Annotated in this window: 99 protein-coding genes and 1 pseudogene (2 of these 100 running past the window's edge); 45 read left to right on the top strand and 55 right to left on the bottom strand. The window is 73.4% G+C overall.

What is annotated here, in order from left to right; all coding sequences use genetic code 11:
- From DQ392_RS35780 to DQ392_RS07405, 3 genes are all read right to left on the bottom strand, one after another.
- Positions 1–103 carry the 5' portion of an LPFR motif small protein gene (locus DQ392_RS35780; protein WP_281272958.1) on the bottom strand. It extends 29 nt beyond the left edge of the window, so the window shows 103 of its 132 coding nt (coding positions 1–103); the start codon lies at positions 101–103; its stop codon lies beyond the left edge, outside the window.
- A gap of 71 nt (positions 104–174) precedes the next feature.
- Positions 175–681, bottom strand: a complete 507-nt coding sequence (locus DQ392_RS07410) for a methylated-DNA--[protein]-cysteine S-methyltransferase (protein WP_114014691.1) — start codon at positions 679–681, stop codon at positions 175–177.
- A gap of 143 nt (positions 682–824) precedes the next feature.
- The gene (locus DQ392_RS07405) at positions 825–2,312 is read right to left on the bottom strand and encodes an FGGY-family carbohydrate kinase (protein WP_114014690.1); all 1,488 of its coding nucleotides are present in this window, start codon (positions 2,310–2,312) and stop codon (positions 825–827) included.
- Positions 2,313–2,437: 125 nt separating this feature from the next.
- Between DQ392_RS07405 and DQ392_RS07400 the strand changes: the two genes are divergently transcribed.
- From DQ392_RS07400 to DQ392_RS07390, 3 genes are all read left to right on the top strand, one after another.
- A complete protein-coding gene (locus DQ392_RS07400) occupies positions 2,438–3,112 on the top strand; it encodes a histidine phosphatase family protein (protein WP_114014689.1) in 675 nt (224 codons plus the stop codon).
- 14 nt (positions 3,113–3,126) lie between these two features.
- Complete coding sequence (locus tag DQ392_RS07395; protein WP_114014762.1) at positions 3,127–3,930, top strand: DeoR/GlpR family DNA-binding transcription regulator; 804 nt, start codon at positions 3,127–3,129, stop codon at positions 3,928–3,930.
- 66 nt (positions 3,931–3,996) lie between these two features.
- Positions 3,997–5,505: an FGGY-family carbohydrate kinase gene (locus tag DQ392_RS07390; RefSeq protein ID WP_114014688.1), complete on the top strand. Its 1,509-nt coding sequence runs from the start codon at positions 3,997–3,999 to the stop codon at positions 5,503–5,505.
- Positions 5,506–5,598: 93 nt separating this feature from the next.
- Here DQ392_RS07390 and DQ392_RS07385 read toward each other — a convergent pair whose 3' ends face one another.
- From DQ392_RS07385 to DQ392_RS07370, 4 genes are all read right to left on the bottom strand, one after another.
- A complete protein-coding gene (locus tag DQ392_RS07385; RefSeq protein ID WP_114014687.1) occupies positions 5,599–6,084 on the bottom strand; it encodes a GNAT family N-acetyltransferase in 486 nt (161 codons plus the stop codon).
- On the bottom strand, positions 6,053–7,600 hold the full coding sequence (locus DQ392_RS07380) for an MFS transporter (protein ID WP_245981237.1): 1,548 nt from the start codon (positions 7,598–7,600) through the stop codon (positions 6,053–6,055). The genes DQ392_RS07385 and DQ392_RS07380 overlap by 32 nt, the downstream gene beginning before the upstream one ends.
- Entirely contained in the window at positions 7,597–8,379 is a 783-nt protein-coding gene (locus DQ392_RS07375) for a GntR family transcriptional regulator (protein ID WP_114014685.1), read from the bottom strand. The genes DQ392_RS07380 and DQ392_RS07375 overlap by 4 nt, the downstream gene beginning before the upstream one ends.
- Before the next feature lie 137 nt (positions 8,380–8,516).
- Entirely contained in the window at positions 8,517–9,392 is an 876-nt protein-coding gene (locus tag DQ392_RS07370; protein ID WP_114014684.1) for a phosphotransferase enzyme family protein, read from the bottom strand.
- Positions 9,393–9,574: 182 nt separating this feature from the next.
- On the opposite strand from DQ392_RS07370, the gene DQ392_RS07365 reads away from it, so the two are divergent.
- The 3 genes and pseudogenes from DQ392_RS07365 to DQ392_RS07355 all read left to right on the top strand — a co-directional run.
- Positions 9,575–10,411 (top strand): polysaccharide deacetylase family protein, encoded by an 837-nt coding sequence (locus DQ392_RS07365; protein ID WP_114014683.1) that lies wholly within the window; start codon positions 9,575–9,577, stop codon positions 10,409–10,411.
- A 70-nt stretch (positions 10,412–10,481) separates the two neighbouring features.
- Positions 10,482–11,012, top strand: coding sequence for a lytic polysaccharide monooxygenase auxiliary activity family 9 protein (locus DQ392_RS07360; protein ID WP_114014682.1), 531 nt, complete (start codon positions 10,482–10,484; stop codon positions 11,010–11,012).
- 568 nt (positions 11,013–11,580) lie between these two features.
- A pseudogene (locus DQ392_RS07355) lies at positions 11,581–12,483 on the top strand (MFS transporter); the annotation flags it as partial.
- A gap of 393 nt (positions 12,484–12,876) precedes the next feature.
- On the opposite strand, the gene DQ392_RS07350 reads toward DQ392_RS07355, so the two are convergent.
- Positions 12,877–14,037: a baeRF2 domain-containing protein gene (locus tag DQ392_RS07350; protein ID WP_114014681.1), complete on the bottom strand. Its 1,161-nt coding sequence runs from the start codon at positions 14,035–14,037 to the stop codon at positions 12,877–12,879.
- A gap of 418 nt (positions 14,038–14,455) precedes the next feature.
- On the opposite strand from DQ392_RS07350, the gene DQ392_RS07345 reads away from it, so the two are divergent.
- From DQ392_RS07345 to DQ392_RS07325, 5 genes are all read left to right on the top strand, one after another.
- Positions 14,456–15,286, top strand: a complete 831-nt coding sequence (locus DQ392_RS07345; RefSeq protein ID WP_114014680.1) for a PTS sugar transporter subunit IIAB — start codon at positions 14,456–14,458, stop codon at positions 15,284–15,286.
- An 83-nt stretch (positions 15,287–15,369) separates the two neighbouring features.
- The gene (locus DQ392_RS07340) at positions 15,370–17,037 is read left to right on the top strand and encodes a PTS ascorbate transporter subunit IIC (protein ID WP_114014679.1); all 1,668 of its coding nucleotides are present in this window, start codon (positions 15,370–15,372) and stop codon (positions 17,035–17,037) included.
- Positions 17,038–17,144: 107 nt separating this feature from the next.
- The gene (locus DQ392_RS07335; protein WP_114014678.1) at positions 17,145–17,948 is read left to right on the top strand and encodes an alpha/beta fold hydrolase; all 804 of its coding nucleotides are present in this window, start codon (positions 17,145–17,147) and stop codon (positions 17,946–17,948) included.
- 81 nt (positions 17,949–18,029) lie between these two features.
- Positions 18,030–18,752 carry a nitroreductase family protein gene (locus DQ392_RS07330; RefSeq protein WP_114014677.1) on the top strand — a complete coding sequence of 241 codons (723 nt, stop codon included), beginning with the start codon at positions 18,030–18,032 and terminating at the stop codon, positions 18,750–18,752.
- A 189-nt stretch (positions 18,753–18,941) separates the two neighbouring features.
- Positions 18,942–19,973 carry a glutathione S-transferase family protein gene (locus tag DQ392_RS07325; RefSeq protein ID WP_114014676.1) on the top strand — a complete coding sequence of 344 codons (1,032 nt, stop codon included), beginning with the start codon at positions 18,942–18,944 and terminating at the stop codon, positions 19,971–19,973.
- 126 nt (positions 19,974–20,099) lie between these two features.
- On the opposite strand, the gene DQ392_RS07320 is transcribed toward DQ392_RS07325, so the two are convergent.
- Positions 20,100–20,705, bottom strand: a complete 606-nt coding sequence (locus DQ392_RS07320) for a 2'-5' RNA ligase family protein (RefSeq protein ID WP_425470496.1) — start codon at positions 20,703–20,705, stop codon at positions 20,100–20,102.
- 116 nt (positions 20,706–20,821) lie between these two features.
- Here DQ392_RS07320 and DQ392_RS07315 point away from each other — a divergent pair, with 116 nt between their 5' ends.
- Positions 20,822–22,282 carry a membrane-associated oxidoreductase gene (locus DQ392_RS07315; RefSeq protein WP_114014675.1) on the top strand — a complete coding sequence of 487 codons (1,461 nt, stop codon included), beginning with the start codon at positions 20,822–20,824 and terminating at the stop codon, positions 22,280–22,282.
- A 36-nt stretch (positions 22,283–22,318) separates the two neighbouring features.
- Here the strand turns inward: DQ392_RS07315 and DQ392_RS07310 are convergent, their stop codons facing one another.
- From DQ392_RS07310 to DQ392_RS07300, 3 genes are all read right to left on the bottom strand, one after another.
- The gene (locus tag DQ392_RS07310; RefSeq protein ID WP_114014674.1) at positions 22,319–23,710 is read right to left on the bottom strand and encodes an NADP-dependent succinic semialdehyde dehydrogenase; all 1,392 of its coding nucleotides are present in this window, start codon (positions 23,708–23,710) and stop codon (positions 22,319–22,321) included.
- Positions 23,711–23,794: 84 nt separating this feature from the next.
- Entirely contained in the window at positions 23,795–23,989 is a 195-nt protein-coding gene (locus DQ392_RS07305) for a hypothetical protein (RefSeq protein ID WP_114014673.1), read from the bottom strand.
- A 132-nt stretch (positions 23,990–24,121) separates the two neighbouring features.
- A complete protein-coding gene (locus tag DQ392_RS07300; RefSeq protein WP_114014672.1) occupies positions 24,122–24,541 on the bottom strand; it encodes a CBS domain-containing protein in 420 nt (139 codons plus the stop codon).
- 170 nt (positions 24,542–24,711) lie between these two features.
- Between DQ392_RS07300 and DQ392_RS07295 the strand changes: the two genes are divergently transcribed.
- Positions 24,712–26,523, top strand: coding sequence for a glycoside hydrolase family 15 protein (locus DQ392_RS07295; RefSeq protein WP_114014671.1), 1,812 nt, complete (start codon positions 24,712–24,714; stop codon positions 26,521–26,523).
- Between the two features lie 161 nt (positions 26,524–26,684).
- Entirely contained in the window at positions 26,685–28,034 is a 1,350-nt protein-coding gene (gdhA, locus tag DQ392_RS07290; RefSeq protein ID WP_114014670.1) for an NADP-specific glutamate dehydrogenase, read from the top strand.
- 105 nt (positions 28,035–28,139) lie between these two features.
- Here the strand turns inward: gdhA and DQ392_RS07285 are convergent, their stop codons facing one another.
- From DQ392_RS07285 to DQ392_RS07265, 5 genes are all read right to left on the bottom strand, one after another.
- Positions 28,140–29,552, bottom strand: a complete 1,413-nt coding sequence (locus DQ392_RS07285) for a glutamate-cysteine ligase family protein (RefSeq protein ID WP_114014669.1) — start codon at positions 29,550–29,552, stop codon at positions 28,140–28,142.
- A 150-nt stretch (positions 29,553–29,702) separates the two neighbouring features.
- The gene (locus DQ392_RS07280; protein ID WP_114014668.1) at positions 29,703–30,275 is read right to left on the bottom strand and encodes a hypothetical protein; all 573 of its coding nucleotides are present in this window, start codon (positions 30,273–30,275) and stop codon (positions 29,703–29,705) included.
- A gap of 56 nt (positions 30,276–30,331) precedes the next feature.
- Entirely contained in the window at positions 30,332–31,228 is an 897-nt protein-coding gene (locus DQ392_RS07275; protein WP_114014667.1) for an MBL fold metallo-hydrolase, read from the bottom strand.
- A 144-nt stretch (positions 31,229–31,372) separates the two neighbouring features.
- The gene (locus tag DQ392_RS07270; protein ID WP_425470500.1) at positions 31,373–33,259 is read right to left on the bottom strand and encodes a bifunctional metallophosphatase/5'-nucleotidase; all 1,887 of its coding nucleotides are present in this window, start codon (positions 33,257–33,259) and stop codon (positions 31,373–31,375) included.
- Positions 33,260–33,696: 437 nt separating this feature from the next.
- Positions 33,697–34,635 (bottom strand): VOC family protein, encoded by a 939-nt coding sequence (locus DQ392_RS07265; protein WP_114014666.1) that lies wholly within the window; start codon positions 34,633–34,635, stop codon positions 33,697–33,699.
- A gap of 111 nt (positions 34,636–34,746) precedes the next feature.
- Here DQ392_RS07265 and DQ392_RS07260 point away from each other — a divergent pair, with 111 nt between their 5' ends.
- Positions 34,747–40,788, top strand: coding sequence for a type I polyketide synthase (locus tag DQ392_RS07260; protein WP_114014665.1), 6,042 nt, complete (start codon positions 34,747–34,749; stop codon positions 40,786–40,788).
- Entirely contained in the window at positions 40,785–41,579 is a 795-nt protein-coding gene (locus DQ392_RS07255) for a thioesterase II family protein (protein WP_114014664.1), read from the top strand. Before DQ392_RS07260 ends, DQ392_RS07255 begins: the two co-directional genes overlap by 4 nt.
- A gap of 217 nt (positions 41,580–41,796) precedes the next feature.
- Here the strand turns inward: DQ392_RS07255 and DQ392_RS35775 are convergent, their stop codons facing one another.
- Entirely contained in the window at positions 41,797–42,957 is a 1,161-nt protein-coding gene (locus DQ392_RS35775) for an NUDIX domain-containing protein (RefSeq protein WP_114014663.1), read from the bottom strand.
- Between the two features lie 321 nt (positions 42,958–43,278).
- On the opposite strand from DQ392_RS35775, the gene DQ392_RS07245 reads away from it, so the two are divergent.
- From DQ392_RS07245 to DQ392_RS07220, 6 genes are all read left to right on the top strand, one after another.
- Positions 43,279–43,830 carry a hypothetical protein gene (locus tag DQ392_RS07245; RefSeq protein ID WP_245981235.1) on the top strand — a complete coding sequence of 184 codons (552 nt, stop codon included), beginning with the start codon at positions 43,279–43,281 and terminating at the stop codon, positions 43,828–43,830.
- A gap of 218 nt (positions 43,831–44,048) precedes the next feature.
- The gene (locus DQ392_RS07240; RefSeq protein WP_114014662.1) at positions 44,049–44,666 is read left to right on the top strand and encodes a DNA polymerase ligase N-terminal domain-containing protein; all 618 of its coding nucleotides are present in this window, start codon (positions 44,049–44,051) and stop codon (positions 44,664–44,666) included.
- The gene (gene ligD / locus DQ392_RS07235; protein WP_114014759.1) at positions 44,663–45,694 is read left to right on the top strand and encodes a non-homologous end-joining DNA ligase; all 1,032 of its coding nucleotides are present in this window, start codon (positions 44,663–44,665) and stop codon (positions 45,692–45,694) included. The genes DQ392_RS07240 and ligD overlap by 4 nt, the downstream gene beginning before the upstream one ends.
- Positions 45,695–45,764: 70 nt before the next feature.
- The gene (locus tag DQ392_RS07230) at positions 45,765–47,255 is read left to right on the top strand and encodes an aminotransferase class I/II-fold pyridoxal phosphate-dependent enzyme (protein WP_114014661.1); all 1,491 of its coding nucleotides are present in this window, start codon (positions 45,765–45,767) and stop codon (positions 47,253–47,255) included.
- A 30-nt stretch (positions 47,256–47,285) separates the two neighbouring features.
- Entirely contained in the window at positions 47,286–47,960 is a 675-nt protein-coding gene (locus DQ392_RS07225) for an HAD family hydrolase (protein ID WP_114014660.1), read from the top strand.
- A gap of 91 nt (positions 47,961–48,051) precedes the next feature.
- Positions 48,052–48,684: a hypothetical protein gene (locus tag DQ392_RS07220; RefSeq protein WP_114014659.1), complete on the top strand. Its 633-nt coding sequence runs from the start codon at positions 48,052–48,054 to the stop codon at positions 48,682–48,684.
- A gap of 112 nt (positions 48,685–48,796) precedes the next feature.
- Here DQ392_RS07220 and DQ392_RS07215 read toward each other — a convergent pair whose 3' ends face one another.
- A complete protein-coding gene (locus tag DQ392_RS07215) occupies positions 48,797–50,194 on the bottom strand; it encodes a cytochrome P450 (RefSeq protein ID WP_114014658.1) in 1,398 nt (465 codons plus the stop codon).
- A 223-nt stretch (positions 50,195–50,417) separates the two neighbouring features.
- On the opposite strand from DQ392_RS07215, the gene DQ392_RS34335 reads away from it, so the two are divergent.
- The 7 genes from DQ392_RS34335 (at position 50,418) to DQ392_RS07185 (ending at position 55,130) form a co-directional block, all read left to right on the top strand.
- A complete protein-coding gene (locus DQ392_RS34335; RefSeq protein WP_181856317.1) occupies positions 50,418–50,594 on the top strand; it encodes a hypothetical protein in 177 nt (58 codons plus the stop codon).
- Entirely contained in the window at positions 50,591–51,055 is a 465-nt protein-coding gene (locus tag DQ392_RS07210; RefSeq protein ID WP_114014657.1) for a monovalent cation/H+ antiporter complex subunit F, read from the top strand. The genes DQ392_RS34335 and DQ392_RS07210 overlap by 4 nt, the downstream gene beginning before the upstream one ends.
- Entirely contained in the window at positions 51,048–51,317 is a 270-nt protein-coding gene (locus DQ392_RS07205) for a Na(+)/H(+) antiporter subunit B (RefSeq protein ID WP_027738242.1), read from the top strand. Before DQ392_RS07210 ends, DQ392_RS07205 begins: the two co-directional genes overlap by 8 nt.
- On the top strand, positions 51,314–52,108 hold the full coding sequence (locus DQ392_RS07200) for an MnhB domain-containing protein (protein WP_114014656.1): 795 nt from the start codon (positions 51,314–51,316) through the stop codon (positions 52,106–52,108). Before DQ392_RS07205 ends, DQ392_RS07200 begins: the two co-directional genes overlap by 4 nt.
- Positions 52,105–52,452: a sodium:proton antiporter gene (locus DQ392_RS07195; RefSeq protein ID WP_114014655.1), complete on the top strand. Its 348-nt coding sequence runs from the start codon at positions 52,105–52,107 to the stop codon at positions 52,450–52,452. Before DQ392_RS07200 ends, DQ392_RS07195 begins: the two co-directional genes overlap by 4 nt.
- Entirely contained in the window at positions 52,449–54,302 is a 1,854-nt protein-coding gene (locus tag DQ392_RS07190; RefSeq protein WP_114014654.1) for a complex I subunit 5 family protein, read from the top strand. Before DQ392_RS07195 ends, DQ392_RS07190 begins: the two co-directional genes overlap by 4 nt.
- Positions 54,303–54,503: 201 nt before the next feature.
- A complete protein-coding gene (locus DQ392_RS07185; RefSeq protein WP_181856316.1) occupies positions 54,504–55,130 on the top strand; it encodes a response regulator transcription factor in 627 nt (208 codons plus the stop codon).
- Between the two features lie 181 nt (positions 55,131–55,311).
- Here the strand turns inward: DQ392_RS07185 and DQ392_RS07180 are convergent, their stop codons facing one another.
- The 6 genes from DQ392_RS07180 to thiI all read right to left on the bottom strand — a co-directional run bounded on the left by DQ392_RS07180 (position 55,312) and on the right by thiI (position 64,920).
- The gene (locus DQ392_RS07180) at positions 55,312–57,294 is read right to left on the bottom strand and encodes an ATP-binding cassette domain-containing protein (protein ID WP_114014653.1); all 1,983 of its coding nucleotides are present in this window, start codon (positions 57,292–57,294) and stop codon (positions 55,312–55,314) included.
- Positions 57,287–59,221 carry an ABC transporter ATP-binding protein gene (locus DQ392_RS07175; RefSeq protein WP_114014652.1) on the bottom strand — a complete coding sequence of 645 codons (1,935 nt, stop codon included), beginning with the start codon at positions 59,219–59,221 and terminating at the stop codon, positions 57,287–57,289. Before DQ392_RS07175 ends, DQ392_RS07180 begins: the two co-directional genes overlap by 8 nt.
- 4 nt (positions 59,222–59,225) lie before the next feature.
- Positions 59,226–59,348 carry a SapB/AmfS family lanthipeptide gene (locus DQ392_RS07170; RefSeq protein WP_114014651.1) on the bottom strand — a complete coding sequence of 41 codons (123 nt, stop codon included), beginning with the start codon at positions 59,346–59,348 and terminating at the stop codon, positions 59,226–59,228.
- A gap of 36 nt (positions 59,349–59,384) precedes the next feature.
- Positions 59,385–62,144 carry a class III lanthionine synthetase LanKC gene (gene lanKC / locus DQ392_RS07165; RefSeq protein ID WP_114014650.1) on the bottom strand — a complete coding sequence of 920 codons (2,760 nt, stop codon included), beginning with the start codon at positions 62,142–62,144 and terminating at the stop codon, positions 59,385–59,387.
- Between the two features lie 128 nt (positions 62,145–62,272).
- Entirely contained in the window at positions 62,273–63,343 is a 1,071-nt protein-coding gene (locus tag DQ392_RS07160; RefSeq protein ID WP_114014649.1) for an enoyl-CoA hydratase/isomerase family protein, read from the bottom strand.
- Positions 63,344–63,696: 353 nt separating this feature from the next.
- Positions 63,697–64,920 (bottom strand): tRNA uracil 4-sulfurtransferase ThiI, encoded by a 1,224-nt coding sequence (thiI, locus tag DQ392_RS07155; RefSeq protein WP_245981248.1) that lies wholly within the window; start codon positions 64,918–64,920, stop codon positions 63,697–63,699.
- A 422-nt stretch (positions 64,921–65,342) separates the two neighbouring features.
- On the opposite strand from thiI, the gene DQ392_RS07150 reads away from it, so the two are divergent.
- The 4 genes from DQ392_RS07150 (at position 65,343) to DQ392_RS07135 (ending at position 70,264) form a co-directional block, all read left to right on the top strand.
- On the top strand, positions 65,343–66,179 hold the full coding sequence (locus DQ392_RS07150) for an MOSC domain-containing protein (protein WP_114014648.1): 837 nt from the start codon (positions 65,343–65,345) through the stop codon (positions 66,177–66,179).
- A gap of 85 nt (positions 66,180–66,264) precedes the next feature.
- Positions 66,265–66,504 carry a hypothetical protein gene (locus DQ392_RS07145; RefSeq protein ID WP_114014647.1) on the top strand — a complete coding sequence of 80 codons (240 nt, stop codon included), beginning with the start codon at positions 66,265–66,267 and terminating at the stop codon, positions 66,502–66,504.
- A gap of 311 nt (positions 66,505–66,815) precedes the next feature.
- Positions 66,816–68,093 (top strand): ATP-grasp domain-containing protein, encoded by a 1,278-nt coding sequence (locus tag DQ392_RS07140; protein ID WP_114014756.1) that lies wholly within the window; start codon positions 66,816–66,818, stop codon positions 68,091–68,093.
- Between the two features lie 137 nt (positions 68,094–68,230).
- Positions 68,231–70,264 (top strand): CocE/NonD family hydrolase, encoded by a 2,034-nt coding sequence (locus tag DQ392_RS07135; RefSeq protein ID WP_114014755.1) that lies wholly within the window; start codon positions 68,231–68,233, stop codon positions 70,262–70,264.
- A gap of 163 nt (positions 70,265–70,427) precedes the next feature.
- On the opposite strand, the gene DQ392_RS07130 is transcribed toward DQ392_RS07135, so the two are convergent.
- The 5 genes from DQ392_RS07130 to DQ392_RS07110 all read right to left on the bottom strand — a co-directional run bounded on the left by DQ392_RS07130 (position 70,428) and on the right by DQ392_RS07110 (position 75,524).
- Positions 70,428–71,417, bottom strand: a complete 990-nt coding sequence (locus DQ392_RS07130; RefSeq protein WP_114014646.1) for a zinc-dependent alcohol dehydrogenase family protein — start codon at positions 71,415–71,417, stop codon at positions 70,428–70,430.
- The gene (locus DQ392_RS07125; RefSeq protein ID WP_245981234.1) at positions 71,414–72,298 is read right to left on the bottom strand and encodes a carbohydrate ABC transporter permease; all 885 of its coding nucleotides are present in this window, start codon (positions 72,296–72,298) and stop codon (positions 71,414–71,416) included. The genes DQ392_RS07130 and DQ392_RS07125 overlap by 4 nt, the downstream gene beginning before the upstream one ends.
- Positions 72,295–73,269, bottom strand: coding sequence for a carbohydrate ABC transporter permease (locus tag DQ392_RS07120; protein ID WP_114014645.1), 975 nt, complete (start codon positions 73,267–73,269; stop codon positions 72,295–72,297). The genes DQ392_RS07125 and DQ392_RS07120 overlap by 4 nt, the downstream gene beginning before the upstream one ends.
- The gene (locus tag DQ392_RS07115) at positions 73,266–74,660 is read right to left on the bottom strand and encodes an ABC transporter substrate-binding protein (RefSeq protein WP_114014644.1); all 1,395 of its coding nucleotides are present in this window, start codon (positions 74,658–74,660) and stop codon (positions 73,266–73,268) included. Before DQ392_RS07115 ends, DQ392_RS07120 begins: the two co-directional genes overlap by 4 nt.
- 102 nt (positions 74,661–74,762) lie before the next feature.
- The gene (locus tag DQ392_RS07110; protein ID WP_114014643.1) at positions 74,763–75,524 is read right to left on the bottom strand and encodes a DeoR/GlpR family DNA-binding transcription regulator; all 762 of its coding nucleotides are present in this window, start codon (positions 75,522–75,524) and stop codon (positions 74,763–74,765) included.
- Between the two features lie 519 nt (positions 75,525–76,043).
- On the opposite strand from DQ392_RS07110, the gene DQ392_RS07105 reads away from it, so the two are divergent.
- On the top strand, positions 76,044–76,742 hold the full coding sequence (locus DQ392_RS07105) for a LysM peptidoglycan-binding domain-containing protein (protein WP_114014642.1): 699 nt from the start codon (positions 76,044–76,046) through the stop codon (positions 76,740–76,742).
- Between the two features lie 177 nt (positions 76,743–76,919).
- Here DQ392_RS07105 and DQ392_RS07100 read toward each other — a convergent pair whose 3' ends face one another.
- Positions 76,920–77,369, bottom strand: a complete 450-nt coding sequence (locus DQ392_RS07100) for a cold-shock protein (protein ID WP_114014641.1) — start codon at positions 77,367–77,369, stop codon at positions 76,920–76,922.
- 326 nt (positions 77,370–77,695) lie between these two features.
- Here DQ392_RS07100 and DQ392_RS07095 point away from each other — a divergent pair, with 326 nt between their 5' ends.
- From DQ392_RS07095 to DQ392_RS34005, 4 genes are all read left to right on the top strand, one after another.
- The gene (locus DQ392_RS07095) at positions 77,696–78,304 is read left to right on the top strand and encodes a hypothetical protein (RefSeq protein WP_114014640.1); all 609 of its coding nucleotides are present in this window, start codon (positions 77,696–77,698) and stop codon (positions 78,302–78,304) included.
- A 189-nt stretch (positions 78,305–78,493) separates the two neighbouring features.
- Positions 78,494–79,006, top strand: a complete 513-nt coding sequence (locus DQ392_RS07090; RefSeq protein WP_114014639.1) for a MarR family winged helix-turn-helix transcriptional regulator — start codon at positions 78,494–78,496, stop codon at positions 79,004–79,006.
- Positions 79,007–79,146: 140 nt separating this feature from the next.
- Positions 79,147–79,407 (top strand): hypothetical protein, encoded by a 261-nt coding sequence (locus tag DQ392_RS07085; RefSeq protein ID WP_114014638.1) that lies wholly within the window; start codon positions 79,147–79,149, stop codon positions 79,405–79,407.
- 132 nt (positions 79,408–79,539) lie between these two features.
- On the top strand, positions 79,540–79,872 hold the full coding sequence (locus tag DQ392_RS34005; RefSeq protein ID WP_147266496.1) for a hypothetical protein: 333 nt from the start codon (positions 79,540–79,542) through the stop codon (positions 79,870–79,872).
- 133 nt (positions 79,873–80,005) lie between these two features.
- On the opposite strand, the gene DQ392_RS07075 is transcribed toward DQ392_RS34005, so the two are convergent.
- Positions 80,006–80,221, bottom strand: coding sequence for a DUF4236 domain-containing protein (locus DQ392_RS07075; protein ID WP_114014636.1), 216 nt, complete (start codon positions 80,219–80,221; stop codon positions 80,006–80,008).
- 103 nt (positions 80,222–80,324) lie between these two features.
- Here DQ392_RS07075 and DQ392_RS07070 point away from each other — a divergent pair, with 103 nt between their 5' ends.
- On the top strand, positions 80,325–81,047 hold the full coding sequence (locus DQ392_RS07070) for a type 1 glutamine amidotransferase (protein ID WP_114014635.1): 723 nt from the start codon (positions 80,325–80,327) through the stop codon (positions 81,045–81,047).
- A gap of 101 nt (positions 81,048–81,148) precedes the next feature.
- On the opposite strand, the gene DQ392_RS07065 is transcribed toward DQ392_RS07070, so the two are convergent.
- From DQ392_RS07065 to DQ392_RS34330, 6 genes are all read right to left on the bottom strand, one after another.
- Complete coding sequence (locus DQ392_RS07065; RefSeq protein ID WP_114014753.1) at positions 81,149–81,421, bottom strand: DUF5133 domain-containing protein; 273 nt, start codon at positions 81,419–81,421, stop codon at positions 81,149–81,151.
- 41 nt (positions 81,422–81,462) lie between these two features.
- Positions 81,463–82,311 carry a SigB/SigF/SigG family RNA polymerase sigma factor gene (locus tag DQ392_RS07060; RefSeq protein ID WP_114014634.1) on the bottom strand — a complete coding sequence of 283 codons (849 nt, stop codon included), beginning with the start codon at positions 82,309–82,311 and terminating at the stop codon, positions 81,463–81,465.
- Between the two features lie 300 nt (positions 82,312–82,611).
- Positions 82,612–83,574, bottom strand: a complete 963-nt coding sequence (locus tag DQ392_RS07055) for an ABC transporter substrate-binding protein (protein WP_220182597.1) — start codon at positions 83,572–83,574, stop codon at positions 82,612–82,614.
- A 57-nt stretch (positions 83,575–83,631) separates the two neighbouring features.
- Positions 83,632–84,651 carry an ABC transporter permease gene (locus DQ392_RS07050; protein WP_114014633.1) on the bottom strand — a complete coding sequence of 340 codons (1,020 nt, stop codon included), beginning with the start codon at positions 84,649–84,651 and terminating at the stop codon, positions 83,632–83,634.
- The gene (locus DQ392_RS07045; RefSeq protein ID WP_114014632.1) at positions 84,651–86,261 is read right to left on the bottom strand and encodes a sugar ABC transporter ATP-binding protein; all 1,611 of its coding nucleotides are present in this window, start codon (positions 86,259–86,261) and stop codon (positions 84,651–84,653) included. Before DQ392_RS07045 ends, DQ392_RS07050 begins: the two co-directional genes overlap by 1 nt.
- Positions 86,261–86,431, bottom strand: a complete 171-nt coding sequence (locus tag DQ392_RS34330) for a hypothetical protein (RefSeq protein WP_181856315.1) — start codon at positions 86,429–86,431, stop codon at positions 86,261–86,263. The genes DQ392_RS07045 and DQ392_RS34330 overlap by 1 nt, the downstream gene beginning before the upstream one ends.
- 126 nt (positions 86,432–86,557) lie before the next feature.
- Here DQ392_RS34330 and DQ392_RS07040 point away from each other — a divergent pair, with 126 nt between their 5' ends.
- Positions 86,558–88,036: an FGGY-family carbohydrate kinase gene (locus DQ392_RS07040; protein WP_114014631.1), complete on the top strand. Its 1,479-nt coding sequence runs from the start codon at positions 86,558–86,560 to the stop codon at positions 88,034–88,036.
- Positions 88,037–88,107: 71 nt separating this feature from the next.
- Here the strand turns inward: DQ392_RS07040 and DQ392_RS07035 are convergent, their stop codons facing one another.
- Genes DQ392_RS07035 through DQ392_RS07025 form a run of 3 tightly spaced genes read right to left on the bottom strand, consistent with a single transcriptional unit; the run spans position 88,108 to position 90,471 of the window.
- Positions 88,108–88,836 (bottom strand): polysaccharide deacetylase family protein, encoded by a 729-nt coding sequence (locus DQ392_RS07035; protein ID WP_114014751.1) that lies wholly within the window; start codon positions 88,834–88,836, stop codon positions 88,108–88,110.
- Positions 88,833–89,726, bottom strand: coding sequence for a DMT family transporter (locus DQ392_RS07030; protein ID WP_114014630.1), 894 nt, complete (start codon positions 89,724–89,726; stop codon positions 88,833–88,835). The genes DQ392_RS07035 and DQ392_RS07030 overlap by 4 nt, the downstream gene beginning before the upstream one ends.
- Positions 89,727–89,733: 7 nt before the next feature.
- Positions 89,734–90,471 carry an SDR family NAD(P)-dependent oxidoreductase gene (locus DQ392_RS07025; protein WP_114014629.1) on the bottom strand — a complete coding sequence of 246 codons (738 nt, stop codon included), beginning with the start codon at positions 90,469–90,471 and terminating at the stop codon, positions 89,734–89,736.
- Positions 90,472–91,122: 651 nt separating this feature from the next.
- Here DQ392_RS07025 and DQ392_RS07020 point away from each other — a divergent pair.
- Positions 91,123–92,268, top strand: a complete 1,146-nt coding sequence (locus tag DQ392_RS07020; RefSeq protein WP_114014628.1) for an MGDG synthase family glycosyltransferase — start codon at positions 91,123–91,125, stop codon at positions 92,266–92,268.
- A 281-nt stretch (positions 92,269–92,549) separates the two neighbouring features.
- Positions 92,550–93,785 carry a cytochrome P450 family protein gene (locus tag DQ392_RS07015; protein ID WP_114014627.1) on the top strand — a complete coding sequence of 412 codons (1,236 nt, stop codon included), beginning with the start codon at positions 92,550–92,552 and terminating at the stop codon, positions 93,783–93,785.
- 214 nt (positions 93,786–93,999) lie between these two features.
- Here DQ392_RS07015 and DQ392_RS07010 read toward each other — a convergent pair whose 3' ends face one another.
- The 9 genes from DQ392_RS07010 to DQ392_RS06970 all read right to left on the bottom strand — a co-directional run bounded on the left by DQ392_RS07010 (position 94,000) and on the right by DQ392_RS06970 (position 103,421).
- Positions 94,000–94,479 carry a hypothetical protein gene (locus DQ392_RS07010; protein WP_114014626.1) on the bottom strand — a complete coding sequence of 160 codons (480 nt, stop codon included), beginning with the start codon at positions 94,477–94,479 and terminating at the stop codon, positions 94,000–94,002.
- Between the two features lie 144 nt (positions 94,480–94,623).
- A complete protein-coding gene (locus tag DQ392_RS34325) occupies positions 94,624–94,845 on the bottom strand; it encodes an HAD family hydrolase (protein ID WP_181856314.1) in 222 nt (73 codons plus the stop codon).
- A gap of 209 nt (positions 94,846–95,054) precedes the next feature.
- Positions 95,055–95,759 (bottom strand): guanitoxin biosynthesis heme-dependent pre-guanitoxin N-hydroxylase GntA, encoded by a 705-nt coding sequence (gene gntA, locus DQ392_RS07000; protein WP_220182596.1) that lies wholly within the window; start codon positions 95,757–95,759, stop codon positions 95,055–95,057.
- Positions 95,760–96,350: 591 nt separating this feature from the next.
- Entirely contained in the window at positions 96,351–97,118 is a 768-nt protein-coding gene (locus tag DQ392_RS06995; RefSeq protein WP_114014624.1) for an SDR family NAD(P)-dependent oxidoreductase, read from the bottom strand.
- 92 nt (positions 97,119–97,210) lie between these two features.
- On the bottom strand, positions 97,211–98,959 hold the full coding sequence (locus DQ392_RS06990) for a hypothetical protein (RefSeq protein ID WP_425470494.1): 1,749 nt from the start codon (positions 98,957–98,959) through the stop codon (positions 97,211–97,213).
- On the bottom strand, positions 98,956–100,842 hold the full coding sequence (locus DQ392_RS06985; protein ID WP_114014623.1) for a flavin-containing monooxygenase: 1,887 nt from the start codon (positions 100,840–100,842) through the stop codon (positions 98,956–98,958). The genes DQ392_RS06990 and DQ392_RS06985 overlap by 4 nt, the downstream gene beginning before the upstream one ends.
- Positions 100,843–100,965: 123 nt before the next feature.
- On the bottom strand, positions 100,966–102,192 hold the full coding sequence (locus DQ392_RS06980) for a cytochrome P450 (protein ID WP_114014622.1): 1,227 nt from the start codon (positions 102,190–102,192) through the stop codon (positions 100,966–100,968).
- Positions 102,193–102,543: 351 nt separating this feature from the next.
- Positions 102,544–102,744, bottom strand: a complete 201-nt coding sequence (locus DQ392_RS06975) for a ferredoxin (RefSeq protein ID WP_114014621.1) — start codon at positions 102,742–102,744, stop codon at positions 102,544–102,546.
- Between the two features lie 2 nt (positions 102,745–102,746).
- Entirely contained in the window at positions 102,747–103,421 is a 675-nt protein-coding gene (locus DQ392_RS06970; RefSeq protein ID WP_245981233.1) for a TetR/AcrR family transcriptional regulator, read from the bottom strand.
- 289 nt (positions 103,422–103,710) lie between these two features.
- Between DQ392_RS06970 and DQ392_RS06965 the strand changes: the two genes are divergently transcribed.
- Positions 103,711–104,184, top strand: coding sequence for an NUDIX hydrolase (locus DQ392_RS06965; RefSeq protein WP_114014620.1), 474 nt, complete (start codon positions 103,711–103,713; stop codon positions 104,182–104,184).
- A 463-nt stretch (positions 104,185–104,647) separates the two neighbouring features.
- On the opposite strand, the gene DQ392_RS06960 is transcribed toward DQ392_RS06965, so the two are convergent.
- The gene (locus tag DQ392_RS06960; protein WP_114014619.1) at positions 104,648–105,142 is read right to left on the bottom strand and encodes a hypothetical protein; all 495 of its coding nucleotides are present in this window, start codon (positions 105,140–105,142) and stop codon (positions 104,648–104,650) included.
- Between the two features lie 169 nt (positions 105,143–105,311).
- On the opposite strand from DQ392_RS06960, the gene DQ392_RS06955 reads away from it, so the two are divergent.
- Complete coding sequence (locus tag DQ392_RS06955) at positions 105,312–106,520, top strand: sensor histidine kinase (RefSeq protein ID WP_114014618.1); 1,209 nt, start codon at positions 105,312–105,314, stop codon at positions 106,518–106,520.
- The gene (locus DQ392_RS06950; RefSeq protein WP_114014617.1) at positions 106,517–107,122 is read left to right on the top strand and encodes a response regulator transcription factor; all 606 of its coding nucleotides are present in this window, start codon (positions 106,517–106,519) and stop codon (positions 107,120–107,122) included. The genes DQ392_RS06955 and DQ392_RS06950 overlap by 4 nt, the downstream gene beginning before the upstream one ends.
- 78 nt (positions 107,123–107,200) lie before the next feature.
- Here the strand turns inward: DQ392_RS06950 and DQ392_RS06945 are convergent, their stop codons facing one another.
- The 4 genes from DQ392_RS06945 to DQ392_RS35770 form a co-directional block, all read right to left on the bottom strand.
- Entirely contained in the window at positions 107,201–109,324 is a 2,124-nt protein-coding gene (locus DQ392_RS06945; protein WP_114014616.1) for a SpoIIE family protein phosphatase, read from the bottom strand.
- A gap of 189 nt (positions 109,325–109,513) precedes the next feature.
- Complete coding sequence (locus DQ392_RS06940; protein ID WP_114014615.1) at positions 109,514–110,389, bottom strand: LysR family transcriptional regulator; 876 nt, start codon at positions 110,387–110,389, stop codon at positions 109,514–109,516.
- 117 nt (positions 110,390–110,506) lie between these two features.
- The gene (locus tag DQ392_RS06935; RefSeq protein WP_114014614.1) at positions 110,507–111,256 is read right to left on the bottom strand and encodes an SDR family oxidoreductase; all 750 of its coding nucleotides are present in this window, start codon (positions 111,254–111,256) and stop codon (positions 110,507–110,509) included.
- Positions 111,257–111,530: 274 nt separating this feature from the next.
- Positions 111,531–112,858: the 3' portion of an HtaA domain-containing protein gene (locus tag DQ392_RS35770; protein WP_114014613.1), read on the bottom strand. It continues 406 nt past the right edge of the window; the window shows 1,328 of its 1,734 coding nt (coding positions 407–1,734); its start codon lies off the right edge, out of view — the gene reads right to left on this strand; it ends in the stop codon at positions 111,531–111,533.

Here is a 112,858-nt window from a genome sequence, read left to right as displayed (position 1 = left end):
AGACCCCGCCGAGCAGCCGGGCGACGGCCCGGAAGGGGAGTGTGACGACGGTAGCGAGGGCGCCACCAATCGAGCGAAGCACATCAGCGATGGCGCGGAGCATCTTGTCCTCCTCGGACGACGGAGTCTGTGACGCCGCACGGGTGGCCGCTGACGCGCCGGGCAAACCGGCTTTCACCACAGCGTGCCGTCGGTCCGCGGTGCCTGCGCTCCGCGCTCGAAGTCCAGCAGGTGGCGTTTGCGTTCGAGGCCGCCGCCGTACCCGGTCAGCTGACCTGTCGAGCCGATGACCCGGTGGCAGGGGACGACGATGCTGATCGGGTTCCGCCCGTTGGCCAGCCCGACGGCCCGTGCCGCGCCCGGCCTGCCGATCCGCTCGGCGAGCTGCCCGTAGGAGAGCGTCTCGCCGTAGGGGATCTCCTCCAGCGCCGCCCATACGGTGCGCTGGAAGCCGGTGCCCTCCGGCGCGAGGGGAAGCGAGAACGCGGTGCGTTCCTGCGCGAAGTACTCACCGAGTTGCTCCGTCGCCGCGCCGAAGGCGCTCGCGTCGCTGTCGCCGAACGTCTCAGGAGCGGGACGGTGCCGGTGAGGTTCCATGTAGATGCCGGACAGCGTCCCCTCGGTCGCGACCAGGGTCAGGGGGCCCAGGGGGCTGTCGATGACGGTGTGCGTGCGGTGCATGGCGCGTCCCTTCTCATTCCCCTCCAGTCTTACGGGTCGCGGGGGAGTGGACTGGCGGAAAAGCGACAAGGCCGTGCGCCCGGGCCGTGCGGTCCAATTCGTGTGTCCAGGCCGTCCGGTCCGGTCCGTGCGCCGCCGCCCGATCAGCCCTCCCAGCGGGTCCTGGCGGCCTCGACGCGTGCGCGGTAGTCCGCGTACCCCCGTTCGTACAGCGCCGCCTCCTCCGCGTCGGGCTCCACCAGGCGGTACTCCGCGCACCGGCGCTCCTCGTCCACCGGATCACCCAGCGCGGCGCGCGCGACGAGGGCCGCGCCCCGTGCACCCACCTCCGCCTCCAGGGGCACCCGGACCGGCCGGCCCAGGATCCCGGCGAACGTGCGCATCCACCCCGCCGACCTGGTGCCGCCGCCGCAGGCGAAGAGCGTCCGCGAGAGCCCCGCGGCCTCCAGGCAGTGACGCGCCGCGTAGCCGACCGCCTCGCACATGGCGCGGACCAGGTCGGCGCGGTCGTGCGCGAGGGACATGCCCTCGAAGGAGGCGCGGGCGCCGGGGGAGACGAACGGGGCGCGTTCCCCCGCCTCGGACAGGAACGGCAGCGCCGTCACCCCGCGCGCACCCGCGGGGCTGCGCTCCAACAGCGTTTCCAGCTCGTCCGTGGACGCGCCGACGACGCCGAGCGCCCAGTCGATGCCGGCCGTCCCCACCATGGCGGGCAGCGCCCGCAGCCAGCGGTCGGTGCGCGGGGTGCACAGCCACATCCCGGCCGGCTCGCCGTCCCGCTCGGGCGCGTCCCGCCCGGCACGGTCGGTGAGGACCTGGCAGGCCAGCGTGGTGCCGACCGTCAGCAGCCCGTCGCCCGGCTCCCGCACGCCGCTCCCGAGGGCGCAGGCCGGCAGGTCGTAGGGTCCGGCGGTGACCGGCAGTCCCTCGGGCAGCCCCAGCAGCGCGGCGCCGTGCTCGTCGAGCCCCAGCACGGCGTGCGGGGCGGCGGGCTCGGGCAGCAGACGGGCCAGTTCCCCGACGCCGCAGGCGGCCAGCGCGGCGGGGGAGTAGCGGCGGGTGACGGGGTCGAGGAAGGGCAGGGTGGCGTCGGAGGCGTCCACGCTGACCGTGCCGGTCAGCCGCTGCGCTACCGCGTCCACGCAGTACCCGGCGACCGCGGCGCGCTCCAAGGTGGCGGGCTCGTGCTCGGCCAGCCAGGCCAGCAGCGGTCCGTGGCAGCCGGGGAAGGTGCCCGAGCCGGTGTTCTCGAAGATCTCCCCGACCGTTCCGTCCCGCTGCCAGCGGTCGACGAGCGGGGCGGCGCGGCCGTCCATCCACGAGATCATGCGCCGTACCGCGCGTCCTTCGGCGTCGCGCAGCCACAGCCCGTCGCCCTGACCGGTCAGGGCGAGCGCCGCCGGCGGGCCCGGCAGCGCGGCAGCGGTCCGGGCGACCACCTCGGCGACGCCGGCCAGCACCTCTTCCAGCTCCTGCTCGACGACGCCCCCGGGGCCGCGCAGCAGCGTGGAGCGCCGCGCGGCGGTGTGCAGGCAGCGGCCGTCCCGGTCGAAGGCGACGGCCTTGGTGACGGAGGTGCCGATGTCGACACCGATGATCGTCCCTGCCGTTGCCCCGGCGGTGTGAGTCATGGCCGTACGCCCTCCAGACGGCGGTCGCGCAGTGATCCCGCTTCTCCACAAGAAGATTGTTATATTTATAGCGCTCCTCGTGAAGAAACCCCATGGCCGCACCGCTCCGACGCCCTGGAGGACGCATGACCGCCCGGCTCCTGCTCGTACGGCACGGTCAGACCGTCTGGCACGCCGAGAACCGCTACGCCGGCATCTCGGACGTCGCGCTGACCGACACCGGGCTGCGGCAGGCCGAGGAGCTGGCCGGCTGGGCGCATCAGCGGTCGCTCAGTGCGCCGGTCCACGCGGTCGTCAGCTCACCGCTGGAGCGGGCGCGGCGCACGGCCGCCCCCGCCGCGCGGGCGCTCGGCGTCACCCCGGCCGTCCACGAGGGGCTGCGGGAGGCCGACTTCGGCTGGGGCGAGGGCCGCACCATCGCCGAGATGACCGCCGAGAACCCCGGCCTCGTCGACGCCTTCCAGCAGGACGCGGAGACCGGCGCCTTCCCCGGCTCCGAGCCGCCCACGGCCGTCGCCGCCCGGGTGTGCGAGGCGCTGCGCGCGGTGGCGGCGGGGCACGACGGACACACGGTGCTGGTCGTCGCGCACAACACCGCGTTCCGGATCGCGCTGTGCGCCATGCTCGGCATCCCGCTGGGCCGCTACCGGCTGGTACTGCCCCGGCTGGAGAACGCGGCCGTCACCGAGATCGAGGTGGCCGGGGCCCGTACGGCCCTCCACGCCCTGAACGTGCCGACCGCGCCCCGCACCCGAACCGCCCCGCACGAGTCCCCCGTGACACCCGCGGCCGCGGGCTGAGCGGGCGCGTGGCCATGCCGCACTCCGCGACCCCGCCCACCGGCACCGCCCGCTCGCGCGAACGGCGCAGGGAGCGCATCACCGAACACGTCCTCGCCCACGGCACCGTCACGCTCACCTGGCTCGCCGAGGCCGTGGGTGTCAGCGTGATGACCGTCCACCGCGACCTGGACGCGCTGGCCGGGCGCGGCGTGCTGCGCCGCTTCCGCGGCGGCGTCTCCGCGCAGCCCACCAGCGTCTTCGAGAGCAACCTCGACTACCGCCTGGGCGTCCACGTGCCGCAGAAGGAGGCCGTCGCCCGCGCCGCCGCCGCGCTGGTCGAGCCGGGCATGTCGGTGATGCTGGACGACTCCACCACCGTGCTGGCGCTCGCCCCGCTGCTGCGGGACAAGGCGCCGCTGACGGTGCTGACCAACGCCCGCCGCGTCCTCGACGTCTTCGCCGGGTGCGAGGACATACGGCTCATCGCGCTGGGCGGCGCCTACTCGGCCACCCACGACTCCTTCCTCGGCGTCCCCTGCGTGGAGGCCATCGAGGCGACGGCCGTCGACCTCGTGCTGGTCAGCACCTCGGCCATGGACGCGCGCACGACCTTCCACCAGGAGCAGGACGTCGTCCTCGTCAAGCGCGCCATGCTCGCCTCCGGTACCCGCAAGGCGCTGCTGATGGACCACTCCAAGGTGGCCCGCACCGGGCTGCACCGGCTGTGTCCGGTCGCCGACTTCGACCACGTCGTGGTGGACGACGGGGTTCCGGAAGGACTCGTGGCCGACCTGCGCGAGCACACCGAGGTGCGGGTCGCGCCGGTGGAGGAGTGAACCCGGACCCTACCCCGTTCTTCACACGGCGGATGTGAATTTCACGCACGGAAAGGGAAGCCCGTCATGCACAGCACCACCCCGGCCACCACAGGACGCTCCGGCGCCGTCCCGGCGCCGGAGCCCGTCGTCGCCGGGATCGACGTCGCCACGGCCGCCGTCCGCGTCCTGTGCGTCGACGCCCACGGCACCGTACGGGCCGAAGGCAGCGCCGAACTGCCCCGGCCCGCCCGTGACGGCGAAGGACGCAGCGAGCAGGACGCCACCCGGTGGTGGCCGGCGACGGCACGGGCGCTGCGCCGGGCCACCGCGACACTGCCCGCAGGCGGCGCCGAGGTGAGAGCCGTCGCGGTCGCCGCCACCTCCGGCACCCTCGTCCTCACCGGCACCGACGGCACACCCCTGGCCCCCGCCTCCATGTACGACGACCGCAGGGCGGCCGGCCTCAACGCCCGCGCGCAGGAAGCCGGCGCCGCCAGATGGCGGGCCCTCGGACTGGCCGTAGGACCCACGGCCGCGCTGGGCCGCGTCGCCTGGTACGCGCGGCACGCGTCCCGCGACCCGCGCGACGCCAGGATCGCCCACACCCCCGACCTGCTCGGCCGCGCACTGACGGGCGCGCCCGTCGCCACCGACTGGAGCCACGCGCTCAAGACCGGGTACGACCCCCGCGCCCGTGAGTGGCCCGCCGACGTCCTGGACGCGCTGGCCGTACCCGCCCACTGGCTCCCGCCCGTCCAGCCGCCCGGCACCCGGGCCGGCACCGTGTGCGCCGAAGCCGCGGCCCAGACGGGGCTGCCCCAGGGGTGCGAAGTGCGGCTTGGCATGACGGACGGCTGCGCGGGCCAGCTCGCCACCGGCGCCGTGTCGCCCGGACAGTTCGTGGGCGTCCTCGGCACCACGTACGTCCTCAAGGGCGTCACCCGCGACCTGGTCACGGACCCCTCGGGCGCCCTCTACAGCCACCGGCACCCGGACGGCTGGTGGCTGCCGGGCGGCGCCTCCAGCACCGGCGGCGAAGCCCTCGCGCACCGCGCCCCCGAGCAGCTGGCGGCGCTCGACGCCGCGGCCGCCGAGCGCGGCCCCGCCACCTGCCTGAGCTATCCCCTGCGCCGGGCGGGAGAGCGCTTCCCCTTCGTCAGCGGCGCCGCCCGCGGCTTCACCCTCGGCGCCCCGGCCGACGACGCCGACCTCCACCGTGCCGACCTGGAGGGCGTCGCCTTCCTCGAACGGCTCGCCCTGGAGCGGATCCGCGCACTCGGCGTCCCCGTCTCCGCCCCGCTCCACACGGCGGGTGGCGGCAGCCGCAGCCCTCTGTGGACCCGGATCCGGGCCACCACCCTCGGCATCCCGCTGCGGGTCGCACCGCACGCCGAAACCGCCCTGGGCGCCGCCCTGCTGGCCGCCACGGGCACGCTGCACCCCTCGCTGGAGGAGGCGGCGCGCCACATGACCGCGGCCGGCCACACCGTCGACCCGGTGCGCGAGGAGCAGCCCGCCCTGGAGGAGAACTACGCCCGCTTCGTCACCGAACTGACCCGCCGGGGCTGGCTGCCCGCCGCGCCTCCCGGGTGAGCCCCGCGGCTGTTCCCCTCGCCCCGTGGGGCCCGCGGCTCGGAATGCCGGCACGGGTCCGGCCGGGCGCGCCGGGGGGAGCGCCGCCCGGCGTCAGCGCAGCGCTTTCACCATGAGGTGTTCCCGCGCGCCCGAGGGCAGGACGTCCCCGGTCCGGCCGGTGCTGACGAAGCCGTTGCGCTCGTAGAGGGCGAGCGCGTGGACGTTTCCGGGAAGCACCGCGAGTGTCAGCGCGCGGACTCCCGACCGTTGCGCCCAGTCCGTCACGAGGCAGAGCAGGCGGTCGCCCAACCCCTGGCCGCGCTCGGTCGAGCAGACCCACAGCGACCGGACCTCGCCGACCCCCGCGCCCTGCGGCACGCCCCGCACCAGCCCGACGGGCCGCTCGTCCTGCGCCGCCACGGCGACGACGTTGAACGCGCCGGTCATCTCCAGCCGTGCCATCCACTCCTCCTCCCCGCCCCGGTACCAGTCCGCGAGCCCCCTCTTGTAGGCGTCGGGGGCGTCGGTGAGGGCCGCGAGCCGGGCCGCGCGCCACAGTGTCCGGTCAGGTGCGGTACGGATGCGGTGTCTCGTCATGGTGGGGAGTCTGCCCCGAGGGCTGGTGGGGCAGACCGGCGCGGTGTCCTGGCGGGAACCAGAGGGCGACGGCGAGGGCCGTCAGGGCGATGAGGGCGGCCAGCGCCCACATGGCGGTGTGCATACCGTCGGTGAAGGCGTGCACGACCGCCTCCAGTTGGCCGGGTTCCGCCGTGCGGGTGCGGGCCTCGGCGACGGTGCTCGGCGCTTCGGGTCCCCGCAGCGGCGCGGGGAGCCGAGCGGTGAAGACGGCGGTCACCAGGGTGCCGCTGACGGCGATGCCCAAAGCGCTGCCCAGCTCCCGGGCCAGGCTCTGGAGCCCGGATCCCGTGCCGGCGCGTTCGGGCGGGAGGGCGGACATCATGGCGTGCGAGAGCAGCGGGGTGGCGATGCCGCAGCCGAGCGCTGTGAGGGTGGCTCCCAGCCCGTAGACGGCGTAGGGGGTGTGCGCGGTCACGGTGGAGACCACGCACAGCCCCGAGGCAAGGACGAGCATGCCCCCCGCTGCCGTGGCCCGCCGCCCGGCCCGCCTCTCCAGCAGGAGTCCGCAGCGCGGGCCGGCCAGCAGCCCCGCGGCCATGGGCAGGAGCCGGACGCCTGCGCCCAGCGCGCCGTACCCCTTGGCGTACTGGAGGTACTGGCCGTTGACGTACATCAGCCCGAACATGCCGAGGAACAGCGCGGCCATCCCCACCGCTCCGGCGCGCACGGCGGGCCGGAGGAAGAGCCGGGGGTCCAGCAGCGGGTGCGGGGAGCGCAGTTCGTGCCGCACCCACCCGTACAGCAGCAGGGCGGCGGCCGCCGCGGCCGCGAGGACGGGACGGCTCGTCCAACCGGACTGCGGGCCTGCGACGATGCCGTACAGCAGGGCGAGGAAGCCCGCTGTCAGCAGCGCGGTGCTGCCGGGCGCGAGCGGCCGCGGATGGCGGTCCGTGACGGGCGCCGCGACGGCCGCCAGCGCCAGGGCGAGCAGCGCGAGCGGCAGCAGGCACCAGAACAGGCCGCGCCAGGTGCCGTACTGGATCGCGGCTCCGCCGCCGAGGTTGCCCAGTACGGCGGCGAGCCCGGTCATGGAGGCCCAGACGGCGACGGCGCGCTGGCGCCTGGCCTCGGGGACGCCGTCCACGAGCAGGGCCAGCGTCGTCGGCAGCACGGCGGCGGCCCCCGCTCCGCTGAGCGCGCGCCCGGCGATGAGCACCCCGACGTGCGGCGCCGGCGCGCACAGCAGGGAGCCGAGCGTGAAGACGCCCATGCCGCTCAGCAGGGTGCCCTTGCGCCCGGCGCGGTCGGCCAGCGCCCCGGCGGGGATCAGCAGGCAGGCGAAGACGACGACGTAACCGTCCACGACCCACACCACCTGCGCGGCGGACGGCCGCAGCGCGCTCGCCGAGAGGGCGGGAATGGCGAGGTTGACGGCGGAGACCATGCCGACGACGAGTGTCACGCACAGGCACATCGCGGCCGTCAGCAGCCGTGGCGCTCCCCGTCGGGTTCCAGGTTCGCTCGGTTCGCTCACCGCGCCCGCTCCTGACCCGGCCCGCGGCCCCAGGGCGCGGCCACCCGGGCGCGCAGCACGAGCCGGTCGCCGCGCAGGTGGATGAACTCCAGGTCGGCGGGGCGCCCGTCGGCCAGGCTGGTCAGCCGTTCGACGGTCAGCACCGCACCGGCGCTCTCCGGCATCCGCAGGACGGCGCGGGTCGCGGCGTCGGCCGTGACCGCCTGGACGGAGACCTCGGCGCCGCCCAGCGGTGCACCCGCCACGGTCTCGATGAGGTCGAAGACGTCCCTGTGCTCCAGCGCCTCCCTCTCCAGCGCCAGCAGCGGCTTCCCGATCCACGGCAGCAGGTAGGTCGAGTCGAGGGACAGCGGTACCCCGTCCAGGCTGCGCAGCCGCTCCAGATGGACGGCCTGCTCCCCCTCGCCCAGCCCCAGGCGCCGGGCCACGGCGCGGGGCGGCCGCACCAGCCGGGCTTCCCGCACCTGGTTGACGACGCTGCCGTGGTGGTGGAGGACCTCGGCGAGGCCCGCCAGCTCACCGAGCGGGTGTGCGTAGGCGCGGCCCACGACGACGGTGCCCACGCCCCGACGGCGCTCCACCAGCCCCTCGTCGCGCAGCAGTGCGAGCGCCTCGCGCACCGTGTTGCGGCTGACCGAGAACTCCGCGACGAGCGCGCGCTCGTCCGGCAGCACCCCGCCGCCGAAGGCCCCGTCGAGCACTTGGCGGCGCAGCACGTTCGCCACCCGCCGCGCACGGTCGGCCCGCAAGGAGCCGGCCTCGTCCGCTTCCGTGTCCATGGGCACAGACGCTAGGCGAGCAGTGTTGCGGCGGAGTTACGCCACCCCGTCTGACCAGGACCGATGCTCTGAGCAGCGGTTTCGTGGCGGAACCGGCGCACTCCGCCACGCACGCCCGTGGCGGCGGCCCGCGGAGCTCAAAACGGGTGCCAGCGCACGGTGGGGTCCGCCTGGCGCAGCGAGGCCACCCGCCGCCGGAACTCCGCGAGCGCCGCCGGGTTGCCCGGCGCGTGCTGGGAGACCCAGGCGCAGCTGGCGGTCTCCCGCGCCCCGCGCAGGACGGCGCACCCCTCCCACTCGCGGACGTCCCAGCCGTAGGTCGTGCAGAACGCCTCGTATTCCGCCTCGGGCAGGCCGTAGCGGTCGTGGCTGAGCGCCATCACCACGAGGTCGTGCTCGCGCAGGTCGCTGGAGAAGGTCTCCAGGTCGACCAGGAGCGGGCCCTCGGCGGTGACGTGCACGTTGCGCGGCAGCGCGTCGCCGTGCACCGGGCCAGGCGGCAGGTGCGGGACGAGCCCGGGGAGCGAGGCGATGATGTCGTCCCTGCGGGCGCGCAGGAACGCCGCGTCCTCCCTGGGCACGGCGTCCCCCGCCAGGCGCAGCCACCGCTCGATCCCGCCCAGCAGCTCGCGCGGTGGCAGGGTGAAGGGCGGCTCGGGCAACGCGTGGACGAGCCGCAGCAAACCGGCCAGGTCCGCGGCGCCGGCGGGGCGCACGGCGGCGGGCAGCCGCCGCCAGTAGGTGACGGGGTGGTCCGCGACGAGCCGCGCCTCGGGCTCCACCGCGCGGACCGCCGGGACCCCCTCCTCCTCCAGCCAGGTCGCCACCCGCAGCTCGTGCTCCGCGCGGGCCAGCAGTTCGGGGGTGCGGCCGATCCGTACGACGGTCTCGTCCAGCGCGAAGACGGCGTTCTCGCCGAGCGACAGCAGCTGCGCGCCGCCGCCGGGGCTGCCGGTCGCCGCGGCCAGCACCTGACGGGCCAGGTCCTCGGTGAATGTCGGGCTGCTCGCCATCGCCTGTGCTCTCCCTGCTGTCGGTGGGTTCGTCCTCAGGCTGTCAGGTGCCCGCGCCCGAGCAGGTGCCGCCCCGGCTGGAGTGCGGCGTATCTCTCATCTCCAGGGCGCAACCGTGGTTCTGCCCAAGTGGTCTACATCCTTGACAAGCGCGGGCAAAAACGGGCAGTTGGGAGCAGGAGTTGCACAGCAAGCGGGTCGGCAGGCCGTCGGTCGTGGCGACGGCCGCCGCGGCGGGAACGGTGGCGGTGGGTCTGCTGACGGCGTTCGTCCAGGCGAGCACCCAGGACTCGGGGGCCCGCGCGCATCCGGGGTGGGACCAGAGTCTGCGGGCCACGCGGGTGCCCCAGCAGGCCGCAGCGCCGCACGGCAAGCCGAAGGCCGCGCCGCACAGCGGTGCGCGGGCTCCGCGGAAGGTGAGCCGCGGGATAAGCCATCACACCGAGAAGGGCGGCCGTACGGTGGCGCTCACCCTGGACGACGGCCCGCACCCGGAGTGGACCCCCAAGACGCTGGACCTCCTGCGCGAGTACCACGTCAAGGCGACGTTCTGTCTGATAGGTCCGAACGCCGAGCGCTATCCGCAGCTCGTGAAGCGCATCGTGGCCGAGGGGCACAGGCTGTGCGACCACTCGGTCGATCACGACACGGGGATGGACCACGAGTCGGTCGCCTATCAGGAGCGGCAGATACTCGACGCCAAGAAGATGATCGACAAGGCGTCGGGCGGCGCGCCGGTGTACTACTACCGGGCGCCGGGGGGCGCCTTCACGCCCGACAGCCGGCGGATAGCGGCGGGGCACGGCATGCGTCCGCTGGGCTGGGTCGTCGACCCCGGTGACTGGCAGCGCCCGGGCGCCGACGTGATACTCCGGCACGCCGAGGAGCAGACCGGCGACGGCGCGGTGATCCTCTTCCACGACGGCGGCGGTGACCGCTCGGAGTCGTACGAGGCGCTGCGGCGGTTCCTGCCCTGGCTGAAGGGACAGGGGTACGGCTTCGGGTTCCCGAAGGCTTGACCGGGACCGGTCAGCCGCTAAAGTCTAGACCAATCTCCGATGTGCTCTCCCTTTCACCGAAGGAGCCGAGATGCACAAGAAGCCGTCCATCCAACGGAAGTTAGCGGCACTGGCGGGTGTCGCTCTCGCGCCCGTGCTGGTGCTCGGGCTCACCGCGACCCCGGCCAACGCGCACGGCTGGGTCACCAACCCGGCGAGCCGCCAGGACCAGTGCGCCCGCGGCGTCGTCCAGTGCGGCGAGATCCAGTGGGAACCGCAGAGCGTCGAGGGCCCCAAGGGGCTCAAGGACTGTGCGGGCGGCAACTCCCGCTTCGCCGATCTGCGCGACGACAGCAAGGGCTGGCACGTCACCGACGTGGGCAGCTCGACCACCTTCACGTGGAACGTGCCCGTCAAGCACTCCACCAGCACCTGGCAGTACTTCATCGGCGACACGAAGCTCGCCGAGTTCGACGACGGTGGCGCCATACCTCCCGACCAGGTCTCGCACCACGTCGACTTCCAGGGCTTCACCGGTAAGCAGAAGGTGCTGGCCGTGTGGAACATCGCCGACACGGCCAACGCCTTCTACGCCTGCGTCGACGTCAACATCGGCGGCTGACACCCGCCTTCCGGCCCGCGCCGGAAGGATCCCCTCGTCCGTCCGCTGCTCGACCCTCAGTGCGACGGGCACCCCTCGGCCACCCCCTCCCCGGGGTGGCCGAGGTCGTTGTGCGCGTGCCGGCACCGCGGGTCCTGCGGAAGGCGCCGTGTGGAATTCGCGGTTTGCGACTCGCCCCCGCGCGGGAGTTATGCGTTAGCAACGGGATTTCGTGGCCACAGTGGTCGCATGCGTCACGGCCAACTCTCCTTTCCCGCAGGCCAGTCGAGGCCCGCGAAAGCGACACGCCGAATCCGTCTGTGCCGCAGGACGGCTTCTCGGAACTTTTCCGGCTCGACTGCCTTGATTCCAGGGGGAGTTCACGCGGAGCGCCGAATCCTATTATGGGCAGCCTTATCGGGAAACCGTTTGCTCTAATCCCGGATTGCGGCACGCTTCATTGCAAGAACGGCCCGCCGTGGCGAGCCGGGAAACCCCAACGTCCCACTCCTGCAAGGAGGTCCCGTTGCCCCTTGCCCTCCTGGCTTTGGCCATTGCGACATTCGGTGCCGGTACGGCCGAGTTCGTGATGATAGGTCTACTGCCCGAGGCCGCATCCGACATGGGAGTCAGCATCTCCGATGCGGGCGGCTACGTCTCTTTCTACTCACTCGGTGTCGTCATCGGCGCGCCCCTGCTCACCGTCGCGGGTATGCGGATCGGCCGTAAGACGATATTGCTCGCGATGACGTGTCTGTTCATTTTCGGAAACATCGCGTCAGCTCTCGCACCGAACCACGAACTCCTGTTGGCTGCCCGGCTCACCGCCGGATTGCCGCACGGCGTGTTCTTCGGAATCGGTGCGGTCGTCGCCGCAGGACTCGTACGGCCCGAAAGACGCGGCCGCGCGCTGTCGGTGGTGCTCGTCGGCGTCCCGATGGCCAACATCGTCGGCTCACCGCTGGGCACCCTGCTGGGCCAGACGGTCGGCTGGCGGTGGACGTTCATCGTCGTCGCGGGGATCGGCGTGTTCGGCCTCGTCTCCCTCGCGGCCCTGATCCCCGCGCAGCAGGAGCCCACCCGGGGCAGCGTGCGCGGGGAACTCGGCCTCTTCAAGAGACCCCAGGTCTGGCTCGCCTACGCCGTGGTGGTGTTCGGCTTCGCCGGCACCTCGTCCTTCTACACCTACATCCAGCCCCTGGTGACCGAGGTCAGCGGCTACACCCCCACCGCGGCGACGGCGCTGCTCGCGCTGGCCGGGGCGGGGATGACGGTGGGGACGCTCCTGGGCGGCCGCCTCACCGACTGGCCGGTACGGACCATCTGCGGCGCGCTGCTGACGCTGTCGCTGTCACTCGCGATGATCATGGTCACGGCGCAGAACACCGTACTGGTGGCCGTGAACGTGTTCCTCACCGGTATCGCCGGCATGGCCGCCATCCCCAGCGTGCAGGCGCGCATCCTCGACCACGGAAGAGACGCGCCCGAACTGGGGTCGGCCAGCGTCCAGTCGGCGTTCAATATCGCCAACTCGCTGGGGGCCTCCCTCGGCGGCATGGTGATCGCGGCGGGCTTCGGCCTGACCTCGCCCAGCTGGCTGGGCGCGCTGCTGGCGCTGACCGGTGCCTGTTTCGGGCTGCTGTCCGGCTGGCTCGACCGCAGCACCCGCTCGTGGGAGGTCGCGGCCTCCGCACCTTCCTGGAAGGGTGTGAAGTCGGAAGCGTTATGCAACCGAGCAGGTGCAGGGCCCGTGGCGCGGGACGGTTCGTCCGTCCCGCGCCACGGCGCTGTTCCCGGCCACCGCGGCCCGCCCGTGCCCGAGGTCACGGGTTCCCTGCCTTCACGGACCTCACGTGTCTCACAGACCCCACGGGTCTCAGGGTCTTCACGGCGCGGCGGGCGCGGGGCCCTCCGCGTACGTCCACCGCAGCACCGCGCCCATCCCGCCGACCGGCAGGTCGTCCTCCGGCGCCGCCACCAGCACCTCCGCGTCCGTCGCCGCCGCGCTCCGCAGCAGCGCGTCGTCGGCACGGGCCGGCACCGGCTCGGTGGCGCCCAGGTACTGCAACTCCGAGCGGCGCACCGCGACCTGGTCGCTGGTGTCACCGACCCACACCTCCTGCTCACGGTCGGAGCCGCCCGGCCGCACCACCAAGGTGCCCACCCGGTGCTCCCGCGCCGCCTCGACGAGCGAGGCGACGCCCTCGGCGACGGCGGCCTCAGCCGAGCCCGCGGGGCCGGGGGACCCCGGTGTGTGGGCAGCGCGCAGCCGGGAGAGGGCGTCGTCGGTGTGCCGCTGGACGAACTCGTGGCGGGCCCGCTCGGTCTCCCGGTCGAGCAACTCGGTCGCCGACCCCGCCGCGCGGCCGCCGTGTGAGGTCTCCACCGCGATGCCCCGCAGGTGCTCGGGCAGCTTCTCGTGGACGGCGCGGCGCTCACGGGGGTCACCGCTCAGTACCAGCACGTCGGCACCCGTCTCCTGGAAACGGGAGGCGACGGCGTCGGCGATCACGCCCGCGTTGCTCTCCCAGGTGTTCTCCACCTTCAGCTGGAAGTGCTTCTCCGACGGCTCACCCGTGGTGGTGCGGTGCACCGGCCAGTCCTCGCCGCGCGCCTGCCCGGCCTCCCGGGTGCCCCGCGCGTCGGCCAGTTCGAAGTCGGCGCCCGTGCGGTCGATCCGCGCCGTCAGACACAGCGGGTTCTCGCCGGTCAGCTCCGGCAGCGGCGCCAGGTGGGGCAGCGCCGACCAGCACACCTGGGCGCGGTCGGGCGCCCGCGTCAGCGGCAGGTCCAGCACGACCTCGCCGTCCGCCGCGAACACCACGCTGCCCTGCGGCTGTGTGCGGGGCGTCAGCGTTTCCAGGTAGTCCGTGACGGCGTCCACGGTGGCCGCCCCGGCCCCCTGCCGTGCCAGTTCGTCGCCCGCCGCGCGGGCCGTCAGACGGCGCTCCTCCCCGGCGGTCTCGGTGGCCCGTGCCGTGCCCACGTAGGCGGTGGCCCACGGTCCCTTCCTCTCGAGAAGGGGGGCGAGGGAATCGAGGCGCATGGTTCCTCCCTGCGTCGTCGAGGGGGCGATGTGCACATGTGGGGTGTCCGGGGCGCGACCGCCCGGAGGCGCCGGGGCCTCCGGCGATCCGGGTTCCGGTTCGCCCGTGCCCGGAACGTGCGGATCAACGCATCACCGGCACGACCGGCCGCCTGGTGCGCCCGGACGTTCCCGTAGCGCCCGGAGGGGCCCGTACGCCCGGTGGTCCCGCGCGTCCCGGGCGCCCCGTGGGCTCCACGGTCACCCGCGGTTCCTGCGGGTACCCCTCGCCCCGGGCGCCGACACGGCCCGCGCCGGCCCGCGCCGGCGCGCACGTCGGCCGCCCCGTCGGCCGTTGCGTCGGCCACCCCGTCGGCCGTGGGAAACCGGGGTCGCCCCACCGCTGTGCGCCGGAGCGGGTACATGCCAATATCCGGGGATGGTGTCACTGAGCGAACTCCTGCCCACCGAGGCGATACGGCTGGACGTGCCCGCGGCCGACTGGCGCGCCGCCCTCCGCACGGCCGGTGACCTGCTGGTCGCGACGGGCAGCGGCACCGACGCCTACACCGACGAGATGATCAGCAACGTCGAGGAGCACGGGCCCTACATCGTCCTCGCCCCCGGGTTCGCCTTCGCACACGCCCGGCCGTCCCCCGCGGTGCGCCGTACCGGCATGGCGTGGGTGCGGCCGGCCGAGCCCGTGCGCTTCGGGCACGAGGCCAACGACCCCGTCACCCTCGTCGTCGCGCTCGCCGCCGAGGACTCCGGGGCCCACACGGCGGCCATGGCGGCCCTCGCCCGGCTGCTGGGCAACCCGGCCACCGAAGCCGCGCTGCGGGCTGCGCCGGGACTCGAGGCGCTGCGCCGGGTGCTGGAAGGCGAGGAGCCGGAAGCGGCGTCCGGACCGCGCCCCGCCACGGCGTCCGCGCGGCGAGCGGACCAGGCGTCCGGAGCCCCTTCCGCCGGGCCGAACGCCCAGTCGGTGCACAAGATCCTCACCGTGTGCGGCAACGGCCTCGGCACCAGCCTCTTCCTCAAGAACACCCTGGAGCGGGTCGTGGAGCGCTGGGGCTGGACGCGGCACCTCACCGTCGAGGCCACCGACACGATCTCCGCCAAGGGCAAGGCGTCGGAGGCGGTGGCCGTCCTCACCTCGCGGGAGATCGCCGAGGCCCTCGGGGACATCGGCGTCCCCGTGCGGGTCGTGGCGGACTTCACCAGCGGCAAGCAGGTCGACGCGGCGCTCCGCGACATCTACGACGTCTGAGACCCCGAGGGCGGGCGCCCCCGGCCGGCGCCCGCCCCCTGCACTCCCCACCGCACCACCCACGGCACGAGGCGGAAGGCTTCATGGACTGGCTGGTCACGATCGCGACGTTCCTCGTCAACGAGGTGCTGAGCGTTCCCGCGTTCCTCATCGGACTCATCACCGCGGCCGGACTCCTCGCACTGCGCAAGCCCGCGGGGCAGGTCGCCGGCGGTGCGATCAAGGCGACGCTGGGCTTCCTGCTCATCAACGCGGGCGCCGGACTCGTCGTCAGCTCGCTGGCCCCGCTGGGCGAGATGATCCAGGGCGCCACCGGAGCGCACGGCGTGATCCCCACCAACGAGGCCATCGTCGGTATCGCGCAGGAGCGGTTCGGTGCCCGTGTCGCCTGGCTGATGATCGTCGGGTTCGGGCTCGGACTGCTGCTGGCCCGCTTCACGCCGCTGCGCTACGTTTTCCTGACGGGCCACCACATGCTGTTCATGGCGACGCTGCTGACCATGGTGCTGGCGACCGCCGGGCTGGAGGCGTGGGCCGTCGTCGTGGTCGGCGGCGTGCTGCTGGGGATCCTCCTGGTGTCGGTGCCCGCCTTCGCCCACCCGTGGACCAAGCGCATCACCGGCAACAACAGCGTCGCCCTCGGCCACTTCGGCACGGCCGGCTACGTGACGGCGGGCGCCGTCGGGCAGCTCGTCGGCAGGCGCAGCCGCAGCACCGAGGACATGAAGCTGCCCGAGGGGCTGCGCTTCCTGCGTGACTCGATGGTCGCCACGGCGCTGTCCATGCTGCTCATCTACGTGACGATGGCGGTGGTGTACGTCGCCGAGGCGGGGCGGCACACCGCCTTCCGAGCGTTCGCCACCGGCGGCGGCGCGCCTGCCGAAGACCTCGGCGACTACCTGATGCGGTCCGTCATGCAGGGTTTGCAGTTCGGCATCTCCGTCGCGGTCATCCTCTTCGGCGTCCGGACGATCCTCGGCGAACTCGTCCCCGCCTTCCAGGGCATCGCGCAGAAGGTGGTGCCGGGCGCCGTGCCCGCGCTGGACGCGCCGATCGTCTTCCCGTACGCGCCCAACGCGGTGCTCGTCGGATTCCTGGCCAGCTTCACCGGCGGACTGTGCACCCTGGCGCTGCTGGCCTGGGTGCTGGGCCCGGCCTTCGGGCTGGCTCTCGTGCTGCCGGGGCTGGTACCGCACTTCTTCACCGGCGGCGCCGCCGGGGTCTTCGGCAACGCGACCGGCGGCAGGCGGGGCGCGGTGGCGGGCGCGTTCTGCAACGGGGTGCTGATCACCCTGCTGCCCGCCGTCCTGACGAAGGTGCTGGGAGCCTTCGGGGACGAGAACACCACGTTCGGGGACGCCGACTTCGGCTGGTTCGGCTCCCTCGTCGGCTTCGCCGCGAAGGCGGGCGGCGCGGGCGGCACAGCGCTGATGCTCGTCGTCGGCGGCGCCGTGCTGGCGGGCGCCGTCGTGGTGCAAAAGCGCGTCGTCGACGCCGGCTGGGACCCTGGCACACACCGGGACGCGCCCGAAGCCGCCGCCTGCGGCGCTGCCCCCTCAGGGGCGGGGGAATCCGGCGCGGGCGTGTCCGGTGCCGCCGCCTCCGGCGCGGGGCGGCCCGGCACGGGAGCCGGCGTTCCTGCGCAGGACTCGGACGCGTCCGCCGGGCCGGGGGAGGAAGGAGCCCGCCGCTACCCCAGAGTCCCGCCACCCGCCGGCGCCCCGGCCCCGCCCCCGCCGCCCCAGGAGTGAACGGGCGCACCCGGCGCGCCATGTCCCCGCATCCGGCCGCCTTCCGCCCCGTTGTCGGTGCCCGCTGATAGAACTCGGCACAAGGACACCACCCGGGAGGGACCGACATGAGCGTACGCACCGTCACTTCGGCCGACGGCACCACTCTCGCCCACGAACGGTTCGGTGAGGGGCCGCCCGTCGTGCTGGTCGGCGGGGCGATGAGCGCGCGCGGGGCGGGCGAGCCGCTGGCCAGGCACCTGGCCAGCGTGGGCATGTCCGCAGTGGTCTACGACCGCAGAGGCAGAGGCGACAGCGGGGACACCCGGCCCTACGCGCCCGAGCGGGAGACGGAGGACCTGGCGGCGGTCGTCGGCGCGCTCGTCGCCCAGGAGGGCGGGGGAGCGGTGTACGCGTTCGGGATGTCGTCGGGCGGCATCGTCGCGCTGAACGCCGCGGCGCGCGCGGACCGGGCGTTCGACCGGCTGGTTGTGTTCGAGCCGCCGTTCACCGGTGCCGCCGGGCAGCCGCAGGCCGTCTCGCACGCGCCACGGCTGGCCGAGCTCGTCGGCGAGGGCCGCCGCGGGGAGGCGGTCGCCTACTTCATGACGGAGATCGTGGGACTGCCGCCGCAGGCCGTCGAAGGCGCGCGGCAGTCGCCCGCGTGGGGCGAGATGCAAAAGCTCGCCCACACCCTCGTCTACGACACGACGCTGCAAGGGGACGCGGACCTGCCGGCCGACACCCTGGCCGCGGCGGACCTGCCCACGCTGGTGCTCAGCAGCGACGCGAGCACGCCCGTCCTGAGGGAAGCGGCCCGTCTCACGGCGGAAGCGCTGCCGCACGGCGGCCACCGCACGCTGGCCGGCGCGTTCCACCACGTTCCCCCGGAGCAACTCGCCCCAATCGTGCGGGACTTCCTGCTCGCCTGACACGGCGCGCCGAGGGGCGTGCCCGGCGGACGCGGAACCGCACACGCCGGGTGGCGCCCCTTCGTCCTACACTTTGCGATCATGTCAATCGACGCCGGGAACCCCGCCCCCTCGCAACCCCCGCTCTTCGACACCATGGCGACGATGCGCGCCATGCGGCGGCTCAAGCCCGACCCCGTGCCGGACGCCTTGCTGGAGCAGCTCGTACAGGCAGCCGTCTGGGGCCCCAGCGGGGGCAACATGCAGTGCTACGAGTACGTCCTGGTCACCGACCGCTCCGTCATGGAACGGCTGGCGCCCCTGTGGAAGCGCTGCGTGGACGCCTACCTGGCCACCACGGGCAAGCACGGCCCCGAGGGCATGGACGAGGCCGCGTACGGGCGGATGGTCGCCGCCATCGAGTACCAGCGCGACCACTTCGCGCAGACCCCCGCGCTCGTCATCCCCTGCTACCGCATGCCCGCTCAGGCGCCGGACGAGGAGGGGCTGCGCCGCTCCGCCGAGGCGCTCGGCGAGAGCGCCGGCCAGGAGCTCGCCCGTATCCAGGAGCGCTTCGCGGCGCTCGCGGAGGGCTCGTGCGTCTACCCCGGGGTGCAGAACCTGCTGCTGGCGGCGCGCGGGCTGGGTCTCGCCGCCAACATCACGATCTGGCACCTGATGCTGGAGGCGGAGTGGAAGCAGGCGCTGGGCATCCCCGAGGACATGCACACCTTCGCCGCGATCCCCGTGGGCTGGCCCCGGGGCAACTTCGGTCCGGTGCGGCGGCGCCCCGTCGCCGAGGTGATCCACCGCGACGGCTGGTGAGCGGTGGCGGTTCCCCGCGGTGAGGGACGCACCGGCGGCACCGCGCGCCGCGCCGGCGCGGGTGGCCGGTGGCGGCGTGCGGGTGTCGCGGGGTTTTCGCGTCGGTACTCGGTACGGACCGCACCCTGATGATGGGATGCCGTCAACGCGCGGGGAGCCCCGCGGCCCCGATCCCGAGGAGGAACCGGCATGAGCAGTGCTGCCACCGGCGAAGGCGCCGGGAACACCGAGTACGGCCGCAAGGCGTTCAAACGGTCCAAGAGCCACTTCGCCGACCGCATCACCGCCGACGGCCGCGACGGCTGGCCCGTGGAGCCGGGCCGCTACCGGCTGGTCGTCAGCCGTGCCTGCCCGTGGGCCAGCCGCGCCTTGGTGTCGCGGCGGCTGCTGGGCCTGGAGGACGCGCTCTCGCTCGGCGTCACCGACCCCATCCAGGACGACCGCAGCTGGCGCTTCACCCTCGACGCCGACGACCGCGACCCGGTGCTGGGCATCCGCTTCCTGCACGAGGCGTACGACAAACGGGAGACGGACTATCCGGGCGGGGTGAGCGTCCCGGCCGTCGTGGACGTGCCCAGCGGCAAGCTGGTCACCAACGACTTCCAGCAGATCACTCTGGATCTGGCCACCGAGTGGCGGGATCTGCACAGGCCGGGCGCTCCGGACCTGTACCCCGAGGCGCTGCGCGACGAGATCGACGAGGTGGCCGAGGGGATCTACCGCGACGTCAACAACGGGGTCTACCGTGCGGGGTTCGCCACCTCGCAGGAGAAGTACGAGGCCGCCTACAGGGACGTCTTCCGCCGTCTCGACCAGGTGTCCGAGCGGTTGCGTGACCAGCGCTATCTGGTGGGTGACACCCTCACCGAGGCGGACATCCGGCTGTTCACCACGCTGGTGCGGTTCGACGCCGTCTACCACGGCCACTTCAAGTGCAACCGCAACAAGCTGGAGCAGGACCCGGTGCTGTGGGGCTACGTGCGCGATCTGTACCAGACACCCGGCTTCGGCGACACGGTCGACTTCGACCACATCAAGCGCCACTACTACGTCGTCCACACGGGCATCAACCCGACCTCCATCGTGCCCGCGGGCCCCGACCTGTCCGGCTGGCTGACCCCGCACCACCGCGAACAGCTCGGCGGGCGCCCGTTCGGCGACGGCACCCCGCCGGGCCCCGTGCCCGCCGGTGAGGAGGTCCCGGCCGGCCACCGGCCCTGACCGGCCGGCCGCCGCTCCGGCCCCGGCCGGCAACCGCTCCGGCCGGCCGCCTTCACCGCCCCGACGACCGTCGAAGCCCGCACACGGCGGTCTCTCACACCGGCCGGTCTCACACCGGCCGGTTCCTCACCGCCCCAGCGGGAAGTCGAGCCAGGGCAGCCAGCGGCCCTCCTCGTGGACGACCAGGTCGACAAGGTCCACCCGCGCCGTCACAGGCAGATGCTTGCGCAGGTGGGCTTCGGCGCGCCTGTGCACGCCCTCGCCCCCGCTGTTGGCCACCGTCAGGTGCGGAGCGAGCTCGCCGAAGAGTCCGCCGTAGGGAGGGTGGGAGGGCCACCGCCGTGCCACCTCGGCGGTCAGGGCCCGCAGCGGTGCGGCGGGTTCGGGCACGAGATACAGGACGCCGGGGAAGCGGGCGCAGTCCGCGAAGGTGAGTGTGAACGCGGGCCGCGACGCGAACACCTCGCGCAGCGCCGCCCGTTCGGCGGCTCCGATCCGGTCGCGGTGCAGGAAGGGGAAGAGCACGGTCACGTGGGCGACGCCCCCGTACCGTGCCGCCGTGTCGTACCGCGCCCGCCAGCCGCGCACCACCGCGTCCACCTCGGGCACGGCCACGCTCAGCGCCGTCGTACCCGGGGCGAGAGGCCAGCCCTCGCCGGCGCCGCCGTTCGCGGGCGCGGCGGCCGGCCGCGTCGCCGGGGCGTCGTCCCGTCCGACCTGCGTACCGTCCACGGACGGCACGCTAGCGGGCGGCCCGCGCCGGTAGGGCGCCGGGTGTCCGGCGCCGGGAACGCCCCCGCGCGATACGGCGGTTGACGCGGCCGTGGCCTGCCGGAAGAGTCGCGGGCGTGGAGATCGAAGAGCTGACGGATCCTGAGCGGCGCATCGGGGAGGCGTTCCCCCGCGGTGGGACGGTGGACCTGACCGGCGCCGACGACCGGACGGTACGTGCCCGGGTGCTGCGCTCCTTGCTGCTGCGGGCGCCGTCGGAGGACGGGGAGATACCCGCGCTGCGGCTGCGGGGCGCGCGGGTCACCGGCTCGCTCGACCTGCACTCGGCCGTGGTGTCGTGCCCCGTCTCGCTGACGGACTGCTCCTTCGACGAGCCCGTCGTCTTCTACGGCGCCGAGTGCCGGGGGCTGTCCCTGCGCGGCTGCCGGATGCCGGAACTGTGGGCGACCACGGTGCGGGTGGGCGGGGCGCTGCGGCTGAGCGACTGCCGTGTGACCCGGCAGGTGCGGCTGGGCGGAGCGCGCGTCGAGGGCGCGCTGTTCCTGGAGCGCGCCGTGCTCGGGGCCGGGCCTGACGCCGAAGGGCGCGGCCCCGCGCAGGCGGGGGCGCGGGCGCGGGCCCTGGGGCTGGACCACGCCACCATCGGCGAGGACCTGCGCGCCGCCCATCTGACCTGCTACGGGCAGGCACGTCTTGACGGCCTGACCGTCACGGGCCACATCGGCTTCGACGACGCCCGCTTCCTGCACCCCGCGGGCACCGCGCTCCAGGCGGAGACCGTCACGGTCGGTACCGACCTGCACGCCATGCGGGTCCGCGCCGAGGGGCGGGTCGACCTGCGCGGCGCCACCGTCCCAGGGCAGCTCAACCTCGCCTACGCCCAGCTGTCCAACCCCGGCGGCGTCGCACTGCGGGCCAGCAGCTGCACGGCGGGGGAGCTGTGGCTGCGCGAGGCCAGGCGCATCGAGGGCACCGTCAATCTGCGCAGAGCCAGATGCGACCTGCTGCACGTCAGCCCCGAGGTGTGGCCCGCCTCCGTCCGCCTGGACGGCCTCACCTACACCACCCTCGCCCCCACTCTTCCCGCCGCTCGGCGCCTGGAGACGCTCACCCGGGACGCGGACGGGTACGTGCCCTTCGCGTACGAGCAGCTGACCGCGGCCTACCGGCACATCGGCGACGACGCGGCGGCGCGCTCGGTGCAGCTGGCCAAGCAGCGCAGACACCGCACGACCCTGCCGCTGTACGCGCGGCTGTGGGGCCACTTGCAGGACGCGACGGTCGGCTACGGCTTCCGGCCCATGCGGGCCGCCGGATGGCTGGCGGGGCTGCTGCTGGTGGGGACGCTCGCCTACGGGCTGCATCCGCCTCGCCCCCTCAAGGCGGACGAGGCCCCCGGGTTCAACGCCCTCGCCTACGCCCTCGATCTGCTGCTGCCCATCATCGACTTCGGGCAGGAGAAGGCGTACGCGCCGCAGGGCGGGTACCAGTGGCTGGCGTATCTGCTGATCGTCGCGGGCTGGGTGCTGGCCACCACCTTCGTGGCGGGCGTCAACCGCACGGTGAGCAGGTACTGAGGGGCCCCGTTGCGCAGGCGGGGCGCACCGGTGCGCTCAGGAGGCACGCCAGACCGTGGTGGCGTTGCAGAACTCGCGGATGCCGTGGCCCGCGAGTTCGCGCCCGTATCCGGAGCGTTTGACGCCGCCGAAGGGGAGCGCGGGATGCGAGGCGGTCATGCCGTTGAAGTAGATGCCGCCCGCCTCCACGTCCCGCACGAAGCGCTCGGTCTCGGCCTCGTCCTGCGTCCAGACGTTCGAACTGAGGCCGAAGGAGGTGTCGTTGGCGACCTCGATCGCCTCGTCCACGTCGCGGACGCGGTAGAGCGTGGCGACAGGCCCGAACGTCTCCTCGCGGTGGATGCGCATCCGGTCGGTGATGCCGGTCAGCACGGTCGGCTCGTAGAAGAAGCCGCGCTCCAGCCCCTCTGGGCGGCGGCCCCCGCACAGGGCCTGCGCCCCCTGCGCGAGCGCGTCGGTGACCAGCTCCTCCAGGTCGTCGCGGCCCTGCGCGCTGGAGAGCGGGCCCACGTCCGTGCCGGGTTCCATGGGGTCGCCGACGGTCAGGTCGCGCATGCCCGCGGTGAACCGTTCGGCGAACGCGTCGTAGACGTCCGTGTGGACGATGAAGCGCTTGGCCGCGATGCACGACTGGCCGGCGTTTTGCACCCGCGCGGTCACCGCCGTGCGGGCCGCGGCGTCGATGTCGGCCGAGGGCATCACGACGTAGGGGTCGCTGCCGCCCAGTTCCAGGACGGTCTTCTTGATCTCGTCCCCGGCGATCGACGCCACCGAGCGGCCCGCTCCCTCACTCCCGGTCAGGGTCGCGGCGGCCACCCGCCGGTCCCGCAGCACCGACTCGATCGCGCTGGAGGGCACCAGCAGCGTCTGGAAACAGCCCGGCGCGAAGCCCGCCCGGTGAAAGAGGTCACCCAGGTAGAGCGCGGTCTGCGGCACGTTCGAGGCGTGCTTGAGCAGCCCGACGTTGCCCGCCATGAGCGCGGGCGCGGCGAACCTGATGACCTGCCACAGCGGGAAGTTCCACGGCATGACGGCGAGCACGGGGCCCAGCGGCCGGTAGCAGACCTTGGCCCGTACGGCGCCCGCGTCCTGGACGTCGTCCGCTGCCGGGTACTCGTTGGCCAGCAGCGCCTCGGCGTGCGCGGCGTACCAGCGCATCGTCTTCACGCACTTGGCGGCCTCCGCCTCGGCGGCGGCCAGGGGCTTGCCCATCTCGGTGGTGATGACGCGTGCGACACCGCTCGCCTCCCGCTCCAGCAGGTCGGCCGCCGCGTTCAGCAGCCGGGCCCGCTCCTCGAACGTGGTGGTGCGGTAGGTGCGGAAGGCGGCGTCGGCCTCCGCGAGGCGCCGTTCGATCTCCTCGTCGGACAGCGGGTCGAACGTCTTGAGGGTTTCGCCGTCAACGGGGTTCACGGTGGCGATCGGCATGGGTGCGGCCTCTCAGCGCTCCGGGCCGGCGCCGGGGCCGGCCCTGGTTGCTTCCGGTGTGGTCAGCGGTTGCTTGCGGTGCGGTCAGCTCTCGGTCGCGGGCGGCACGTCGTCGGGGTCGTAGTCGTCCACCCCGGCCTCGACGCGCTCCTCCTCGGTACGCCGGGCCAGCTCGTCGTCGTCGGGCTTGTCCGGCATGCCGCCGTGGATACGGCGCTCCTCGGGCCCGCGGATCTGGTCCGGCTCGTTGCCCGCCTGGTCGGGTTGGCGCTTGGACATGTCCAGCTCCTCACCTCGAAGAAATACCGTTCGTTCCCTTTGCAGTCGTTTTCCCTGGTTCCTCCCGTCCAGGGAACACCCATCTGCCGCAGCACACCAAGCGGAGCGGCTGCCCGCGGAGGCCGCCGCTCCTCAGGTGTTGGACGAGGAGGCGCTGATCTCGCTCAGCGTCGAGTCCGTGTCGTGTTCGACCGCCAGGTCACCCAGCGCCACCACGCCCACGGCCTCGCCGTTCTCGACGACCGGCAGCCGCCGCAGCGCGTGCTCGCGCATCAGTCCGACCGCCCGGCCGACCTCGTCGCCCGGTGCGACGGTGACCAGCTGCGGGCTGCACGCCTCCCGGACCGTCGTACAGCCGGGGTCGAGGCCCTCGGCCAGCACGCGGATCGCCAGATCACGGTCGGTGACCAGGCCGCGCAATTCGTCGCGCTCCGTCACCAGTACCGCGCCGATGTCCTCGTCCCGCATGCGCTGCGCGACCTCGCCGACGCCGGTGAGCGTGCCGACGGCGACCGGCGCCGCGGTCATGACGTCGTGCACCTGCTGGACCATGGTCCGCCTCCTTGAGCACGGGCGGCGGCTCCGGAACGCCGCCGCGGGCCCTGCGGGTACCCGGCGCCGCCCCGCTCACGCCGCACGGCGGGAAGGCCGCGCCGCCGAAGTCGCGCCGCCGGTCAGCCGTGTTCCGCACCCACCGGGCGCCGGGTACTAGGGTCGCGACCATGACGCAGGAGGTGTCTTCTCAGCGACGTCGCGGCCACGGCACGCAGCCGTGGCCGCTGCGGGACTACGCGTTCCTCGGCGACGGCGAGCGCGGCGCCCTCGTCAGCCCGCGGGGCGAGCTCGTGTGGATGTGCGCGCCCCGCTGGGACAGTGACGCGGTCTTCTCCCGGCTCATCGGCGGAGCGGGCCGGTACGCCCTGCTCCCCGACGACGACTGGCAGGTGTCGGGCGGCTTCTACGAGAGCGGCACCCTCATCCGCGTCAGCCGCTGGGTGACCGCGGACGCCGTGCTCCTCACCCGGGACGCCCTGGCCCTGCCCGCCACGCCTGAGCGTCTCGTAGTCCTGCGCCAGATCAGCGTCGAGCGCGGGCCGTCCTCGGGGGCCGGAGTGCGCATGTACCTCGACCCCCGTCCGGGCTTCGGCAAGGCCGCGATGGGCGCGTGGCGGCGGTCGCAGGAGGGGCCGGGCTCCGTGGGGGGCCAGGGTGCCGTGTGGGAGACCTTCGGCGGCGGGCTGCGCATGCGCTGGTCCGGCGCCCCTGAGGCCCGGCCGGGGGCGGACGGGGCGCTGTATGGCGGGTTCGTCCTCGGGGAGGGCGAGCGGCGCGACCTCGTCCTGGAGATCGCCACCGAGCGGGCGTCCGCTGGCGCCGGGCTGGAGCCCCACGGCCTGTGGAAGGAGACCGAGCGCCGCTGGCGGCAGTCCGTGCCCGACTGCTCGGACCTGCTGGCCCCGCGGGACGCGCGGCAGGCGTACGCGGTGCTCACGGGGCTGACCAGCGGCGCCGGCGGCATGGCGGCGGCCGCCACCACCTCTCTGCCGGAGCACGCGGGCGAGGGCCGCAACTACGATTACCGGTACGCCTGGCTGCGTGACCAGAGCTACGCGGGGATCGCGGTGGCCGCGCACGGACCGCACCCGCTGCTGGACGGCGCGGTCGACTTCGTCACCGCACGTGTCCTGGCGGACGGCGACTCGCTGCGGCCCGCCTACACCGTCACAGGGGAGCGCGTCCCCGACGAGCACAGCCTGGGGCTGAGCGGCTATCCGGGCGGCAGCGACCGGGTCGGCAACAAGGCGGGCGGCCAGTTCCAGCTCGACACCTTCGGCGAGGTCCTCCAGCTGTACGCGGCCGCCGCACCCCACGGCCACCTGGACAACCCCGACGTGCGCCGCGCGGTCGACGTCGCCGTCGCGGCCGTCGAGCGCAACTGGCAGCAGCCGGAGGCGGGGCTGTGGGAGCTGGAGAAGCGCTGGTGGACGCACTCCCGCCTCAGCGTGGTGGCCGGTCTGCGGGCCCTGGCGGCGCAGCTGCCCGAGCGGGAGGCGCGGCGCCACCAGCGGCTCGCCGCAACCGTGCTGGAGGGGACCCGCGCCCGCTGTCTGCGCGGCGACGGGGTGTGGGCCCGTGCCGCCGACGACCCGAACATGGACGCCGGCGTCCTGCTGCCGCTGGCCCGCGGCTGCCTGCCGGAGGAGGACCCGACCGCGGCCCGCACCGTGGCCGCCGTGCAGGCGGAGCTCGCCGAGGACGGCTACGTCTACCGCTTCCGGCACGACCACCGGCCGCTCGCGGCGGCGGAGGGCGCCTTCCTGCTGTGCGGCTTCATGATGTCCCTGGCCGTCGACCGCCTCGGTGACCGCCCCGCCGCCTTCCGCTGGTTCGAACGCAACAGGGGCGCGTACGGGCCGCCGACCCTGTACGCGGAGGAGTTCGACGTCGAGCAGCGCCAGCTGCGCGGCAACCTGCCGCAGGGGTTCGTGCACGCTCTGCTGCTGGAGAACGCGGTCCGGCTGGCCGAGGAGTGACCGCGCCGCGGGAGCACGACCCCGCCGTGGGCACGGAGCGTGACTCCGCCGTGGAAAGTGGTTTTCGCCACCCGAGAGCGGAGCGCGTGGTACCGGCACGTACCCTCGTGAGCCGCACGGCCTTTCGGGACCGGGCCGGGCGTGGCGAGTGACGAGGAGAGATGCCCGTGGATGCCAGCAGCCGTATCGAAGCGGTGTACGCAGACGTTCTGCGCCGGAACCCCGGTGAGTCCGAGTTCCACCAGGCCGTGCACGAAGTGCTGCACAGCCTTGAGCCGGTGCTGCGCAAGCGGCCCGAGTACGCCGAGGCGAAGCTGGTGGAGCGGCTGGTCGAGCCCGAGCGGCAGGTCCTCTTCCGGGTGCCGTGGACCGACGACGCCGGAGAGGTCCACGTCAACCGCGGGTTCCGGGTCCAGTTCAGCAGCGCGCTGGGCCCCTACAAGGGCGGGCTGCGGTTCGTGCCCGATCTGGGGCTGGGGACCGTGAAGTTCCTCGCCTTCGAGCAGATCTTCAAGAACGCGCTGACCGGTCTCGGCATCGGCGCGGGCAAGGGCGGCGCGGACTTCGACCCGAAGAACCGCAGCGACGCGGAGGTCATGCGCTTCTGCCAGTCGTTCATGACGGAGCTCTACCGCCACCTGGGCGACCACACCGACGTGCCCGCGGGCGACATCAACGTCGGCGGCCGGGAGATCGGCTACCTGTTCGGCCAGTACAAGCGGCTGACCAACCGCTTCGAGGCGGGCGTCCTCACCGGCAAGGGCACCGGCTGGGGCGGCTCGCACGCCCGTACGGAGGCGACCGGGTACGGCACCGTGCACTTCGTCCGCGAGATGCTCGCCACCCGCGGCGAGGACCTGGCGGGCCGCCGCGTCGTCCTCTCCGGCTCCGGCAACGTGTCGCTGTTCGCCATCGAGAAGGCGCAGGAGCTCGGCGCGCAGGTCATCGCCTGCTCCGACTCCTCCGGCTACCTGGTGGACGAGGACGGACTCGACCTCGACCTGCTCAAGGAGATCAAGCTGGAGCGCCGCAGCCGCCTCGACACCTACGCCGAGGCCCGCACGGCTGCCCGCTTCAGCACCCGCGGCTCGGTCTACGACGTGGCCTGCGACATCGCCCTGCCGTGCGCGACGCAGAACGAGCTGACCGAGCAGCACGCGGTGGTCCTGGTCAAGAACGGCGTCAAGGCCATCGCCGAGGGCGCGAACATGCCCTGCACCCCTTACGCCGTCGAGGTGCTGCGGGAGGCGGGCGTCCTCTACGGTCCTGGCAAGGCAGCCAACGCGGGCGGGGTGGCGACCTCGGCCCTGGAGATGCAGCAGAACGCCGCCCGCGACTCCTGGCCCTTCGAGCAGGCCGAGGGGCGCCTGGCCGCCGTGATGCGCGACATCCACACCCAGTGCGTCGCCGCCGCCGAGGAGTTCGGTACGCCCGACGACTACGTGCTGGGCGCCAACGCCGCCGGGTTCCTCCGCGTCGCCGACGCGATGCGCGACCAGGGCGTGGTCTGAGCGGCCTGAGCCCATGAGGCGCACGGCCGCGGGCACACCCCCGTACCGGCCCTTGCGGTGCGCTGCCGCCTCAGGCCCGGTGGCCCCCTTCGGGGGCGCACCGCCTCAGGGGACGCGGTGGCGGGCGACGTGGCGTGCGGGGAAGCCGGCCGGGTCGCGGGCGCGCTCGGCGAGCATCCGTTCGGCGAAGGTGACGCCCTCGTCCAGGACCTCGTCGAGCGGGTCCAGGAAGGCCAGGGCCTCGGGGCGTTCCGCGCCGGTGGCGACCCGGGCCCGCAGGCCCGCCCGGCTCAACCGCAGGAGCTCGGCGGCGACCTCGCGCACCGGGCGCCCCGCGAGCCGCGCCCCCAGGCCCCGGCGGGCGATCTCCTCCAGGGCGGCCCGGTGCTCCCGGGGACTGATGCCGTGCAGCATCTCCCGGGCGGCCTCCCGCGCGGGCGGGTGGTAGCCGAGCCCGCTGAAGAAGGCGGGCGCGGCGAACAGCGCCCGGTAGGGCGGGCCGTCCACGGCGCGCAGCTCCAGCGTCTCGCGTACCCGGACGTCGGAGAAGATCTGGGAGAGGTGTGAGCGCCAGTCGGCGAGCCCCGGCCGTCCACCGTCGGGGAAACCGGTCGTCAACAGGGTGCCGAAGCCGGCAGCGGGCGCCGGGCACCGGCCGCCGTCCGGCGCTGCCCGGTGGATCATGGGGAGGGTCAGCGCCCAGTCGACGACCTTCTCGACGTCCACGTCCTGCCGCAGCATCGCCGGGATGACACCGGTACGGGCCGGGTCCGTGCGGCGGAGACTGTCCATGCGCCGCGACAGCAGCCCGCACGGCCGCCCGCCCTCCAGCGGCGCGTTGACGAACAGCGCGGCGGCCGGTGTGGAGACGGCGGCCAGCGTGCGCAGCTTGTCTGCCAGGTCGTCGGGCGAGGTGACGTCGAGGGAGACCTGGGTGGACAGCGCCAGGGACATCACCCAAGGGCCGCCGGACCCCGCGGGGCCGAGGCTCTCGAAGTGGCGCCGCATCACGGGCGTGCGCGAGTGGGGCACCCAGGAGACCTCGTGGGGAGCCGTGAACGGGTACTGCCCTCCCGGTACCAGGGCGAAGCCGAGTCGCCGCGCCGCGGCGGCCACCTCGCGCAGGGCCGTGTCCGTCACCCGGGCGAGCTCCGCCACGCAAGAGCGCGGCGGCGAGGAGTACTCGACCGCGCCGCCGTGCTCCAGCGTGACCGTGCCGCCCCCGGCCAGCCGGACCCCGGTCAGCGCCGCGCGGTCGGACAGGGGTGCGGCGCCTGGCCACTCGGCGGCCAGCAGCTCCAGCAGGGCGCGGAGCCCGCGCGGGCCCCCGTAGGGCACGGCGGCGCCGGTCACCGGGTCCACCGCGGCCGTCTCCACCTCGACGCCCACCAACTCACGCGGCCCGCCCGCACCCGCGCCGACGACACTCGCGCCGGACGCACCCGCGCCTGCGGCACCGGCGAAGACGCCGCGGAGCGCGGCCCGGGTCAGCGGTGGAGGAGCGGAAGGGGAAGCCATGGCGTACCTCGGCGGGGGCGGGCGGCGGACGACGCGGCGGACGGGGAGAACGCCACCATCCTCGCGCCCGTCGTCGCCGTCACGCCGAACCCGCCGCCACCCGGGTGACCCCTTCGGGTGCGGGCCGCCCGCTCACGGCGCCCGGCGCCCTCACCACAGCCAGGCGCTCGACGTCATCCCGCCGAGCGCCGCGCCGGCCACCGTCTGCGCCACCGTGTGGTACGTCAGCGCTATCCGCGACCAGCACACGGCCGCCACCACCGCGTAGGCGGCCAGCCACCAGGGCGAGTGCACCACCGCCAGCATCGTCACCACACCGGAGGCCACCGCCGCGTCCACGCTGATCTTCCACACCGAGTTCACCGTCATCAGGCACACGGTCATCGCCCACATGGCCACCATGGCGACCAACAGGTCGGCGGGGGCACGCCCGAGCAGCATCACCAGCGCACCCAGACCGACGGAGCCGAGAATCACCAGGAAGATCGGGAGCCGCTGCCCGCGGTCCACCACGTGCCGGTCGCCCCAGGTGCCGCGCCGCCGCTCCCAGTCGATGTACGAGGCCGGGACGACGCCCGCACACAGGGCGGCGAACAGCCCCCACGGCGCCCCCGTCCAGTCACCCGCGGCAGCGATCCCCAGCCCGGTGAGTCCTGCGAGCAGTGTGTTGCGGGGTTGCAGGACGTCGGTGACCAGGCGAGCGGTTCTCACAGTGGTGGTCATGGGTGTGGGGCTCCTCGCGGCGTGCGGCGGACCCGCCGCCGGACATGCCGCGGGCGCTACCAGCGTAGTGCGGTGAAGTCGACGGGCCGCGGCCTCATCCCCCTCGCGCGGTCGGCCAACCGCTCCATCCGCCGCGCCATTTCGGACGCCGGCAGCTGTTTGCGCCCGCCGTGCCCCGGCAGCAGCCACTCGAAGCGCAGCGCGTCCACCGTCCTGGCCAGCGAGGTGGCCAGCTCCTCGATCGAGTACCAGGTCACGCTCTGCGCCACCTCGATGTCCTGGAGGGTCCGCGCCCAGTAGAAGCTGTCCCCGCTGAAGCAGTAGCGCTCGTCGGCGACGTACAGGACGCTGCCGCGGGTGTGTCCCGGCAGCGGGAAGACGCGGACCCCCTCCGCGACGTCCACCGGGTCGGTGCCGCGCAGCACCTGGTCGGCGTCGGGGGCGGCGTCCAGGTCGCCCTCGTGGATCCACAGCCGCGCCCCGAGCCGGTCGGCCCAGCCGCGGCCGTGCGCCGCGTGGTCCCTGTGGGTGAGCAGCACGTCGGTGAACCGGCCCAGCGCCTCGTAGCGTTCGGCCAGCCGTTCGCTGAAGCGGGGCGTGTCGACCATCATCCACGTGCCGGAAGGGCGCCGCAGCAGATACGCGTTGGCGCCCGCGGTGTGCGTGGAGTTGTGGCCGCACAGCAGGACGTCCGGCTCCAGCGCGAGCGGGAAGGGGTCGGGCGCCGCCGGGTCCAAGCGCCCGCCCGCCGGACGGATCGAGCGCGTGTGGCAGGCGAGCGCGGCGGCCCGCATCTGCCGCGTCTCGCTCTCGTCGCGCGGCTGCCGCACGACCTCGGAACGGCCCTCGCCCTGGGCGATGAGGCCCGGGGCGAGCTGGCGGGCCACGTCGCAGTCGGTGCACCTGTCGTCCACGTACCAACCGGTCTCGCCTGCGGGCGCTGTGGTCTCCATGCGGGACTCCCTCCTGGGCGCACGCGTGGGCACCGCGCGTGCGCACCCGTACGTCCTTGTGTGCCCCCAGGACACCTCAGGCCCGGCCGGGAGTGGAAGACCGCCGGTCGGCGGCGGGACCGCTCCCGGCCGGGTGGCGCGGGGTCAGCGCCAGGTGATGCGGTCCGCCTTGGGCGGCGCGATCGGGTCGTCGGGAGAGGAGTGGTTCTTGATGTAGTCGGTGAAGGCCGCCAGGTCGGTGGTGGTGGCCTCCCGGTCGGTGCCCCCCTTCAGGGCGCCGAAGCCGTTGCCTCCCTCGGCGAGGAAGTCGTTGACCGTCACCCGGTAGTCCCGCGAGGGCTCCAGCGGCTCGCCGCCGACGCGCACGGAGTCCTCCAGCAGCCTGGCGGCGCCACTGCGCGCCATGTCGACGTCGAAGCGCAGCGCGTCGGAGACCTGGAGCACCTGCGGATAGCCCTCGTTGGCGCCGGAGAACTGCTGGCGCAACACCGTGAGCAGCTGGTCGCCGGTCAGCGTCATCGTCACCAGCGGGTTGTCGAACGGCTGCACCTGGAAGGCCTCGCCGTACGTCACCACCCCGTCCCCTTCGTCGCCCGAGGCCCGGTAGACGAGGTCGGAGCGCATGCCGCCCCAGTTGAGCAGCGCCAGCTCGGCACCCTCGCCCCGGGCCCCCTCCACCTGGGTGTCGGTGATCAGATCGCCCAGCGGCGTCTCAGGATCGGGGGAGCCGCGCCCGGGGATGTCGTCGGAGATGTACCCCACCGGCTGGTTCGCCAGGTCCGCGGAGCGCGCCCGCCACTTCTCGACGACGCTGTCCACCCGCGGCTGCTTGGGGGTGTCGAGGCCGACGATGTGGTTGCGCGCGCTGACCGAGCGGCGCACCACGTCACCGGTGGAGCTGTCGATGTCGAAGCGCAGGTCGGTGTACGTGCGCCCGAAGGAGGCGGCCTGGGTGACCTTGCGCGGGTTGCCCGCCGGGTCCTCGACGGTGCACACGTACGGCTCGTGCGAGTGCCCGGTGACGAACAGGTCGACCTTGGGCGAGGCCGTGCTCGCGATGCCCTTGATCCGGCCGTTCAACTCGCTGGCGGGGCCGTCCTTGTCGCACTCGGCGTCGTACGTCCTGCCGGGCGGCTCCGCGCCCTCGTGCACCAGCGCCACCACGGCCTTGACGCCCTTGCGGTCCAGCTCGTCGGCGTACCTGTCGATGGTGGCGACCTCGTCCTCGAAGACCAGGTCCTTGGTCATCGAGGCGCTGACGGCCGAGGGCGTGTCCTTGGTGGTCAGGCCGATGAACCCGACGCGTTCGCCACTCGGCAGCTTCTCGATCCAGTAGGGCGGGAGGATCGGCTTGCCCGCCCCGGCTTTCTTCCCGGGCTTCCCGGGTTTCCCGGCCTTCTTGGCGGCGGGGTGCTTGTCCGCTGCGGCGCCGTCCTTAGGCAGGACGTTGGCGGCGAGGTAGGGGAAGTCGGCGCCGTCGTAGGGCCGGTCGGGGTCGGCGCACCCGTCCTCGGGGTGGCAGCCGCCGCGGTCCATGCGCAGCAGCTCCCGCGGCCCCTCGTCGAACTCGTGGTTGCCCACCGAGCTGACGTCCAGACCCAGCATCTCCAGGGCGTCGACGGTGGGCTCGTCGTGGAAGGCGGCCGACAGCAGCGGGCTGCCGCCGATCATGTCGCCCGCCCCGACGGTCAGCGAGTCGGCCCCCTCGGCGTCGGACCTGGCCCGGTCCAGCAGCGTGGCCAGCCGCGAGACGCCGCCGGCCTGTACGCGCTCGGGTTCGCCGCCGGGCCCTTCGCGGTAGACGGATCCCGCGGGGCCCTCCACGGCGTCGAGGTTGCCGTGCAGGTCGTTGACGGCCAGCAGTTGGACGGGCGTCGTCTTGCCCGCCCCGGACCCCTCGCCGGGCGCGGCGGAGGCGGCGGTCAGCGCGGGGACGAGGACGAGCGCCGCGCTCGCCCCTGCCAGGGCGAGTCTGCCGCGGGCGCGCACGCGGCGGACGCCGGAGCGCTGATGGGGTGGTGCTCCTTGCACGGTGTGCACGAGGTGCCTTCCATGAGTACGGTCACGGTGCGGGGCCGCCGGCCGCACGTTGCGTAGGCCGCCCACCGCGCCGATCAAAGCGCCGTCAGGTCGCGCAGGGGCGAAGACCGCCGCTGATCCACCCGTAGGAGTGGCACCGGTGGGCAACGGTCGGCACCGGGAGCGGGAGGCCGCGTGCCTCCTGCCCGGATCGCGCGGGCCTGCCGCCCGGGGCGCCCGCACACGTGCCCGCCCCTCCGGGCGCCGGACGGGCGGGCACGTGTGGAGGGCACGAGGCGTACGCGCCCGATGTGCGGCTACGCCGCGGGGCAGGCCATGTAGAGCAGGGCCCGTGCACCCGATGACGGGCGCGCACCCCACTGGCTCGGCGGCGGGCCGCGACAGGCGATGGACGCCCGAATCCCGAGTCGTGCCCCAGCCGTTGCGGCTCAGGCGGCGCCCGGCCCGCCCTGGGGTCCGGGAAGTTCCAGCACGGCGAACACGGCGCCCTGCGGGTCGCGGAGCACGGCCACGTCGCGGCCCTGGCCGTTCACCCCCTCGTACAGCACGGCGGCGCCTTCCTGCCGCGCGACGTCGACGGTGCGCTGAGCGTCGCGCGCCCCGAAGTAGGGCATCCAGAACGGCTCGGCGCCGGGCGGCCCGGCCGCCAGCACGGTGCGCCCCGCCACCGCCTCGCCGGGCGCGCCGAACGCGCCGCCCGGGTCGCGCCGGGCGGAGGTGCCGCTCGGGCCTCCCACGCCCTCCGCGTCTCCCGTGCCCTCCGTGTCTTCGTCCGGCAGCCGGAACGCGGCGTAGTGCTCCTCGCCGGCGGCGTCGTGGGCGGTGACACGCACGCCCAGCACGGTCTCGTAGAACCGGTCGGCCCTGCCGGTGTCGCGCACCGCCAGCTCCGCCCAGCACAGCGCCGAAGGCTCCCCGAACAGGCCCGCGCCCAGGTGGGCGCGGGCCTGCCAGAAGCCGACGTGCGCCCCCTCCGGGTCCACGGCGGCGACGGTGCGGCCGAGCACCCCGAAGTCCTCGGGCCCGTGGCGCACCTCGCCGCCGGCCGCCGCCACGCGGTCCGCGAGGGCGTCGGCGCTCTGTGTGGCGAACGAGACGATCCAACTCGCCTCCGCGCCACCGCCGTCCCCCTCCCCGGCGCCGGACCGCCCTTCGGCGCCGTCGCGCTCCCCGGTGTCCGACCGTGCGATACCGGCCACCATGTGCCGCTGCCAGGTGGCGTATCCGTAGTGGCCGTACGCCGGTCCCGTGCGCACGTAGGACCAGCCCAGCACCGCCGCGTAGAAGCGTTCGGCGGACACCGGATCGGCCGTCCGCAGATCGGCCCAGCACAGCGCTCCCGCCGGATAGGACACGGGTTCGGGCACCGGCTGTCTCCTCCCTCGTCCGCGGGGCGCGGGCGGAAGACGGAACGCGCCCCCCGCCGTACGTCATAGTCGAACTGTACGCATTGACGCGCGAGTTGGTCGCGGCGGAGGATGCGAGATCATCGGGGAAGGGGCTGTACGGTGCACAGGACGAACCCGCGGGGGCCCGCCTTGGAGCCCGGAGACCGGCAGGCCGACGCGCGCGCCCACGAACGCGGTCCCGCTTCGGACACGGGTCCCCGACCGCACGATCGGGACGCCGTCGCAGTGGTGGGCATGGCGCTCCGGGTCCCCGGCAGCGAAGGACCCGACGCCTTCTGGGCGAACCTCACCAGCGGCGTCGAGTCGGTCACCCGCTACGACGCCGAGGAGCTGCGCGCCGCCGGAATCCCGGACTCCGCACTGGCCGACCCCCACTACGTAAGGGCGAAACCGGCCCTCGGCGAAGTGGCCGGATTCGACGCCCGCTTCTTCGGTCTGACACCCCGCGAGGCCCAGGTCCGCGACCCCCAGCACCGGCTCTTCCTGGAGTCCGCCTACACCGCGCTGGAACACGCGGGATACGACCCCTTCCACGTCCCCGGCGTGGTCGGTGTCTACGGCGGCGGCGCGCCCAACCTCTACCGCGAGTGGAACGTGGCCGCGCGCCCCGAGGCGTCCGCGTTCCTCGGCGAGGTCGGCGTGATGGTCGCCAACGCCGCCGACTACCTCACCACCGCCGTCTCCCACCACCTCGGTCTGACCGGGCCGAGCGTCAACGTGGCGACCGCCTGCTCCACCTCGCTGGTCGCCGTGCACACCGCCTGCCGGGCGCTGCGCACCGGCGAGTGCGACGCGGCCGTCGCCGGCGGCGTCCAGGTCGAACTGCCCCGGATCACCGGCTACCACGCGGCCGAGGGCGGCATGTTCTCCCTCACCGGCCGGGTGCGCCCCTTCGACGCCGACGCCGACGGCACCATCTTCGGGACCGGCGTCGGTACCGTCGTCCTCAAGCGGTACGCCGACGCGGTGCGCGACGGCGACCACGTGCACGCCGTCATCCGGGCCTCGGCCATCAACAACGACGGCAACCTCAAGGCCGGTTTCACCGCACCCAGCGTGGAGGGGCAGGCCCGGCTCATCCGGCGGGTGATGCGCGAGAGCGGGATCGACCCGGCGCGCATCGGCTACGTCGAGGCCCACGGCACCGGCACCCGCGTCGGCGACCCCATCGAGGTCAACGCGCTCACGCGTGCCTACCGCGACCTCGGCCACACCGGCGTCGCCGACATCCCGATCGGCTCCGTGAAGGGCAACGTCGGCCACCTCGGGCCCGCCGCGGGCGTCGTGGGGCTCATCAAGGCCGTCCTCGCCCTGGGGTACGGCCGCATCCCGCCGAGTATCAACTACCGCAGGCCGCACCCGGCCATCGACTTCGAGAGCGGACCCTTCCACGTCAACACCGGCCTGACCGACTGGCCCGCACACCACGACGTGCGGCTCGCCGCGGTCAGCTCCTTCGGCGTCGGCGGCACCAACGCGCACGTCGTCGTCGAACAGCCGCCCCCGCCACGGGAGATCCGGCGCCCCGACTCGGGGCGCCCCCCGCTGCTGACCGTCTCGGCGCGGACCCCCGCCGCGCTCGCCGCCGCCACCGGCCGCCTCGCCGACGCGCTGGAAGCCGACCCAGGAGGGGACCTTCACGACGTCGCCGCCACGCTCGCCCGTGGCCGCCCGCACCTGCGGCACCGGGCCGCCGTCGTCCCCGGCGAGGACGGACCCGCCGGGGCCCTGCGCGCCGCCCCCACCGACGCCGCTCCCGCACCGGCCGACGGCGCGCCCGTGGCCCTGCTCTTTCCAGGGCAGGGCTCGCAGCACCTGGGCATGGGGCAGCGGCTCTACGAGCAGGAGAGCGTCTTCCGCGAAGCCGTCGACGAGTGCGCACGGGTGGCGCGGCCGCTGCTGGACGCCGACCTCACCGCGGTGATGTTCGCCGCCGACGAGCCGGGCGCGGCCGCCCGCCTGACCCGCACCGCCCTGGCGCAGCCCGCCCTGTTCACCGTCGAGTACGCCATGGCGCGGCTGCTGGGCGCGTGGGGGCTGCGCCCGGCAGCGATGGCCGGGCACAGCGTCGGCGAGTACGTCGCGGCCTGTCTCGCCGGCGTCCTGTCACCCGCCGACGCGCTGCGGCTGGTGGTGCGGCGCGGCGCGCTGGTGCAGGAACTGCCCGGCGGCAGCATGCTGGCCGTGCCGCTGGCGGCAAAGGAACTCCCGCGGGTCGAGGGCGCCGACATCGCCGCCCACAACGGCGCCCGTCTCACCGTCGTCTCAGGGCCCGACGAGGCGGTGGACGCCGTGCAGGCGGCTCTCGCCGAGCGCGGCGTGACCGGACAGCGGCTGCACACCTCGCACGCCTTCCACTCGGCGATGATGGAGCCCGCTTGCGAGCCCTTCGCCGCCGAGGTGGCGAAGGTGGAACTCCACGCCCCGACGCTGCCGTTCCTCTCCAACGTCACCGGCACCTGGATCACCGACGAACAGGCCGTCGACCCCGCCTACTGGGCGCGGCACCTGCGCGCCCCCGTGCGCTTCGCGCCCGCCGTCGGGCTGCTGCTCGACGACAGCGACCTCCTGTTCGCCGAGGCGGGCCCCGGGCAGGTGCTCACCGGACTCACCCGCGCGCAGGCCCTCGCCTCCGGGCAGCGGAACCGCACCGTGGCACCGACCATGCCCTCCCCGCAGGGCACCGAGGAAGGACCGGGCTGCCTGGCCCGCGCGGTGGGAGCTTTGTGGTCCGCCGGCGCACAGATCGACTGGGACGCCTACCTGGGCGGCGAGTGGCACCGCGTCCCGCTGCCCACCTACCCCTTCCAGCGCACCGAGCACTGGCTCGACCCCGGCGGGAAACCGGCCACCCCCGCACCCGCCGACGAGCAGCGGCACGAGCCGGACGAGGGACGCCGCCCGATCGAACGCTCCCTCTTCCGGCCCGAATGGCGGGAGGAGAGCGCCCCGGCACCCGCCACCGCCTCCCTGGCCCACACCTGGCTGGTCTTCCGCAAAGGTGCGGGTCTCGACGAGACGGTCACGGCGCTGCGCCGCGCGGGCGGCCAGGTCGTCACGGTCGAACCCGGCGCATCGTTCGCGCGGCTGACCGGCAGCCGCTACCTGGTGCGCCCCGGAGCGCGCGAGGACTACGACGCGCTGGCGGACGCCCTGGCCGCCGACGGCCTCACGCCGGAACGCGTCCTGCACGGCTGGCTGTTCGGACCACCCGACGAGACCTACGGGACCGACGACGTCGCCGGCTGGCTGGACCTCGGCTTCTTCAGCGTGCTCTTCCTCGCTCAGGCGTACGCCGAGCGCACCACCGCACGCGCGCCTGGCATGCGCTGGGACGTGGCCGGCTCCCGGCTGCGTGCCGTCACGGGCGCCGAGCCGGTCGAGCCCGCCCGCGCCGCGGTGACCGGCGTCTGCGACGTCCTGGCCAAGGAGCTGCCCGACATCGCCGTCCGCTGCCTCGACCTGTCCGAACAGCGCCACACCGCAGGTCTGTTGGAGGAACTGGCCAGGCCGGGCGGCACCGCGCCCGCGTTCGCCGCCTGCGGCGACCGCTGGATCGCCCTGCGCGGCCGCCGCCGCTGGCTGCTCTCCTACGCTCCGGTGCCCGAGCCACGCGTCCGCGGAGCCGCGGGACCCCTGCGGGAACGCGGCACCTACCTGATCACCGGCGGGCTCGGCGGTATCGGACTGGCCGTCGCCGAAGGGCTCGCCAAGGCCGTACGCGCCCGCCTCGTCCTCACCTCCCGCTCCGCCTTCCCACCCCAGGAGGAGTGGGACCAGATCGCCGCCGACAACAGCGACGGCGGCGGCAGCGACGGCGGCGGCGAGCGTGGCGGTGCCGGGACCGGCCCCGGAGCACGGGAGACGGTGCGGCTGCTGCGGCGCCTCCAGGGATACGGCGCCGAGGTACTCGTGTGCCGCGCCGACGTGACGGACGAGGCGGCGATGCGCGCCGTCGTGGAACAGGCCGAGGACCAATGCGGCACGGTCGACGGCGTCTTCCACACCGCGGGCGTCCCCGGCGGCGGTCTGCTCGCCCTCAAGAGCCGCGCCGAGGCCGAACGCGTCATGGCCTCGAAGGTGCGCGGCACCCTCGTGCTGGACCGGCTGCTGGGGGAGCGAGTGGAGCTGATGGTGCTCTTCTCCTCCATCACCTCGGTCGCCGGGAACCTCGGGCAGACGGACTACGCCGCGGCCAACGCCTTCATGGACGCCTACGCCCACGCCCGCGCGGCCGAGGGTCCCGGCTTCACCGTCTCCGTGAACTGGGACGCCTGGGCAGAGGTCGGCATGGCGGCCAAGGCGGACGCCCTCGCCCCGGCCGCCTTCCGCGCCCTCCAGGCCGGCAGTACCACGGTGGAAGCGGGAGCGCTGGCCGCCGCTGGCGACCGGGCGCCCGCGGCGGGGGCCGAGCCCGAGGCCGCGGCCCCCGTGGCGGGCGAGCCGGTGTCCGCGTCGGTGCCGGAGCCGGTGCCGGTCTCCGTGCCCGTTTCGGCAGCCGAGTCCGTGTCGGTGCCCGCGCCCGGCCCCGCCTCAGTCCCCGGGCCCGCGTCAGCGCCGGGGGCGGAGTCCTCGTCCGGTCCCGGGCCCGAGCCCACGTCCGCCTCCTGGACCGGGGACCGTCCCGGTCCAGAGTCCGCACCCGGGACCCACCCGTTGCTCGGCGAGCGAGTCGGCACCGTCACCGGTGCCGGTACCGATGACGGTGCCCGAATCGTCTATCGCACCGTGGTGGACGGCGAGAGCAACTGGGTCTCCCGGGAGCACCGTGTCGCGGGCACACCTGTGTGGCCCGCGACGGCGTACCTGGAGATGGCGCGGGCCGCGGGGGCCGAGGCGCTGGCGGGTGACCCGGTGGCGCCGGTGCCGCTCCTGCTGAGCGACGTCACCTTCCTCTCCGTCCTCACACTCACCGCACCGACCGCCCTGCGCACGGCCCTCGACCCGGACCGGGACGGCTACCGCTTCACCGTCGCCAGCCGCCGCGACGACGAGGGGGAGTGGACGGAACACGCCACAGGCCACGTCCGCAGCGCTCCCAAGAGCCCGGCACACGTACACGATCTGGAGGTGCTGCGCGAGTGCTTCCCCGTCGTCAAGCCCGACACCGAGCCGTACGAACCCGAGCCGGGGCTCATCGACTTCGGGCCGCGCTGGACCAACATCGCCGAACTGCGGCGCGACGGCTCCTCGGCCCTCGCACGGATCGAGATGCCCGCGCCGTATCTCGCGGAGCTGGCCGACTATCCGCTGCATCCCGCGCTGTTCGACGCCGCGACCTCCAACGCGGTCTACCTGCCGGAGCTCGGGCCCACGGGGGAGAGCTACCTGCCGTTCACCATCAGCGGCGTCACGCTGCGCGGCCCGCTTCCGCCGGTCGTGCACGTTTACACACGGCGGCGCGGCGCGCACCGCACGATGGTCACCTTCGACCTCACCCTCACGGACGCGGAAGGCCGCGAGGTGGTGGACGTGACGGGCTACACGGTCCGCATCTGGGACCCGGGTGCGTTCCGCGACAGCCTGGTGACGCGCGCGAGTGCCGCGCCGACACCCGAGCGGGCCGCTTCCGCTGTGCGGGCCCCCGAGGAACCGTCCGCTCAGGTGCCCACCGGCCCACCGGCCGGCCCGCCCGCCGGGTCGGGCATCGGCGGCGCGTTCGCGATCCGCCCGGAAGAGGGCATCCAGGCGCTCTGGCACATCCTCGGCGACCGGCTCGGACCGCAGATCGTCGTCGTCCCGGAAGGCATCCGGCAGCGGTTGCGCGCCGTCGAGGCACTCACCCAGAACGTGATCGCGCAGGCCGGACAGGCACCGGAACACGCCGTCCCGGCGGCCGGGCCGACCGCCTCGGCGGCCGGGCGGGGCGCGGGGCCGGGAGCGGACGAGGCCCCGGCGAGCACCCACGCACGACTGGCGAAGCTGTGGTCCGACGCGCTGGGTATCGACGACATCGGCATGGACGACGACTTCTTCGCACTCGGCGGCAACTCGCTCGTCGGCGTCCAGCTCGCGGCCCGGGTGCGCCGGGAGTTCGACACCGAACTGCCGATCGCCACCCTCATCGAGAACCCGACCGTACGCGCCATCGCAGGGATCATCACCGCATGAGCAGGCCCGCCCCGGCACCGGGTACCGACCCGTGGCTGCCGTTCCCCCCGCCGGCCCCCGTCCCGGCACCGGAACCCGCCCACAGCCACCGGGCAAGGGCGCGGCTGCTGTGCTTCCCGTGCGCCGGACAGGGGGCGTCCGCCTACCTCCCGTGGCAGCGGCTGCTCGCCGCGGACGTCGAGGTGGTGCCGGTGCAGTTGCCCGGCCGGGAGGGCAGGGCGACGGAACCGGCCCACACCACCATGGAAGGGCTGATGGAGGAGCTGCTGCCCGTTCTGGTGGAGCTGACGGCCCAGACGGAGGCGGGCTACGCGCTGTTCGGGCACAGCCTGGGGGCGCTGGTCGCCTACGAGGCCGCCCGCAGGCTGGAGGCCGCGGGCCGGGTGCCGCTCGGGCTGGCCGTCGCCGCGCAACGCCCGCCGCACCTGCCGCTGGACCGCGAGCCGGTGCACGACCTGCCCCGCGCCGCGTTCATGACCACACTGGGTCTGTACGGGCAGGTGCCCGTCGAACTCTTCGACGATCCGGCGGCCGTCGCGCTGGCGGCCGCCGCACTGCGCGCCGACTTCACCCTCGTGGAGACGTACGCACCGGCGGACGGGCCCCGGCTGCGCTGCCCGGTCACGGCGCTGGCCGGGCTGGCGGACACCTCGCTGCCGCCCCGCGCCATGCGCGCCTGGCAAGACCTCACCGAAGGACCCTTCACCTTCCGTCCCGTGCCGGGCGACCACTTCTTCGTGGGCGAGCGCACCGACGAGGTGGTCGGCGTCCTGCGCGCGGCACTCGGCTAGAAGCCGGCCACGAACAGGTCCGCCACCCGCGGTGAGGCGACCGCTTCGGTACGGCTCCTGAGGCGGGCCAGTCGTCGGCGCCGGCGCGGCAGTCGGACACGCGGGGCGTGGGGGCGCTCCGCTTCCCCGGCGCCGCCAACCCGCCTTCCGGCGCGATCATTTCGCGGGCGGTCCGCGAGGTACCTACGCCGGACGGCTCAACTCCTCGGGGAAGAGGTCAGCTTTCCAGGAGGGAGGCCCGGGCGGGCGCGCCGGGTGCGAGGGCGGCCGACAGCAGCCTGGCCTCGTGCGCGGGTACCGCCGCCACGGCCTCGTCCGGTGTAAGCCACCGCGCCGTGGACGGGCGCGGTTCCTCCGCCGTTCGGGCCGCGAAGAGGTGCGCCACCAGGGCGCGGCCGCCCGAGGGGCAGCGCGCGCTGTCGACGGCCAGCAGCCGGCCGACCGTGTGCCCGCCCTCTCCCGCGTGCCGCGCCAACGCCCGGGCCGCACCCTCTTCGGGCGTCTCGGCGGCCGTCACGAGCGTGCCCGGCAGCCGGTACGGGGACCCGGACCCCGGGCCGTCCACCCACCTTTCCCACCCTTCCTCTGCTTCCTGCCGTCCGGTGCACGTGCCGGTGCCGGTGCCGGTGCCGGTTTCCGTTCCCGTGTCCGCGCCCGTTCCGGTTTCCGCTCCCGTGCGCCCGACCACCAGGATCCGGCCGCTCCGGTCCGTCACCAGAGCCGCCGCCGCGACGGCGGGGCCCGGCAGCAGCGCCCTGCGGTCCCGTTCGTCCAGGGGCGCCGGGTGCCCGTCCGCCAGGTGGGCCGTCGCGGCTCCGCGCTCGGCGGCCAGGGCGGCAGCCGTACGCCGCCGCAGCCTTTCGGGGAGCCGGGCCAGCGCCTCCCGCTCGGGGACGAACTCGGCGGCGCGCAGTTCGTCCCGCTGGAGCCGCAGGTCCTCGGCGGCCACCGGGTGCGGCAGGTGGACGGCGTAGACGCAGGCGGTCAGCGCCCTGCCGTACGCGGTGGCGGGCACGTTGTCGACGGCCAGCAGGCGGCCGATGCGGAGCCCGGCCGGGCACAGCTCCTCGCGCAGCTCCCTTTCCAGGCCGTCCACCAGACCTTCGTCGTCCACCATGCCGCCGGGCAGGTCCCAGCCCGCCTTGTAGACGGGGTCGACGACCAGCAGCCGTCCCCGCTCGTCCCTGATGACCGCGTCCACCGCGGCGGCGGGGGAGGGGTGCGAGGCGAGATAGGCGGCCAGCTCCGCGTCCGGGCCGGGCGCCTGGCCCGCCTCGGGCACCGTCGCGGGACGCGCCGCCTCGGCTCCGCGGGGCTTTGGGACGGCGCGGTCTTCGCCAGGCGCCGGGGCGGCGGGTGTGCGGGGCGTCGATGTCATACGGGGCCTCCTCGTGTCCGGTGCCGACGGCGTGCGGTCACCCGCGCGCCTCCCCCTCCGGTTCAACTCGGCTCCCGCCCGCGGGGGTACGCCCGGCCGCGTGGCGGAACGCGGCCGATCTCGCACCGGGCGGCCGGTCGCCTGTGCGCGGACGAGCCGTCCGGTGTCACCGGCTCGCACGCTCCAGGCTGCCGGTCTGACATATCGGGCATACCGTCGAGGACGGTGAAACCGCGCCGAACGGCGGTCCCGCGGTCCTGCGGAACCGGCGAACCCGCGGAGACGGCCGACCGAACGACCCGACAACGAGGGGACGCGACGGTGAGTGAACAGCTGAGCCAGCACGTGGGTGAGGAGAGGCCGTGCGACCAGACCGCGCGCCTTCCGCACGTCCACGTGCGTCCTGGCAGCCCCGTACCCGGGCGGCATCCTGACTCCTCCCCTCTCGGCGCCGCCGCGCCCCGCACCGTGCACCCGGTCGTGCAGATCTTCACCGACGCCGCCAGGGCCGTGCCCGGCTACCCGCTCTCGCCGATCGTCACGGACGAGTTCTGCGTCCTCGTCGGCCCCGGCAGTGCCTCGACCATGATCGCCGTCTATCTCGAGGACGTCGCCACCCTGTGGGTGGACCAGTACATGTGGAGCGCGTACGAGTGGTCGGACCGTGACACCGGCGAACTGGGCTTCCTGACCGAAGCGGTGGCCGCCGTGCAGCGCGGGGACGGCGCCGTGCACTTCAGGGAGGACGACGGACGGCTGGTCCACCTCGGTGGCCGGATCGGCAGCCACGTCATCGGTCCCGGCGGCGTGTGTCCGCCCCCGCTCAGCTATCCGCTGATCCCCTGGGCCAGCCAGCTCGGCCCCGTCCACTGACGCCGGCCCGGTCCACCGGAGCGGCACGCGGTGCCGTCCCGACGGCGGCGGAACCGCTGTCGTGGGGAGGGCGGCGGCGCGATGTCGTACGGCGGACGGCGGGCGCCGGAACGGTGTCGGTACGGAGGGCGGTGCGCGGTGTCGTCCGCTCGACGAGGGGAACGCGGCAGGTGCGAGAAGGCCACGGCCGCTGCGGCGGTGGCCGGGAAGGACCGGGCGTGAGTGGCGACGACGACGGCTTGAGGACATACCGGCGCAAGCGGCGGTTCGACCGCACGGAGGAACCCGAGGGCAAGCGTGCGCACGGTGGCGAGGAGCCCCGCTACGTGGTGCAGATCCACGACGCGACGAGCCTGCACTTCGACTTCCGGCTGGAGTGGGACGGCGTGCTCAAGTCCTGGTCGGTACCCAAGGGCCCGTCCATGAACCCGCACGACAAGCGGCTGGCCATGCCCACCGAGGACCATCCGCTGGACTACCGCACCTTCGAGGGCGTCATCCCGCGCGGCGAGTACGGCGCGGGCCCCGTCATCGTCTGGGACCAGGGCACCTACGAGCCCCTGTCCCGCGACTTCGGCAAGGCGTTGGCCAGGGGCCACATCTCCTTCCGGATGCACGGCGGCAAGCTGCGCGGCGACTGGGCGCTCTCCCGCTTCCGGAGCGGCGACGACGGGGAGCGCGAGGCGTGGCTGCTGGTCAAGAAGAGCGACAGCCACGCCTCCGCGCGCGGCACACCGGACCCCCGGCGGGTCCGCTCCGCGCTGAGCGACCGCACCCTCAAGCAGGTGCGTGAGGAGCCGGCCGAGCGGTGGACCCGCGAGGGCGGCAGGCGGTGAGCGGCCTGCTCGACACGCTGCCGCACGAGCAGCGCGCGCTGCTCAGGAAGGCACCGTCGGGCGGGCGGCTGGCGGAGCAGCCGATGCGCGCCGAGCTCAGCGACCGGCGCGACTTCTCCGCAGGCGGCTGGGTCTTCGAACGCAAGCTCGACGGCGTGCGGGCGCTCGCCGTCCGGGAGGACGGCGGCGAGCGGCTGCTGTCCCGCAGCGGGCGGCGTGTCAGCGCCACCTACCCCGAGATCGTGGAGGCGCTGGCGGCACAGAGCCGGGCCGACTTCACCGTCGACGGCGAGATCGTCGCCTTCGCCGGCGGCCGCACCGACTTCGCCCGCCTCCAGCAGCGCATGCAGCTCAGTACCGAGCGGCAGGCCAGGGCCAGCGGTGTCGCCGTCACCTACTACGTCTTCGACCTGCTGCGGCTCGACGGCATGGACCTCACCAGGCTCCCGCTGCGCACCCGCAAGTCGCTGCTGCGCGCCGCGCTGGAGTTCCGGGCACCGCTGCGCTTCACACCGCACCGCAACGAGGGCGGGCAACAGCTGCTGGACGACGCCTGCGCCAAGGGCTGGGAGGGGCTGATCGCCAAGCGCGCGGACGGCCGCTACCAGCCCCGCAGGTCCCCCGACTGGCTCAAGCTCAAGTGTGCGGGCGGTCAGGAGCTGGTCATCGGCGGTTTCACCGAGCCGGCCGGGAGCCGGGTGGGATTCGGGGCGCTGCTGCTCGGCTACTACGCGGACGGCGCGCTGCGCTACGCGGGCAAGGTCGGCACCGGCTACGACCGCAGGACGCTGCTGACCCTGCGGCGCGGCCTCGACCAGCTTCTAGCGCGTCGCTCCCCGTTCGCCGACCCGGTCCGCGAGCGCGGCGCGCACTGGGTCGAGCCCCGCCTGGTGGCGCAGATCGGCTTCACCGAGTGGACCCGCGACGGCATGCTGCGCCACCCCCGTTTCCTGGGCCTGCGCGACGACAAGAGGCCCGAGGACGTCGTCCGCGAGACACCGCGCGAGCGGGGCGGGCCCCGGCCCTGAGCACCCCGCGACAGTGCCAGGCCGACGGACGGCTGGTTCCGCTCCGGCATGTGCGGGCACTACGGGAGCCATGGATCACGATGCCGTACCGGTGCTGGAGGCACTGGCCCGCTACCGGGAGGCCGGGGAGTTGCCGTTCAGCCCCCCGGGGCACAAGCAGGCGCGGGGCGCCGACCCGCGCGTTCGCGAAGTACTGGGCGACGCCGTCTTCCACGGCGACGTCCTGGCCTCCGGAGGGCTGGACGACCGGCGTACCCGCGCCGCGGTCCTGGTGAAGGCCGAGCAGCTGATGGCGGACGCGGTGCGCGCCGAGCACACCTTCTTCTCCACCTGCGGCAGCTCGCTGTCGGTGAAGTCCGCGATGCTCACGGTCGCAGGACCGCACGAGAAACTGCTGGTCGGCAGGGACGCCCACAAGTCCGTCGTCTCCGGTCTCGTACTCTCGGGCATCCACCCGGTCTGGGTGGAACCGCAGTGGGACGAGGAACGGCTGCTGGCGCACGCGCCGCCCGCCGAGGCGTTCGAGGCCGCCTTCGCGGAGCACCCGGACGCGCGCGGCGCCCTGGTCACCAGCCCCACCCCGTACGGCACCTGCGCAGGGCTGCGCGCCCTCGCCGACGTCTGCCACCGCAGGGGCCGCCCGCTCATCGTCGACGAGGCGTGGGGCGCCCATCTGCCCTTCCACGGCGACTTGCCGACCTGGGCCATGGACGCGGGCGCCGACGTGTGCGTGACCAGCATCCACAAGATGGGCAGCGGCCTGGAGCAGGGTTCCGTCTTCCATCTGCAAGGCCCGCACATCGACCCGCTGACGCTGGCCCAGCGCGCCGACCTGCTGGGCACCACGAGCCCCAACGTGCTCCTCTACGCCGGTCTGGACGGCTGGCGCCGCCAGATGGTGCAGCATGGCGACCGGCTGCTGGGCCACGCGCTGGACCTCGCCGCCGACGTCAGGCGGCGTCTGGAGGCCATCGACGGACTCCACGTCAACGACAGGGCCGACTTCGTCGACCAGGGCCTGGCGGCCGATCTGGACCCGCTGCCGGTCGTCATCGACCTCGCGCAGCTGCCGTTCACCGGCTACCAGGCCGCCGACTGGCTGCGTGCGCACCGGCACCTCGACGTGCACGTCAGCGATCACCGGCGGATCAACACGCAGCTGACCCACGCCGACGACCGGCACACCGCGGAAGCGCTGCTCGACGCCGTCGGCGAGCTGGTCGCCCGGGCCGACGAGTTCCCCGACGCGCCGACCGTGTGCCTGCGCAGCCCCGCCGACCTGCGGATGGAACAGACGTGCCTGCCGCGTGACGCCTACTTCGGCGCGTACGAGGACGTGCCGGTGGAGGAGGCGGAGGGCCGCGTCGCCGCCGAGATGATCACCCCGTATCCGCCGGGTATCCCCACCGCGCTGCCGGGGGAGCGGCTGACCAGGACGGTCCTGGACTACCTGCGCACCGGTGTGGAGGCCGGGATGAACCTGCCCGACGCGGCGGCGCCCGACCTGAACACCGTCCGCGTGGTCGCCGACGGCCCGCCATCCGCCCCCGGCCTGCCCTGACCGCCACCTCTCCCTCCCCAAGGAGCCGCCATGCCCCGCGCCGCGCTCTTCGACGTCGACGGCACCCTCACCGACACCACCTATCTGCACGTCCACGCCTGGTGGGAGGCGTTGCGCCAGGCGGGGCACAAGGTGCCGACCGCCACGCTGCACCGGGCTATCGGCCTGGGCGCACGAGACCTGATCGCGCACGTGCTGGGGGAGGGGCGGGACAGCGGCCAGGACGAGATGATCAGCGCCGCCCACAAGACCCTCTTCGCGACCTGCCACGAGAGGCTCGGTCCCCTGGAGGGCGCCCGCGAGCTGCTGCACGCGCTGTACGAGAGGGGCTGGCAGCTCGTGCTCGTCACCTCGGCGGTGGGCGGCGAGCTGGCGGCGATGCGCCGGGCCCTGGACGTGGACGACCTCATCGCCCACATCGCCAGCGCCTCCGACGTCGAGCGGGGCAAACCGGCCCCGGACTCCGTCGACCAGGCCAGGGAACGCACGGGTGCCGCACAGGAGCAGACCGTGTTCATCGGTGACTCCGTGTGGGACATGCACGCCGCCTCCCGCGCGGGGGTGACCGCACTCGGTGTCCTCTCGGGCGGCATCCCGCGTGCCGACCTGGAGGAGGCGGGTGCCCAGGAGATCTACGAGGGCCCGGCGGACCTGCTCACCCAGCTGGAGGAGAGCGCGTACGCCCGGCTGGAGCGGGAGACCTGACCCCTCTGCGAGCCCTTGCTGACCTGCGACGCGCCCCGCGTAGCCGGGAGGGTGGACGGGTACCCGGAGGGCCGGACGTAAGGAGGCGACCATGACCGGAGACGGCAGGGACATCCCGGCGGAAGAGGGTGTCAGCACGGAGGACGCCGCCGAGATGGGCGAGGGGCCCCAGGAAGGCCGGCTGCCGGGCGACCGGGCCGACCGCGGGGCGTGGAACCCGCCCGTGGAGTCCGACCCGCCACCCCGTGGCCCCGGCCGGGACACCGGCGGCTTCGACACCTCGTTCCTGACGCCGGAGGCGGAGGCGGACGAGGAGCACGCCGAGCCGGCCGACCCGGGCGTCGCCCCGGAGGAGCAGGGCATCCCGGATCTCCAGGACGGCACTCCCGAGCAGCAGCGGGCCAGCGACCCGCAGAAGGAGTCGGTGCCCGGCGACGAGCCCACGGCCGTCACCCGCTCCGCGCCCACCCCCGCCGAGATCCGCGAGGGCGAGTCCCTGGACGAGCGGCTCGACGAGGAGGAGCCCGAGGTCTCCGAGCGGGAGGCCGTCTCCGGGCCGCCCGACGAGGCGTCCGGGCTGCTGCGTACCGACCCCGAGCCCACTCCGCCCCGCCGGCAGGACGTCTACGGCCAGGAAACCGGCGAGGGCGGCCTGATCGCGGGTGAGAGCGGCCTGTCCGCGGAGGAGGACGCCCTGCGCACCAGGGACGAGGACGAGGTGTGAGCGACGGCGAACGGGAGGGGCGGGACTGTTGCGGTCCCGCCCCTCCCGTTTGCCGCCCGTCCCCCTCGCTCGTCACATCCGCCCGGCCTCTGGGCGCGCGTCCGCCCGGGGCTCACTCCGCGTGCAGCGGATCCACCCGGAAGCGGAGCGCGAAGTGGTCGAGTGTGGCGGGCACCGGAGCGGCGGACCGCAGCTGGGCGTGGGAAGCCAGGCCGAACTGGTGCTCCTCCAGCAGGGCGGCCAGCAGGGTGCTGACGGTGAAGAGCACCAGGTTCTCCCCGGGGCAGCCCGCCGGACCCGAACTGAACGGGACGAGCGCCGGGTTGGACCGGGCCCGATGCCCGGTCTCCTGCGTCCACTGCCGCGGCGCGAAGCTGTCACCCGCGGCGCCGGCCGGCTCGGCACGGTGCAGATAAGGCGTGTACAGCGCGAAAACGGTGCCCGCGGGCAGCGTGCCGCCCGCCCATGAGGTCTCGGCGGTGCTCTCGCGCAGGATCAGCGGCGTCGTCGGCCACAGCCGCACCGACTCCAGGGCGCAGCCGCGCAGGTACGGCAGCCGGCGAGGGGCCGTCACCTGGCCGTCGCGCGCCTCCGCGCGGGCGTGTGCGGCCGCCTCCGGGTGGGTGGCCAGCAGCGCCAGCGCCCGGGCCGCCGCCATACCCGCCGCGTCGTAGGCGAACAGCCAGTGCGGGATCTGGCCCGCCCGGTCGGTACCCGTCGCAGCCGGGGTGCCGGCGACCCGCTCGGCGAGACTGCCGGGCTCCGCGTGGGCCACGTAGGAGCGCACACGGGCGAGGAAGGCGCTGCGCAGCCGTTTGCGGCGCGGCCCCGCCAGCGACCAGTTCGCCGCCGAGCGCAGTGTGCCCAGCTGCGCCGTGAGGGTCGTGTCGTCCCGGGCGGTGTCGCCCAGCACGATCCGGCGCACCGTCCGCCACCAGGCGGCGTCGAAGTCCTCCCAGCGCAGTTCGCCCGACCGCTCGCCCTGGGCCAGCAGTTGCGCCGCCTCCTCCCGGATGACGCCGGTCAACGGCCCCGCCAGGTCGTGCAGCGGCTGGGGCGTCTCCAGCACCTGCTCGACGAACTCCCGTCGCTCGGCGTGCTCGCGCCCCCCTGAGATGAGCACGCCGTGCGGCTGGAACTGCGCCAGGGAGCCGCGCTTCTCCAGCGTCGCCGGACTGAACGGCTCGGGGGTCTGCGCCAGGACCCGTTCCGCGTCACCCGGATCCAGCACCATCGCGTACGCACGTCCCCGCACCGTCAGCGGCAGCGGCCCCGTTCCGTGCCGGTCCCGCAGGGCGCGCATCCGCCGCACCCCGCGCCGGTCCCAACCGGTGCGTTCCACCAGCGACATCGCCGAGGGCCTGCGCATGATCACCCCGCCCGCCAGCACCGGCAGCAGCACGTCGCCCACCACACCGGCCGTCTCGCGGGCACCCAGCGACGGCAGCGCCCGGTCGGCGGGCTTGGGCGGGGTCTCCGGGGTCGTGGTGGCGGCCTCGGTCAGTCGCATCTGTCACTCCACTCGCTTCGCTCGCCGGACGCTCCGACGGCTCTCGGGTGCGTCGTGCCGGGATGGTTCCAAGAGCGTCGCGGTACCCCCGGAGCACCGGCCGAAACGACGCGCGGGGCGGTCCGTACGGCGCCCGCGCGGCCCGTTTCACGCCGCGCGCGTGGTGGTATCCACTGACCCGTCCGGCCCGGGTGGGCATCGTCCGTCGAGGGGAGACGGCCTGATGGTGCGTCGGCTCGCGGCGGCCGCGGAGGTGGCCGCCTGGTGGGTGGTGCTGACCGGGCTCTGGCTGGTCCTCATCCAGTCGGTCGACACCCTGGAGTGTGGTGTCGGCGCGAGTGCCGCCCTGTTCGCCGCGTACGGGGGGCGGGCCGCCCGCAGAGCGGCGGTGCGGCGATGAACGGCTGGCTCGCCGCGGCCTGCGCGCTGCTCCTCGTCGGCTTCCTGCCCACGCTGCTCGCCATGTGCACGGGCTCCGTCCGGCGCCGTGTACTGGCGCAGAACCTGGCCACCGTGCTTGCCGCTCTCGCTCTGCTGCTCCTCTCCCAGGGCTGGGCGCGGTCCTCCTACACGGACATGGCACTGGTCCTGGCCGTGCTCGGCCCGGTCGGCACGCTGATCTACGAACGGCTGCTGGGGGAGGAGCTGCGAGCCGACCGTCCGTCCCGCCGGGTCACCCGGACGATGACCGTGCTCAGCGTGGCGCCCGTACCCGTGGTGGTCGTACCGGTCTGTGTCGCGGCCACGCCCGGCAGGACCACGCTGAAACTGCTGTTCATCGCGGGGCTGCTGGTGGCGGGCAGCGCCCTGTGCACCCGGGCGCTGACGACCCCGCCCGGAGGGGACGGCTCCCATGGCTGACGACCTGCCGATCGTGCTGGCGCTGCTGCTGGTGACCGTCGCCGGGACGGCCACCGTGCTGACCCGCGACCCGGTGCGTCAGGTGTTCGCCCTCGCGGGGCTCGGACTGGCGCTCGCCCTGCTGTTCGCGGTGCTCCAGGCGCCGGACGTGGCTCTCTCACAACTCGCCGTCGGCACCGCCCTCACCCCGCTGATGGTGCTGCTGTCGGTACGGAAGGTGCGGCGCAAAGCCCGCAGCGAACGGCGGGAGGAGCACGAATGAGCCTGCGCGTGCGCATGGTGGTGCTGGCCGTCGGGCTCCTCGGGCTGGCCGCGATGCTGGTGGCCGCGTTCCGGAAGCTGCCCGGCTTCGGCGGCTCCTGGCACCCGTACGGACAGCGTGCGGTCGAGACCGCGCTCGGGCGGCACACCTCCAACGTGATCGCCTCCATCAACTTCGACCAGCGGGCCTTCGACACGATGGGCGAGCAGGCCATTCTCTTCGGCGCGGTCCTCGGCACCGTCGTCATCCTGCGGACCACCCGCGACGAGCGCCGCGTGGAGCCCGAACCGGCGCGGGTGCCCGCACCGCTGCGCCGCTACGCGCTGGCCGTCCTGCCGGTGACGCTGCTGACCGGGCTCTACGTCGTCGCCCACGGCCAGGTCAGCCCGGGTGGCGGCTTCCAGGGCGGCGTCGTGGCGGCGACCGCGCTGCACCTGCTCTACATCGCCGTCGACTACCGCGCGCTCCAACGGGTCCGCTCCGTGCCCCTGTTCACGCTCGCCGACGCGGCCGGGGAGGCCGGCTACCCCCTCCTCGGCCTGGGCGTCCTGATGACCGGGGCGTCCTTTCTGGAGAACGTCCTGCCCTACGGCACCCTGGGCACGCTCTCCTCCGGCGGCACCGTGCCCGTCCTCAACGCGGCCATCGGGCTCGAGGTCGCCGCCGCCGTCGTGGTGCTGCTGGCACAGTTCCTCGACCAGGCCATCGTGATCGAGTCCGAAGACGGTGAGCAGGGGGCCGGAAGCGTGGGGGACGGGGACGGACGCCGCGGCGAAGGGGGCGCAGCGTGAGCATCCTGCCGTACCTGGTCGCCGGGTGGCTGTTCCTGGCCGGCTGCTACGGCCTGGCAACCAGCAGGAACCTCATCCACGCCGTGGGGTCGCTCGCCGTCTGCCAGGCCTCCACCTACGTGCTGCTGCTGGCCGTCGGCTACCGGCGCGGCGGTACCGCGCCCGTCTTCTCCGACATCCGGCCGGGCTCGCGCCCCGTCGTCGACCCGGTGGTGCAGGCCCTCACCCTCACCGACGTCGTCGTCGGCGCGACCCTCACGGCGCTGCTGCTGGCACTGGTCGTACAGGTCTCCAAGCGCCACGGCACCGTCGACCCCGACGAACTGCGGGAGCTGCGCGGATGACGGCAGCACAGCTCCTGCCCGTACTGGTCGCCGGGCCGCTGCTCGGAGCGGCCGTGCTGGTGGCCACCGGGCGGTGGCTGCCCCGGTACGTCGCCGACGTCTTCGGCGCGGTCGTCGCCGGCGCCGCCTCCGCACTCGCCCTCGGGGTGCTGGTCGCCACCGCGCACCGTCCGGCGGCCGTGGAGTGGGTGGGCGGCTGGCGGCCCCGGCACGGGACGGGCGTGGGCATCGTGCTGGTCGGTGACGGCATCGGGCTCGGCTTGGCCGCCGTCGTCTCCGTCCTCGTGGTGACCGTGCTCGTCTACTCGTGGCGGTTCTTCGACGATCCGCCCCCGCACCAGGCCGGCGCCTTCCCCGCGCTGATCCTGGCGTTCCAGGCGGCGATGTGCGGGTTCACCCTGACCGGGGACCTGTTCAACGCCTTCGTCTTCTTCGAACTGATGGGCGTCGTCGCCTACGCCCTGACCGGGTACCGCGTCGACGAGGCCCGCGCCGTCCAGGGCGCCCTCACCTTCGGTTTCCTCAACTCGCTGGGCGGCTACTCCCTGCTGCTCGGCGTAGGACTGCTGTACGCCCACACCGGGGAGCTCGGCCTCGCCCAGTTGGGCGCGCACCTGGACGCCGCCCCGGACGGCTCGGGGACGCTGGTGAAGGCGGCGTTCGTCCTGGTGGCCACGGGCTTTCTCGTCAAGGCGGCCGCCGTGCCCTTCCACTTCTGGCTGCCGGACGCGCACACCGTGGCACCCACCCCGGTGTGCATGCTGCTGTCAGGCGCGATGGTGCAGCTGGGTGTCTACGGCGTGGCACGCCTGTACTGGACCGTCTTCGCGGGCAGCGGCGCGCTGCCCGAGGCGGCGGTGCACCGCGCGCTGCTGGCGCTGGGCGTGCTGACGGCCGTCACGGGCGCACTGCTGTGCTGGCTGCAACGGCACGTCAAACGGCTGCTGGCCTTCTCCACCATCGCGCACACCGGGCTCTTCCTCGTCACACTGGCCGTCCTCACGCCCGAAGCCGTCGCGGGCACCGCGCTGTACGTCCTCGGGCACGCCGGCATCAAGGCCGCGCTGTTCGCGTGCGCGGGCATCCTGGTGGACAGGTTCGGGAACGTCGACGAACAGGAACTGCACGGCCGGGGCGTCCGGCTGCGCCCTGTGGGCGTGCTGTTCACCGTCGGCGGCCTGGCCCTCGCCGGGCTCCCGCCGTTCGGCACCGGGCTCGGCAAGGCCCTCTCGGAGGAGGCGGCGGGCGGGTGGTTGACCGTGCTGTTCGTCGCCGTCTCCGCCGCCACCGGCGGGGCGGTGCTGCGCGTCGCGGGCGGCGTCTTCTTCGGGCTCGGCTCCCCGCCCGCCGAGGAGGACCGCCCGCACGCCGCAGGACGTCACCGTGCGGGCGGCGAGGAGCAGCACGAGGACGCGGAGACCACCGGCGCCGACGAGCCGGAGGAGACCCGGGAGAGGGTGACCAGGGCGCCGGACACCATGGTCGTCGCCGCCGCCGCGCTGCTCGCCGCGGGGCTGGCGGTCGGCTGCGTGCCGCCGCTGTGGTCCGCCGTCAGCCGGGCCGCCGACAGCTTCACCGACCACAGCGGCTACGCCATGGCGGTCCTGTACTCCACCGGGCAGCACCTGACGCACTCACCGGCGCCGCACTGGTCACCGGCGGGTGTCACGCTGGGCCTGCTCTCGACCGTGCTCGCCGCCTGCGGGGCCTGGGCGGCTCTGCGGACCGTGCCCAGCGGCGTGCGGCCCCGCTGGTCGCTGCCGCTGCGGCGGCTGCACTCCGGCCATGTCGGCGACTACGTCGCCTGCGTGGTCGCGGGGCTGACCCTGTTGGCCGCGCTGGTGTGGTGAGCCGTCCCGACGGGGCGCACGGGCGGACACCCCGCCGGTGGTGAGGGTTCGTACGTGCGCCCCTTCGCGCGCCCCCATAACACACTGCGTACGCGCGGTCTCGATGTGTGGCCAAAACTCCTCGTCTCTCCCCTGCGATGAGCTTGTATGTATGGAGCTGCGCCTGTCATGCGGCTATCAGGTACTTAGGGGGGACTCAGAGTGATCCGGGTATTGCTGGTACACGATGTGCGCATCCTCAGATGCGGGCTGGCGGCTCTGGTCGGATCGGAACCCGACATGGAGATCGAAGCCGTGTCGGGAAAGGAGGCGACACGGTCGGCGCGCGCGCTGAGGGCCGACGTGTGCGTCGCGGACGCCGACGTGACGGGACGCCTGCCGCTCCACGAACTCGCCGGCCCGGCCCGCGCACCGCAGGACCCCCCGGGCTCCGCTCCAGACGCGCCGCGCCGCCTGCTGGTGCTCGTCAGCCAGCACTGCCCCGGAGCTCTGCGCCGGGCACTGGACGCGGGAGCGCGCGGCTTCGTGTGCAAGGACGCACTGCCCGAACAGCTGGTGGCGGGCATCAGACGGGTCGCCGCGGGGGAACGTTTCGTCGACAACGCGCTGGCCGGCACGGTGCTGCGCGCCTCCGAAGTGCCGCTCAGCGCCCGCGAACTGACCGTCTTGTCGGCCGCGGCCGAGGGGGCCGGCATCACCGAGATAGCGCGCCGACTGGGACTGTCGGCCGGTACCGTGCGCAACTACATGTCCGCCATCACCCGCAAGACCGGCGCCCGCAACCGCGTGGACGCCATCCGCATCTCCCAGGGCGCGGGCTGGCTCTGACCCGCGCCGGAGCGCCCCCGGCCGGCCGCCGCGCATGAGGTTCGAGACAGCGCCCCTGGCCCCGGCCGACGGCCCGGCCCGCCGCGGGGCGCTGCCGCCCCGCGCGTGTGAATCCGTGGCGCTCCCGCCGGCCGTACGGAGCCCGCTCGCCGCCGGCCCGCGCGCCCGCCGCCGCCCCGCCCTACCCCGTGCGCCCCTCACCCGCGGTCTGGCGCTCGGCGGCGAGCGGGTGCGGGGCCCAGCCCGCGGTCAGATCGCGGTAGAGCGGAGAACACGCCAGGAGTTCACGGTGGGTGCCGCAGCGGGTGCGGGGGCCGTCCAGCACCAGCACCCGGTCGGCCCGCAGCGCCGAACTGATCCGGTGCGCGATCACCACCAGCGTGCCTCCGCGCTGGGCGAACGCCGACTCGGCGCGCTCCTCGGCGGCCGGGTCCAAGTGGCTGCCCGCCTCGTCCAAAACGGCCAGCGGCGCGGGAGAGAGGTAGGCACGTGCCAGCGCCACCTGCTGCCGCTCCCCGGCGGAGAGCGCCGCCGCCTCCACGTGCCCGGCCAGGCCACCGAGCCGCCGGACCAGCGCCTGGGCGCCCACCGCTTCCACGGCCGACGAGAGCGCCGCGTCCGGCGGCGGGCAGTGCGCCGGCAGCAGGCACGACAGGTTCTCCCGCACACTTCCGGTGAAGACGTAGGACTCCTGCGGGATCAACACGCGCTGCTCCACGGGCAGTACGCCGTCGGCGGTCGCTGACGCCGTACGGGCGGACAGCCGCACCTCCCCGTGCGAGGGCCGCAACAGCCCCGCGGCCAGCAGCGCGAGGGTGGACTTCCCCGCGCCGCTGGGGCCGACGACCGCCAGGTGACCTCCCGCCGGCACCTCCAGGTCGAGCCCGCACAGCACCGGCCGCGCCGCCGGACCGTACGCGAAGGAGACGTCGCGCAGCGCCAGCGCGGGCGGCGCTCCGCCGAAGCCACGCGGGGCCGGTACCCGCGAGGGGCTGCGCCCCGCCGGCGTGCCGCGCGGCGGGCGAGCCGTACCACCGGGGCCCGTGAGCGCACCGTGCTCCGCCGGCGCGGGCGCCTGTGCCGACGCTGTGGGCGCCGCGGGGCCCGCCGCCGCGGGGTCTACCGTCCCCTGGCGCAGGCGGCCGATCACCACGGCGAGCCGTGCCCCCGCGCCGCCCAGCCCGTGCACCAGACCTTGCAGTGCGGGCAGCAGAGCCTGAGTCAGGTAGGTGAGCGCGCCCGCCAGTTCCCCGGCGCTCACTCCGTGGCGCAGCAGCCAAGGGGCCAGCGCCAGCAGCAGTACGAGAGGCAGCCGCCCGCCCAGCCCCAGCGCCACCGCCCGGGCGATTCCCCAGTACGCGAGCGCGTCGGCGGCGCGTCGTTCGGCGTCGACACGTCGGCGCAGCGCCCCTCGCACCGTCTGCCGCGCGCCGCAGGCGGCCACGTCCCGCAGCGCGCGCACCACCGATCCCGCCTCGGTGGCCAGCTCCTCGTCGGCCACCAGGAAGTCCCGCTGCCGCCGGGCCAGTGGGCGCAGCGTCACCGCGAAGACGGCCAGCCCCGCGGCCAGCGGCGGCAGGACGACGAGCAGCAGCGGAGGCGCCAGCGCCGCCAGGCCCGCGAGCGTCCCGGCCAGGGTGACGGCGAAGGAGCGGGAGACCATGACGACGCCGGCGAAGCTGTCCCGGGCGATCTCGACCTGGTGCGTGAGCCGGGAGACGGACGAGGTACCGGCGTCGCCGCTTCCGCGACCCGGTGCGACCGTGGCCGAGACCGCCTCGCACAGGCCACGTTCCACCACACGGTGTACCAGCGTGTCGCGCAGCGGCTCGGCCAGCGCGGCCACCTGGCGGTAGACGCGCGCCGTACCCAGCGCTCCCACCAGCAGCCCGAGCCCCGCGGCGGCCAGCCACCACAGTCCGGTGGCCGGGCGTCCCGCGAGGAAACCCGCGTCCAGGGCGCGGGCCAGTGCGAAGCCCAGCGCGAAGGTGTGGGCCGCCTCCAGCACCGACCAGCCCGCCAGCGCCCACAGCGCTCCCGGGCGGCGCCGCAGGAAGCGCAGTCCCGCTCGCACCAGTCCGGCGCGCACCGGTGCCGGGTCGCGGCGGTGCCGTCCACGGCGTGCGGACAGCGGCGCCACGGGGCTGTCCCACGGGTCACTCATCGGCCCCGCTCCCGAACAGCGCCCGGTAGGCGGGCGTTTTCCACAAGTGCTGGTGCGGGGCGACCGCACGGATTCGGCCACCCTCCAGCCACGCGGTCAGGTCAGCTCGGGCGGCCGTCGAGGCCCGGTGCGCGACGACCAGCCGGGTGTGCGCCCCCTCGCCCGCGCTCGTCAGCGCCCGCGTCACCCTCAGTTCCGTCACGGTGTCCAGGCTGGAGGTGGCGTCGTCCAGGATCAGCACACGGGTGTCCTGCGCGAACGCGCGTGCCAGGCCGACGCGTTGCACCTCACCGCCGGACAACGGCGCCTGTTCCCGCGGGGTGTCGTAGCCGTGCGGGAGGGTGCGGACGAAGTCGTCGGCGCAGGCCATGGCCGCCGCGTGGGCCACCCGCGCCCCGGGCGGCCCGTGTCCGGCGGGGACGCCCGCCGCGATGGCCTCGCCCACCGTCGCGCCGAAGAGCACGGGACGCTCGAACGCGAAACCGACGGCGCGCCGCAGCTGCGCGGAGGTCAGGTCGGCCAGGTCGACGCCGTCCAGCAGCACCCGTCCGGCCTCCGGCTCGGCGAGCCGCCCCGCGACCGCCGCCAGCAGTGACTTGCCCGATCCCGAGCGGCCGACCACGGCCACGGTGGCCCCGGCGGGCACCACCAGGTCCACGTCCCGCAGCACCGGCTCGTCACCGTACGAGGCGTGCACACCGCGCAACTCCAGCCGGCCCCCTCCGGACCTGGCGGTCGCCTCCGGCAGCGCGCGGTGCCCCTCGCGCAGGGGAGGAACGGCCAGCACCTGAGCCAGTCGCAGGGCGGCCGTGCGGCTGCGTACCAGTGCGTTGAGCTGTCCGACGAGCGTGCCCACGCCCGCCGCGAGCGCCGCGTACCGCGTGGCGGCGACCAGCCCGCCCACGCTCAGCTCCCCCTCGCCGACCAGCAGCCCGCCGACCGCGACCACGGCGATCTGGAGGAGCGGCACCAGCACCGCCGCCTGCGCCGTGGCCCGCCCCTGGACGCGCCACGTGCGGTGCCCGTGCTCGGACAGGTCGGCCAACGGCTCCAGCACGCGGGCGCGTTCTTGCCGCTCGATGCCCGCCGCCGCGATGGTGCGGGCCCCCGCCAGCGCCTCCACGAGCCGTCCAGCGATCCGCGCCTGCGCTTCCTGGTAGCGGGTGACACACGCCGTGGACGTCCGGGAGAACGCCCGCAGCAACAGCACGAGCAGCGGTGTCCCGGCGGCGAAGACGGCGGCGAGCCGCAGGTCGAGCAGGGCCAGCGCGACGAGACCGCCCACCGGGGTGACCAGCGCCGCCAGCGCCGAGGCGGCACCGGCGGGGCCCGTGCCCGCGTGCGCGGCGTTGCCCGTGCAGCGGGTCACCAGGTCCCCGGAGGAGAAGCGGCTGGCCCGCAGCGGGGAGACGGCCAGCAGGTGCCCGGCGATCCTGGAGCGCAGCCGCGCGGTCGTACGGGAGTTGAGAGTGCCGGTCAGGACCGTCTCGGCGGCGTCCAGCACGATCAGCGCGCAGGTGAGCGCGGCACACACCGCGAGCCAGCCGCCCACGCCCGTGCCGCTCATTCCCATGCCGCTCGCCGTCGCGCCGTCCACGCCGGTGCTCTCCGTGCCCGTGCTCCCCGTGCCCTGGCCCGTGCCGGCTCCGGTCCCGGCCCCGGTCAGCAGCAGGTCGAGCGTGTGCCCGAGCGCGGCGGGCAGCGCCAGCGAGGCGCCTGCCGCCGCGGTCGCGCACACGAAGAGGGTCGCTGTGCGCCACCGGTGACGGCGCCCCTCGGTGAGCAGCAGCCGGTCGGCCGGGGCGTTCGGGCCGCCGGAGCGTTGGGCGGGCGCGGGCTGCCGCCGTGAGGCCCGCGGCCCGCGGGCAGGGAAGTGCTCCTGGGCGGGGGCAGAGCCCCGCCCAGGAGCACCGGGTGTGTGTGTCACCCGGTCACAGGCACAGGAGCGTGCTGTGGGAGCTGTGCTTGTCGCACAGGAGGAGGCTCGCGCTGCTGTCGTCGCCGCCGCCGGTCCGCTCCTCGGGCTCCAGCGTCTGCAGGTCGAGAAGTGCCATCGTGGTGTTCCTTCCCATTCGGGTGATCGGTGTGTGTTACAGGGACGGTGGTGCTTCGGTACGGCCTTCGTCCCCAAGGCCGGTCTGTGGGCCGCCGCCGGGCGCGTGTACGCCGTCGGACAGCGGGCTGGGGGTGCCCGGTACGGGCGGGAGGAACGGCAGGCTCGGCGGCGTCCGGCCGTCGTGGACGGCCGCGGCGGCACCGACCGCGAGCAGACAGCCCGCCGTACCGGTCGCCAGGTCCATCGACAGCCGCATCATCTGGTCGCCGGGGAAGGCGAGTCCGCCCGCGTACGCCATGCCGTACCAGCCGAGCCCCGCGAGTTGGGCCCTACGGTCGCCGTCGGTGACCTGGGGGGTCGCGGTCCTGCTCAGGTGCAGCAGCATGCCCGCGCGCCCCTGGAAGAGCCCCGGCTGTGCGTAGTACCGCATCCGGGCGGCGGGCAGAATGCCCGCGCGGGCCCGGGCGAACGCGGTGTGCCCGGGGCGGTGCGAGAGGAAGTCGTCCAGGACCATGGCGATGCCCACGCTGCCCGCGCCCAGATACGGCATGGTGCGGCGCCCCTCGTCCACCTGCCAGGTCCCCGCGCTGTCCTGCACGCAGCGCGCCAGGTCCCGGGCGAGCGCCCGCTCGGCCAGGTCGAGCAGCGCGGGTTCGCCGTGCCGCTCGTACAGCCGCAGGAAGAGCAGTGCCGCGCCGGTCGCACCGTGCAGCAGCCCGGCCCTGTCTGCTCCTGGCCGGCCGTCGTCCGGCTCGTCCAGCCGCTGGGCGAGCAGCCGCGCGGCCTCGGCGGCGGAGGTGTGCAGGCCGTCCTCGCCGGTCTGCTCGGCGAGCCGGCCGAACGCGAGGCCCAGCCCGGCGAGACCGCCGAACAGGGAGCTGCCCAGCCGCTGCCACTTCTCCTCCAGCACCCGCTCGGTCAGTTCCAGCGCCCGCTTGGTGTGTCCCGCACGTGCCAGGACGAGCGCCACCCCCGGCAGCCCGTCGTAGAGGCCCAGCGGAGTGCCGCGCGGCGGGGGATCGGTGTGCCGCAGCAGCCACTCCTCACCCTCGTACCAGTGCCCGGCCTCCGTCTCGGCGAGCGCGTGCAGCACCCCGGCGGCGCCGTACGCGAGACCCAGGCCGCCGCCGTCGCCGAACTGGGCGATGTCGCCGGGGAACAGGCGGTCGTCACGGCCTGGCGTGGCGGAGGCGAGCACGGCCTCGACCATCGCCTCGCGCGCGGCGGGCCAGGCGCCGGGGCCACCGGGCACGCCGACGGCCGGAACGAGAGCCGCCACGGAGGTGAGGGGCCGGGAGGCGGCCAGTGCCCCGCTGTCCGTGCGTTCGTCTCCCTCCGCCACGGGGGAGTCCGTTCCCTCGATGGTGGCGACCGCTTCGGCCAGGAAGTCCTCGGGGATGCCCGGGAACTGCTCGGCGGCGATCCGCGCCAGGTGCCGGGCCTTGCCCCGGTCGATCGCCAGCAGCGTCGTCATCGGCAGGAACAGGGCGAGCGCGAGACAGGCCAGCGCGTAGCGGTCGATGTCGTAGCGGCTGCGGTCGGCGGGGGCGATGAAGCCGGGGTGGGCGACGATCTGCCGCGGATCGTCCTCGGCGCGCGCCGCCGCCTCGAAGTCCAGCAGCGTCACCGTCTGTTCGTCGGGCGCCAGCATGATGTTGAACATGTGCAGGTCGTTGAAGACGATGCCGCGCGCGTGCACCGCCTCCACGGCCTCGGCGACCAGTTGGTGGACGCGCAGCGCCCACGCGGTGTGGCGGGACACCGCCTCGGGATCCGGGTCGGCGCTCAGCAGCGGGTGCCGCTTGGCGAAGAAGGAGTTGAGGGGCTCACCCGGCACCTCCTCCATCACCAGGAACCTGTGCCCGTCCACCTCCAGCCAGTCGAGCAGGGCCGGTACCACCGGCAGCCCGGCGAGCTGGTCGAGTGCCTCCTTCTCGCGCTGGAGACGCGCGAGAGCGTCGGCGCCGTCGGCGGCGAGCCCGGCGTGCGGCCTGGCCTCCTTGAGGACGACCCGGCTGCCGTCACGGGTGTCGGTGCCGCCGTAGACGCCGCCGCCGTTGGAGAAGTGCAGCGCCTTGTCGATGCGGTACGGCAGTTCCGCGACGGTCGCCGAGGCGCGGGCCGCCAGCTCGGGACGGAGGAAGGCGGGCAGCTCCACACCATCCGGCACCCGGAACGCGGGGTCCTTGCGGTCGGGTATCAGGTTGCCGTGCGCGTCCTCCACCGCGGGGACGAGCCGGCCGTGCGGGTCGACGCAGAACCGGGGGGCGAATCCGCCGTAGCGCACGTACAACGGGCCCTGGCGCCAGCGCAGGTCGGTGAGAATGTAGGGGCCCGGTCTTCCGTGCAGTTCCTCACCCAACTCCCGCACCACCATTTCGAGCTGGGTTTCGTCGGCGGGATAGAGGGTGGCGAATTTCCCGCTGGTGCCGCGCCCGGCGTATTTCGCGTTGCGCAGATAGAGCAGCGTGCGGTGCGGGACGAATTTGAAAGGAATGTTCCGCGGAACGCAGTAGTCCCACACGGCGCCGCCGATCTCGTCCGCGTTCCACAAGGTGGCCGACGCGTGGATCTTCCAGCCCTGGAGCGGGAACGTGCCGGTCAGCGGCCGCAGCTCCAGCCAGTCACCCGACCGTGTGCTGCGCCAGCCCGCGGGAACGGGGCGGCGCGAGACGGTGAACGCTCCCGAATCGCCGCCGGTGTCTCCCTCGCGGGGCGCGGAATCCGACAAGCGTTCTGGCGTGTCATAGAAATGCCGGTCCGCGAGACAGAATATCTCGTAACGCTTGTCCATCGTTCCCCTCCCCTGGGAAGCACGGACCAAGCGTGCAGCACGGGGAGGGGAAAGGGGTAGTCAGTTCTGTCATGAATACGCCGTGAGGAACGCACGGGTAACCCACGCACAATTCCCCACCGAAGTCGTCAGTTTCCGACGCCGGGCCCGGAAGCGCCGAGCCCCAGGTCGCCACCCGGTGCGGCCGCGAAGTGCCGGGCGACCTCCGCCTCGCCGACCTCGTCCAGCGTGCCGGGCGACCAGCGCGGCCTGCGGTCCTTGTCGATGATCTGAGCCCGCACCCCCTCGGTCAGGTCGGGTGAGGACAGCGCCGCCACGGAGGTGCGGTACTCCTGGTCGAGCGCCTCCTCCAGCGAGGAGAGCGCCCGGGCGCGGCGCAGTGCGGCGAGCGTGACCTTCAACGAGGTGGGCGACTTGCCCTCGATGGCCACGGCCGCCTCCTTGGCGGCCGTCGTGCCGCTGCCGCGCAGGCGGTGCAGGATTTCCGCCACGTCGTCCGCGCGGTAGCAGGGATCGATCCACGCCCGGTGCGCCGCCAGAGCCGCCTCGGGCGCGGGCTCGGCGAACTCCTCCAGGGCCTGGCCGGGTGTGGCCCGGGCGAGCGCCGTGGCGAAAGAGGCCAGCCGGTCGGCGGGCACGAAGTGATCGGCGAGCCCGCACAGCAGCGCGTCGCCCGCGCCCACCGCGCCGGCCGTCAGCGCCAGATGCGTGCCCACCTCGCCCGGCGCCCGCGACAGCAACCAGGTTCCACCCACGTCCGGCACGAACCCGATGGTCGTCTCCGGCATGGCGACCTTCGCCCGCTCCGTGACGACCCGCACCCCGCCGTGCGCCGACAGGCCCACACCGCCGCCCATGACCACGCCGTCCATGAGGGCGACATACGGCTTGGGGTAGCGGGCGATACGCGCGTTGAGCCGGTACTCCTCGGCCCAGAACCGCGCCGAGTCGGCGCCGCCGCCGCGGCGTACGTCGTCGTGGATGGCCCGGATGTCCGCGCCCGCGCACAGGCCGCGCTCGCCCGCTCCGCCGAGGACGACGGCCGCCACCTCCGGGTCGTGCTCCCAGGCGTCGAGTGCCTCGGCGACGCGCCGGATCATCTCCAGGTTGAGGGAGTTGAGCGCGTGCGGCCGGTTGAGCAGCAGGCGCCCGACGCGGCCGTCCTTGCGGGCGAGTACGGGCGGTTCGGTCTCGGACATGGACGCGGGGCTCCTTCGCACGCGACGACGGTGGACGCTCTCGCGGGCCACCGTACGTGGCATGTCGGCCCCCTCGGCACGGGTGTGCGGCGCGGCGCCCCGGGAGGGGCGCGCCCGGCCCCGCCTAGGTCGGCGCCGGGGCGCTACCGCGGCGGGCTCCTGGTCCGAACCTGCCCGGATGCGGACACGAGTGACCGGCGAAGAGGTCCTTTACACCTCGGAACCGAGGAAGCGCACGACAGCCGGGGAGCGGACAGCCGCCCTCGTGGCGTCCGTGCGCTGCTGACAGGCTGCTCCGGCCCGGGCGGCCTGGGCTGTTCACCCGCACTTCCGGCCCGGGCGGACGGGGCTGCTCACGCGCGGGTCTGGCCCGGGAGAGCGGTGCCGGGTACCGCGCACCCGGTGCCCGGCTCCAGCGGCCAGGCGCCCGCCAGGAGCTCCCCGACCAGCTCGTCCAGCTCCAGGCGGCGCTCCACCCGCCGCAGGTCCGTCACCCGCGCGCTCGTGGTGACCTGGCGGGGGGCGAGCAGCGAGCAGCAGTCCTCGTCGGGCAGCACGGAGACGTCGGCGGTGCCCAGAGTGCGGGCCTCGTCGATGATCTCCTGCTTCTCCCAGCCCAGCAGCGGACGCAGCAGCGGCAGCGAGGCCGCCTCGTCCACGGCCGCCAGGTTCGCCACCGTCTGGCTGGCCACCTGCCCCAGGCTGTCGCCCGTCACCAGCGCGTCGGCGCCCAGCCGCTGGCCGAGCGCGCTCGCCGTGCGCGCCATCAGCCGGCGCTGCGCCACCACCTGGAACCGTCCGGCGCCCGCGACGGCCAGCTGCTTTTGCGCCTTGCCCAGCGGTACCACCCACAGGGTGCGCCCCGGCTGGAACCTGTTGAGTTCCCGCGCGAGCGCGTACGCCTTGTAGACCGAGGCGGCGTCCGTGTACGGCGCGCCGGTGAAGTGGACGTAGTCGCAGGCCAGTCCGCGCCGCATGGCCCGGTAGGCGGCGACGGGGGAGTCGTAGCCCCCGGACAGCAGGGCCAGCGCCCGGCCGCTGGAGCCCACCGGCAGACCGCCCTGCCCCCGCAGCCGCGTCCAGGACAGGTAGCTGCCCTTCCGGTCCACCTCCACGGTCAGCTGCACGTCGGGGGAGGAGAGGTCCACCCGCGCCCCCGTCTGACGGCACACGCGTTCGCCGATGGCCGCCGCGAGCGCCGAGGACGTGAGCGGAAACGACTTGTCCCGCCGCTTGGCGCGCACCGCGAAGCTGATCCGGCCGCGGCCGCCGCTCCGCTCCTGCCAGGCCCGGCGCAGCGCCCGTACGGCGTGGTCGCCGATGGTCTCCAGGGTGCTGCCCACCCGCACCGCCGGCTGCACGAGATTGAAGCCGATCACGCGGCGCACGCTCTCCACGAGCGTGTCGAGACCCGGCTCGCCGCCCACCATCGTGACGCTGCGGCCCTTCTCCACCCACGTCGCGCCGGGCAGCCGGCGCAGCGCGTGCCGCAGGTTGTCGTGCAGCAGCTCCTCGAAGCGTGCACGGTTGCGGCCGCGGAGAAAGACCTCACCGTGCTTGAGCAGGACGCACTCCACCGCGTCGGCGTCCGGCGCCGGGGAGGCGTGCGCCGCTGCTCCGGCGGGCGCGCGCCGAGGCACGGACGTGGTCCGGGTCGTGCCCGCGTCGTCGTGCGGATGTCCCTCGGGGGCGGGACCGGGCCCATGGATCGTCACGGAACTTCCCTCCTGCCCGACAGGCTATGCGACCTCCCCGCCATGTCCCACCGCTCCCTCGTCCCGCTCGGGAGGTGCGGGAGCCGTCCCGCTCGGGAGGTGCGCGGGCGACGGGCGGCGCGTGTGCGGCCGCTCACACGGCGGGCAGGGTGAGGAGGACCACTCTCCTCGCCGCGCGGAAGCTGACTAGAGTCCCACGAGGTACCGCACGCGCCGGCGAACCGGCCCCGCCCCTGCGGCCCGTGGACACCGCGCCGCCGCACCCGCACTGAAAGGGACATCGCATGGCCGAGGTCGTCGAGCTGGTCCACTACCCCGTCAAAGGGTGCGCGGCCGTCCCGCTGCGGGAGGCCGTCCTCGAACCCGCCGGCATCGCCGACGACCGCGCTTTCCTGGTCACCACGCCGGAAGGGGTGGGCCGCACCCAGCGCCGTGACCCCGCACTGGCCCTCATCACCCCCGAGGTGGCCCGCACGCCGGCGGGGGAGCGGCTGACGCTGCGGGCGCCGGGAGCCGAGGCTCTGCACGTCGAGGTCGACCTGGCCGGGCCGCGCCGGGAGGTGGACGTGCTCGGGCGGCCGCTGCGCGGCATCGACCAGGGCGAGGAGGCGGCCGACTGGCTCGCCCAGGTCCTCGGCTCGCCCGGCAGGCTGGTACGGGTGCCGCCGGAGAACGGCAGGGTCACCGACGGGCTGACGCCCGGCACCTCGCGGTACGCGGACAGCTGCGCCGTCCACCTCGTCTCCCGCGCGAGCCTGGACCACCTCAACAAGCGGCTCGCCGACCGGGGCGCCGAACCGCTGCCGATGTCCCGCTTCCGCCCCAACATCGTGGTCGACGACTGGGACGAGGAGCCGCACGCCGAGGACAGAGCGCGGCGGCTGCGGATCGGCGGAGCCGAACTCGGCTACGCGAAGCTGGCCATCCGCTGCGCCGTCACCCTCATCGCACAGGACTCGGCGGCCAAGCGCGGCCCCGAGCCGCTGCGCACCCTCGCCACCTACCGCCGCGCGTCCGAGGGCGGCGTCGCGTTCGGCGCCAAGTTCGCGGTGCTGCGCCCCGGAAGGCTCGCGGTCGGTGACCCGGTGGAGGTGGTGGACTGGGGCGCGTCCGAGCTGTGACGGCTGTCGGAATCCGCGCCTGAGCTGTAGCGCCCCTCGGGATCCGCGTCCGGACTGTGGCGTCGACCAGCATCGTGTCCGGACTGTGGCCTCCACCACGGCCCGCGTCCGCGTGGTGGCGTCCGCCGCGGTCGGCGCGCTCGCCGAGCGGCTCGGCGCCCACGGTGCGGAGGCCACCGAGCGCCTCGCCCTCGCCCTGATCGACCTCCCGCTCTCCGTCGTGCGCCGTCACCAGCGCGGAAGCGGCGCCCTTCCCGGCTACGCCGAGTCCCTCGTCGAGGACTGCGCCGAAGCCCTCCTCGCCACGGTGCCCGAGCGGCGCTGACCCGGGAGCCCGAGAACTTCCCGGCCCCTCCCCGCACGGCTGAGTTCTCGCTCCAAGTACGGCAGGTTTCTCCCTCCGCCGCCGGGCAACCCGCCCCGGGCCGTCGGGGTCGGGCCAGCGGCCCCCACGGCCCCCGGGCGACCCGGGGTGCTACCGGAACAGTGATGTGGAGAGAACCCGTGCCCCCAGCCAGGAACATCACGCGTGGCCAGGTCGAGCACGAGACGGCCCCACAGCAGCGGACGGCCGCTCCCGCGCGGCCGGTCCGGCGTGAGCCGGCAGCGGACGTCGTGAACGTCTTCGTGCTCGGTATGGACGAGACCAACCGCACTACGCTCGAGGCGGTCCCGGGAGCGGAACACTGCCGCTTCCACCCGCTGCTGAGCCCCGAGGAACTCCAGGAGGACGAGGTCTCCGTGCCCGGCCTGCTGGAGCGGGCCCGCGGCGTCCTCGACTCCTTCGACGGGAGCGTCGACGCCGTCGTCGGCTACTGGGACTTCCCCGTCTCCACCATGATCCCGCTGCTGGCCGAGCGGTACGGCACCCGCAGCACAGGGCTGGAGTCGGTGGTCAAGTGCGAACACAAGTACTGGAGCAGGCTGGAGCAGCAGAAGGCCATCGACGAGATACCCCGCTTCGGCCGGGTCGACATGGAGGCGGCCGAGCCCGAGCCACCCGAGGGTGTCCGCTTCCCCATGTGGGTCAAGCCGGCCCTGGCCTACTCCTCGGAGCTGGCCTACGGGGTCGAGAACATCGAGGAGTTCCGCGAGGCCGTCGCGAAGATCAGGGAGGGCATCGCCCGGGTCGGCAGGCCGTTCGAGTACGTCCTCGACCAGATCGAGCTGCCCGAGGAGATGGCCGGAGTGGGCGGCATGGTCTGCCTGGCCGAGGAGACGCTCACCGGGCTCCAGGTGGCCGTCGAGGGATACGTCCACCAGGGCGCCGTCACCGTCTACGGAGTGCTGGACTCCATCACCTACCCCGACTCCTCGTCCTTCCTGCGCCACCAGTACCCCAGCAGCCTGCCGCCGCAGGTCCAGGAGCGACTGACCGGAGTCTCCGAGCGGGTCATCCGGCAGATCGGCATGGACGCGGCCACCTTCAGCATCGAGTTCTTCTACGACCCGGGCACGGACGCGATCAGGCTGCTGGAGATCAATCCGCGGCACTCGCAGTCGCACGCCGAGCTGTTCGACTTCGTCGACGGGGTGCCCAACCACCACTGCATGGTGGCCCTCGCCCTCGGCCGCGATCCGGCTCTCCCGCACCGCGCGGGCCCGTACCAGTGCGCCGCCAAGTGGTACCACCGCTGGTTCACCGACGGCGTGGCCCACCGCGTGCCCTCCGCGCGGGAGATCGCCCGGGTGCAGGAGGAGATCCCAGGGACCGTCATCGACGTCGTCCCCGAACAGGGACAACACCTGGCGAACCTGTCCCAGCAGGACAGCTACAGCTACGAACTCGCCCACGTCTTCACCGCGGGAGCGGACGACGACGAACTGCGCGAGAAGTACGACCGCGCCATCGCGGCCCTCGGCCTGCACGGCACACCGCCCGGCAGCGAGACCCGCGCGGCGCCACGGGCGTGACGACCAGCCGGCCGGAGGCGGCGGCGCACCGGCACAGAAAGGCGCCCGCGCGTCCGGCCGCCGGCTGCCCGCGCGCCCGGCAGCCGGAGGCCACCGATCCGGCCGACCGCACCACGGGAAGGAGGCGGACCGCGCCCATGCGCACCGTGCACAACCTGCCCTACGAGACGAAGGAGGAGACCACCAGCGTGCCGCTCCCGGACGGCACCCGGCTCTCCGCCCGCATCTGGCGCCCCGTCTGCACGGACCAGGAACCCCTGCCCGCCGTGCTGGAGTACATCCCCTACCGCCAGCGCGACCTGACGGCCGTTCGGGACTCGATCCACCACCCCTACCTCGCCGGGCACGGCTACGTCTGCGTCCGCGTCGACCTGCGCGGCACCGGCGACTCGGACGGGGTGCTGGAGGACGAGTACCTGGAGCAGGAGCAGCAGGACGCACTCGACGTCCTGGAGTGGCTCACCGAACAGCCCTGGTGCGACGGCAACACGGGAATGATGGGGATCTCCTGGGGCGCCTTCGCCGCCCTCCAGGTCGCCGCACGGCAGCCGGAGAGCCTGCGGGCGATCGTCATCGCCTCCTTCACCGACGACCGGTACGCCGACGACATGCACTACATGGGCGGCGCACTGCTGTCGGACAACCTGGCCGAGGCGGGCACCATGTTCGCCTACGCCACCTGCCCGCCCGACCCGGCCGTGGTCGGCGACCGCTGGCGCGAGATGTGGCGCGAACGGCTGGAGGGCACCGAACCGTGGGTGCTGGAGTGGCTGCGCCACCAGCGGCGCGACGACTACTGGCGGCACGCCTCCGTCTGCGAGGACTACCGGGCGGTGCGCTGCCCCGTGCTGGCCTCCAGCGGCTGGGCCGACGGCTACTCCAACGCCGTCACCCGCCTGCTCGCCCACCTGGACGTGCCGCGCCGCGGACTGATCGGCCCCTGGTCGCACAAGTTCCCGCACCTGGGCGAGCCGGGCCCGGCCATCGGCTACCTCCAGGAGGTGGTCCGCTGGTGGGACCACTGGCTCAAGGGCGCCGACAACGGCGTCATGGAAGGACCCGTGCTCAGCGCCTGGATGCAGGACAGCGTGCCGCCCTCCACCGCGTACGAGGAGCGGCCCGGCAGGTGGGTGGTCGAGCCCGAGTGGCCCTCGCCGCAGATCGACGAGGTCGTCCACCCGCTGACGCAGTACCGCATCCGCCCGCCGGGAGAACCGGCCGCCGAGGGCGGACCCGGCGAGCCGCTGACGGTGCGCTCCCCGCTGTCGGTCGGCCAGTTCGCCGGCAAGTGGGCGTCGTACAACGCGCCACCCGACCTGCCCTACGACCAGCGGGAGGAGGACGGGGGGTCACTGGTCTTCGAGACGGACCCGCTGACCGAGCGCGTGGAGATCCTCGGCTCGCCCGGCGTGGAGCTGGACCTGACGGCCAGTGAGCCGGTCGCTCAGGTGGCGGCGCGGCTGTCCGACGTCGCCCCCGACGGCAGCGCCACCCGCGTCACCTACGGCGTGCTCAACCTCAGCCACCGCGAGGGCACCGGCACGCCTGAGCCGGTGGAGCCCGGGGCGCGCTGCCGCGCCACCGTGCGGCTCAACGGGGTCGCGCAGGCGTTTCCCCCGGGGCACCGCATCCGGTTGTCGCTGTCGACCTCGTACTGGCCGCTGGCCTGGCCGCCGCCGCGCCCCGTGCTGCTGAGCGTCCATCAGAACTCCAGCAGCCTCACACTGCCGGTACGCAGCCCCCGCGCCGACGGGGAGGCCCCGCGCGGCCTGTTCGGCGAGGCCGAGGGTGCCGAGCCGCTGACGACCACGACGCTCACCCCGCCGGAGGAGCGCTGGGACGTCAAGCGCGATCTGATCGACTACCACCACGAGCTGGAGATCGTGAAGGACCGCGGCTTCGAGCACCTGGACCACATCGGGCTGGACGTCGGCCGGCGCGCCTACGAGCGGTACACGGCGGTGGCCGACGACTTCACCTCCGTCGGCGGCGAGTCCGCCTGGACGATGACCTTCCGGCGCGAGGGGTGGGAGGCCAAGGCGGTCACCCGTACCGTACTGACCTGCACCGAGCGGGACTTCCACGTGCACGCGACGCTGGACGCGTACGTGTCGGGGGACCGGGTCTTCTCCCGCACCTGGAACGAGACCGTGCCCAGGGACTGCCTCTAGGGAGTGTCTTCAAAGTCCCGCCAGGCAGGCGGGACTTTGAAGACACGACCTAGGCCGGACACACGGGGCCCCGATCCAGCAGCGCGCCGCCGGTGCCGGGCCACCGGCCCGGCGGCGCGCCCCGGGGCGCCGGGGGGAGAGGGGACGCCCCGGGGCGGGGAGGTCAGGGCACCACGACGATCTTGCGGCCCTTGCCCTCCGCGAACCGGTCCAGCGCCTCGGGGTAGGAGGCCAGCGGGAGCCGGTCCGAGATGAACACCTCCGGGTCGAGGATGCCGCCGGCGAACAGTTCGGCCGCCCGCTCGTAGCTGTGCAGCACCGCCATCGATCCGGTGATGGTGATCTCCTGGTTGTAGATGCGGTACGGGTCGATGGTGGCCCGCGTCGCGTAGTCGGCGACCCCGAACTGGAGGAAGGTGCCCGCCTTGGCCACGCGGCCGAGACCGTCCTGGATGGCGGCCGCGTTACCCGTGGCGTCCACCACCAAATCCCAGCCGCGGGGCCGGTCGAGTTCCTCGGCGGTGGCCGCGGCGCCGCTGCACCCGAGGGAGCGCGCCGTCTCCAGGCGTTCGGGGTTGAGGTCGAGCACCTCCACACTGGCCGCCCCGGTGCGCTTGGCCAGCTCCAGCATCATCAGCCCCATCGTGCCCGAGCCGTAGATCAGCACGTGGGAGCCCAGCTGGCTCTTCAGCACGTCGTAGCCGCGCACCGCGCACGACAGCGGCTCGATCAGGGCCGCGTCCTGGGTGCGCACGTGCTCGGGCAACGGCACGCAGTTGGCCACCGGCGCCACGGCGTACTCGGCGGCGCCGCCCGCGCGGCTCACCCCGATCGCCGCCCAGCGCTCGCACAGGTTGTTGTGCCCTGTGCGGCAGTAGCGGCACTCGTAGCAGTACAGGGAGGGGTCGACGGCCACCCGGGCGCCCTCGGACAGCTCGGTCACCTCGCTGCCGAGCGCCACCACCTCCCCAGCGAACTCGTGTCCGGGGATCACGGGCAGGGTCGGGGCGAACTCCCCCTGGAGGATGTGCAGGTCCGTGCCGCACAGCCCGCACGCGGCCACCTTCACCACCACCTCGCGGGGCCCTGGCGTGGGGTCGGGAACCTCCGTCAGGGAGACCTTCCCCACGGACTCGACGAGAGCGGCCTTCATTTCACGGCTCCTAGCGACAGGCCCTGGACCAGCTTGTCCTGGGCGGCGAACCCCGCGGCGAGCACCGGCAGGGAGATCACGAGCGACGCGGCGCACACCTTGGCCAGGAACAGGCCCTGGCTGGTGATGAATCCGGTCAGGAAGACGGGCGCCGTCTGTGCGACGACCCCCGTCAGCACCCGCGCGAAGAGCATCTCGTTCCAGGAGAAGATGAAGCAGATCAGCGCGGTGGCGGCGATCCCCGGCGCGGCGACGGGTGCGACGACCCGCGCCAGGATGGTGGGCAGCCGGGCGCCGTCGAGCTGCGCGGCCTCGATCAGCGCGACCGGCACCTCGGCCAGGAAGGACTGCATCATCCACACCGCGATCGGCAGGTTCATCGAGGTGTAGAGGATGACCAGCAGCCAGATGTTGTCGAGGAAGCCGGTGTTCTTGGCGAACAGGTAGATCGGCAGCAGCCCTGCGACCACCGGGAGCATCTTCGTGGACAGGAAGAAGAACAGCACGTCGGTCCACTTGCGCACCGGCCTGATGGACAGCGCGTAGGCGGCGGGCAGCGCCAGTACGAGCACGAACAGGGTGGAGACCACCGAGGCGGTCAGCGAGTTGGCCAGCGCCGGCCAGGGCCCCGACTGCCAGGCCCCGCCGAAGAACTCCCGGTAGCCGTCCAGCGTCAGCGGGGCGGCCAGGGACGGCGGGTTGGTGGCCGCGTCCGACTCGGAGTGGAAGGAGGTGAGCACCATCCACGCGATCGGCAGGAAGAAGACGATCCCGCACAGCCACGCCAACAGGCCCAGCAGCGCGTTTCTGCGCCGTACCGTGCGCGGGGCGGTGACCGCGCGCGCCTTTCTCGGGTCGGCGACCGTGACGCTCGCACTCATGACCGGGCCTCCTCACGGAAGAGGGACGAGACCACCCGCAGCGCGAGGGTGGCGATGATCAGGGAGCCGAGCACCACCAGGACCCCGGCCGCGGACGCCAGCCCGTACTCGTGGCCCTGGTAGAAGGTCTGGTAGATGGTGTACGGCAGGTTGGCGGTTCCCAGCCCGCCGGAGGTGATGGTGAAGACGGCGTCGAAGTTCTGCACGATGTAGATCGACCCCAGCAGCGCGCCCAGTTCCAGGTAGCGGCGCAGGTGCGGCACCGTCAGATAGCGGAAGATCTGCCAGGCGCTCGCCCCGTCGATGCGGGCCGCCTCCAGGGAGTCGGCGGGACGGCTCTGCAATCCGGCCAGCAGGATGAGCATCATGAACGGCGTCCACTGCCAGATCAGCGCCACCTCCACCGCGCCGAGCGGCATCTCGGCCACCCAGTCGGGCTGTGGCCCGTCGTCCCCGAACACCCAGGTCAGCATGCCGTTCAGCAGCCCGTACTCCGGGTTGTACAGGACGTGCTTCCACAGCAGCGCCGCCGCCACGGGAACCAGCAGGAACGGCGCGATCAGCAGGGTGCGCACCAGGCCGCGGCCCTTGAAGGTGCGGTCGAGCAGCAGCGCCAGGCAGAGCCCGAGCACCAGACTGGTCAGCACGACGACGGCGGTCAGTACGGCTGTCGTCACCACGGACTCGCGCAGCGCCGCGTCGCCGAGAACCTCCTGGTAGTTCTCGAAGCCGCCGAACCGGCGCGCCTCCGGGTACAGGGCGTTCCAGTCGAAGAAGGAGACCACCAGGGTGGCCACGAACGGCAGCTGGGTGACGACGATCATGAAGACCAGCGCGGGCAGCAGCGGCGCCCTGGTGACCCAGGCGCGCAGCTTGTTCGGCGGCCCCTGCGGTTTCGTGGCGGTCTTGCCGGCCGCTGACGGGCGCTCGTTGCGCGCTCCGGGTGCCGGAGCGGTCGTCGGCGTGCTCATCGGCCCCGCCCCTCGTAGTCCTCGGAGATCTCTTCGGCCAGCGCCTGGGACTTGCGCAGGGCGGTCTCGACGGACTGGCGGCCCGCGATCGCCGCGCTGATCTCCTGCGAGACCTTGGTGCCCAGGTCGGCGAACTCGGGGATGTCCACGAACTGGATACCGATGGTCGGCCGCGGCTGCACGCCGGGATCGCGGGGCTCGGCGCCTGTGATGGCCCGGCGGGTGACCTCACCGAAGGCTCCCGCCTCCTTCTTGTACTCGGGCAGCTTGTAGGTCGAGGCCCTCTTGCCCGCCGGCACGTTGGCCCAGCCGAACTCCTCGCCGACCAGCCGCTCGTATTTCTTGCCCGACGCCCAGGAGATGAACTTCCACGCCTTGTCCTGGTTACGGCTCGCCTTTTGGATGCCCCACGCCCAGCTGTAGAGCCAGCCGGAGCTCTCCGTCTTGAGCGTCGGCGCGGGCACGTACCCGATCTTGCCCTTGACCTTGGACTTCGCGCCCTCCAGCGAACCGGCGCCGGCCGTGGCGTCGTACCACATGGCGGTCTTGCCCTGGGTCATGTTGTTCAGACATTCGGCGTAACCGGCCTGGGCGGCGCCGGATTCGCCGTGCTTGCGCACCAGGTCGACATAGAACTTCGTCGCCTTCTTGAAGGCGGGATCGTCCAGCCGCGCGTTCCAGTCCTTGTCGAACCACGTGCCGCCGAAGGTGTTGACGACCGTCGTCAGCGGCGCGACCAGCTCGCCCCAGCCCGGCAGCCCGCGCAGGCATATGCCCTTCATGCCGCGCTGCGAACCGTCCACCTCGGCCGCGAGCTCGGCGACCTGCGGCCAGGTCGGCTCCTTGGGCATCGTCAGCCCCTTTTCGGCGAAGACGTCCTTGCGGTACATCAGGAAGGACGACTCCCCGTAGAAGGGCTGGGCGTAGACCTTGCCGTCCTCGCCGCTGAGCGACTCCCGCACCGGAGGCAGGATGTCCTGCTGGTCGAACGACTTGTCCTTGCGGGTGTACTGGTCCAGCGGTTGCAGCCACTCGTTCTTCGCGAAGATCGGCGTCTCGTAGTTGCTGAGGGTGGCCACGTCGTACTGGCCCGCCTGGTTGGCGAAGTCCTGGCTGATCTTGTCGCGGACGTCGTTCTCCGGCAGCACCGTGAAGTTGACCTTGATACCGGTCTCCTTCGTGAAGTGAGCCGCGGTCAGCTTCCGCAGCTCCAGCATCTGCGGATTGTTCACCATGAGGACGTTGATCGTGTCACCCCCCTGCCCCAGTGCCCCCGCCCCTGCGCAGGCGGGCAGCGTGAGCAGCACGCCCGCCGTGGCGGTCGCGGCCAGCGCCCGGGCACGGTGTGGTCGGTGGGGTGTCCGGCTGAGCTGTCTGCTCCGACGGCGCATGGAAACTCCTGGCGAAATCGACATGTGTACGGCGTCGGCGGGCGTACGAGGACGACCGCCGGTCCGGGACGGGGACGGGGTGGAGCGCTCGGGCGGGACGGGTCAGACTCTGATGACCTGCGGCCCCAGCAGGGCGTAGCGGTGTGCTTCTTGTGCCGGCAGCCCGGTGGAGGTGACGAGCGCCTCGAAGTCGCCCACCTGGGCGAAGCGGCAGAAACTCACCGCGCCGAACTTGGTGTGCGGCCCGGCGAAGACCCGTCGCCGTGCCGCCCGCACCGCCTGCGCCTTCACCTCGCTGACCGCCGGGTCGGGGGTGGTCAGCCCGTGCTCGCGGGAGATGCCGTTGGCGCCGACGAACGCCAGGTCGATGACGAATCCGGCCAGCATCTTCGTCGTCCAGTGCTCGACGGTGGCCAGCGTGCCGCCCCGCACCCGTCCGCCCAGCAGCAGCACGGTGAAGTCACCGGCGGTCGCCAGCACGTTCGCCACCGGCAGCGAGGCCGTCACCACCGTCAACGACCGGTCCGTTGGCAGCGCCTCGGCGATGAGCTGGGGGGTGAACCCCTCGTCCACGAAGACCGTCTCCGCGTCCCCGAGCAGTTCGACGGCGGCCGAGGCGATCCGCCGCTTCTCCGGCACGTGCATGGTGGTGCGGAAGGCCAGTGTCGTCTCGAAGCCGGCGCTCTCCACCGGGTAGGCGCCTCCGTGCGTACGGCGCAGCAGACCGTGCTGCTCCAGGACGCGCAGATCGCGGCGCACCGTCTCCTTGGCCACGCCGAGATCGTCGGCGAGTTGGGTCACCTCGACGGAGCCCAGTCGTCGTGCCGTACCGACGATCTGCCGCTGCCGCTCCGCCGCGCTCATGGCTCCGCGCTCCTGTTCGTCCCGTCCCGGCCGGTCCCCGCGGGCTCCGTTCGGGCACCGGGCTGCCCGTTCCTGCCCGTGTGCAGAGTTGTACCGGGCGTGGGCGGGGCACCACCAGCCCTCCGGTCGGGCAGATCGTGCCCGCTTGCGCCCGTATCCCGCCGCCCCTCACAGCGTGACGTCCCAGGCCCGGGCCGCGTCCGCGCCCTGCCTCGGTGCCCGTTTCCCGCCCGCACGCGCCCGTTCCGGGCCCGCCCGCCTCTCCGTGGCCCGCACGGGCGCCACGCGACGACGCGGGGGTCGGACACCAGCGGGCGCCCGGGGTGGCCGTGGCACGTCGTGGCGGCGTCGGGTACCGCCCATCGGGGACGCCCGGTACCTCTGCCCGGGTGAAAGATCGGCCGGGCCGAACGGATCGTCAGCCCGGGGAGCCCCCGGAGGAGTTTGCTACCGCCCTGACGGGCTTTCCTCTGACCCCAACAGAGAGTCTCCGGACTCGACGGTAAGGACCTGATTCAGATGCGTAAGACCAAGATCGCCACCTTCGGCGTCCTCACGGCGGCTGCGGTCGCCGTCCCGGCAACTCCCGCCTTCGGGCAGGAGGCGCAGTCCGCCGGCACGCACACCCACGCGGAGGCCACCGCGCGGTCCCAGGGCACCACCGGGTACGAGACGCAGGGCACCTCCGGGTACGAGGTGCAGCCCGGCGACACCCTCTCCCAGGTCGCACAGCGCCACGGGACCACCTGGCAGGAACTGGCCGAGCGGAACGGCCTCCCCGATCCCGACCGGATCTTCCCCGGCCAGCGACTGGAGGTCACCGGCGCGAGTACCCCGCAGCCGGCCCCCTCGGCGCCGCCCCCGGCGCAGGAGGCGACCCCCGAGGCTCCGCAGGCATCACAGGCCCCACAGGCCCCGCACGCACAGGAGGAGGAGCAGTCACAGGGCGAGGCGGCTCCGCAGCCCACGCGGTCCAAGCCCGCCTCCTCGGCCGCCTCCATGTCGGAGAACGCGGCGAAGGCGGAGATCATCCGCCGGGAGTCCAGCGGCAACCCCAACGCCCAGAACGGCAAGTACTACGGGCTGTTCCAGACCGACCAGCCCTGGGGCAAGGGCACGGTCGCCGAACAGCACGCGGGCGCCGAGCGCTACGTCGAGAACCGCTACGGCTCCTGGCAGGCGGCGCTCGCCTTTCACAACAAGCACGGCTGGTACTGACCCACCGGACCCGGGGCCCGTTCGCGGGCCCCGGGGTCCGCGGTGTGCGGAAACCGGGGTGTCCGGAGACCACAGTGTCCGGACACCCCGGTGTTCACGAACGCCGCCGCGGCGCGGGTACGGCGGAACCCGTACCCGCGCCGCGGCGGCGCCCACCGGCTGTACGTACCGCCGGCGTCAGTCCTCGGCCCAGCCGTGCTGCTTCCCGAACTGCACCAGCCTGCGGCGGATGTCGAGGATCTGCGCCCCGGTCAGTCCCGGCGCGGCTTCCAGCAGCAGCTCCGTCACCGACCTGGTGTACTCGGCGACGCTGAGCACGTCGCACAGGGGGTCGTCCGGATCGTCGGAGCGGACGGAGGCCGACGCCTCCCGCTCCTGACCGGCGGCGGAGGGCGCCGGCGCGAACGGCGACACGTTCTCCGGATTGTGCAGGAGGCGGACCGAGGAGGCCTTCAGACCCCGGTCACCGTCCTCGATCTCGAATTCGACCGCCACGCCGGTGTGCACGTAGGACTCCGGCACCATCAGGTCGTTCGCGTGCAGGAAGACGTCCTCGCCCCCGTGTTCCGGCGCGATGAAACCGTAACCCCGCGCACCGTCGAACCGGACAACTCGACCAGCAACCATGTTTCCACCTCAACCACATCCCCGGGCCCCGTGCCCGGACACCTGGCCGGGATCCTAGCGAAGGCGAGCCGTGAGGGGTACGGCAGGTGCGGCTTGCCTGGCGGGCGACGCGGGAAAAGGGCCGTCGTCCCTGGTCATCCGGGGGCACGGAGCGCTGGGCGGGCGATCCGCGGAAGCCGTCCGGATGGATTGCCCATCAAGAGGTTTACCGGGGCCCCGGGTGGGCACGGGCCCCATGCCGGGTCTCTTCTCAGAGCCCGATCCCCCATTTTTGTCAGGACGGTTTCCGCCTGCCGACGGGTCCGGAAACCGGGGAGAAGGCGCGCATGTTCACCATCCTGCTCATCGCCGGTCTCGGCGTGGTCCTCGCGGTCGCCGTCGGGCTCGCGTTCCGTTTCAGGCAGGAGGTGGCGGACCGGGACGGGGAAGACCTCCAGGGCCGCTTCGGTCCTGAGTACGACCGCACCCTGGCCCGCCGCCGCGGCGACGTGCGGACCACCAGGCGAGAGCTGCGCGTCCGGCTCAAGCGGTACGCCCAGCTCCAGGTCCTGCCGCTCGACCGCGCCGCGCGCGAGCACTACCTCGCCCGCTGGACCGCACTGGAGGAGGACTTCTCCGCCGACCCCGGCCGGGCGCTCGACGCGGCGGAGGTCCTGCTGACGGAGCTGGCCGCCGAGCGGGGCTACCCCGCCCAGGCGCCGTTCGAGGACCTGGCCGCCGCGCTGTCGGTCCACCACGCCCGCCGCGTCCACGGGTACCGCCGCGTCCACGAGGCGGCCCGCGCCGCGCACGCCGACCACCGGGTGACCGAGGACGCGCGCGCCGCCCTCCTGTCCGCCGGAGCCCTCTTCGACTCGCTGCTCACCGCGCGGTCGAGCGTCAGCGCACCGCCGGCCCGGCGCGCCGCGGGGGCGGTCCGCCCCCGCGTCAGCTGACCGGCACCGGGCGCGTCCGTCACCGGGGCGGGCGCCGGGCGAGTCGGCCACCGGGGCGGCTCGCGAGCGGTGCCGCCCCACCCGACCGAACCGGACCGCGGCGCCGGAGAGAGACCGGGCGGGGGTCTCGTCCGGCTTGTGCGCGCTCACCGATATGGAGTGGTCCCGCCTGTATGGAGTGGTACTGATATGGGTGTGAACCCTATCCCTCCCGGCCATAACACCCGCGATACCGCACAGCGGGCGAGCGAGGTCATCGAACTGCTGGAGGTGCTGTGGGAACGCGGCAGGAACGCCGCGTCCACCACGCCCGTCTCGCCGTCGCAGCTCCGGGTCATGTACTGCGTCGACCGCGACGAGGGGATGAACCTCCGCGCGCTGGGTGAGGCGCTGGGTTCCGCGCCGTCGTCCGTGAGCCGGCTGTGCGACCGGCTGGAGGCGATCGGCTTCGTGGAACGCTCTCCCAGCCCCACCAGCCGACGGGAGTTGGAGCTGCGGCTGACCGGGCGGGGCCGGGCCTACCTGACGCATCTGCGCGAGCAGCGCGAGGAGGCGCTGCTGGGGATGCTGGACGGCATGCGGGTGCGGGAACGCGAGGCGCTGCTCAAGGGGTTGCGGGGTTTCGTCGACGCCACGGGAGGCGCCCTGGTGCCCCACCCGTCCGCGGCCGGTTCCGCCGACGCCGCGCTCAGGCCCGCCTGATCGGCTCCGCGCGCGTTCCGCCCGGGGCTGTCACGGGCGCCTCGCGGCGTCCCCGACCGGTTTCCCGGACCCGCGAGGGGCTACCCACGCCGCCGTTCACTCCATAGGGTGTCGTCACTCGACACATGTGAGGGGGCGCAGTGTCCTATCCGGGACCGCCGTACCAGCAGGGACGGCCCGCGAACGACTCCAACACGCTGAGCATCGTGGGCATCGTGCTCGGCGCCATCGCCTTCCTCTTCTGCCCGCCGGGATTCGGTATCGCGGGGCTCATCTGCGGCCTCGTCGCCAAATCCAAACAGGAGCGGCTCGCGGGCACGGCGATCGGCGTCTCCATAGCCGGAATCGTCATCGGCATGGCGATCGGCTACCTCTTCTTCCGCGGTATGTACGGAGGTTGACCTCCGCAGCCTCGAACGCCCGCGTTCGGCTTGGGTGTTCGGGCGCGGCGGTGGCCGGGCGCCCACGCGTTCGGCCACCGCGGCCGGGCGTCCGGGGGTTTGGGCGCGGCCCCTTACGGCAACCCGCCGCCCATGGCTGACCCTGTGAAGAACGCGAAGACAGACAGTGCGAAGAAGCCCGCAGCGGCCACGCGGACGGTCGCCGAGGCGAACGGAGCCGCGAGCTCTGCGGGAGAGGCCGTGAAGAGGCGGGGAGAGGCCGCCAGGAACACGCTGGCGTCCGCGACCTCCACGGCGACTACGGCGGCCACGGCCGGACTGGTCGCGGTCAAACAGCGCAAGAAGGTCGCCGCCGGAGCGGGCGGGAGTCTGCTGGCGCTCCTGGCGGGTGCGTTCGCGCTGGGGCGTACGACGGCGCGCAGAAGGACGGGTCCGCTGACACGTCTTACCGGCGGCCGCATCTGATGCCGTGCCCGCACCGAGGCCGGAGGGGCCGCTGAGCCCCTCCGGCCTCGGTGTGCGTCCGTGTTCTCGGGGACGAGGCCGGCGCCGCCGGCTCCGGCGCGGCGACAACCGGGAGGTGAGCGCCGCCGCCCGCTCAGCGCCGGATGGTGCCCCGTCGGCCGACGCGGCGGCTGCTGCGCCGGTAGCCGAACGGGCCTGGCAGGTCCATCGACGTCGTGCGGCGGCCACGGGAACCGTAGGTCCGGCGCGGTCCGCCGTGGCCGCCCACTCTGAAGGAGACCGACCGGCGGTTGATGTTCATCCGTATCCCCGGCAGAATCCGGATGCTCTTTCGGAAAGTGAGCCCCATCGTTCCTCCCTCTCGGGTGCAGACGCTCCCCGGGTACCCGGCACCTCAGGTGGCAAGCCGGTGAGCGGCGTCGGACGAGGGGCGGCACGAAGGGATCAGGGCGATGCGGGTGCTGGCCGTGCAGAACACGCCCCGTGGCGGACCGGGCCGTGTCGGTGACTGGCTGGAGGAAGTAGGGCTCACCGTGGACGTCGTCCACGCGTACGAGGGCGAGGCCGTGCCGCACGGGCTGACGCATTCCGCGCTCGTGGTGCTCGGAGGCGGGTTCATGCCGGACGACGACGCGCGCGCACCCTGGCTCGCCGCCACACGCGGGCTCGTCGCGGCGGCGCTCGCCGAGCGCACACCCGTCCTCGGCATCTGCCTGGGCGGGCAGATGCTGGCGCACGTCGCGGGCGGCAAGGTCGCGGCCGGGCACGGAGTCCCGGAGATGGGCAGCACGGCCCTCAGCATGCGGGCCGAGGCGGCGGCCGATCCGCTCTTCCACTCGCTGCCAAAGCGGGTGACGGCGATCGAGCGGCACGTGGACGCCGTCACCTCGCTGCCACCCGGTGCGGTCTGGCTGGCTCGCAGCGACCGCTGTCCGTACCAGGCCTTCCGCGTGGGGGAGCGGGCCTGGGGTGTGCAGTTCCATCCGGAGACGGCCCCCGAGCGGCTGCTGACGTGGGACGCCGCGCGCCTGGCCGAGCACGGTCACGACCGGCAGGCGCTGTATCGCGGGGCCGAGGAGGACGCGCGGACGGCGACGCCCGTCTGGCGCGAGGTGATCCGACGGTTCGCCGCGCTGGTACGGGAGGAGCCGGAGACCGGCCGGGCCGGCCGGTGAGCCGCCATGCCAGGCGCGGGTGACCGGACCCGGCGTCCGGTCACCCGCGCGGCGGCTCTCACCTCTTCGGCCTGAACGTCTCAGACCTCAGGAGCCGGGCCTCAGATGCCGGCTCCCGCGGAGGTGACCGCGACGGGCTCCGGGGCGTCCTCGTCGAGGAGGGAGTCGTCCTCGATCCGGGCGCCGGGAAGGTGGTGCCGGGCGGCGACCAGCGCGGCGTCGACGTCGCGGGTGCCGGTGGACACGCACAGCGTGTAGGCCACGTCGTTGAGGCGCTGCCGGGATTCGGGGGAACCGTCCTCGGCGTGCAGGACGCTGAGCGCCTCGTACTGCTCGACGAGATCGCGGAGAACGGCGGGATGTGCCATCAGCATGGTGATCGTGCTCCCTTGCGGGTCGGTGTCGCCGTCGGTGGTCACACGCGGGCCGTGCGGGCGCCCGCCGCGCAGCGCGGGCGTGCGGGCCTGCGGTCGTGTTCGACCTGGTGGCGGACGTGCTCGAAGCTCTTGCTCAGCAGCCGGGAGACGTGCATCTGCGAGATGCCCAGCTCCTTGCCGATGCGGGACTGCGTCATGTCGCGGAAGAAGCGCATGTACAGCACGCGGCGCTGGCGCTCCGGCAGGTCGCGCAGGCAGGGCTTGACGGCTTCCTTGGCGACGACGGTCTCGTAGTCGGGCTCGCTGTGGCCGAAGGTGTCGGCCAGCGAGAAGCCGTCGTCGGCGTCACCGGTCGAGGCGTCCAGCGACAGGGAGCGGAAGCTTCCGATGGCCTCCAGCCCGGCCTCGACGTCCTCCTGCGACAGGCCGGTGTGGGCGGCTATCCGCTCGGCGGAGGGCGTGTGGTCGTCGACCGCCGAACTCAGCTCCCGTATCGCGGTGCGCACCTTGTTGCGCAGTTCCTGGACGCGACGCGGCACGTGCACGTCCCAGGTGTGGTCGCGGAAGTGGCGGCGGATCTCTCCTGTGATGGTGGGGACGGCGAACGGCACGAAGGGGGTGCCGTGGGACGGGTCGTAGCGGTCGACGGCCTTGACGAGGCCCAGCGCCGCGACCTGTTCGAGGTCTTCGAGGGCCTCTCCGCGGCTGCGGTACTTGGCCGCCAGCCGGTGGGCCATGGGCAGCCACGCCTCGACGATCCTGCTGCTGAGCTCCTCCCGCTCGGGGCCCTGGGGGAGAGCGGCGAGCCGCTCGAATTCCCTGGTCGTGTCGGGGGCGTCAGCATGGCTATGACGTGCTCGCTGCGGGCGGTACCGTACGGCGCACATGGGATCTGGCTCCTTGCGGTCTCGCTTGTTCTCGGACCAACCGCGGGAGGAGCCGTGCCCGGGTCTCGACACACCCGGGGCGACAGTGTGCGGTCGCCTCCCGCGGATGTGCCTGTACTCCCAAGCACTCGGCGTCTCGTATAACCCGTGTCGCGGGTGGCAAACCCACCTGCCGCCAACATTTTCGGCCGCGTCCCGGCCATGGCGTCGCCGGGCTCCGCCGCGTGCCGCCCTCAAGGGCGCTCGCGGGCCCGCGGCGGGCCGCTGCCGGTACGGCACGGACCGGATCCCGGCGGACCGCTACCGATAGAGCACTGACTGGATCTTCGGGTCGTCGACGTTCTTCCGGTCGTACCAGTAGAAGCCCGTGTTGATGGTCTTCGGCAGCTTCTCGCCCTTCTTCGCCTTGAGAGCCGCCTTCACCACCTCGCGGCCGATGGCGAGCGGGTCCTGGGTGATGGCGCCGAGCATCTCGCCCCGCTCGATGGCGTCGATCTGGCCCTTGCCCGAGTCGAAGCCGACGGTCTTGATGTCCTTGCGGCCGCTCTCCTTGACGCCCTGGATGACGCCCATGGCGGAGCCCTCGTTGGTGCCGTAGACGCCGTCGACGTCGGGGTTCGCGGTGATGATGGCCTTGGTGATGTCGGCCGACTTGGTCTGGTCGCCCCCGCCGTACTGCACGGGCAGCAGCTCGATGCGGGGCGCGTGCTTGTTCATCCACCGCACGAAACCGTCGCGGCGGTCGATGCCGGAGCCGCTGGTCTGGCTGTGCGCGACGACGGCGACCTGTCCCTTTCCGCCGAGGGCCTTCGCCAGGTGCTCGGCGGCTTCGGCGGCGGCCGCCTTGTTGTCGGTGGCCACGGTGGTCAGCGGGACCTCGCTGTCCACGCCCGAGTCGAAGGCGATGACGGGAATGTCCTCGCGTGCGGCTTTTCGCAGCATCGGTTCGGTGGCCCGGGAGTCGAGGGCGGCCAGCCCCAGCGCGTCGGGGCCCCTGCCGACGGCGTTGGTCACCTGGGTCACCTGCGTCTCGACGTCGCTCTCGGTCGCCGGGCCCTGGAAGGTGATCTCAGCTCCGCGCTCCTTCGCCTCCTGCTGCGCGCCCTTCTTGACCGACTGCCAGAACTGCTGCTGGAAGCCCTTGGAGACGATCGCGATGGACGGCTTGCCGCCGCTCGCGTCCTGCGAGGCGCCGCAGCCGCTGAGCGTCAGCATCAGGGCCGCCGCGACGAGCGCCGCGCTACGCCGGTGCCGCATGGTCATCGAACTCGAACTCCCTCGGTGGTGCGGGCCAGTGGAAGGCGGGGCGGGCGCGGGGGCTCAGGCCGCCGCACGCTTGCGCGCCCTGTCGGCGTAGACGGCCACGACGATGACGGTGCCGAGGATGACGTTCTGCCACTCCTGGGGAACGGCCAGCACTTGGAGACCGTTGTTGAGCACCGAGATGATCAGCGCGCCGATGACCGTACCGACGATGGAGCCCTTGCCGCCGCTCAGCGAGGTCCCGCCGATGACGACCGCGGCGATGGCCTGGAGCTCGTACCCCATGCCGGTGGCGGGCTGGGCCGAGCCGAGCCGGGCGGAGATCAGCACACCGGCCAGCCCGATGAACAGTCCCGCCAGCGTGTAGATGACGATCTTCCACTTGCGGACGTTCACGCCCGAGAGCGCGGTGGCCTCCTCGTTGCTGCCGATGGCGTAGGTGTAGCGGCCCAGCACCGTCCGGCTGAGCGCCACACCCGCGACGACGGCGACGGCGGCCATGATCAGCACCGCGTTGGGGAAGTCGGCCCCGGGGATGATGCTGCCGGTGGAGATGTCGGTGTAGGCGGTGGAGTCGAAGTAGATCGGTGCGCTGCCCGAGATGACGAGGGCGAGCCCGCCGGCCACCAGCATCATCGCGAGCGTGGCGATGAACGGCGGCAGCCCGAGCACGGCGATGTTGAGCCCGTTGACGAAACCGATGAGCGCGCCGAACACCAGGGTGCCCAGGACGCCGACGACGATCGGCAGCCCCATGTTGGTGATCAGCACGCCGGAGACGACCGCGCACAGCGCCATGCCGGTGCCGACCGACAGGTCGATGCCGCCCGTGATGATCACGAAGGTGGCGCCGAGCGCGAGCGTGCCGATCACCACGGTCGCGAAGAGGATCGAGGTGATGTTGCCGTAGCTGAGGAAGATCGGGTCGGCGATCGCGAAGAACACGCAGATCACCACCAGGCTGCCGAACGCCAGGAACTGCTGGAGGCGGCCCTTGAGGGTGCCGCCGCTCCCGGTCCCCGGGCCGCCTGCCGCGGGCCGGTCCTGCTCGGGCGCGGGTGCCGTCTCGGCTGTCATCACTTGCCTGCCTTGGGGGTGCTGGGGCGGGTGCTGTCGTGGGCGGCCGAGGGCGCGGTCGGTGCGCCGGGCCGCAGCGTCGCGTAGTGCATGACCTGTTCCTGCGTGGCCTCGTGCGCGGCGAGTTCGCCGGTGATCCGGCCTTCGGCCATCACCAGCACGCGGTGCGCCATGCGCAGCACCTCCGGGAGCTCGGAGGAGATCACGATGAGGGACTTCCCCTGCTGGGCCAGCTCGTTGAGGAGCCGGTAGATCTCCTCCTTGGCGCCGACGTCGATGCCGCGGGTCGGCTCGTCGAAGATCAGCACGTCGCACTCCTTGACGAGCCACTTGGCGATGACGACCTTCTGCTGGTTGCCGCCGGAGAGGTTCTTGACCGTCTGGCCGACCGAGGGGGTCCTGATCCGCAGCGCGGCGACCAGCTCCTCGGCGCGGCTTCGGATCGCCCGGTCGCGGACGAAGCCGAAGGAGGCGAAGCGCTCATCGAGCGAGCTGAGCGCCACGTTGGTGTCGACGCCGTCCTCGACCAGCAGCCCGAGCTGCTTGCGGTCCTCGGACAGGTAGCCGATGCGGTGCCGTGCCGCGTCCGCCGGGTTGCTGATCCGCACGCGCCGCCCGCGCAGGGTCACCGTTCCCGAGGTGACCGGATCGGCGCCGACCAGCGCCCTGGCCACCTCGGTGCGGCCCGCGCCCATCAGCCCGGCGAAGCCGAGGATCTCTCCCTCCCTCAGCTCGAAGGTGACGTCGTCGAGCAGCGCCTTGGTGCTCAGCCCCGACACCGACAGCAGCGTCTCGCGGTCCTGGCGCACGTTCTGCGGCCCCGCACCGGTGTCGAGTTCACGGCCGACCATCCGCGCGATCACCTCCCGCGTCGAGACCTGGTCGGTGCGCAGCGTCTCGACGTACCGGCCGTCGCGGATCACGGTGACGCGGTCGCACAGGGAGGTGAGCTCCTCCATGCGGTGGGAGATGTAGACGACGCCGGTCTCCGGGCGCAGGAAGCGGCGGATGAGCTGGTGCAGGGCCCGTACCTCCGCGTCGTTGAGCGCCGCCGTCGGCTCGTCCATGATCAGGACGCGCGGGTCGTGGGAGAGGGCCTTGGCTATCTCGACCATCTGCTGCTGGGCGACGGTGAGGGAAGCGACGGTGCGGCGCGGGTCGAGCGGGAGTTCGAGCCGGTCGATGAGCTCCTGGGCGCGGGAGTTGAGCGCCCGGTGGTCGAGCAGGAAGCCCGCCTTGCGCGGCTCACGGCCGATGAAGACGTTCTGCGCGACCGTGAGGTCGGGCATCAGGTTGAACTCCTGGTGGATGATGCCGATGCCCAGTTCCCGCGCGTGCCGCGGGCCGGTGACGTGCAGCGGCTCGCCGTCGAGGAAGAAGCTGCCCGAGTCGGGGGTGTGGATGCCGGTGAGCAGCTTCATCAGCGTCGACTTGCCCGCGCCGTTCTCCCCGACCAGGGCGAGCGCCTCACCGTGCCGCAGGTCGAGCCGCATCCCGTCCAGGGCCCGGACGCCGGGGAAGCTCTTGGTGACCCCCTCGACGCGCAGCAGCGTCCTTCCGCCGGCGGCGCCGCGGGGCGCTTCGGGGGTGTCCTGCTTCGTGCCGTCCATCAGCGCTCTCCTGCCACCTCGGAACGTTCGGCGGGGATGTCGGCGGGGGACTTGCCGGGGAGCTCGCCGGGGAAGGGAGCACCGGCTCGTGTGGCCGCGGCGGGGCGCCCCGTGGTGTCGGGTCGGTGCGGGAAAACCCCGCCCGTGCGGGGGTGGATGTCGGTCAGCACGACGACTCCTGTCGAAATCGATTTCAGGGAGTGTAGGAACGGCACTCCGGTGGGTCAACAGACGTGCGCGATTTGCCGAGGGAGGGAGACGTTGACGATGAAATCGATTTCTGCCAGCCTGCGCGCATGGCCCTCAACGCAGTCCTGGGCGTGGACATCGGCACCTCCAGCAGCAAGGGCGTCCTGGTCGCACCGGACGGCACGCTGCTGCGCTCCGCCGTCCGCGAGCACACCGTCGACCGGCCGGCGCCCGGGCACGTGGAGATGGACGCCGACACCTGGTGGAACGAGTTCGTCTCGCTCTCCCGCGAGCTGACCGCACCCGGCGACGCCGAGGTGGTCGCCGTCGGGCTCAGCGGCATGGGCCCCTGCGTCCTGCTCACCGACGCCGACGACACCCCGCTGCGCCCGGCGATCCTCTACGGCGTCGACACCCGCTCCGTCGACCAGATCGCGCGGCTCGAGAAGGAACTGGGCGTCGAGCGGATCCGGGCCCGCTGCGGCTCACAGCTCTCCAGCCAGGCGGCAGGACCCAAGGTCGCCTGGGTCGCCGAGGAGGAACCGGAGCTGTACGCCCGCGCCCGCCGCCTCTACATGCCCAGCTCCTGGCTGGCCCGCAAGCTCACCGGCGCCTACGTCCTCGACCACCACTCGGCGAGCCAGGCCACGCCGCTCTACGACATCCACGCGCTGGACTGGTACGCGCCGTGGGCCGCGCGCGTCGCACCCGGTCTGGAACTCCCGCCGCTGCGCTGGTCCGGCGAGGCGGCCGGCTCGGTCACCGCCGAGGCGGCCCGGGAGACCGGGCTGCGCCAGGGCGTTCCCGTCACCACCGGGACCGTCGACGCCTGGGCCGAGGCCCTGAGCGTCGGGGCACACCAGGTGGGCGACCTCATGCTGATGTACGGCACGACGATGTTCCTCGTCCACACCGTGCCCGAGCCGCTCACCGACCCGGCGCTGTGGAGCACCCTCGGAGCCCTGCCCGGCACCCGCAACCTCGCGGGCGGCATGGCCACCTCGGGCGCCGTCACCGGCTGGCTGCGCGACCTGTTCGGCGACACCGACTACGCCGGGCTCCTCCGGCTGGCCGAGCTCTCCGGGCCCGGCGCGGGCGGACTGCTGATGCTCCCGTACTTCGCGGGGGAGCGCACCCCGGTCATGGACCCGCACGCGCGCGGCGTCATCGCGGGGCTGACCCTCTCGCACACCCGGGGCGACCTCTACCGGGCGGCTCTGGAGGCGACCGCCTACGCCGTCCGGCACAACATCGAGGCCCTGCGGGCGGCGGGCGGCGACATCCGCCGGGTCGTCGCGGTGGGCGGCGGCACCCAGGGCGGCCTGTGGACCCGCATCGTCTCCGATGTCACCGGCCGGTCCCAGGAGTTGCGCGCGACCTCCATCGGCGCCGCCTACGGGGGTGCGCTGCTCGCCGCGCAACTCGTCGGTGACGCCTCGATCGACGACTGGAACCCCGTGCGGGAAGTCGTCACGCCCCAGCCGGAGACCGCCGCCCGGTACGACGAGCTCTACGGCCTCTACCGCGCCTTGTACCCGGCCACGGCCGGGACGGTCCACGCCCTCGCCGCCCACCAGAACCGCTGACGGGCCCGCCTTCGGATCTGACCCGGCCGGGGGCCGGGCAGCGCCCTGCCGCCGTCGCCGGGGCGCGTACGTCATCCGCCGGCTCCGTGCTCGGCAAGCGGGCCGATGCCCCAGCCCGCCTCACGGCAGCGCGCCACCAGGTAGGGGAGGGCCGCCAGCGTCACGTGCCAGGACCCCGGGGCGCTGTTGCGGTCGCTGTCGTGCAGCAGGACGGTCGCGCCACCGGTGAGCCGTTTGCACAGGTCGCTGAGCACGCTGTCGGTGTCGGCGCGGGCCTGCCAGTCGCGGCCCCAGGCCGTCCACAGCACCGGCCGCAGTCCCAGTCGCCGCGCGGCGTGCCAGCGGGTGGCGGTCAGCACGCCGAACGGCGGCCGGTACCAGCGGGGTTCGGCGCCCGTGGTCTCCCGCAGGGCGCGGACGGCCCGCTCCAGATCCCTGCGCTCGGCGACGGGGCGCGGCAGCCACGGCGGCTGGTGTTCCCAGCAGTGCACGGCCAGCTCGTGGCCCGCGGCGGCCATGGCCCGCACGAGAGCGGGGTGGCGGCGCACGGCGGCGCCCTGGAGGAAGAACGTCGCGCGGACGCCCAGGTGGTCGAGTTCGCGCAGGAAGTGCGGGGTGGAGCGGGCATCGGGGCCGTCGTCGAACGTCAGGGCGACATGCCGCGGGCTGCCCCGCCCGTCCAGCGCGGGAAAGAGGGCGGAGCGGACCGGCGGCAGCCAGGTCGCGGCCGGGACGATGTGCCAGGCGGCCGCCGCCACGGACGCCGCCGCCGCTGCCAGGAGAGCGCGGCGGCGCCTCACCACATGCCCTTTCGGCTCTCCCCGCCGCCGGTGTCTCCCGCCACGGCGGGCGAGCGGGCGAGCTGGACGCTGCCCAGGCTGATCAGCGCGAGGGCGACCAGTTCGGGCACCACGAGCCATCCCAGCGTCAGCCGCTCGTCGAACAGGGTGGCGCCCAGCACCACGCTCAAGAACGCGTCGCCCAGCGTCAGCGCGGGCTGCGAGGCCACCAGCGTGCCCGCGTGCAGCGTCAGTTGCAGCAGCAGGAACCCGGCCACCCCCGCGACCACCACCCCGTAGGTCTGCCACGCCGTCAGCAGCCTGACGAGCCCGTCGTCGGCGAGCCGCGAGATCGCGTCCTTCATCAGCGCGGCCGTCACCCCGAACAGCACGGCCGTCGCCGATCCCAGTACGGTCGCCCGCGGGGCCGAAGGCAGCCGGAAGGCGACCACGACCAGCGCCGCCACCAGCGCCGCCACCAGGGGTGCCGCCACCAGCCACCGGCCGTCGGGGACGGACGCCTTGCCGCCCGAGGGCCACACCAGCGCCAGCAGCGCGGCCAGCCCCACGACCATCGCGACGAACGCACCCCACGCCCGGCGTCCCGGGCGCTGCCGGAAGAGCAGGCTGCCCAGCATCAGAGTGAACAGCAGTTCGGTCGTCATCACCGGCTGCACCACGGCCAGCGGCCCGGTCGCCAGCGCCCCCGCCTGGCACACACCCGACGCCACCAGCGTCACCGCACCCCACAACCACACCGGGCGGCGCAGCAGATGCGGCAGCCACGACAGCCGCCGCCCGGACGGGCCGGGCCCCTCGACGGCCGCCGCCCGCCGCTGCAACACCGAAGCGGCGGCGTTACCCAGCGCCGCGAGCAGCGCCAGCACGAGAGAGAGCGCCGTCCACCACACGCGCGCCCTACCCGAAGCGCTGGGCGAGCGAGCGGAACACGCCGGGCGCCGCGCCGTGCAACCAGGCCGGCATCGCCATCCAGGACGGTACGTACGCGTTGGGGCGGCCCGTACGCAGCGCCCGGCAGACGGCCCCGGCGACCCGCGTGGCGGGCACCGGCCTGGGACGGTCGCGGTCGTAGGGCGTACCCCGGCGCTGGAAGAACGGCGTCTCGACCGCACCGGGGAGCACCATCGAGACCCGCACCCCGCTGGGTGCCAGCTCGTAGCGGAGGCTGTCGGCGAACGTGGTCAGACCGGCCTTCGTCGCGGCGTACACCGCCTCGCCGCGTACCCCGACGCTGCCGGCTACCGAGCCGATGAGGACCACACGGCCGCAGCGCCGCTCCACCATCCCCGGCAGTACCAGCCGCACCAGGTGCAGCGTGGCGTTCAGGTTGACGGAGAGCAGAGCGTCGATGTCCTGCGCGGGCATCGCCGTGAACGGCCCTGCCCAGCCGAGACCCGCGCCCGCCACCAGCGCGTCCACCCGGCCGCAGTGGACCTGCGCCTCCTCCGCGAGCCGCTCGCGTGCCCGCGGATCGGCGAGATCGGCGGGGAGCGGCACGCCGCCCGTACGGGCGGCGACGTCCTCCAGGCGCTGCCCGTCCCGCCCGTTGAGCAGCAGCCGCCAGCGCCCGTCGGCGGCCAGCCGCTCGGCGACGGCCGTACCGATGCCGGAGGAGGCGCCGGTCACCAGCGCCACCGGGCGGCGGCCCCCGTCCCCGCCCCTGGCGCGCGGACGCGGCCGTGCCTGTTCCGGCGGGTGCGCCTGCTCGGGCGCGTACGTGTGAGCGGCGGACGACGAAGGAGCCGAGGGCGAGGGGGACTCGGCCGGCGGAGAGACGGGTGGTGAGGGCACGGGCGACGAGGAGGGGGACGGGGGTGACGTGGGCGGCCGGGGGGCCGCGCCGGGCGGTTGCGCGCTGTCGAGGGGAGGTGCCTGACGGCGGTCGGATCTGCCGAGCCTGTCGAACACGAGACGCCTCCGGTGAGCAGTACGGACCGCGACGGGCGCCGCCGACCTGGGGCGGGACACAGGCGGGCCCTGGATCCAGCATGCTGGCAACCGGTCGGCGCACCCGTCCGGAGCCGTGCCCCGGCCCGGCCGAACCACCTGTTCGGCTCTCCCGGCCCGAGCCCCTCGCGCGCCGGGGACCGCCGCGCGGCAGGTGGCCGCGGCACCGACCGAGTGTCGGTACCGCGCCGCCCGGAAGCGAACAGCACACTGGTGGACGGGTGACCACGCACCCCGTCCGCGGCGCGTGCGGGGCCCCTCGCGGAACCCGGGGCGGCATCCCGGCCCGTACCGCCTCCGGTCACGCCCGACCCGGCCTCCGACGACCTCTGGAGTCCCATGCCGCACCGCTTCCTGCTGCTGAGCGCCGGCATGGGCGCGGGGCACGACGCGGTCGCCCACGAACTCGCGCACCGGCTGCGGGCGCGCGGACACCACACCGCCGTCCGGGACATCCTCACGCTGCTGCCCGCGGGCACAGGGCGGGCGCTGCGCACCGGCTACCGTGCCACCGTCCGCCACCTGCCCGGCCTCTACGGCGCGGTGTACGCCGGTTTCCTGGCGACGGGCCCCGCGGCACCGGGCCCGCGCCCCAGCAGTGCTCCACTGGCGGCGCTCGCCGAACGGCCGCTGCTGCGGACCGTCGCCCGGTGGCGCCCCGACGTCGTCGTGCCGACCTTCCACCTGTGCGCCCAGGTGACCGGACGGCTGCGGGCCCGGGGGGCGCTGTCCGCGCCCGCCGCCGTCGTCGTGGTCGACTTCGCCGTCCACCGAGGCTGGCTGCATCACGGAAACGACCTGCACCTGTGCGTCACCGAGGGCGCCGCCCGCCAGGTGCGGGCCGCCACCGGGCGCCGCGCGTACACCACAGGGCCCGTGGTGCCCGCGGACTTCTTCGCCCCCGCCGACCCCGACAGCCACTGGCGGACCCTGCTCGCCCGGCATACCGCCGCCTCACCCGTACGGGGCGCGGGGCCCGCGAGACGGCCCGCCGTGCTGCTCTCCACCGGGGCCTGGGGGGTCGGCACCCGACTCCTGGAGACGGCGCGACACCTGACGGACCACGGCTGCCTGCCCGTGCTGCTGTGCGGCAACGACGAGGGTCTGCGCCGCCGCGCCGCGGGCCAACTGGGCCTGCTGCCACTCGGCTGGGTGACCGATCTGCCCGAGCTGATGGCCGTCGCCGACGTGCTGCTCGACAACGCCGCCGGGCAGACCGCCGCGCAGGCACTGGCCGCCGGGCTGCCCGTGGTGGGCCATCGGCCGCTGCCGGGGCACTCCGTGGCCGGAGTACGGGCCATGGCGCAGGCCGGGCTCTCGCGCCACGCGCACGGAGCGGGGGAACCCGCCATGACCGTACGGGCGCTGGCGGCCCCGGGCCCCGTCCGCTCCGGGCAGATCGCGGCCGCACGAGCCGCCTTCCGCGCGGACCCCGCGGTGGAACTGGAGCGGCTCGCGGCGGCGCCCGGGACCCGAGGGCGCTGATACCCGCGCCAGGCCGGGGAGGAGACGGACCGGTCGGGGAGGGGGCGGGCCGAGCGGGCGACGGGCCGGTCGGCGGAGAGCCCCGCGGCTGTCCGGGACGGACTGCTCGTGATCTTGGCCCGAAGCCCCCCTATCCGATTCCTTGATCAACTCCTACTGTGTCAGCTGTCCACCCGTCACTTTCCGAACAAACACGACCACTTAACGACCCCGAACGGTCATGGAAGAGCCATGTCCGGCTCCGGGTGCCGTGAACGCCCCGAACGGAGAACGCGACGACCGTGTCCCTTTCCGAGCCCCTCACCCTCGACCCCACCGGCAGCGATCACCACGGTGAACACCGGACGCTGCGTGCGCGAGGCCCGGCGACCCGGGTCGACGTCCTCGGCGTCACCGCCTGGTCCGTGTCCGACCCCGCGCTGCTGAAGAAGCTGCTGACAGGACCCGACGTCTCCAAGGACGGCCGGCAGCACTGGCCGCGGTTCGCCGAGACGGTGGCCACGTGGCCGCTCGCGCTCTGGGTCGCCGCCGAGAACATGTTCACCTCCTACGGCGGCGACCACCGCAGGCTCCGCCGTATGGTCGCGCCGTCCTTCAGCGCCCGGCGGGTCGCCGCGCTCGGCGAGCGCGTCGAGCGCATGGTCGACGACCTGCTCGACGCACTGGCCGCCACCCCCGACGGGCAGGCCGCCGACCTGCGCGAGGCTCTGTGCTACCCGCTGCCCATCCGGGTGATCAGCGATCTGATGGGGGTCCCGGAGACGCGCCGCGAGGGCTTCCGCGAGCTGGTCGACAACGTCTTCTCCACCACGCTCACCCCCGAGGAGGCCGCGGCCAACACCGTCAAGCTCTACGAGGCGCTGGACGCGCTCATCGTCGAGAAGCGGGAACACCCCGGCGACGACATGACCTCCCTCCTGATCGCCGCACGGGACGAGGAGGGGGACGGCTCCGCGCTGTCGGAGACCGAACTGCGCGACACGCTGCTGCTGATGATCAGCGCGGGCTACGAGACGACCGTCAACCTCCTCGATCAGGCCATCACCGCGCTGCTGACCCACCCCGAGCAGCTGGCGCACGTCCGTGAGGGGCGTGCGACCTGGACCGACGTGGTGGAGGAGACCCTCCGCTACGAGCCCGCCGTCAAGCACCTGCCGCTGCGGTTCGCCGTGCGGGACATACCACTGGCCGACGGGCAGGTGATCAACAAGGGCGACGCGATCCTGCCCTCCTACGCGGCCGCCAACCGTCACCCCGACTGGCACGGGGAGAGCGCCGACTCCTTCGAGCTGACCCGCTCCGCGCCAGGACCCGAACACCTCGCCTTCGGATACGGCGCCCACTTCTGTCTGGGCGCACCGCTCGCCCGGCTGGAGGGGACGACGGCGCTGGAGAAGTTCTTCGCCCGCTTCCCCGACGCCGAACTGGGCGTCCCCGTCACAAAGCTGCGCCCGGTGCCGTCCCTGATCACCAACGGGCACCAGACCCTGCCGGTGGTGCTGCGCCCCGCCGGGTGACGCCCACAGGTCTTGGCGGCGGTGGCCGGCGCGTGCCGCCGCAGGGCGGTACGCGCCGGCCACCGGTCACTGCCGTGGCCGGGTCCTCCTTCTCGCTCCGGCCGACCTTGGTGCCGAGCGTGTCGGCCCGTGCGGAGAACTCCGTCTCCGTCGGGCCCGGTATCGGCGAGGTGACCGTCACGTCCGTGCCCGCGAGCCGGGTGCTGCCGGCGGGTCAGGTGTGGATGGCCAGCTTGAACTGCGCGTGCACGAGGTGGCGCGGACGGCCGTCGTTGTGTGCCACCCGAATCGCCAACGGCACGTGAGGATGGACGAACAACTCGTGATGCTTGGTGAAGCACTGCATACCGGGGGAGGGACGCCGGTGGTCCGTCGCCGTCGTGTTCACCGGATCGTCCGACAGGCCGAGTGGATCGCGGACGATCTGGTCGCGTAACTCACTGTAGTCACCGGCCTCCCACTGGATCATCGCCGTCAGCGCGCCCCAGCCGTCGACCGAGGGCCAGATCAGCCCCGAGCGGTCGTCACCACGCCAGTCCGTGACCTCCTCACCGTCCGGCTGCCGCACCTGGTGCATGCCCTCGGCGTCGTAGGACTCACCGCCCCCGAACGGAAACCGCACCACGTGGTAGTCGCCGTCGGCGGCGAATCTCTGACGCTCGTTCAGTATCAGAGAGCAGACGGGTATCGGCATCGGCTCGCTCCTTCCTCGACGTCACCGGCCCGCCGCCCCGAGACGGCGGGCACCTGCCGCGCGGAGACCAGGATGCGCCGCCGGCAGCACCTGTGGCGATGGGTCCGACACCCCTCGCTCCCCGCGTGCCGCCCGTGCGAGCGCTCAGGTGCTCCCCTCTCGCTCTTGTACGGAATCCAGGACGTCCTGGGCGGGCATCCAGTCGGCCCGCAGCACGGCGAACCCCGCGCGCTCGTACGCGGCGCACACCTGTGTGCCGTCGTCCACCACGAGCGCGACGGTGTGCTCCCCGGCCGGCCGCCGGCCGCCTTCGACATCGAGCCGGCCGAGGAGCCCGGGCTGGGCGTGGAGCCGACCCTCACCCACGACGGCTGCACCTCGGCCGGCTCCAGGATGCTCGAGGGCGTCAGCGGCGGCCGGACGCGGGCAGGGGGGTCGTCTCGCACCCCTGCCCCGTCACGCCCGCCCTCGACGCTTTGCCACACCGCCCCGCCTGCGCGTGTGCCTGCGGGGAGGCACGCTGTCAGCTCGTGCCCGCCTCCGGGAGGCACGCCGTCGGCTCGCGCGCCGTCGGCTCAGGCGCCGGAGGCGGTGAGCTCTCTTTCCTCGGCGGCCCGTGCGGCGAACGGGCACTGCCAGTCCTCCGGCTTCGGGCGGCCCGAGTAGCGGCGCGCCTCGGAGAGTTCCTCGTACTCGTACAGGTTCGGGTTGATGTCGCCCTGCAACTTGATGTCCTGCTTGCGTATCTTCTCCGCGAGCCGGTCCCACATGCCGGCGCCCTTGATCTGCCCGAACTGCTCGTGGGAGTTGAAGGCCAGCATCGGGAAAGGAGGCCGCCTGCCCCAGCGCCGGTGCGTCTCGTGCAGGCCGATGACGAAGAAGGGATGGCCGGCCACGCTGAAGGCGAACTTCGAGGACTGCGGGTCGGTGGAGTAGCCCTCGGCCCAGCGATGGGACTCCGCGTCGTGCTCGTGCAGCCATTGCAGCTGCTGCCACAGAAGTTCCTCGAACCGCAGCTCGTCCACTCCGCGTGGCTGCTCGAACGTCGCGATGAAACTGGTGAACGTGCGGGCGCTCCAGTCCGCCGACGTCACGAACTCCTCCAGATCCAGCGCCAGCAGCCGGGCGGAATCCGGGCCTCCCAGCGTCTCGTAGTGCCGGTGCGTGATGCCGCCCCGGCGCCAGGCGGAGCGCCCGGCCAGGCAGGAGAACCGGTCTCCCAGGATGAACTCCTCGACCTCGCGACGTGCGTCCGCCGTCACGGCCAGCCTTGCTTCCAACTACGTGCCTCCTCCTCGAGGGGAGATCATCTCCTTCGTGTACGCGTCAGCGCCGACCCCGGTGCGCGCGTGCGCGCGCGGCTCACGCGCGTCCGGGCAGGACCGGGCGCGCCGCGGGAACGGGGAAGGTCGCCCGGTGATTGTGACGGGCGGCTGCCGATCAACGAAATCCGGGGTCGCCTAGTGCTGTCCTGTGTGCTGATCCGATGGCCTCACCTGCGGTTACCTCGTTCCGATGGCCGTCGGGAGGGACATGGGACGGGCGGCGGTCCCACGCCGGTCGAGGACACCGGCACCTGGCTTCACGGAAGCTGACGAAACCGACAGCTTCGGCCCTGGAGTCCTGGCTCGGACGCCGGCCGCGTCGTTCTCAGGTCCTCGTCGCATCGCGGCAGCCCCTCGAGCTAAGAGGGCTGCGTCGCCGACGATCGCCTGCCCGCGCTCACTGGTGAAGCCGAGAGCCGTACTCGCCCGGGGCAGCCCTGTGAGAACCGGTCCGTTGACGATCCGTAGCAGTGCGCGCGCGGCGGCCCCGGGCGAGGTGTGTCCGAGCCCGACACCCGGGCCTCCTCGTGGTGTCCGCACCACCGTTCAGACGGCGGACCAGCCGTCGTCGACGGGCAGCACCGCGCCGTTGACGAAGCTCGCCGCGTCGGAGGCGAGGTAGACGAGGGCGGCGGCCTGTTCCTCGGCGGTGCCCAGCCGTCCGATGGTGGCGCCGATCAGCCCGCCGACGAGTGCCGGTCCGTGCGCCCCGGCGGCGGCGTCGACCTGGATGCCGGTGGCGGTGGGGCCCGGCGCGATGGCGTTGGCGCGGATGCCCTGACCGCGGTACATGACGGCGAGGTTCTTCACGAGCCCCACCACGCCGTGTTTGGAGGCGGTGTAGGCGGCTCCCGCCGCGCCGCCGCGCAGGCCCGCCTCTGAGGCGGTGAAAAGAACGGCGCCGCGCCCCGCGGCGAGCATGTGGGGCAGGGCGGCACGGGTCAGCAGGAACGGAGCGGTCAGGTTGACGCGCAGCACCTGCTCCCACTCCGTGTCGTCCGTCTCGCCCAGCGCGGACATCCGGTCCATGATCCCGGCGTTGTTGACCAGGACGTCGAGACCGCCGTACCGCGTCACCGTCTGCTCGACGAGCGCGTCCACCACCTGCTGGCCGCTCAGGTCACCGACGACCGTCAGCGCCTCTCCGCCGGCCTCTTCCACCTCCTGCGCCGTACTGCCGGCACCGGCCGCGTCGAGGTCCGCGAGGGCGACCTTCGCCCCCTCGTGGGCGAACCGCAGCGCCGCCGCCCGTCCGATGCCGGACGCGGCGCCGGTGACGACGACGCTGCGGCCGGCCAGTCCTGTGGTGCTCATGGAGTCTCCTGATCACTTCGATGGGTGCGGTGCCGCGTCTCCAACGGCCGCCGCACCAAGGGCCGCTGCACGGAGGGCAGTGCGGAGGGCCGCTACTCGGACGGCCGCCGTCCGGAGGGCCGCTCCTTCGTCGGGCCGGGGCGGCGCGGGGTGAGGCGGATGACGGTTCCCTCGCCGTCGGCGGACAGCAGGAGGGAGCCGTCGGGAGCGGCGGTCAGGCCCGCGAAGGGGCGCGGCAGGCCCGGCATACCGTGCGTGAACAGGGCGGGGTCCGGGCGCGGCCCCCCACCGGGCGGCAGGCCGACCGGCAGGTCCTCGGCCTCGGTGCGCACCGCGTCACCGGAGACGAGGGAGACCGAACGCAGCCTCCGAGTTCCGGTCTCCACCCAGTACAGCTCCTCGTCCAGGACCGTCAGCCCCTGCGGTGCGTCGAGCCCCTCGACGACCACCTCGACACCTTCTCCGGTCTCCTGCCGGACGATCCGCAGGACCGCGCCGCGCACCTCGTCGGTGACGTAACAGCGCCCCTCCGCGTCGTGGGCCACGTCCACGGGCCGGTCGAACCCCTCGGCCAGGACACCGACCGTGTCGTCACCGGCGATGGCGAGCACCCGCCCCGCGCCGCTCTCCGCGACGACGAGACCGCCGTCCGGGCCGACGGTGATGCCGGTCGGCCGGTCCAGACCGCTCGCCCGCACCCGGGTCGTCCCGCGCTCGGGATCGTGGGTGCGCACCTGGCCGTACTGGGAGGTGAGGTGGAGCAGACGCCCGTCGGAGACCAGGCCGTGGGCGAACGTCAGCAGCGCACGGGTGGCCGCGCCGGACGGTGCCGCCTCGAAGCGGGCCTCGCGGCCGGGCACTTCCCGGGCGGCGTCGGGGCGCCCGGGTTCGGCCAGCCGGTAGTGGTCGGCCGCGTACACCGTGCCCTTCAGATCGACGGTCACCCCGTAGGGGCCGTCGAGTCCCCGGGGAACCAGGGTGCGGGTACGGCCGTCGGGGAGGAGTTCGGTGATGCCGCCGCTGGCGAAGCTGGAGACGTACATCCGGTTCTCCGCGTCGAACGCGGCGTTGTCCAGTCCCGTGATCCCGCTGGTGACCAGCGAGCGACCGCCGGTCGTGTGCAGGTCGATCCTGGTGACGAGACCGGCCTCGCCCCGGGAGAGCACGTGCATGACGCCGCCGAGGTCGAAGCGGACCGCGACCGGCTCGTGCACGTCCTCGGCGACCAGCTGCGGCTCGCCGCCGTCCGGCGCGATGCGCCAGACCTGCCCGGTCACCATGTGCGGGTAGTACAGGTGCCCGTCGGGCCCCCGCTGCATGGCGTTGCCCAGCGCCAGCCCGTCGGTGAGCACGACCGGGTCGCCGCCGTCGGGGAACAGCTCCCACAGACGGCCGCACGGGCGCATCTCGTTGACGAAGAGCCGGTCGCCGACGCAGGTGATGCCGTTGGGCACCTTCACCTGGTCGCTGACGAGGCTGTACGCGCCGCCGGGGCTGCGCCGCCACACCCTGCCGGGTACCAGGTCCGCGATGTACATGGAGCCGTCCGCGCCGAAGGCCAGGTCGTCGGGGGAGTGGACAGGTCCTCCCATCGGCACGACGACCTCGACCTCGCCGCTCGCCAGGTCGACGGCGCTGATCTGCCCGGCGAGGAACTGGGCGACGTGGAGCCGGCCGTCGGGACCGAACGCGACACCGTTGGAGCCCCACAGCGGGTTGGGCGAGCCCAGCCTCGTGGCCGACCACAGACCGCTCGTCGCCGGTCCGTGCCCCGTGTCGCCGTAGCGGCTCGGCACCGCGCCGGTCGCGGCCGCCTCCTCCGCGCGCCCCTCCCGCCTCACTCGGGCCCACCCAGCACCTCGTCCATGCCGCCGTCGGCGCGCCACTGGCGCAGCAGGGCGTGGAAGGCCACGGGACCGTCCCCGAACGACTGGCTCCGCTGCCTGGGCATCCCCTCGTTGTTGTAGTAGCCGGGCGTGCACTCGGCCTGGAACGCGTACAGGTCGGCTGCCTTCTCCCTGATGGTGGCGACCCACGCCTCCTCGGCCTCGCGGGTGGGCTCCACACGGCGGGCGCCCCGCTCGCGCGCCGCGGCGACGACCTCGGCCACGTGGCAGGCCTGCTCGTCGAGTACGTGGGTGAAGTTGACGGCGCTGGCGTTTTGCAGCGGCCCCAGCTGGAAGAGGTTCGGGAAGCCGTGGCTGTAGAAGCCGTGCAGGGTGCGCGGGCCGTCGCGCCACGCGTCGGTGAGGGCGATCCCGTCCCGCCCGCGGACCGCCAGGCGCCCGGAGAGGATGCCGGAGACGCCGACGTCGAATCCCGTGGCGAAGACGATGCAGTCGACCTCGAAGGCGTGCTCACCCACCACCACGGCGTTGTCGGTGACGCGTTCGACGCCGTGGGTGTCGGCGGTGTCGACGAGCGTCACGTTCGGCCGGTTGAAGGTCTGGAGATAGGCGTCGCTGAACGTGGGCCGCTTGCACATGTAGCGGTACCAGGGCTTGAGGACTTCGGCCGTCGCCGGGTCCTCCACCAGGTCGGACACCCGGTCGCGGATCTCGTTCATCTTCTCGAAGTCGGCGAGTTCGTAGGCGCGCTCCCGCACCCGCGGCGGCACCCTGCGGTGGTCGCGGCTGGGGATGAGCTTCTGCTGGAGGCGCGCGGTGTGGGTCCAGCCGTCGTCGACCAGGTCCTGCCCCGCCTGCCCTCCGGTGACGAGCGTGAGGAAGTTCTCCCTGCGGCGGTGCTGCCAGCCAGGCGTCAGCGCGGCCGCCCAGGCGGGGTCGGTGGGCCGGTTGTCGCGGACGTCGACCGAGGAGGGGGTGCGCTGGAAGACGTACACGTGCCCGGCGTCGGCGCCCAGGTGCGGCACGCACTGGATGGCGGTCGCTCCGGTTCCGATGACGGCGACGCGCTTGTCGGCCAGCCGGTGCAGGTTCCCGCCCGCGTCGCCGCCGGTGTAGGCGTAGTCCCAGCGGCTGGTGTGGAAGGTGTGTCCCTTGAACGTCTCGATGCCGGGGATGCCGGGGAGCTTGGCCTCGCTGAGCGTGCCGCTGGCCGTCACCACGTACCGGGCGCGTATCCGGTCGCCGCGGTCGGTGACGACCAGCCATTCGGCCTCGGCCTCGTCCCAGTGCAGTGCGGTGACCTGGGTGCGGAAACAGGCGTCCCGGTAGAGGTCGAAGGTCCGCGCGATCGCACGGGCGTGCTGCCGTATCTCCTCGCCCGGCGCGTACTTCCACCGCGGGACGTAGCCGACCTCCTCCAGCAGCGGAAGGTAGACGTAGGACTCGATGTCGCAGTGGATACCGGGATAGCGGTTCCAGTACCACGTGCCGCCGAAGTCCGAGCCCTTCTCGACGATCCGGATCGACTTGAGACCGGCCTGGCGCAGCCGCGCCCCCGCCAGCAGCCCCCCGAAGCCGCCGCCGACGACCAGCGCCTCCACCCGGTCGTGCAGCGCCTCGCGCAAGGACGGGCCGTCCGCGTACGGGTCGTCGGCGTAGAAACCGAACTCGCCCTCGGCGCGCCGGTACTGGCCGCGCCCCTCGGGCCGCACCCGCCGGTCGCGCTCGGCACGGTAGCGGGCCCGCACCTCCTCGATGTCGAAACCGAGTCCGTCCGGCTCGGGCCAGGTGTCCGGCTCCGGCCAGGTCCCGGGGAGGGGGCCCGTCTCGTCCGGGTCCGTGACGGCGGGTGATCCCGAACCGTGGGGGGTGGGCATGCGTGTGCTCTTTCTCTTCGGGTGGTGCGGCCGGTCGAGTACGGTGCTCACGTCGTGCGGGTCGGTCGGGGGGCGTGCCGCGGGCCTGCGCCTGCGGGCGGCCGGGCGGCGCGCCGCCGGGTGTCACCAGGTGACGGGCAACTCGTGGACGCCGTAGATGACCGCGTCGTACTTGAAGGGCACCTGCGACACGTCCGTGGCCAGTCGCAGGGTGGGGATCCTGCGGAACAGGACCGGGTAGACGACCTGGAGTTCCATCCGCGCCAGGGGCTGGCCGACACAGTGGTGGCTGCCGCCGCCGAAGGCCTGGTGCCGGCGTGCGTTGCGGGCGAGGTCCAGCGTGTCGGGTTCGGGGAAGACCAGAGGGTCCCGGTTGGCGAGCTCCCCCAGCAGGATGACCCCCTCACCGGCGCGGATCGTCTGCCCGGCGATCTCGATGTCCTCCAGCGCCGTTCTGCGGCGCCCGAGATGGACGATGGACAGGTAGCGCAGCAGCTCCTCCACGGCCGAGGCGATCACCTCGGTGTCTGCCTCCGCCTCCCTGAGGCGCGCGAGCTGATCGGGGTGCTGGAGCAGCAGCAGCGTACCCAGCGTGATCATGTTCGCGGTCGTCTCGTGCCCGCCGAGCAGCAACAGCACGCCCATGGTGGCCGCCTGGCGGCGCGTCAGCTCACCGGCCTCGACCCTCTCCCCGAGCCGGGAGAGCAGATCGTCACCGGGGCGCGCGATCTTCGCACCGACCAGGTCGTCCAGGTACGCGGCGAGCCGGGCGTGGGCCGCCTGCCGTGCACCGGTGTCGGCGACGGCGGAGACGAGGGTCTTGCTGTTGGTCTGGAAGAAGTCGTGGTCCCGGTAGGGAACGCCCAGCAGTTCGGAGATCACCATGGAGGGGATGGGCAGCGCCACGGCCTCCATCAGGTCGGCGGGCTTCGGCCCGCCGAGCATGCTCTCGACGCACCTCTCCGTCATCTCCCGCACGCGGGGGCGCAGCGCTTCGACCCGCCTGACGGTGAAAGCGCCGCTGACCATGCGCCGCAGCCGCGCGTGCTCCGGATCGTCCATGCCGACGAAGCTCATGTCGGCCTTCCCGGTGTTCTGCGGGGGAACGGGACTGGGAAAGCCCGGGTGGGAGAAGTCGGCGCTCAGGCGGGAATCGGCGAGCAGGGCCTTCTGCTCGGCGTGGCTGGTCACCACCCAGGGCGTGCTGCCACCCCACGAGCGGACCCGGCTGACCGGGCCGCGCTCGGCCAGCCGGCGCATCTCGGGCGAGAGGCCGAAAGGGCAGGCCGGGGAGCGGGGGTGCGGGAAGTCAGGGAGGTCGGCGGCATCGACCGGGGACACGGTGCTCATGGCGATCCTTCGGCGGTGGGGGTGCGTGGTGCTGATGCGTGGCGCGGGGCGTGACGCTCCGGGCCGCGCTGACGCCGTCCCGGGCGGACTCGCGTCAGGCGGCTTCCGCCAAGGGGCGGCCGCACGGGATGTGGCCGCGCCGCAGCGGCGCGGTCCGGTGCCGGGTGGGCGGGCCCGCGGGCGCGGGAGGGAGTGGCGGCATGCGCGCGGGTTCCGTTCCGAGTACGCCACCACGGCCGCCCGAGGCGACGGGCGAGGGGGCGGCGCCCTCCACGGCGGGGCTCCACGGCAGCGGTCGGTGAGTCGGCGGCGGCGGCCGGCGAGCCGGCCGCCGCGGCGCGTGGGGAGGGATCACGTGCCTTCGCCGACGTGGATGGCGGCGGCAGGACACATGTCGGCCGCCTCGCGCACGGCCTCGTGACGGTCGGGGTGCGGCTCGGGGGCGAGGAGGACCACGATGCCGTCCTCGTCCCGCTGGTCGAAGACGTCCGGAACGGCCATGGCGCACTGTCCGGCGCCGCAGCACCTGTCCTCGTCGACGCTGATCCTCATACTCAGGCCTTCTCCAGGGAGTCGTCGGGGTGGGTGACGGGCGCTGTCAGCAGTCCGACGACCGCGTCGGTCAGTGCGTCGGCCGTGCGCCGCCAGGAGGCGTGTGGCGCTCCGGTGCCCTCGGCCAGCGCGCGTTCCCGTTCCGCGCAGGTGTGGACGAGCAGATGCCGTGCCATGTCTCCGCGTTCGGCCCGGACGCGCTCGGGAAGCGCCGCGAGACAGCGGCCGAGGTTGTCGAGGACCTCACCCAGACAGGGCCGCACGAGCGCCTCGTCGGTGACGAGCGCACGGAGCATCGGGTCGGTCATGACCAGCACAGAGAAGCGGGCGTGCCACGAGGGGACCCCGAGGGAGTCCAGATACTCCGGCACGGGACGCACGAGGCAGCCGACCCAGTCGCGGATGTCGCCGCTGTCGCCGGCCGCGCGTACGTACCGTTGCCGAAGCTGGTCGACCCGCTCCCCGTGCCGGGTCATGATGGCGCGCACGAGCCCGGATCTGCTGCCGAAGTGGTAGCTGACGGCTGTCACGTTGCCCTGTCCCGCGGCTTCGCCGATCTGGCGGCTGGAGACGGCGGACAGCCCGTGCTCGGCGAACAGCCTTTCCGCCGCCGTCATCAGCGCGTCGCGGGTCTCCGTCGTGCGGTCCGCCCGTCCGGTTCGCGCGGCGGCGCTCACGGGGTCACCGTCCGCGAGCGTGACGGGCCTTCGGGTGTGGTGCGTCCGGGCTCGTCGGGGCACGCGCCGGCGGGCGGTGCCGTGTCCGGCAGGTCAGTCACTCCGGTGCCTCCCCGGTCGGTGGACCGTACCGCTCCAGGTGAACACGGGCTTCCGCTATAAGTCAATCGACTGACTTAATAAGGGGGTTCACCCGGAGCAGGCACGTCCGAGGAGGGCCGCACGCGGATCCCGCGAGCGGGTCCCGCCGCCACAGCACGCTGTACCGTCCGGTGCGGAGGTGTCGGTGATGTGTTTCCGACTGGCGGCGTACGCCGTGTGCGTCGAGGACGGGCGAGTGCTGCTCGCCTGCCACGCACCGCCCAAGGGCGAGGCCAACTGGACCCTTCCGGGCGGCAGAGTCGAGCACGCGGAGGACCCGTTCGACGCGGTGATCCGGGAGGTCGCTGAGGAGACCGGATACGAGGCGGTGGTCGAAAACCTGCTGGGCGTGGACTCGCGGGTCGTCCCCGCAGCCGAACGCAACGTCCCCGGCACACAGGACCACCAGAATCTCGGCATCTTCTACCAGGTCCGCATCACCGGAGGGCTCCTCAGGCCCGAGCCCGACGGCGACATCGCCGAGTCGGTCTGGACCCCGCTGCCCGGCGTCTCGCGCATGCGTCGCTCCTCACTCGTCGACATCGGGCTCGCCCTGGCACGGACCCATCCGCCGACCGGCCACGTCGCCCCCGTACCGGTCGGCGGCCTGATCCAGCACTGAGCCGCCACGCGGAGGCGGACCGTCGCGGCGACGGAGCACCGCTCCCGGTGCGCCCGCGGCCGACTCGACCGCACGCCTGACGGCGACGTGCCCGTACCCCTGCGTGTGCTTCACCAAGGGCACCGCCCTCCTGAGTGAGTACAAGGGCGCGGGGTACCGGCAGTCACTCGGCCCCGAGGGCCGGACCGCCCACAGCGCGAACACACCCGCCACGACGACGTCGTGTACGTCCGCTTCCCCGACGCCAGGACGGTCTGCTGGAAGCCCGGTCAGGGAGGGCGTTCAACGGTGCCCATCCGCGGCAGGTCCACATCGGCACTTCCAGCACGTGCACGTAGCGCACCCTTGGTCGGCGCGGGCTGTCCGGACCGGCCAGGGCACCGATGTCGAGCGGAAGCCAGGAGACGAACGCCAGCCGGTTCACCCCAGACGCCGGGGCCGTCCGCACTCTCGGTCCGGAGCGTCAGCCGCCCGCGAGGGAGGTCGACCGGACGGCCGCCGCCGCCCGCTTGCGCCGCCTGCGCAGCAGCACGACGACGAGCGCGAAGACCTGGAGCGCGGGTTCCAGGTCCGGCAGGTCGGCGGTCACCTCCGTGCGCAGGTGTCCGGTGCGGCGGATCGTGCCGGCGGGCTCACCGTCGTCTCCGGTCATGGTGAACTCCCGGCCGGCCGCCGCGGTCTGCCGGAACGGGACGACCCTCCCGGAACACGCCAGGTGCCAGCTGCGGCGCACCCGGTCCGTGGTCGCGACGACCGTCCCGTCACCGTCCCCGCCGGCGGCGTGGAGGAGTTCGTAGACGCCACTGAAGCGGTGAGTGCGGACGAGGTAGCCGACCCCGCACAGGGTGAACCGCGCGCCGATGCGGCCTCTGCGCAACGAGAACGCCGTCAGCGCCCGACCGTCCTCGGTGAGCTCGTACTCCTGGGAGGGCAGATGGATCCTCTTCGCGTGCAACATGAGTCCATCGCAGCACCGGCCCGCCGGCCGGACCCATGCCATCTGTCATGCATGACCGGGTGACAACCCGGACGGGGTCGCCGGCCACGGGTGGGCGACGCTTGCCTCCATGACCCAGGTATCGCTCCCGGGGCCGCCGTTTGTACGCCGCGGCGGCGGCTGGCCTACCATGACCGGCGTGGCCGCACGCGATCCGGACGAGTTCTCCGCCGGCAAGTGGCCGGACTGGAGTTTCTGGAAGGACCAGCCGGACAGCCCCGGCGCGTACGGCCGAAGCCGCGTGATCGTCACCACGGCCACCGCGCTCGCCTCCCTCACCCTGATCGCACGAGCCGAGGACATCGCGCACGCTCCCGGGCCTCGACTGCTCACCTGGCTCGCGATCGGCCTCGTCGCCTGCTACGGCATCGGCTGCATGCTGGCGCCCTGGTACGGTCCTGTGGCGCTGCGGCGGCGACGCGTCGCCATCGTGGCCGTGCTGTTCCTGCTCGGGGCGGCACCTGCCGTGCTCCTCGCGTCGCCGCACCACCTGACCGATCTGACCTTCGCCCTCTCGATCGGGCTCATGCTGCTGCCGCTGCGCCACGCGCTGCTGCTCGGTCTCGCCACGGTGCTGGGGCAGATCGTCTGGATGCGTCTCGCCGAGGGCGAGATCGCCTGGGCGCAGGTGGCCCTCCTCGTCGGGGTGACCGCGGCACTCGGTACCGTCTTCGCGCTCAACTTCACGATCGGGCACCTGCGGGCCGCGCGCGAGCAGGTCAGGCGACTGGCCGTGCACCAGGAACGGGAGCGGGTCGCCCGGGACATGCACGACGTCCTCGGCCACAGCCTCTCCACGATGACCGTCAAACTGGGTCTGACGCGGCGCATCCTGGAGTCGTCGGGAGACGTGGCCCTCGCCGTCGGCCAGGTCACCGAGCTCGAGAACATGGCGCGCACGGCGCTGTCCGACGTGCGGGCCACCATCTCGAACTACCGCACCCTGTCGCTGGACAGCGAACTCGCCGGCGCCCGCATGGCTCTGCGCGCCGCCGGCGTACGGGCCGACCTGCCCGCCGCGACCGACGCCGTACGCGCCGAGCTGGACGAGGTGTTCGGCTACGTCGTGCGGGAGGCGGTCACCAACGTGCTGCGGCACTCGGACGCCGAACGGTGCACCGTCCGTGTCGGGCCCGACCGGGTCGAGATCACCGACAACGGCGGATCCACCGGCGAGGCGAGCGCCGGAAACGGGCTCACCGGCCTGACCGAACGGCTGGCCGCCGTGTCGGGCACGCTCGAACACGGGCCTGCCCCCGGTGGCGGGTTCCGGGTCGTCGCCCGCGGGCCGGCCCCGGCGAGCGACCCCGCACCCGCACAGAAAGCAGAGCCGTCATGATCCGCGTCCTGCTGGCCGACGACCAGGCACTGGTACGCGGCGCCCTCGCGGCTGTGCTCAGGATCGAGCCCGATCTCGACGTGGTCGCCGAGGTCGGCAACGGCACCGAGGTGCCGGCCGCCGCGCAGCGGACCGCGCCGGACATCGCGCTGCTCGACGTACAGATGCCGGGCCGGGACGGCCTGACCGTCGCCGCCGACCTTCAGCGGACGCTGCCCGGCTGCCGCACCATCATCTGCACGACCTTCAGCCGCCCCGGCTACCTCGCCCGGGCGATGTCCGCGGGCGCGGCCGGATACGTCGTGAAGGACTCCCCGCCCGAACAGCTGGTCGACGCGATTCGCCGCGTCCACGCCGGCCTGCGCTTCGTGGACCCGGCCCTCGCCGCGGAAGCGCTGGCCAGCGGCGCGAGCCCGCTCACCGAGCGCGAGGCGGACGTGCTGCGCGCCGCTGCCGACGGCGGCACCGTGGCCGACATCGCCAGAACGCTCCGGCTGTCCCAGGGCACCGTGCGCAACCACCTGTCGTCGGCGATCGGCAAGACGAGGGCCCGCACCCGCGCCGAGGCTGCCCGGCTCGCGGAGGCCAACGGCTGGCTGTGACCGCCGCGCCGATCCACTCCACTCCTGGCGTTCCAGGTATGCCAGGCAGAGCTGCTCCCGGCCGCAGACACAGGTACGTCATCCGCCGCGTGGCGTGTGGAGCAGGAGCAGGGCCATGTCGTCGTGGCGGAGGCCGCTGTGCTGGTTGGGGTGGACGAGGGCGTCCGCGAGGTCGTCCATGGACCGGTGCGGTGCGCGGGCGAGGTGGTCGGCAAGGTCTGCGATGGCGTCGTCGAGGTTCCTGCCGGGGGATTCGACGAGCCCGTCCGTGTACAGGGCGAGGACCGCGCCCGGTGGCAGGGGGATCTCGGTGGCCTGGTAGCCGGCAGCGGGGTCGATGCCCAGCAGGAGGCCCGGCGGCAGGTGCAGGATCTCCGTTCGTCCGTCCGGGTGGCGCAGAAGTGGTGGCATGTGGCCTGCGCTGGCCAGCTGGACGCGGTGGCGGGCCAGGTCGAGATGGGCGTAGAGGCAGCTGGTGAACAGGCCGGTGTCGAGGTCGGTCAGCAGACGGTTGGTGCGAGCGAGGACTTCGCCGGGCGGAGCGCCGGCGCTGGCGTGGACACCGGTGCGCACCTGTCCCATGAGCGCGGCGGCGTTGGCGTTGTGGCCCTGTACGTCGCCGATGGTGGCGGCGATGGTGGTATCGCCGCAGCAGATGACGTCGTAGAAGTCACCCCCGATGTCCATCCCCCGGGACGTGGGCAGGTAGCGGGCGGCCACCTCCAATCCGGGCACGTCGGGGAGGGACGCGGGGAGCAAGGCGGTCTGGAGCTCGTGCGCGAGCTGGTGTTCGGCGTCATAGAGGCGGGCACGGTCCAGGGCTTGCGCCAGGAGAGCGGCGAGGGAAGTCAGAACCGCGCGTTCGTCGTGACCGAAGGGATGGGGCTGATCGAAGGAGACCACGCAACAGCCGACCGGATGTCCGGACGCGATCAAAGGGAGGAATGCCCAGGCCGCCCGCTCGGTCAGCCTCGGGATGTCGGGGTCGAGCTGAGCCATTTCACGGGGCGAGGCGAAGAAGAGGGGTGAGGCCGTCGTCAGCACGCGCACCGTCGGTGCGTTGTCGTCCCGGAAGGGAGGGTGGTCGAGGCGGCTGATGACCTCGGGCCGGTAACCGCGCTGGCCGACGATGTGCAGTTTTCCACCCTCCGCAACAGACACGACGAAGCCCTGGGCACCGAAGGCGGGCATGATCTGGTCGGCGGCCAACTCGACCACATCCCTCACGCTGACGGCCTCGGCGAGCGACGCGGCCAGATGCATCACGTCGTACAGCGACCCCGCCAGGTGGGGCCTGTCCATTCCGGCTGTCTGCCCTCCTCCCGGCCGGCTCGCGGCTGCGGTGCCCGGGGTGGGGGTGATGCGGAGACTGACCCCCGCGGCGTCCGGGTGAAGGTCGATGTCCAGATACTGGTGGGCCGATCGCCGCACCGTCACCGAGGTGGCCCGGTGGCTGATCGCGGCCGCGCGGTAGCGGTCTTCGAACACCGGATTGTCCAACCAGGGAAGCGCTTCCCACAGCAGCGCGCCGAGTGAGTCCTCGACCCTGCGTCCTAGCAGGTCGGCAGCGGTGTCGCTGAGGAATGTGATGCGGCCCTCCGCGTCCAGGGAGCAGCAGCCCTCCGGAAGACGGTTGGCGAACTCCTCGGCGGCGAACGGGTCCCCACGCTGTACACGAGCAGGCCGGCTGCCGCGTGCGGGCCCCTCTTCTCCGGGTGTCACCGTGCTCTCTTCTGCGGGTGTCACCGCACCGTCGCTCGGGGCGGCGTCCTGGAGGAGAGCACCCATGCGCTGGCACGCTGCCACGAGCGTGTCGCGCTCGTGCGCGCTCAGCTGCGGCGGGCGCGAGCTGGGCCACTGAAGCAGCAGAGCGCCACGCGGGAGGGTGTCACCGATGATCGGTGCGGCCGCGAGCGCGAAGTCGTAGGGCATCACAAGGGCGGCCCTCGGAAACCGGCGGGCAAGCTCGGTCTGGTCCTGGACCCATACCAGGCGTCGCTCTCGGACAGCCTCTGCCACAGGGATCGGATCCCTCAGCGGCAGCCGTGCCCAGGGGGCCGCGACTTTCTCCGGGATTCCCCTCAAAGCCGCCAGCCGCAGGGTCCTTCCGTCCTCGGACAGAAGATAGACGGCGCCCACGGATGCGCCGACCTCCTGGACCGTACGTCCCAGTTCGACAGGAAAGCGGGCAGCGCTGTGCATGCTCTCACCGCTTCCTGCCGACAGCAGCAGCCTTCAGCCCCGGCTCGTCGTGCTCCGTCATCCGGTTCACTGGATCTCAGGTGGGGCTACTCATGCCCTTCATGGCCGGTGGAGGCGTGGGCGGTGGACGGAGGTTCACCGCATCGGGCGAGTCCGGTACGGCTGGAGGCGCCGGTGAGCGCCCGCGATTCAGAAGCCGGCGCTGCTGAGGAAGACGTCACGCCCGGCGCTTGAGGTCTGGGGCAGGTAGAGAGCGTGCAGGGGCGCGTGTGCGGGGGGTTCGAGGGGAAGGACGCGCGCTCTGCCGTCCGCGGTGGTCCCCGGAGGTGTGGTGACGAAGGCGACCCGGTCGGTGCCGATGACAGCGGTGACCGGGGGAGTGCCCTGGCGGTCGGTGCGTACGGCGCGGGGTTCGAAGCCGGCGCGACGGCAGTGGTCCATGAGGAGGTCGGTGTAGTCGGAGCGGCCGGGGTGCCCCCAGACCATGAGGGTTTCGTCGGCGAGTTCGCTGAGGGCCACGGTTGTCCGGGTGGCCAGCCGGTGGTCGGCGGATACGGCGAGGTGCAGACGTTGGTGGCCCAACGTCGTTCGGGTGAGTCCGTGTACCGGGCCTGTGCCCCGGCACAGGCCGACGTCGAGATCGCCCGCCAGGAGAGCGGAGACCAGTTCGTGGGGGTAGCGCTGGTGGACCTCGGGCACGAGGCCGGGACGGCGTTCGGCCACCGGCGTCAGCAAGGAGACGACCTCTTCCCCGGTGACAGCGGGAGTGTGGCCGATGCGCAGCGTGTCGGGCTCGCCGCGCCCCGTGCGGCGGGCGCGCCGCACTGCCGAGCGCGCCATGCCTCGCAGCACGCGGGCGTCCTCGACCAGGGCCTGTCCGGCGGGCAGCAGGGTGACGCCGCTGCTGCCGCGCTCCAGCAGCGGGACGCCGATCTCGCGTTCGAGAACCTTGATGGAGGTGGAAAGGGCCTGCTGGGACAGGTGGAGGCGGGAAGCGGCGCGGGTGACGCTGCCCTCCTCGGCCACGGCGATCAGGTGGTCCAGCTTGTGAAGGTCGAGGTTCATGCCATGCCTTGCCGGCGGTGAGAGGGCGGAAGCGGACAGGTCCCGACCGGCTCGGCCGAGAGTGCCGGGGCCGGGCCGCCCGGTGTCCGTGGCGCGGCCCGTCCCGGCGGGTGCGGGTCAGCGGGTGGTGTAGCCGCCGTTGGGGAACATGGTCTGGCCGGTGAACCACCAGCCCTCCGTGGCGAGGAACCGGATGAGCGGGGCGATGTCCTCGATCTGGGTGAGCTGGTGGCCCATGGCCTGCGACTTGTGGAACTCCACCCGTTCGGGCGTCTCCTGAGGGTAGAAGAACGGGGTGTCCATCGGCCCAGGGGCCACGGTGTTCACCGAGATGTGCCGGTCCGCGAACTCTTTGGCGGCCGCCCGGGTGAAGTGCTCCAGGGGCGCCTTGCCGCCGGCGTAGGTGGAGTAGCCGTCGGTGAATGCGGCAAGAAGGGACGTGCCCAAACTGATGATCTTGCCGTGGTCGTTCAGTCGTCGGCCGGCTTCCTGGATGAAGAAGAAGGCGGCCTTGGCGTTGATGCCGAACATGCGGTCGTACTCTTCCTCGCTGGTCTCCAGGATGGGCTTGCGCAGCACCATTCCGGTGGTGTTCACCGCGATGTCGGCACCGCCGTAGGTGTCGACTGCCGTGTCGAACAGCCTCCGCACGTCGGCGACTTTCGTGAGATCGCCGTGCACCGACACGGCTTGCCCTCCCGCGTCCCGGATCGCCTTCACCGTCTGCTCGGCCTCGTTCTCGCCGGTGTGGTAGTGCACCACCACCTTGGCACCGGCGTCGGCGAAGTCCCTGCTGAGCAGGCCACCCAGGTTCTTCTCGCCTCCGCCGATGACCGCGACCTTGTCCCGCAGCGTCGTCTCAGCCATGTGCCGTACCTCCTCATGCCGACGTCGGTGACCCTGTTGATCACCGCTGCTGTCCCCAGCGTAGGGAGGTAATCCGGGCAAGAGGTAACAAAAGTAGTCGGTGGCCCCACAAGCGCTGTCGGTGCCCTGCCGTCCCTCGGCGTAGCGGTGTGAGGACACGTCCGAGGGGGCGAGCCGCTCGGTTCGGATGCCGGTCGGATGCCGGTACGAGGAGGTGCCGTGCCCGCCCGCAGGGCCGTCGGAACAGGCGGGCACGGCGGTGAGAGCCGGTCTGTCAGCTCTCAGTCCTGACTGCCGGAGCGGGCCGGGCCCCCGTCCGGCGGCGCGCCGCCCATACGGCGCCGCCGCCGAGAGCGGCCAGCACGCCGGCCGCGCCGGCCACCCCGGAAGCGGGAAGACGCGCACCCGTGGAAGCGAGGGAGCCGTCTGCGCCGCTCCCCGTGCCACCCACGCTCTCGGCACCTCCGGTGGTGGCGGCCTCCGCGCCGCCCGACGCACCGGCCGAGCCGGAGTCCGCGCCCGAACCGGCGCCGGGCAACGAGGCGTTCTCGTCCAGGGAGGCGGCCAGCGTGACGGGGTCGAGGGCGTCTCCCGCCTCGTAGAAGCCACCGAAGGCCCCGGCGCCGGCCTTCGTGAGGGTGGCGGGCGCCTTCTTCACCGTGACGACGTCCTTGTGTGCGGTCAGCGCACCGCTGTCCAGCTTCAGCGTCGCGACGGTGACGTCCTTGTCGGTCGAGACCTTGCCGCTCGTGCGGTCCTTGGAGCGGACGTCGGCGACGAGGCTGCCCTTGGTGCCTTCGGCCTGCACGCCGAGGTGGGAGAACGTGAGGTCGAGGCTGTACGCACCGCCTTCCTTGTGGCCGAGGAAGCGTACGCCGCCCTTGAAGGTGGCGTTCAGGCTGCCGTTCTCGAAGTCGCCGCCGCCCTGGGTGAAGCGGTAGCCGCCGCTGGTGGGCTCGGCGCCGTCGGTGGTCTCCACCTTGCCGTGGGCGATGGGGCCTGTCACGTAGGAGCGGAAGGACGCCTTCACGCCCCAGTCGAGGTTGCCGTCGACGAGGGTGCCGGAGGCGGGCTGCTCGGATGCGCCTCCCCCGGAGTCCGATCCGCTGCCGCCGTCTCCGCCGGCTCCGCCTGCGCCCGGGGCGCCGCCCGCCGTGCTTCCGGGGCCGCCCGAACCGGTGGCGGCTCCTCCGGCGGACGCCCCGCCGCTGTGGGCACCCCCGTTCGTACTCCCGCCGCTCCCGGAGGCCGAGCCGGTGCCGGAGGCCGAGCCGCCGGTGCCGGAGGAGCCACCGGTGCCCGCGCTGTCGGGCGTGACGCTCAGGGACACCGGATCGAGCTTCTCGCCCTGTGGGTAGTAGCCCTCGAATGCCTTGGACCCGCCCTCGGTGAGCGTGGCGGGAACGCCGGAGTAGGTGAGCGCGCCGTCCTCGCCCGAGCCGGGCTCGATCCCGGACAGGTCGAGGTCGGCGAGCGTCACGTCCTTGTGGACCTTCTCGGGCTTCCCGCCGCCGTCCTCGCCCGTGCCGTTGGCGACGTCGGCGGTGAGGGTTCCGCTCTCGCCCTTCGTCTCCATCGAGAACCCGGACAGCGTGATGTCCA

This window comes from Streptomyces reniochalinae, from assembly GCF_003323735.1.
Taxonomy (GTDB): domain Bacteria; phylum Actinomycetota; class Actinomycetes; order Streptomycetales; family Streptomycetaceae; genus Streptomyces; species Streptomyces reniochalinae.
This window is presented reverse-complemented; position numbering and strand designations above follow the sequence as displayed.

Coding starts and splice junctions, on each gene's coding strand:
- DQ392_RS06935 (WP_114014614.1), bottom strand. CDS start 111,256: ATGGCTGAGACGACGCTGCGGGACAAGGTCGCGGTCATCGGCGGAGGC.
- DQ392_RS07335 (WP_114014678.1), top strand. CDS start 17,145: ATGAGCGTACGCACCGTCACTTCGGCCGACGGCACCACTCTCGCCCAC.
- DQ392_RS06960 (WP_114014619.1), bottom strand. CDS start 105,142: ATGTTGCACGCGAAGAGGATCCATCTGCCCTCCCAGGAGTACGAGCTC.
- DQ392_RS07130 (WP_114014646.1), bottom strand. CDS start 71,417: ATGAAGGCCGCTCTCGTCGAGTCCGTGGGGAAGGTCTCCCTGACGGAG.
- DQ392_RS07300 (WP_114014672.1), bottom strand. CDS start 24,541: ATGGTCCAGCAGGTGCACGACGTCATGACCGCGGCGCCGGTCGCCGTC.
- DQ392_RS06980 (WP_114014622.1), bottom strand. CDS start 102,192: ATGAGCACCGTGTCCCCGGTCGATGCCGCCGACCTCCCTGACTTCCCG.
- DQ392_RS07405 (WP_114014690.1), bottom strand. CDS start 2,312: ATGACTCACACCGCCGGGGCAACGGCAGGGACGATCATCGGTGTCGAC.
- DQ392_RS07360 (WP_114014682.1), top strand. CDS start 10,482: ATGCACAAGAAGCCGTCCATCCAACGGAAGTTAGCGGCACTGGCGGGT.
- DQ392_RS06965 (WP_114014620.1), top strand. CDS start 103,711: ATGTGTTTCCGACTGGCGGCGTACGCCGTGTGCGTCGAGGACGGGCGA.
- DQ392_RS06945 (WP_114014616.1), bottom strand. CDS start 109,324: ATGCACAGCGCTGCCCGCTTTCCTGTCGAACTGGGACGTACGGTCCAG.
- DQ392_RS07230 (WP_114014661.1), top strand. CDS start 45,765: ATGGATCACGATGCCGTACCGGTGCTGGAGGCACTGGCCCGCTACCGG.
- DQ392_RS07160 (WP_114014649.1), bottom strand. CDS start 63,343: ATGTCCGAGACCGAACCGCCCGTACTCGCCCGCAAGGACGGCCGCGTC.
- DQ392_RS07045 (WP_114014632.1), bottom strand. CDS start 86,261: ATGGACGGCACGAAGCAGGACACCCCCGAAGCGCCCCGCGGCGCCGCC.
- DQ392_RS06975 (WP_114014621.1), bottom strand. CDS start 102,744: ATGAGGATCAGCGTCGACGAGGACAGGTGCTGCGGCGCCGGACAGTGC.
- DQ392_RS07070 (WP_114014635.1), top strand. CDS start 80,325: ATGCGGGTGCTGGCCGTGCAGAACACGCCCCGTGGCGGACCGGGCCGT.
- DQ392_RS07385 (WP_114014687.1), bottom strand. CDS start 6,084: ATGACGAGACACCGCATCCGTACCGCACCTGACCGGACACTGTGGCGC.
- DQ392_RS35775 (WP_114014663.1), bottom strand. CDS start 42,957: ATGACATCGACGCCCCGCACACCCGCCGCCCCGGCGCCTGGCGAAGAC.
- DQ392_RS07310 (WP_114014674.1), bottom strand. CDS start 23,710: ATGCCGATCGCCACCGTGAACCCCGTTGACGGCGAAACCCTCAAGACG.
- DQ392_RS07135 (WP_114014755.1), top strand. CDS start 68,231: ATGCGCACCGTGCACAACCTGCCCTACGAGACGAAGGAGGAGACCACC.
- gdhA (WP_114014670.1), top strand. CDS start 26,685: ATGCCCGTGGATGCCAGCAGCCGTATCGAAGCGGTGTACGCAGACGTT.
- DQ392_RS07055 (WP_220182597.1), bottom strand. CDS start 83,574: ATGACCATGCGGCACCGGCGTAGCGCGGCGCTCGTCGCGGCGGCCCTG.
- DQ392_RS07410 (WP_114014691.1), bottom strand. CDS start 681: ATGCACCGCACGCACACCGTCATCGACAGCCCCCTGGGCCCCCTGACC.
- DQ392_RS07260 (WP_114014665.1), top strand. CDS start 34,747: ATGCGAGATCATCGGGGAAGGGGCTGTACGGTGCACAGGACGAACCCG.
- DQ392_RS07190 (WP_114014654.1), top strand. CDS start 52,449: ATGACGGCAGCACAGCTCCTGCCCGTACTGGTCGCCGGGCCGCTGCTC.
- DQ392_RS07100 (WP_114014641.1), bottom strand. CDS start 77,369: ATGGTTGCTGGTCGAGTTGTCCGGTTCGACGGTGCGCGGGGTTACGGT.
- DQ392_RS34005 (WP_147266496.1), top strand. CDS start 79,540: ATGGCTGACCCTGTGAAGAACGCGAAGACAGACAGTGCGAAGAAGCCC.
- DQ392_RS07115 (WP_114014644.1), bottom strand. CDS start 74,660: ATGCGCCGTCGGAGCAGACAGCTCAGCCGGACACCCCACCGACCACAC.
- DQ392_RS07140 (WP_114014756.1), top strand. CDS start 66,816: ATGGACGAGACCAACCGCACTACGCTCGAGGCGGTCCCGGGAGCGGAA.
- DQ392_RS06950 (WP_114014617.1), top strand. CDS start 106,517: ATGATCCGCGTCCTGCTGGCCGACGACCAGGCACTGGTACGCGGCGCC.
- DQ392_RS07075 (WP_114014636.1), bottom strand. CDS start 80,221: ATGGGGCTCACTTTCCGAAAGAGCATCCGGATTCTGCCGGGGATACGG.
- DQ392_RS07040 (WP_114014631.1), top strand. CDS start 86,558: ATGGCCCTCAACGCAGTCCTGGGCGTGGACATCGGCACCTCCAGCAGC.
- DQ392_RS07180 (WP_114014653.1), bottom strand. CDS start 57,294: ATGAGTGACCCGTGGGACAGCCCCGTGGCGCCGCTGTCCGCACGCCGT.
- DQ392_RS07210 (WP_114014657.1), top strand. CDS start 50,591: ATGAACGGCTGGCTCGCCGCGGCCTGCGCGCTGCTCCTCGTCGGCTTC.
- DQ392_RS07390 (WP_114014688.1), top strand. CDS start 3,997: ATGCACAGCACCACCCCGGCCACCACAGGACGCTCCGGCGCCGTCCCG.
- DQ392_RS07110 (WP_114014643.1), bottom strand. CDS start 75,524: ATGAGCGCGGCGGAGCGGCAGCGGCAGATCGTCGGTACGGCACGACGA.
- DQ392_RS07200 (WP_114014656.1), top strand. CDS start 51,314: ATGAGCCTGCGCGTGCGCATGGTGGTGCTGGCCGTCGGGCTCCTCGGG.
- DQ392_RS07205 (WP_027738242.1), top strand. CDS start 51,048: ATGGCTGACGACCTGCCGATCGTGCTGGCGCTGCTGCTGGTGACCGTC.
- DQ392_RS07050 (WP_114014633.1), bottom strand. CDS start 84,651: ATGACAGCCGAGACGGCACCCGCGCCCGAGCAGGACCGGCCCGCGGCA.
- DQ392_RS07220 (WP_114014659.1), top strand. CDS start 48,052: ATGACCGGAGACGGCAGGGACATCCCGGCGGAAGAGGGTGTCAGCACG.
- DQ392_RS07105 (WP_114014642.1), top strand. CDS start 76,044: ATGCGTAAGACCAAGATCGCCACCTTCGGCGTCCTCACGGCGGCTGCG.
- DQ392_RS06995 (WP_114014624.1), bottom strand. CDS start 97,118: ATGAGCACCACAGGACTGGCCGGCCGCAGCGTCGTCGTCACCGGCGCC.
- DQ392_RS07125 (WP_245981234.1), bottom strand. CDS start 72,298: ATGAGTGCGAGCGTCACGGTCGCCGACCCGAGAAAGGCGCGCGCGGTC.
- DQ392_RS07330 (WP_114014677.1), top strand. CDS start 18,030: ATGTCAATCGACGCCGGGAACCCCGCCCCCTCGCAACCCCCGCTCTTC.
- DQ392_RS07170 (WP_114014651.1), bottom strand. CDS start 59,348: ATGGCACTTCTCGACCTGCAGACGCTGGAGCCCGAGGAGCGGACCGGC.
- DQ392_RS07225 (WP_114014660.1), top strand. CDS start 47,286: ATGCCCCGCGCCGCGCTCTTCGACGTCGACGGCACCCTCACCGACACC.
- DQ392_RS07325 (WP_114014676.1), top strand. CDS start 18,942: ATGAGCAGTGCTGCCACCGGCGAAGGCGCCGGGAACACCGAGTACGGC.
- lanKC (WP_114014650.1), bottom strand. CDS start 62,144: ATGGACAAGCGTTACGAGATATTCTGTCTCGCGGACCGGCATTTCTAT.
- DQ392_RS07400 (WP_114014689.1), top strand. CDS start 2,438: ATGACCGCCCGGCTCCTGCTCGTACGGCACGGTCAGACCGTCTGGCAC.
- DQ392_RS07255 (WP_114014664.1), top strand. CDS start 40,785: ATGAGCAGGCCCGCCCCGGCACCGGGTACCGACCCGTGGCTGCCGTTC.
- DQ392_RS06985 (WP_114014623.1), bottom strand. CDS start 100,842: ATGCCCACCCCCCACGGTTCGGGATCACCCGCCGTCACGGACCCGGAC.
- DQ392_RS07395 (WP_114014762.1), top strand. CDS start 3,127: ATGCCGCACTCCGCGACCCCGCCCACCGGCACCGCCCGCTCGCGCGAA.
- DQ392_RS07120 (WP_114014645.1), bottom strand. CDS start 73,269: ATGAGCACGCCGACGACCGCTCCGGCACCCGGAGCGCGCAACGAGCGC.
- DQ392_RS07295 (WP_114014671.1), top strand. CDS start 24,712: ATGACGCAGGAGGTGTCTTCTCAGCGACGTCGCGGCCACGGCACGCAG.
- DQ392_RS07020 (WP_114014628.1), top strand. CDS start 91,123: ATGCCGCACCGCTTCCTGCTGCTGAGCGCCGGCATGGGCGCGGGGCAC.
- DQ392_RS07275 (WP_114014667.1), bottom strand. CDS start 31,228: ATGGAGACCACAGCGCCCGCAGGCGAGACCGGTTGGTACGTGGACGAC.
- DQ392_RS07345 (WP_114014680.1), top strand. CDS start 14,456: ATGGTGTCACTGAGCGAACTCCTGCCCACCGAGGCGATACGGCTGGAC.
- DQ392_RS07280 (WP_114014668.1), bottom strand. CDS start 30,275: ATGACCACCACTGTGAGAACCGCTCGCCTGGTCACCGACGTCCTGCAA.
- DQ392_RS07065 (WP_114014753.1), bottom strand. CDS start 81,421: ATGCTGATGGCACATCCCGCCGTTCTCCGCGATCTCGTCGAGCAGTAC.
- DQ392_RS07095 (WP_114014640.1), top strand. CDS start 77,696: ATGTTCACCATCCTGCTCATCGCCGGTCTCGGCGTGGTCCTCGCGGTC.
- DQ392_RS07305 (WP_114014673.1), bottom strand. CDS start 23,989: ATGTCCAAGCGCCAACCCGACCAGGCGGGCAACGAGCCGGACCAGATC.
- DQ392_RS07375 (WP_114014685.1), bottom strand. CDS start 8,379: ATGGACACGGAAGCGGACGAGGCCGGCTCCTTGCGGGCCGACCGTGCG.
- DQ392_RS06955 (WP_114014618.1), top strand. CDS start 105,312: ATGACCGGCGTGGCCGCACGCGATCCGGACGAGTTCTCCGCCGGCAAG.
- DQ392_RS34335 (WP_181856317.1), top strand. CDS start 50,418: ATGGTGCGTCGGCTCGCGGCGGCCGCGGAGGTGGCCGCCTGGTGGGTG.
- DQ392_RS07150 (WP_114014648.1), top strand. CDS start 65,343: ATGGCCGAGGTCGTCGAGCTGGTCCACTACCCCGTCAAAGGGTGCGCG.
- DQ392_RS07090 (WP_114014639.1), top strand. CDS start 78,494: ATGGGTGTGAACCCTATCCCTCCCGGCCATAACACCCGCGATACCGCA.
- DQ392_RS07340 (WP_114014679.1), top strand. CDS start 15,370: ATGGACTGGCTGGTCACGATCGCGACGTTCCTCGTCAACGAGGTGCTG.
- DQ392_RS06940 (WP_114014615.1), bottom strand. CDS start 110,389: ATGAACCTCGACCTTCACAAGCTGGACCACCTGATCGCCGTGGCCGAG.
- DQ392_RS07350 (WP_114014681.1), bottom strand. CDS start 14,037: ATGCGCCTCGATTCCCTCGCCCCCCTTCTCGAGAGGAAGGGACCGTGG.
- DQ392_RS07370 (WP_114014684.1), bottom strand. CDS start 9,392: ATGGCGAGCAGCCCGACATTCACCGAGGACCTGGCCCGTCAGGTGCTG.
- DQ392_RS07285 (WP_114014669.1), bottom strand. CDS start 29,552: ATGGCTTCCCCTTCCGCTCCTCCACCGCTGACCCGGGCCGCGCTCCGC.
- DQ392_RS07215 (WP_114014658.1), bottom strand. CDS start 50,194: ATGCGACTGACCGAGGCCGCCACCACGACCCCGGAGACCCCGCCCAAG.
- DQ392_RS07010 (WP_114014626.1), bottom strand. CDS start 94,479: ATGCCGATACCCGTCTGCTCTCTGATACTGAACGAGCGTCAGAGATTC.
- DQ392_RS07060 (WP_114014634.1), bottom strand. CDS start 82,311: ATGTGCGCCGTACGGTACCGCCCGCAGCGAGCACGTCATAGCCATGCT.